The organism is Cupriavidus sp. 05L310 (genome assembly GCF_056398185.1).
The window spans coordinates 56841-169017 of record NZ_JBFTOX010000001.1; the positions used below are offsets into that span (position 1 = coordinate 56841).

At 66.0% G+C, this 112177-nt stretch carries 104 protein-coding genes and 6 pseudogenes (2 of these 110 only partly in view); 64 read left to right on the plus strand and 46 right to left on the minus strand.

The features are described from left to right. The 3 genes from AC1DS6_RS00260 to AC1DS6_RS00270 form a co-directional block, all read left to right on the plus strand. Positions 1-170 carry the final stretch of an alpha/beta hydrolase gene (locus AC1DS6_RS00260; protein WP_477101689.1) on the plus strand. It extends 856 nt beyond the left edge of the window, so the window shows 170 of its 1026 coding nt (coding positions 857-1026); its start codon lies off the left edge, out of view; it ends in the stop codon at positions 168-170. A 131-nt stretch (positions 171-301) separates the two neighbouring features. Then, positions 302-1288, plus strand: a complete 987-nt coding sequence (locus tag AC1DS6_RS00265; RefSeq protein WP_045236343.1) for a tripartite tricarboxylate transporter substrate binding protein — start codon at positions 302-304, stop codon at positions 1286-1288. Between the two features lie 100 nt (positions 1289-1388). Next, positions 1389-1826, plus strand: a complete 438-nt coding sequence (locus AC1DS6_RS00270) for a YbgC/FadM family acyl-CoA thioesterase (protein WP_441628617.1) — start codon at positions 1389-1391, stop codon at positions 1824-1826. Positions 1827-1916: 90 nt separating this feature from the next. On the opposite strand, the gene denD is transcribed toward AC1DS6_RS00270, so the two are convergent. The 7 genes from denD to AC1DS6_RS00305 form a co-directional block, all read right to left on the minus strand. Next, positions 1917-2894, minus strand: coding sequence for a D-erythronate dehydrogenase (gene denD / locus AC1DS6_RS00275; RefSeq protein WP_441628615.1), 978 nt, complete (start codon positions 2892-2894; stop codon positions 1917-1919). Positions 2895-2946: 52 nt separating this feature from the next. Beyond that, a complete protein-coding gene (gene otnI / locus AC1DS6_RS00280) occupies positions 2947-3729 on the minus strand; it encodes a 2-oxo-tetronate isomerase (RefSeq protein WP_441628613.1) in 783 nt (260 codons plus the stop codon). A 39-nt stretch (positions 3730-3768) separates the two neighbouring features. Next, positions 3769-5112, minus strand: coding sequence for an MFS transporter (locus tag AC1DS6_RS00285; RefSeq protein WP_477101690.1), 1344 nt, complete (start codon positions 5110-5112; stop codon positions 3769-3771). Between the two features lie 151 nt (positions 5113-5263). After that, positions 5264-5902 (minus strand): 3-oxo-tetronate 4-phosphate decarboxylase, encoded by a 639-nt coding sequence (otnC, locus tag AC1DS6_RS00290; protein WP_477101691.1) that lies wholly within the window; start codon positions 5900-5902, stop codon positions 5264-5266. Continuing rightward, on the minus strand, positions 5899-7203 hold the full coding sequence (gene otnK, locus AC1DS6_RS00295; protein WP_441628607.1) for a 3-oxo-tetronate kinase: 1305 nt from the start codon (positions 7201-7203) through the stop codon (positions 5899-5901). The genes otnC and otnK overlap by 4 nt, the downstream gene beginning before the upstream one ends. Positions 7204-7213: 10 nt before the next feature. After that, on the minus strand, positions 7214-8110 hold the full coding sequence (gene ltnD / locus AC1DS6_RS00300) for an L-threonate dehydrogenase (protein ID WP_441628605.1): 897 nt from the start codon (positions 8108-8110) through the stop codon (positions 7214-7216). Positions 8111-8136: 26 nt separating this feature from the next. Continuing rightward, positions 8137-8889 (minus strand): FadR/GntR family transcriptional regulator, encoded by a 753-nt coding sequence (locus AC1DS6_RS00305; protein ID WP_441628603.1) that lies wholly within the window; start codon positions 8887-8889, stop codon positions 8137-8139. A gap of 175 nt (positions 8890-9064) precedes the next feature. Between AC1DS6_RS00305 and AC1DS6_RS00310 the strand changes: the two genes are divergently transcribed. After that, entirely contained in the window at positions 9065-9490 is a 426-nt protein-coding gene (locus AC1DS6_RS00310) for a GNAT family N-acetyltransferase (RefSeq protein ID WP_441628601.1), read from the plus strand. Here AC1DS6_RS00310 and AC1DS6_RS00315 read toward each other — a convergent pair. Beyond that, positions 9487-10710 (minus strand): MFS transporter, encoded by a 1224-nt coding sequence (locus AC1DS6_RS00315; protein WP_441628704.1) that lies wholly within the window; start codon positions 10708-10710, stop codon positions 9487-9489. The genes AC1DS6_RS00310 and AC1DS6_RS00315 overlap by 4 nt on opposite strands. Positions 10711-10926: 216 nt before the next feature. Here AC1DS6_RS00315 and AC1DS6_RS00320 point away from each other — a divergent pair, with 216 nt between their 5' ends. Then, positions 10927-11826: a LysR substrate-binding domain-containing protein gene (locus AC1DS6_RS00320; RefSeq protein ID WP_477101692.1), complete on the plus strand. Its 900-nt coding sequence runs from the start codon at positions 10927-10929 to the stop codon at positions 11824-11826. Between the two features lie 86 nt (positions 11827-11912). Further along, positions 11913-12395 (plus strand): hypothetical protein, encoded by a 483-nt coding sequence (locus AC1DS6_RS00325; RefSeq protein WP_441628598.1) that lies wholly within the window; start codon positions 11913-11915, stop codon positions 12393-12395. A gap of 31 nt (positions 12396-12426) precedes the next feature. Here AC1DS6_RS00325 and AC1DS6_RS00330 read toward each other — a convergent pair whose 3' ends face one another. The 3 genes from AC1DS6_RS00330 to ygfZ all read right to left on the minus strand — a co-directional run bounded on the left by AC1DS6_RS00330 (position 12427) and on the right by ygfZ (position 14677). Next, the gene (locus AC1DS6_RS00330) at positions 12427-13254 is read right to left on the minus strand and encodes an NRDE family protein (RefSeq protein WP_441628596.1); all 828 of its coding nucleotides are present in this window, start codon (positions 13252-13254) and stop codon (positions 12427-12429) included. A gap of 109 nt (positions 13255-13363) precedes the next feature. Then, complete coding sequence (locus tag AC1DS6_RS00335; protein WP_035867655.1) at positions 13364-13654, minus strand: DUF4936 family protein; 291 nt, start codon at positions 13652-13654, stop codon at positions 13364-13366. Between the two features lie 27 nt (positions 13655-13681). Further along, positions 13682-14677, minus strand: a complete 996-nt coding sequence (gene ygfZ / locus AC1DS6_RS00340; protein ID WP_441628589.1) for a CAF17-like 4Fe-4S cluster assembly/insertion protein YgfZ — start codon at positions 14675-14677, stop codon at positions 13682-13684. Positions 14678-15029: 352 nt separating this feature from the next. On the opposite strand from ygfZ, the gene mltG reads away from it, so the two are divergent. From mltG to AC1DS6_RS00365, 5 genes are all read left to right on the plus strand, one after another. Then, positions 15030-16025, plus strand: coding sequence for an endolytic transglycosylase MltG (mltG, locus tag AC1DS6_RS00345; RefSeq protein WP_441628702.1), 996 nt, complete (start codon positions 15030-15032; stop codon positions 16023-16025). 8 nt (positions 16026-16033) lie between these two features. Next, the gene (tmk, locus tag AC1DS6_RS00350) at positions 16034-16648 is read left to right on the plus strand and encodes a dTMP kinase (protein WP_477101693.1); all 615 of its coding nucleotides are present in this window, start codon (positions 16034-16036) and stop codon (positions 16646-16648) included. A gap of 117 nt (positions 16649-16765) precedes the next feature. Continuing rightward, positions 16766-17773 carry a DNA polymerase III subunit delta' gene (locus AC1DS6_RS00355; RefSeq protein WP_441628585.1) on the plus strand — a complete coding sequence of 336 codons (1008 nt, stop codon included), beginning with the start codon at positions 16766-16768 and terminating at the stop codon, positions 17771-17773. An 84-nt stretch (positions 17774-17857) separates the two neighbouring features. After that, positions 17858-18280 carry a PilZ domain-containing protein gene (locus tag AC1DS6_RS00360; protein ID WP_441628583.1) on the plus strand — a complete coding sequence of 141 codons (423 nt, stop codon included), beginning with the start codon at positions 17858-17860 and terminating at the stop codon, positions 18278-18280. Between the two features lie 48 nt (positions 18281-18328). Further along, entirely contained in the window at positions 18329-18850 is a 522-nt protein-coding gene (locus AC1DS6_RS00365; protein ID WP_477101694.1) for an N-acetyltransferase family protein, read from the plus strand. Positions 18851-18865: 15 nt separating this feature from the next. Here AC1DS6_RS00365 and AC1DS6_RS00370 read toward each other — a convergent pair whose 3' ends face one another. Next, complete coding sequence (locus AC1DS6_RS00370) at positions 18866-19762, minus strand: LysR family transcriptional regulator (protein ID WP_477101695.1); 897 nt, start codon at positions 19760-19762, stop codon at positions 18866-18868. Between the two features lie 165 nt (positions 19763-19927). On the opposite strand from AC1DS6_RS00370, the gene AC1DS6_RS00375 reads away from it, so the two are divergent. The 5 genes from AC1DS6_RS00375 (at position 19928) to AC1DS6_RS00395 (ending at position 25664) form a co-directional block, all read left to right on the plus strand. Then, on the plus strand, positions 19928-20905 hold the full coding sequence (locus AC1DS6_RS00375; protein ID WP_477101696.1) for a Bug family tripartite tricarboxylate transporter substrate binding protein: 978 nt from the start codon (positions 19928-19930) through the stop codon (positions 20903-20905). Positions 20906-20944: 39 nt separating this feature from the next. Beyond that, positions 20945-22180 (plus strand): CaiB/BaiF CoA transferase family protein, encoded by a 1236-nt coding sequence (locus AC1DS6_RS00380; RefSeq protein ID WP_477101697.1) that lies wholly within the window; start codon positions 20945-20947, stop codon positions 22178-22180. A 42-nt stretch (positions 22181-22222) separates the two neighbouring features. Continuing rightward, positions 22223-24043 carry an acyl-CoA dehydrogenase family protein gene (locus AC1DS6_RS00385; protein WP_477101698.1) on the plus strand — a complete coding sequence of 607 codons (1821 nt, stop codon included), beginning with the start codon at positions 22223-22225 and terminating at the stop codon, positions 24041-24043. Between the two features lie 135 nt (positions 24044-24178). Next, positions 24179-24973 carry a TatD family hydrolase gene (locus AC1DS6_RS00390; protein ID WP_276288844.1) on the plus strand — a complete coding sequence of 265 codons (795 nt, stop codon included), beginning with the start codon at positions 24179-24181 and terminating at the stop codon, positions 24971-24973. Between the two features lies 1 nt (position 24974). Further along, a complete protein-coding gene (locus tag AC1DS6_RS00395) occupies positions 24975-25664 on the plus strand; it encodes an ankyrin repeat domain-containing protein (protein WP_441628700.1) in 690 nt (229 codons plus the stop codon). 46 nt (positions 25665-25710) lie between these two features. On the opposite strand, the gene egtB is transcribed toward AC1DS6_RS00395, so the two are convergent. Further along, a complete protein-coding gene (gene egtB, locus AC1DS6_RS00400) occupies positions 25711-27000 on the minus strand; it encodes an ergothioneine biosynthesis protein EgtB (protein ID WP_441628571.1) in 1290 nt (429 codons plus the stop codon). Positions 27001-27366: 366 nt separating this feature from the next. Continuing rightward, positions 27367-27969, minus strand: a complete 603-nt coding sequence (locus AC1DS6_RS00405; RefSeq protein WP_441628569.1) for an FMN-dependent NADH-azoreductase — start codon at positions 27967-27969, stop codon at positions 27367-27369. A 148-nt stretch (positions 27970-28117) separates the two neighbouring features. On the opposite strand from AC1DS6_RS00405, the gene AC1DS6_RS00410 reads away from it, so the two are divergent. Together AC1DS6_RS00410 and AC1DS6_RS00415 are read left to right on the plus strand one after the other, a co-directional pair. Next, positions 28118-29074: a LysR family transcriptional regulator gene (locus AC1DS6_RS00410; RefSeq protein WP_441628568.1), complete on the plus strand. Its 957-nt coding sequence runs from the start codon at positions 28118-28120 to the stop codon at positions 29072-29074. Between the two features lie 177 nt (positions 29075-29251). Then, positions 29252-29665 (plus strand): DoxX family protein, encoded by a 414-nt coding sequence (locus tag AC1DS6_RS00415; protein ID WP_045236369.1) that lies wholly within the window; start codon positions 29252-29254, stop codon positions 29663-29665. A 43-nt stretch (positions 29666-29708) separates the two neighbouring features. Here AC1DS6_RS00415 and AC1DS6_RS00420 read toward each other — a convergent pair whose 3' ends face one another. Beyond that, a complete protein-coding gene (locus AC1DS6_RS00420) occupies positions 29709-30923 on the minus strand; it encodes an EAL domain-containing response regulator (protein WP_441628565.1) in 1215 nt (404 codons plus the stop codon). Between the two features lie 258 nt (positions 30924-31181). On the opposite strand from AC1DS6_RS00420, the gene AC1DS6_RS00425 reads away from it, so the two are divergent. Together AC1DS6_RS00425 and AC1DS6_RS00430 are read left to right on the plus strand one after the other, a co-directional pair. After that, positions 31182-35123, plus strand: coding sequence for an FtsK/SpoIIIE family DNA translocase (locus AC1DS6_RS00425; RefSeq protein ID WP_477101699.1), 3942 nt, complete (start codon positions 31182-31184; stop codon positions 35121-35123). Between the two features lie 36 nt (positions 35124-35159). Further along, a complete protein-coding gene (locus tag AC1DS6_RS00430; RefSeq protein ID WP_441628022.1) occupies positions 35160-35525 on the plus strand; it encodes a cupin domain-containing protein in 366 nt (121 codons plus the stop codon). A 95-nt stretch (positions 35526-35620) separates the two neighbouring features. On the opposite strand, the pseudogene AC1DS6_RS00435 reads toward AC1DS6_RS00430, so the two are convergent. The 9 genes and pseudogenes from AC1DS6_RS00435 to AC1DS6_RS00475 all read right to left on the minus strand — a co-directional run bounded on the left by AC1DS6_RS00435 (position 35621) and on the right by AC1DS6_RS00475 (position 46234). Beyond that, positions 35621-36741 (minus strand): annotated as a pseudogene (locus AC1DS6_RS00435) (CMD domain protein). A 20-nt stretch (positions 36742-36761) separates the two neighbouring features. Beyond that, the gene (locus AC1DS6_RS00440) at positions 36762-38093 is read right to left on the minus strand and encodes an acyl-CoA thioester hydrolase/BAAT C-terminal domain-containing protein (RefSeq protein ID WP_441628020.1); all 1332 of its coding nucleotides are present in this window, start codon (positions 38091-38093) and stop codon (positions 36762-36764) included. 12 nt (positions 38094-38105) lie between these two features. Further along, positions 38106-39680 carry an ABC transporter substrate-binding protein gene (locus AC1DS6_RS00445; protein ID WP_477101700.1) on the minus strand — a complete coding sequence of 525 codons (1575 nt, stop codon included), beginning with the start codon at positions 39678-39680 and terminating at the stop codon, positions 38106-38108. Between the two features lie 58 nt (positions 39681-39738). Beyond that, positions 39739-40785 carry an ABC transporter ATP-binding protein gene (locus AC1DS6_RS00450; RefSeq protein ID WP_477101701.1) on the minus strand — a complete coding sequence of 349 codons (1047 nt, stop codon included), beginning with the start codon at positions 40783-40785 and terminating at the stop codon, positions 39739-39741. Further along, the gene (locus AC1DS6_RS00455) at positions 40782-41792 is read right to left on the minus strand and encodes an ABC transporter ATP-binding protein (RefSeq protein WP_441628014.1); all 1011 of its coding nucleotides are present in this window, start codon (positions 41790-41792) and stop codon (positions 40782-40784) included. Before AC1DS6_RS00455 ends, AC1DS6_RS00450 begins: the two co-directional genes overlap by 4 nt. Next, a complete protein-coding gene (locus AC1DS6_RS00460; RefSeq protein WP_441628012.1) occupies positions 41789-42721 on the minus strand; it encodes an ABC transporter permease in 933 nt (310 codons plus the stop codon). Before AC1DS6_RS00460 ends, AC1DS6_RS00455 begins: the two co-directional genes overlap by 4 nt. Next, positions 42718-43704, minus strand: coding sequence for an ABC transporter permease (locus AC1DS6_RS00465; RefSeq protein WP_441628010.1), 987 nt, complete (start codon positions 43702-43704; stop codon positions 42718-42720). The genes AC1DS6_RS00460 and AC1DS6_RS00465 overlap by 4 nt, the downstream gene beginning before the upstream one ends. Beyond that, the gene (locus AC1DS6_RS00470) at positions 43701-45212 is read right to left on the minus strand and encodes an NAD(P)-binding domain-containing protein (RefSeq protein ID WP_441628008.1); all 1512 of its coding nucleotides are present in this window, start codon (positions 45210-45212) and stop codon (positions 43701-43703) included. The genes AC1DS6_RS00465 and AC1DS6_RS00470 overlap by 4 nt, the downstream gene beginning before the upstream one ends. Beyond that, positions 45209-46234, minus strand: a complete 1026-nt coding sequence (locus AC1DS6_RS00475; RefSeq protein ID WP_477101702.1) for a LysR family transcriptional regulator — start codon at positions 46232-46234, stop codon at positions 45209-45211. The genes AC1DS6_RS00470 and AC1DS6_RS00475 overlap by 4 nt, the downstream gene beginning before the upstream one ends. A 348-nt stretch (positions 46235-46582) precedes the next feature. Between AC1DS6_RS00475 and AC1DS6_RS00480 the strand changes: the two genes are divergently transcribed. Further along, positions 46583-48109, plus strand: coding sequence for an ABC transporter permease/substrate-binding protein (locus AC1DS6_RS00480; protein ID WP_477101769.1), 1527 nt, complete (start codon positions 46583-46585; stop codon positions 48107-48109). 20 nt (positions 48110-48129) lie between these two features. Here AC1DS6_RS00480 and AC1DS6_RS00485 read toward each other — a convergent pair whose 3' ends face one another. After that, positions 48130-49542, minus strand: coding sequence for an aminotransferase-like domain-containing protein (locus AC1DS6_RS00485; RefSeq protein ID WP_441628004.1), 1413 nt, complete (start codon positions 49540-49542; stop codon positions 48130-48132). Positions 49543-49738: 196 nt separating this feature from the next. Between AC1DS6_RS00485 and AC1DS6_RS00490 the strand changes: the two genes are divergently transcribed. From AC1DS6_RS00490 to AC1DS6_RS00500, 3 genes are all read left to right on the plus strand, one after another. Beyond that, positions 49739-49924, plus strand: coding sequence for a DUF2970 domain-containing protein (locus AC1DS6_RS00490; protein ID WP_441628002.1), 186 nt, complete (start codon positions 49739-49741; stop codon positions 49922-49924). Between the two features lie 137 nt (positions 49925-50061). After that, positions 50062-51426, plus strand: coding sequence for a c-type cytochrome (locus tag AC1DS6_RS00495; RefSeq protein WP_477101703.1), 1365 nt, complete (start codon positions 50062-50064; stop codon positions 51424-51426). A gap of 35 nt (positions 51427-51461) precedes the next feature. Further along, the gene (locus AC1DS6_RS00500) at positions 51462-53297 is read left to right on the plus strand and encodes a flavin monoamine oxidase family protein (RefSeq protein ID WP_477101704.1); all 1836 of its coding nucleotides are present in this window, start codon (positions 51462-51464) and stop codon (positions 53295-53297) included. A gap of 21 nt (positions 53298-53318) precedes the next feature. Here AC1DS6_RS00500 and speG read toward each other — a convergent pair whose 3' ends face one another. Both speG and AC1DS6_RS00510 read right to left on the minus strand, forming a co-directional pair. Beyond that, positions 53319-53861 (minus strand): spermidine N1-acetyltransferase, encoded by a 543-nt coding sequence (speG, locus tag AC1DS6_RS00505; protein WP_477101705.1) that lies wholly within the window; start codon positions 53859-53861, stop codon positions 53319-53321. 178 nt (positions 53862-54039) lie between these two features. After that, positions 54040-54825: a TatD family hydrolase gene (locus AC1DS6_RS00510; protein WP_477101706.1), complete on the minus strand. Its 786-nt coding sequence runs from the start codon at positions 54823-54825 to the stop codon at positions 54040-54042. A gap of 210 nt (positions 54826-55035) precedes the next feature. Between AC1DS6_RS00510 and AC1DS6_RS00515 the strand changes: the two genes are divergently transcribed. From AC1DS6_RS00515 to rpoD, 3 genes are all read left to right on the plus strand, one after another. Further along, the gene (locus tag AC1DS6_RS00515) at positions 55036-55416 is read left to right on the plus strand and encodes a helix-turn-helix domain-containing protein (RefSeq protein WP_441627992.1); all 381 of its coding nucleotides are present in this window, start codon (positions 55036-55038) and stop codon (positions 55414-55416) included. Between the two features lie 11 nt (positions 55417-55427). Further along, entirely contained in the window at positions 55428-56741 is a 1314-nt protein-coding gene (locus AC1DS6_RS00520) for a type II toxin-antitoxin system HipA family toxin (RefSeq protein ID WP_477101770.1), read from the plus strand. Between the two features lie 341 nt (positions 56742-57082). After that, a complete protein-coding gene (gene rpoD, locus AC1DS6_RS00525) occupies positions 57083-59041 on the plus strand; it encodes an RNA polymerase sigma factor RpoD (protein ID WP_441627988.1) in 1959 nt (652 codons plus the stop codon). Positions 59042-59142: 101 nt separating this feature from the next. Here the strand turns inward: rpoD and AC1DS6_RS00530 are convergent, their stop codons facing one another. Then, positions 59143-59757, minus strand: a complete 615-nt coding sequence (locus tag AC1DS6_RS00530; RefSeq protein WP_441627986.1) for a DUF1294 domain-containing protein — start codon at positions 59755-59757, stop codon at positions 59143-59145. A gap of 71 nt (positions 59758-59828) precedes the next feature. Beyond that, positions 59829-61139, minus strand: coding sequence for a DUF3422 family protein (locus AC1DS6_RS00535; protein WP_477101707.1), 1311 nt, complete (start codon positions 61137-61139; stop codon positions 59829-59831). Positions 61140-61369: 230 nt separating this feature from the next. Here AC1DS6_RS00535 and AC1DS6_RS00540 point away from each other — a divergent pair, with 230 nt between their 5' ends. Beyond that, a complete protein-coding gene (locus AC1DS6_RS00540) occupies positions 61370-62221 on the plus strand; it encodes a LysR substrate-binding domain-containing protein (protein WP_441627984.1) in 852 nt (283 codons plus the stop codon). Positions 62222-62973: 752 nt separating this feature from the next. Here AC1DS6_RS00540 and AC1DS6_RS00545 read toward each other — a convergent pair. Further along, the gene (locus tag AC1DS6_RS00545; RefSeq protein ID WP_477101708.1) at positions 62974-65427 is read right to left on the minus strand and encodes a TonB-dependent receptor; all 2454 of its coding nucleotides are present in this window, start codon (positions 65425-65427) and stop codon (positions 62974-62976) included. 168 nt (positions 65428-65595) lie between these two features. Here AC1DS6_RS00545 and AC1DS6_RS00550 point away from each other — a divergent pair, with 168 nt between their 5' ends. From AC1DS6_RS00550 to AC1DS6_RS00600, 11 genes are all read left to right on the plus strand, one after another. Continuing rightward, entirely contained in the window at positions 65596-67011 is a 1416-nt protein-coding gene (locus tag AC1DS6_RS00550) for a sensor histidine kinase (RefSeq protein WP_441627980.1), read from the plus strand. After that, positions 67008-67631 (plus strand): response regulator transcription factor, encoded by a 624-nt coding sequence (locus tag AC1DS6_RS00555; protein ID WP_441627978.1) that lies wholly within the window; start codon positions 67008-67010, stop codon positions 67629-67631. Before AC1DS6_RS00550 ends, AC1DS6_RS00555 begins: the two co-directional genes overlap by 4 nt. Before the next feature lie 228 nt (positions 67632-67859). Then, positions 67860-68843 carry a tripartite tricarboxylate transporter substrate binding protein gene (locus AC1DS6_RS00560; RefSeq protein WP_441628033.1) on the plus strand — a complete coding sequence of 328 codons (984 nt, stop codon included), beginning with the start codon at positions 67860-67862 and terminating at the stop codon, positions 68841-68843. Then, positions 68843-69631: an ABC transporter ATP-binding protein gene (locus AC1DS6_RS00565; protein ID WP_441627976.1), complete on the plus strand. Its 789-nt coding sequence runs from the start codon at positions 68843-68845 to the stop codon at positions 69629-69631. Before AC1DS6_RS00560 ends, AC1DS6_RS00565 begins: the two co-directional genes overlap by 1 nt. Before the next feature lie 47 nt (positions 69632-69678). Beyond that, positions 69679-70638, plus strand: a complete 960-nt coding sequence (locus tag AC1DS6_RS00570) for a PQQ-dependent catabolism-associated beta-propeller protein (protein WP_477101771.1) — start codon at positions 69679-69681, stop codon at positions 70636-70638. Further along, on the plus strand, positions 70631-71812 hold the full coding sequence (locus AC1DS6_RS00575; protein WP_477101709.1) for an ABC transporter substrate-binding protein: 1182 nt from the start codon (positions 70631-70633) through the stop codon (positions 71810-71812). The genes AC1DS6_RS00570 and AC1DS6_RS00575 overlap by 8 nt, the downstream gene beginning before the upstream one ends. 18 nt (positions 71813-71830) lie before the next feature. After that, positions 71831-72655, plus strand: a complete 825-nt coding sequence (locus AC1DS6_RS00580; RefSeq protein ID WP_441627970.1) for an ABC transporter permease — start codon at positions 71831-71833, stop codon at positions 72653-72655. Continuing rightward, positions 72652-73416, plus strand: coding sequence for a quinoprotein dehydrogenase-associated SoxYZ-like carrier (locus tag AC1DS6_RS00585; RefSeq protein WP_045237896.1), 765 nt, complete (start codon positions 72652-72654; stop codon positions 73414-73416). The genes AC1DS6_RS00580 and AC1DS6_RS00585 overlap by 4 nt, the downstream gene beginning before the upstream one ends. Continuing rightward, positions 73413-74345: a quinoprotein relay system zinc metallohydrolase 1 gene (locus tag AC1DS6_RS00590; protein WP_441627968.1), complete on the plus strand. Its 933-nt coding sequence runs from the start codon at positions 73413-73415 to the stop codon at positions 74343-74345. The genes AC1DS6_RS00585 and AC1DS6_RS00590 overlap by 4 nt, the downstream gene beginning before the upstream one ends. Before the next feature lie 192 nt (positions 74346-74537). Next, a complete protein-coding gene (locus tag AC1DS6_RS00595; protein ID WP_441627966.1) occupies positions 74538-76280 on the plus strand; it encodes a PQQ-dependent methanol/ethanol family dehydrogenase in 1743 nt (580 codons plus the stop codon). Between the two features lie 152 nt (positions 76281-76432). Then, the gene (locus tag AC1DS6_RS00600) at positions 76433-76717 is read left to right on the plus strand and encodes a c-type cytochrome (protein ID WP_441628031.1); all 285 of its coding nucleotides are present in this window, start codon (positions 76433-76435) and stop codon (positions 76715-76717) included. Positions 76718-76881: 164 nt separating this feature from the next. On the opposite strand, the gene pqqE is transcribed toward AC1DS6_RS00600, so the two are convergent. From pqqE to pqqA, 5 genes are all read right to left on the minus strand, one after another. After that, positions 76882-78078, minus strand: a complete 1197-nt coding sequence (gene pqqE / locus AC1DS6_RS00605; RefSeq protein WP_477101710.1) for a pyrroloquinoline quinone biosynthesis protein PqqE — start codon at positions 78076-78078, stop codon at positions 76882-76884. Further along, on the minus strand, positions 78050-78322 hold the full coding sequence (gene pqqD / locus AC1DS6_RS00610; protein ID WP_035862268.1) for a pyrroloquinoline quinone biosynthesis peptide chaperone PqqD: 273 nt from the start codon (positions 78320-78322) through the stop codon (positions 78050-78052). The genes pqqE and pqqD overlap by 29 nt, the downstream gene beginning before the upstream one ends. Further along, positions 78319-79011, minus strand: coding sequence for a pyrroloquinoline-quinone synthase PqqC (pqqC, locus tag AC1DS6_RS00615; protein ID WP_441627961.1), 693 nt, complete (start codon positions 79009-79011; stop codon positions 78319-78321). The genes pqqD and pqqC overlap by 4 nt, the downstream gene beginning before the upstream one ends. Beyond that, positions 79008-79925, minus strand: coding sequence for a pyrroloquinoline quinone biosynthesis protein PqqB (pqqB, locus tag AC1DS6_RS00620; RefSeq protein WP_441627959.1), 918 nt, complete (start codon positions 79923-79925; stop codon positions 79008-79010). Before pqqB ends, pqqC begins: the two co-directional genes overlap by 4 nt. 112 nt (positions 79926-80037) lie before the next feature. Then, complete coding sequence (gene pqqA, locus AC1DS6_RS00625; protein WP_081862055.1) at positions 80038-80112, minus strand: pyrroloquinoline quinone precursor peptide PqqA; 75 nt, start codon at positions 80110-80112, stop codon at positions 80038-80040. Positions 80113-80198: 86 nt separating this feature from the next. Between pqqA and AC1DS6_RS00630 the strand changes: the two genes are divergently transcribed. Both AC1DS6_RS00630 and AC1DS6_RS00635 read left to right on the plus strand, forming a co-directional pair. Further along, positions 80199-81125 carry an alpha/beta fold hydrolase gene (locus AC1DS6_RS00630; RefSeq protein ID WP_477101711.1) on the plus strand — a complete coding sequence of 309 codons (927 nt, stop codon included), beginning with the start codon at positions 80199-80201 and terminating at the stop codon, positions 81123-81125. A 23-nt stretch (positions 81126-81148) separates the two neighbouring features. Further along, positions 81149-82084, plus strand: coding sequence for an MBL fold metallo-hydrolase (locus AC1DS6_RS00635; protein ID WP_477101712.1), 936 nt, complete (start codon positions 81149-81151; stop codon positions 82082-82084). Positions 82085-82112: 28 nt separating this feature from the next. On the opposite strand, the gene AC1DS6_RS00640 is transcribed toward AC1DS6_RS00635, so the two are convergent. Further along, positions 82113-84161 (minus strand): sigma-54-dependent Fis family transcriptional regulator, encoded by a 2049-nt coding sequence (locus AC1DS6_RS00640; protein ID WP_477101713.1) that lies wholly within the window; start codon positions 84159-84161, stop codon positions 82113-82115. A 261-nt stretch (positions 84162-84422) separates the two neighbouring features. Between AC1DS6_RS00640 and pedF the strand changes: the two genes are divergently transcribed. Both pedF and AC1DS6_RS00650 read left to right on the plus strand, forming a co-directional pair. Beyond that, on the plus strand, positions 84423-84902 hold the full coding sequence (gene pedF / locus AC1DS6_RS00645) for a cytochrome c-550 PedF (RefSeq protein WP_477101714.1): 480 nt from the start codon (positions 84423-84425) through the stop codon (positions 84900-84902). 86 nt (positions 84903-84988) lie between these two features. Further along, positions 84989-85882 (plus strand): substrate-binding periplasmic protein, encoded by an 894-nt coding sequence (locus AC1DS6_RS00650; protein WP_477101715.1) that lies wholly within the window; start codon positions 84989-84991, stop codon positions 85880-85882. 112 nt (positions 85883-85994) lie between these two features. Here AC1DS6_RS00650 and hmpA read toward each other — a convergent pair whose 3' ends face one another. From hmpA to AC1DS6_RS00665, 3 genes are all read right to left on the minus strand, one after another. Further along, a complete protein-coding gene (gene hmpA / locus AC1DS6_RS00655; protein ID WP_441627947.1) occupies positions 85995-87206 on the minus strand; it encodes an NO-inducible flavohemoprotein in 1212 nt (403 codons plus the stop codon). Between the two features lie 140 nt (positions 87207-87346). Further along, positions 87347-88096, minus strand: coding sequence for a creatininase family protein (locus tag AC1DS6_RS00660; protein WP_477101716.1), 750 nt, complete (start codon positions 88094-88096; stop codon positions 87347-87349). A gap of 56 nt (positions 88097-88152) precedes the next feature. Beyond that, on the minus strand, positions 88153-89439 hold the full coding sequence (locus AC1DS6_RS00665) for an MFS transporter (protein WP_441627943.1): 1287 nt from the start codon (positions 89437-89439) through the stop codon (positions 88153-88155). Positions 89440-89689: 250 nt separating this feature from the next. Between AC1DS6_RS00665 and AC1DS6_RS00670 the strand changes: the two genes are divergently transcribed. Continuing rightward, positions 89690-90625: a LysR family transcriptional regulator gene (locus AC1DS6_RS00670; RefSeq protein ID WP_441628029.1), complete on the plus strand. Its 936-nt coding sequence runs from the start codon at positions 89690-89692 to the stop codon at positions 90623-90625. Positions 90626-90665: 40 nt separating this feature from the next. On the opposite strand, the pseudogene AC1DS6_RS00675 reads toward AC1DS6_RS00670, so the two are convergent. Continuing rightward, positions 90666-91538 (minus strand): annotated as a pseudogene (locus tag AC1DS6_RS00675) (redoxin domain-containing protein); the annotation flags it as partial. Positions 91539-91554: 16 nt separating this feature from the next. Between AC1DS6_RS00675 and AC1DS6_RS00680 the strand changes: the two are divergent. Continuing rightward, a pseudogene (locus AC1DS6_RS00680) lies at positions 91555-91785 on the plus strand (alpha/beta fold hydrolase); the annotation flags it as partial. 98 nt (positions 91786-91883) lie between these two features. Here the strand turns inward: AC1DS6_RS00680 and AC1DS6_RS00685 are convergent. Beyond that, positions 91884-92594, minus strand: coding sequence for an SDR family NAD(P)-dependent oxidoreductase (locus tag AC1DS6_RS00685; RefSeq protein ID WP_477101717.1), 711 nt, complete (start codon positions 92592-92594; stop codon positions 91884-91886). A 620-nt stretch (positions 92595-93214) separates the two neighbouring features. Between AC1DS6_RS00685 and AC1DS6_RS00690 the strand changes: the two genes are divergently transcribed. After that, a complete protein-coding gene (locus AC1DS6_RS00690) occupies positions 93215-94267 on the plus strand; it encodes an alpha/beta fold hydrolase (protein WP_477101772.1) in 1053 nt (350 codons plus the stop codon). 131 nt (positions 94268-94398) lie between these two features. On the opposite strand, the gene AC1DS6_RS00695 is transcribed toward AC1DS6_RS00690, so the two are convergent. Together AC1DS6_RS00695 and AC1DS6_RS00700 are read right to left on the minus strand one after the other, a co-directional pair. Further along, complete coding sequence (locus tag AC1DS6_RS00695; protein ID WP_477101718.1) at positions 94399-94926, minus strand: thioredoxin family protein; 528 nt, start codon at positions 94924-94926, stop codon at positions 94399-94401. 3 nt (positions 94927-94929) lie between these two features. Further along, the gene (locus AC1DS6_RS00700; RefSeq protein WP_441627939.1) at positions 94930-95631 is read right to left on the minus strand and encodes a cytochrome c biogenesis CcdA family protein; all 702 of its coding nucleotides are present in this window, start codon (positions 95629-95631) and stop codon (positions 94930-94932) included. A 476-nt stretch (positions 95632-96107) separates the two neighbouring features. On the opposite strand from AC1DS6_RS00700, the gene AC1DS6_RS00705 reads away from it, so the two are divergent. The 5 genes from AC1DS6_RS00705 to AC1DS6_RS00725 all read left to right on the plus strand — a co-directional run bounded on the left by AC1DS6_RS00705 (position 96108) and on the right by AC1DS6_RS00725 (position 100571). Then, entirely contained in the window at positions 96108-96848 is a 741-nt protein-coding gene (locus AC1DS6_RS00705) for a response regulator (protein WP_441627937.1), read from the plus strand. Continuing rightward, complete coding sequence (locus AC1DS6_RS00710; RefSeq protein ID WP_441627935.1) at positions 96845-98170, plus strand: ATP-binding protein; 1326 nt, start codon at positions 96845-96847, stop codon at positions 98168-98170. Before AC1DS6_RS00705 ends, AC1DS6_RS00710 begins: the two co-directional genes overlap by 4 nt. A gap of 436 nt (positions 98171-98606) precedes the next feature. After that, positions 98607-98996, plus strand: a complete 390-nt coding sequence (locus AC1DS6_RS00715; RefSeq protein ID WP_441627933.1) for a hydroxyquinol 1,2-dioxygenase — start codon at positions 98607-98609, stop codon at positions 98994-98996. Between the two features lie 84 nt (positions 98997-99080). Beyond that, the gene (locus AC1DS6_RS00720; protein WP_477101719.1) at positions 99081-99500 is read left to right on the plus strand and encodes an organic hydroperoxide resistance protein; all 420 of its coding nucleotides are present in this window, start codon (positions 99081-99083) and stop codon (positions 99498-99500) included. Between the two features lie 603 nt (positions 99501-100103). Further along, positions 100104-100571, plus strand: coding sequence for a RidA family protein (locus tag AC1DS6_RS00725; RefSeq protein ID WP_441627929.1), 468 nt, complete (start codon positions 100104-100106; stop codon positions 100569-100571). 1 nt (position 100572) lies between these two features. On the opposite strand, the gene AC1DS6_RS00730 is transcribed toward AC1DS6_RS00725, so the two are convergent. Continuing rightward, the gene (locus AC1DS6_RS00730; protein WP_441627927.1) at positions 100573-101484 is read right to left on the minus strand and encodes a LysR family transcriptional regulator; all 912 of its coding nucleotides are present in this window, start codon (positions 101482-101484) and stop codon (positions 100573-100575) included. A gap of 124 nt (positions 101485-101608) precedes the next feature. On the opposite strand from AC1DS6_RS00730, the gene AC1DS6_RS00735 reads away from it, so the two are divergent. The 6 genes from AC1DS6_RS00735 (at position 101609) to AC1DS6_RS00760 (ending at position 106607) form a co-directional block, all read left to right on the plus strand. Further along, complete coding sequence (locus AC1DS6_RS00735; RefSeq protein ID WP_477101720.1) at positions 101609-102265, plus strand: DsbA family protein; 657 nt, start codon at positions 101609-101611, stop codon at positions 102263-102265. Between the two features lie 246 nt (positions 102266-102511). After that, complete coding sequence (locus tag AC1DS6_RS00740) at positions 102512-102736, plus strand: hypothetical protein (RefSeq protein ID WP_477101721.1); 225 nt, start codon at positions 102512-102514, stop codon at positions 102734-102736. 55 nt (positions 102737-102791) lie between these two features. Then, a complete protein-coding gene (locus tag AC1DS6_RS00745) occupies positions 102792-103031 on the plus strand; it encodes a hypothetical protein (RefSeq protein WP_441627921.1) in 240 nt (79 codons plus the stop codon). Positions 103032-103338: 307 nt separating this feature from the next. Then, positions 103339-103662: a hypothetical protein gene (locus tag AC1DS6_RS00750; protein WP_441627920.1), complete on the plus strand. Its 324-nt coding sequence runs from the start codon at positions 103339-103341 to the stop codon at positions 103660-103662. Between the two features lie 185 nt (positions 103663-103847). After that, positions 103848-105170 (plus strand): NAD(P)/FAD-dependent oxidoreductase, encoded by a 1323-nt coding sequence (locus AC1DS6_RS00755; RefSeq protein ID WP_477101722.1) that lies wholly within the window; start codon positions 103848-103850, stop codon positions 105168-105170. Between the two features lie 579 nt (positions 105171-105749). Next, positions 105750-106607 carry a transcriptional regulator gene (locus AC1DS6_RS00760; protein WP_477101723.1) on the plus strand — a complete coding sequence of 286 codons (858 nt, stop codon included), beginning with the start codon at positions 105750-105752 and terminating at the stop codon, positions 106605-106607. Positions 106608-106610: 3 nt separating this feature from the next. Here the strand turns inward: AC1DS6_RS00760 and AC1DS6_RS00765 are convergent. Beyond that, a pseudogene (locus AC1DS6_RS00765) lies at positions 106611-106987 on the minus strand (transposase); the annotation flags it as partial. Positions 106988-107178: 191 nt separating this feature from the next. Between AC1DS6_RS00765 and AC1DS6_RS00770 the strand changes: the two are divergent. The 7 genes and pseudogenes from AC1DS6_RS00770 to AC1DS6_RS00800 all read left to right on the plus strand — a co-directional run. Next, complete coding sequence (locus AC1DS6_RS00770; protein WP_441627914.1) at positions 107179-108171, plus strand: Bug family tripartite tricarboxylate transporter substrate binding protein; 993 nt, start codon at positions 107179-107181, stop codon at positions 108169-108171. Between the two features lie 8 nt (positions 108172-108179). After that, on the plus strand, positions 108180-108395 hold the full coding sequence (locus AC1DS6_RS00775) for an alpha/beta hydrolase (protein WP_477101724.1): 216 nt from the start codon (positions 108180-108182) through the stop codon (positions 108393-108395). Then, positions 108382-109083 (plus strand): DsbA family protein, encoded by a 702-nt coding sequence (locus AC1DS6_RS00780; protein ID WP_477101725.1) that lies wholly within the window; start codon positions 108382-108384, stop codon positions 109081-109083. Before AC1DS6_RS00775 ends, AC1DS6_RS00780 begins: the two co-directional genes overlap by 14 nt. Beyond that, the gene (locus tag AC1DS6_RS00785) at positions 109076-109459 is read left to right on the plus strand and encodes a Rieske (2Fe-2S) protein (protein WP_477101726.1); all 384 of its coding nucleotides are present in this window, start codon (positions 109076-109078) and stop codon (positions 109457-109459) included. Before AC1DS6_RS00780 ends, AC1DS6_RS00785 begins: the two co-directional genes overlap by 8 nt. Positions 109460-109957: 498 nt before the next feature. Beyond that, on the plus strand, positions 109958-110938 hold the full coding sequence (locus AC1DS6_RS00790; protein WP_477101727.1) for a quinone oxidoreductase family protein: 981 nt from the start codon (positions 109958-109960) through the stop codon (positions 110936-110938). A 633-nt stretch (positions 110939-111571) separates the two neighbouring features. Further along, positions 111572-111683 (plus strand): annotated as a pseudogene (locus AC1DS6_RS00795) (IS5/IS1182 family transposase); the annotation flags it as partial. Positions 111684-111702: 19 nt separating this feature from the next. Beyond that, positions 111703-111822: pseudogene (locus AC1DS6_RS00800) on the plus strand (IS5/IS1182 family transposase); the annotation flags it as partial. Here the strand turns inward: AC1DS6_RS00800 and AC1DS6_RS00805 are convergent. Continuing rightward, on the minus strand, positions 111777-112177 hold the 3' end of the coding sequence (locus AC1DS6_RS00805) for an alpha-hydroxy acid oxidase (protein WP_441627905.1). The gene runs 835 nt beyond the window's last position; only the last 401 of its 1236 coding nucleotides appear in the window; the start codon falls outside the window, past its right edge; its stop codon occupies positions 111777-111779. The pseudogene AC1DS6_RS00800 and the gene AC1DS6_RS00805 sit on opposite strands and share 46 nt — an antisense overlap.

The window sequence follows — 112177 nt, forward strand, 5'->3', positions numbered from 1 at the left end:
AAGGCGTGGCCTACGCGGCCAAGCTGCGCGCCGCGGGCGTGCCGGCGCATCTGGCCGACTACCCGGGCATGATCCACGATTTCTTCAAGCTGGGGCGCTTCGTCCCGGCGGTGGCCGGCGCCCATGGCGACGCGGTCGCCGCCTTGCGCATCGCCTTCGATGGCGGATGAGCGCGGCTCGCCGGACACCGCCGGCAGCCGGATCGAAGCGGTCGCAGAACCCCCGGTTTTGATGGCTTTACCAGTAGTGCATTACTTGTACTTGTAGTAGCAATTGCAATAGCAACAGGAGACAGAGACTCATGCATCGCCGCCAATTCCTCGCCCATGCGGGCGCGCTCGCCGCTACCGCGGCAACCCTCGGCCTGGCCAGCGCGCCGGCCCTGGCGCAGGCGGACAATTTCCCGCAACGGCCGATCCGCCTGATCATCGGCTATACCGCCGGGGGCTCCACCGACCTGCCGTTCCGCGTGCTGGCGGAAAACGCTTCCAAGATCTTCGGCCAGCCGGTGATCATCGAGAACAAGCCGGGAGCGGGCGGCGTGCTGCCCGCCCAGCTGATGCAGTCGACCCAGCCTGACGGCTACACGCTGGCGCAGGTAGCGATGCCGGTCTACCGCCTGCCGTACACCACCAAGATCAACTGGGACCCGGTCAAGGACCTGTCCTACGTGATCAACCTGGCCGGCTACTCGTTCGGCCTGGTGGTCCCGGCGGATTCGCCGATCAAGACCATGCAGGAATACATTGCCTATGCGAAGGCCAACCCGGGCAAGCTGACCTACGGCTCGCCGGGTTCGATGACCACGCTGCACCTGACCATGGAAGAGCTGGCCATGAAGCAGAACGTGCAGTTCTCGCATATCCCGTACAAGGGCAACTCGGAATCCATGCAGGCCCTGCTGGGCGGTCACGTGATGTCGGTGGCCGATACCCCGGCCTGGGCGCCGTACGTGGAATCGGGCAAGCTGCGCCTGCTGTCGACCTGGGGCGAGAAGCGCTCGGCGCGCTTCCCCAATGTGCCGACGCTCAAGGAACTGGGCCTGGGCATCGTGCAGACCTCGCCGTTCGGCGTGGTGGCGCCCAAGGGCACCGATCCGAAGATCGTCAAGAAGCTGCATGACGGCTTCAAGAAGGCCATGGAAATGCAGAACTACCGCGATGCGCTGGCCAAGTTCGACATGGAGCCTTACTACATGAGCAGCGAGCAATATGCCAAGTTTGCGGCGGATACGGTCAAGAAGGAAAAGGCCATTATCGACAAGCTGGGGCTGAACAAGCCGCAATAAGCAGGGCATAGCCTGCCTTGAGCCGGCGCCGCCCTGTCAGGGGCTGGCGCCGTTTTCATATCGGGCCGGTTTTCGGCCGGCAATCAAGGGGAACGCCGTCATGGCAAAGGAAGATTTCCGTCACAGCATGCCGCTGCGCGTGCGCTGGGCTGAGGTCGATCCGCAGTCGATCGTCTTCAACGCGCACTACCTGACCTACTGCGATATCTGCGTGACGGAGTACTGGCGTGCGCTGGGGATCCGGTATCCGGAGGACGTGCTGCACGCGCATGGCGTTGATATTTTCGTGGTGAAGTCCACGCTGGAGTATCACGCGTCCGCGCGCTTCGACGACATGCTGGAAATCCGGGGGCGTATCGCACGTCTGGGCCGCTCCAGCATGTTGTTCCGCGTGGAGATGTATCGTGGCGACGAGCACCTGATTACCGGCGAGATCGTCTATGTGTGCGCGGACCCGGCCACGAAGAAATCGGCGCCGGTTCCCGGGCCGGTACGGGAAACGATCACGGCTTATGAGGCCGTGAAGCCGGACGCCTGAGCCGGCTGGCTCCCGGCTGCGCGGTGGTTGCTTAAGCGGCGGCGCTGGCCTGCGTGCACGCCAGCGCCGCTCGAAAAGGCGCCTGGAAACTCAGCGCGCCGCGATACCGGCATCCTCCATGTAGGCCCGGATCACCGCATCGAAATCCGCGTCCCCCTGGAACCCCAGCGCCAGCGCCCGCGCCGTGTTCCACGCGGCGGGCCAGGTGCCGACGATATTCTCGATGCGCGCCTCGCGCTCCCAGCTCACCCGATCCGCCACGGCATCGCCGGCCACGCGCCGCAACGCCGCCACCATCTCCCTGGGCGTTACCGACAGCCCCGGCAGGTTCACGGTCCGGCGCTCGCCGAAATCAAGGCCATCGATTTCCATGCCGCGCACCAGCGCAGCGATGGCCCCGCGCGGCGACAGCAGCCACAGCGGCGTGTCCGGCGCCACCGGGCAATTGGCCGCCTCTCCAGCCAGAGGCTCGCGAATGATCCCGCTGGCGAACGACGATGCCGCGGCATTGGGCTTGCCCGGCCGTACGCTGATGGTCGGCAGCCGCAGCACGCGCCCGTCGACAAAGCCGCGCCGGCTGTAATCCGACAGCAGCAGCTCGCCAATCGCCTTTTGCGCGCCGTATGAGGATTGCGGGTTGAGCGCGGTATCGTCCTGCACCACGGCGGGCAGGGTGCCGCCATACACGGCGACCGAACTGGTGAACACCACGCGCGGCCGATGGCCCTGCGCACGGCAGGTTTCCAGCAGCGCACGGGCGGCGTCGAGATTGACGCGCATGCCCAGCTCAAAATCCGCTTCCGCCTGGCCGCTGACAACGGCCGCCAGGTGGAACACCGCGCCGGTACGGGCATCGACGGCCTGTGCCAGCACCGCGGGGTCGGACAGGTCGCCCGTGACCACGCGCACGCGTGCGTCGTCCAGCGGGGGCGGGGCCACCACGTCGAGCAGGGTCAGGCCTTCGATGGCGGCCGGCTTGCCGTCGATGTCCAGGGTGCCGCGCTTGAGCAGCAGGCGGGCCAGTTGCAGGCCGAGAAAGCCGGCGCCGCCCGTGATCAGTACATGCATCTTGATCTTCCAGTTGTCTTCCAGTTGCTTGGTTCGTGCCGCAAGCGGGCGCTTAGCCCTTCAGGTAAGGCTTGAGCCAGCCCAGCCCCGCCGAGGTGCCGGCGCGCGGCCGGTATTCGCAGCCAATCCAGCCGTCGTAGCCAAGCCCGTCGATCACATCGAACAGGTACGGATAGTTCAGTTCTCCCAGATCCGGCTCGTGCCGCTCGGGCACGCCGGCGATCTGGATATGCCCGATGCCGGCAAAGTCACGCTTGAGCTTGACGGTGAGGTCGCCTTCCACGATCTGGCAGTGGTAGCAGTCGAACTGCACCTTCAGGTTGGCCGCCCCGACTTCCTTGCAGATGGCCTGGCCGTCGTCCTGGCGGTTGAGGAAATAGCCGGGCATATCGCGGGCGTTGATGGGCTCGATCAGCACGGTGATACCTTGCGCGGCGGCGGCACGGGCGGCGTGCGCCAGGTTCTCCAGGTAGCAGGCACGATGGCGCGCGCGATCGGCGCCGGCGGGCACCAGGCCGGCCATCACGTGGACCTTGTCGTTGCCGATCACGGCCGCGTATTCCAGCGCGCGGGCGAAGGCATCGCGAAAACCGGCCTCGCGTCCCGGCAGGGCCGCCATGCCGCGCTCGCCGGCGTTCCAGTCGCCCGGCGGCGCGTTGAACAGGGCCTGGGTCAGCCCGTTGGCATCGAGGCGAGCCCGGATCTCGGCAGCGGGATGTTCATAGGGGAAGAGGTACTCCACGGCCTTGAAACCGTCCGCCGCCGCGGCGGCGAAGCGGTCCAGGAAGGCGTGCTCGGTGTACATCATCGACAGGTTGGCGGCAAAGCGCGGCATGCGGTGCTCCAGGAGAAAGGGTGGTTCTTGTTTCTTGGCTTAGCGGTTGACCAGCTTGCCCGGCGTGAGCCAGACCAGCCCGGCGCCAAGCACCAGCATGGCCGACAGCACATACATGCTCGACTGCGTGCTATGGGTGAGGTCGGTCAGGTAGCCCACCATGTACGGTGCCACAAAGCCCGCCAGGTTGCCCACCGAATTGACCACGGCAATGCCGGAGGCGGCGGCCAGACCCGACAGGAAGGCGGTGGGCAGCGACCAGAACAGCGGGGCACAGGTCAGCACGCCGGCGGCGGCCAGGGACAGCGCGGCGATGGCCACCACCGTATTGTGGGTAAACGAGGCGGCAATGGCAAAGCCCACCGCGCCCATCAGCGCCGGCACGATCAGGTGCCAGCGGCGCTCGCGGCGGGCGTCGGCGCTGTGGCCCAGGAAGTTCATCACCACGATGGCGCAGACAAAGGGAATGGCGCTGAGCATGCCGATATTGAGGTTGCCCTTCACGCCGCTGGTCTTGACCAGGGTGGGCATCCAGAAGGTCAGCGCGTATTGTCCGGTGACGAAGCAGAAGTAGATCAGGCACATCCACCACACGCGGCGATCCGAGAACACCGCGCGCAGCGAGTGGCCGGTGCCCGAGGCATTGGCCTGGCGCGAGTCTTCCTCGATATTGCGCTTGAGCACGCGCTTCTCGTCGGCGTCCAGCCAGGGCGCCTGGTCGATGCCGTTCTTGAGCACGAACACCGTGATCACGCCGATCAGCAGCGCGGGCAAGGCTTCGAGCAGGAACATCCATTGCCAGCCGCGCATGCCGCCGTAGTCATGGAAGGCGTCCATGATGAAGCCCGACAAGGGGTTGCCGAACATGCCGGCCACCGGGATGCCCGACATGAACAGCGCGATCATCTTGGCGCGCCGGTTGGCGGGGTACCAGTAGGTCAGGTAGAGGATCACGCCGGGATAGAACCCCGCTTCGGCCAGGCCGAGCAGGAACCGCATGATGTAGAAGGTGGCCGGCGTTTTCACGAACACGAACAGCGCCGAGATGATGCCCCACGTGATCATGATCCGCGCAATCCAGATGCGCGCGCCCAGCTTGTGCATCAGCAGGTTGCTGGGCACCTCGAACAGGAAGTAGCCGATGAAAAACAGTCCGGCGCCGAGGCCGAACACGGTCTCGGAGAAGGCCAGGTCCTGCGCCATCTGCAACTTGGCGAAGCCCACGTTGACGCGGTCCAGGTAGGCGATCACGTAGCACAGCATCAGGAAGGGCATGATGCGCCAGAACACCTTGCTGTAGGCGCGCTTTTCGATGTCCCGGTCGATGCCCCGGTCGATGTCTTGGCCGGCGCCGGTCAGCGCGGCCTGGGTGGAAGTATTCATGGTTGTCTCCGTTGTTTCGGCTTGATGCCGGCCTGGATCCGGTCCGGATCGGCAAGCCGAGGGCGAACGCTGCCCTTGCCGCGGCCCGAGGGGAAATCGGGGCGTGCGGCCGGGCCGTTCCGTTTTGCTTATGTTTGTGGTTGTGCTCTGCTTACCAGCGCGCCTTGAAGGTATTGCGCAGTTCGGCCAGGGCGTGCTCGTCGAGCGGGTCGGGCTTATCCTTCAACATCAGCCAGAGCCTGGCGGTTTCTTCGAGTTCCTCGAGCGCGAACGCCGCGCGCGAGACGGTGGTCTCCCACATCACCGGGCCAAGGCGCGCGAGCAGCACGCCGCGCACTTCAGCGGCAAGCCGGGCAACGCGCGCCGCCACCGCCGGGTCGCCCGGCCGGTGGTAGGGAATCAGCGGGATATGCCCCACCTTCATCACGTAGTAGGGCGTGATTGGCGGCAGCACATCGTCCGGCTGCCAGGCGCCCGCCAGGCTCAGCGCCACCAGGTGGGTGGAGTGCGTGTGCACCACGCCGTGCGCCTGCGGGTTGTTGTCGTAGATGGCGCGGTGCAGGGTGAGCGTCTTGGACGGTTTGTCGCCGGCCACCCAGTTGCCGCCGCTGTCCACCTTGGCAATGGCGGCGGGGTCCAGCATGCCGAGGCAGGCGTCGGTCGGCGTGATCAGCCAGCCGTCGTCCATGCGCGCGCTGATATTGCCGGCGCTGCCGACGGTGTAGCCACGCTGGTAGAGACTGGCGCCGATGCGGCAGATCTCTTCGCGCAGGCTGGCTTCGGTGCTCATGCTTCACCTCCGAGCTGGCGCAGCGCTTCGTCGAAGAAGTCGACGCCGCCGAAATTGCCGGATTTGAGGGCCAGCGCCAGCGGTTGGGCCTCCAGCGTGACAGTGGCGGGCACGCCCGGCGCGATCTGCGTGCCGATGCGCAGCGCTTGCACGCCCAGCGCCTGCACCACCGCGCCGGAGGTTTCGCCGCCGGCCACCACAAAGCGGCGCGTGCCGCGGGCCTTCAGCGCGGCGGCGATGGCGGCCAGCGCCTGCTCTACCAGATGGCCGGCACGTTCCACACCGAGCGCGGCCTGCGCGGCCTTGACCGCTTCAGGCGTGGTGGTTGCGTAGACCAGCACCGGCTCCGCATGCGAGGCAATCAGGCCGAGTGCCTGCTCCACCAGCGGCGCGCCCTTGGCCAGCGCGAGCGGGTCGATGCGCAGGGCCGGGCGCTGTTGCTCCAGCCACCGGGCCACCTGGGCATTGGTTGCCCTGGACGCACTGCCGGCCAGCACCACGGCAGGGCCGGCAACCGGGGCGACGCGATCGGCGTCCGCGCGCGCCGGCAGCAGGCCCGCGCGGCGGAAATTGGCAGGCAGGCCGAGCGCCAGCCCGGAGCCACCGGTGAGCAGCGGCAGTTCGGCGCAGGCTTCGCCAAGCGTATGCAGGTCGGTATCGCTGACGGCGTCGGCGATGGCAAGGCGCACGCCGTCGCCGCGCAACGCTGCAATGGCTTGCCGGACGGCCGCGCTGCCGCGCGCCACCGCGTCGTAGCGCAGCAGGCCAACCTTATCCTGGCTTTGCCGCTGCAGCACGCGCACCAGGTTGGCGTCATGCATCGGCGTGAGCGGGTGGTGCTCCATGCCCGATTCGCTGAGCAGTACATCGCCTACGAACAGGTGGCCACGGAAAATGGTGCGGCCGTTCTCGGGAAACGCCGGGCAGGCAATGGTGAAGTCGCTGCCCAGCGCCGCCAGCAGCGCCTCGGCCACCGGGCCGATATTGCCTGCGGCCGTGGAGTCGAAGGTGGAGCAGTACTTGAAGAAGAACTGGCGGCAGCCCTGTGCCTGCAGCCAGCGCAATGCATCCAGCGACTGCGCGATCGCGTCGTCCGCCGGGATGGTGCGCGACTTCAGCGCTACCACCAGCGCATCGGCATGCTCCACGCCGGGCAGCGCTTTACCGCCGGCTGGTACGCCGATGGTCTGCACCGTGCGCATGCCGTTGCGCACCAGCGTATTGGCCAGGTCGGTGGCGCCGGTGAAATCGTCGGCGATACAGCCGAGCAGGGCGCGCGGGGATTCGTTCTGTGCGGTCATGCTGGCGTCCTCAGTCGGCCTTCTTTCCCGGCAGGTCGATGCCGGGGAACACCTTGATCACGGCGGAATCGTCTTCGCCGCCGTGCCCGGCGCTGGACGCCATCATGAACATCTGGTGCGCCGCGGCCGACAGGGGCAGCGGGAATTTGCTGGCGCGCGCGGTATCGAGCACCAGGCCGAGATCCTTGACAAAGATGTCTACCGCCGACAGCGGCGTGTAGTCGCCCGCCAGGATGTGGGGCACGCGGTTCTCGAACATCCAGGAGTTGCCCGCGCTGTTGGTGATGACCTCATACAGGGCCTCGGCATCCACGCCCTCGCGCAGGCCCAACGCCATCGCTTCGGCCGCCGCGGCGATATGCACGCCGGCCAGCAGCTGGTTGATGATCTTGACCTTGGAGCCCGCGCCATGCGCGTCGCCCAGGCGGTAGACCTTGCCGGCCATCGCGGCCAGCACGTCCTCGGCGAGCGCGTAGGCTTCGGCCGGCCCGGAAGTCATCATGGTCATTTCGCCGCTGGCGGCGCGGGCGGCACCGCCGGAGACCGGCGCGTCCAGCAGCAGGATGCCGCGCTCGCCCAGCCGCTTGCCCAGCGCCTGCGCAAAGCTCGGCGGCACGGTGGCGCTGGCGATCACCAGCGTGCCGGGGCGCAGGCTGCTTGCCGCGCCTCGTTCGCCAAACAGCACGGCCTCGGTTTGCGCGGCATTGACCACCAGCGTCACCACCACATCGCATTGCCCGCCCAGTTCGGCCGGGCTGGCGCAAGGGATGCCGCCGGCGTCGGCAAAGCGCTGCAGCACTTCGGGCCGCAGGTCGCACGCGTGTACCTTGAATCCGGCGCGCAGCAGGCTGTGCGCTACGCCGTTGCCCATCGCGCCGAGGCCGATGACGCCAATTGATTTGCTCATGAAGACTCCTGCCGGGAGGGCGGTGATCAGTGGGACGGGCCGCGCGCGGGCGCTTCGGCAAGGTCGGCTGCGGTGCCGGGCTGTCCACCCAGGGACAGGCGCCGCGCCGCGTTGTACATATGGGTCTGCGCCGCGTTGCGCGCGGCCAGCGCGTCGCCGGCACGGATGGCGGCAACAATGGCCTGGTGTTCCTCGCGCACCTGGCGCGAGAAGTCCGAGCGGCGCGCCTCGTTGGTACGGGTTACGCGGGTTGCGGTTTCCAGGTATTGGCTCAGGAAAGCCAGCGTCTTGAGGAAGAAAGGGTTGCCGGTAGCCTCGGCGATGGTCCGGTGAAAGGCCACGTCGGCGGCCACGCCGTCGCCGCCGGCGGCTTCCTCGGCGTCGATGCGGGCCAGTGCGGCATCGATGGCCACCATGCTGGCGTCCGTGCGGTCGCGCGCCGCCTGTGCCGCTACCTCAGCCTCGATGGCGCGGCGCAGTTCGACGATGTGCAGCACGGATTCGAGCGTGGCCACATCGGTGTAATCGATCCGCAGCGGCCGGATGCCAGCCTGCTCGGTGACGAAGACGCCGCTGCCCTGGCGCGACTCCACCACGCCTTCGTGACGCAGCCGGGCGATGGCTTCGCGGATGACTGTGCGGCTCACGCCGAATTCGTCGGAGAGCACCGCCTCGGTGGGGAGCTTCGCGCCGCGCGCAAAGGCGCCGCCTTCGATCTTCTCCAGCAGTTGTTCAGCAACGGTGTCTGTCAGGGCTCGGGCCGGGACTTTCTGGAACACGGGACGCTCAGGTGATTGGGTAATATGGTCATCATACAAATTTGCGGGAAGGAATGCAGATCGGGAGTTACCCCTACGCGTCAGCCTTGCTGCGGTGCGGCAAACGGTGGCGCGCCGCGGGCGGAGTATCATGGCGGCCCGCCCGTATCCTTATCTTTTCCGCATCCGAGCCATCATGACCATCACCATCCGCCTCGCCCCCTGGTCCGAAGTCCGCGAAATCGCGCGCTCCATCCGCTACGCCGTTTTCGTCGAAGAGCAGGGCGTGCCGGTGGAACTGGAATGGGACGAATGGGATGAGCCGAGCTGGCATGCGCTGGCGCTGGCCGAGGACGGCAGCGCGCTGGCCACGGGCCGCCTGCTGCCGGATGGCCATATCGGCCGCATGGCGGTGCTCAAGGCAGCGCGCGGCAGCGGTGTCGGCGCCATGGTGCTGGACGCATTGATGGCCAAGGCCGCCGAGCTTGGCTATCCCGAACTGGTGCTCAATGCCCAAAGCTACGCGGCGCCGTTCTATGCGCGCGTGGGCTTCGAGCAAGTTGGCGAGGAATTCGAGGAAGCCGGCATCCCTCACGTAGAAATGCGCAAGCGGCTGGGTTAAGCGTCGCCAACTCCGGCCGGCCGGGGGAATAGCGGCCGCGCCAACAGCGCGCAAACGCCGGCCGCCAGCCACACCGAGGGCCAGCCAAGCCCGGCGGCCATGGCCGGGATCGCCAGCGGCACCAGGAAGAAGCCGGAAAAAGCGAAGGTGTTGCCCAGGCCGAGTGCCGTGCCGGCACGGCTCGCACCCGCGATCGTGGCCAGCTCGGTAAAGGCGACGCCATGCCAGGCGGAGGTGCAAATGCCGCCCAGCACGAGGCAGGCCACCAGCATGGGCGTGAGCACGGCGTGCCAGACCGGAGCGGCAGTGCAGAGCCAGGCCAGCCCGCCGACTGCCCCGAAGACCAGCAACGTCAACCTGCTGCAGGCGCGCATGTAAGCGCGCCGGTTGCCGTGGCGGTCGGTCCAGCGGCCGCTCCATACCCGCATCACGGCAGCGCCCGCCTGGACCGCGGCCACGGACAAGCCCGCGGCGGCAATGCCGATCTGGCTGAAATCGTGCAGGAAGACCGTGGCGAAGCTCAGCACGGCCACCTGCGGCACGCACATCAGGCCCATGCCGCTCACCAGCCGCCAGACCAGCGCGTTGTGCAACAATCCGGGCCCGGCTTGCCGTGGCGGCGGCATGCCGCTGGCCGGCAAGGCGGCTCGTTCTCCGGCGGCCGGCGGTTCATGCATCCAGCGCCAGGCAAAGATCACGGTGATCCCGCAGAACGCGGCCAGTGTCCCGTACACCGCTACAAAGCCAGACGTCTGTGCCAGCATCGGCAAGGCCAGCGCCCCGATCCCGCCGCCGGCCGGCACCGCGGTCTGGCGGATGCTCATGGCCAGGCCCCGTTCGCCTTCGCGGAACCACGCCATCACGGCGCGGCCGCTGGAGCCGTTGACGCTGCCGCCCAGCAGGCCTAGCACCAGCAAGCCGAGCGCCAGCAGGGCATGGCCTGGAACGTGCCCCGGCAGTGGCGCAATGAACGCGGCCATCAGCACCAGCCACAGCGTGGTGGCGAGCAGCCCGGTCAACAGCACCCGGCGGTCGCCCCAGCGGTCGGTCAGCAAGCCCCACGGCACTTCACTTGCCGCGATACCGAGCCCCATCATGCCAATGCAGAAACCCAGCGCGGCGTTGTCGAGCCGGTAGCCGGCGCGCATCAGCACCGCCGTGGTGGGAATGCCCGAGAACGCCGCGGCGAAGCTCGCATTGGCAGCCACGCCGATGGCCAGGACTTTCCAGCGATGGCCGGGGCCGTGGCGTGGGGCGAGCGCTGCGCCGGCAGGGCCGGAAACAACGGGGAACGAAAGCGGGGAGCGGGCGCGGGACACGGCATCATCCTTGTAAGCGGCACGGGTGGCCTTGACGCTCCGATTCTGTCAGTCGAGAATGATCCTGAATATCAGATAATTTTTCACTAAATATCCCAAATAACAGGATGATTTGCGATGGCTACGGTGAACTTCGACCTGGATGTGCTGCGCAGCTTCGTGGTGGGCATGGAACTAGGCAGCTATGCCCGTGCCGCCGACCGTCTCGGCCGCTCCACCTCGGCGGTCAGCGCACAGTTGAAGAAGCTGGAGGAGCAGGCCGGCACGGCGATCTTCCGCAAGGCGGGACGCGGCCTGGCGCTGACCGAGGCTGGCGAGACCATGCTGGCCTATGCGCGCAGGCTGCTGGATCTCAACGACGAGGCCGCCTCCGCCGTACATGGCGTAGCGCTGGAGGGCTGGGTGCGGTTTGGCCTGCAGCAGGACTTCGGCGAGGTGCTGCTGCCCGAGGTGCTGGGCCGGTTCGCCCGCGCGCATCCCAAGGTCCGGATCGAGGCGCGCGTGGCCCGCAATGCCGAGTTGCTGGATAGCGTGGCGGGCGGACGCCTGGACCTGGCGCTGGCCTGGGACGATGGGGTGCGGATGCCGCATGTGGAGCAGGTCGCGGTGTTGCCGATGCGCTGGATCGGCCCCGCCGCCGCGCGCGCGCCGTGGCAGGGCAGCGAGCCGCTGCCGCTGGTGGCGTTCGAGGCACCGTGCCGCTTTCGTTCGGCCGGCACCGCCGCGCTTGATCGTGCCGGTATTGCCTGGCGGGTGGCATTCAGCAGCGCAAGCCTGGGTGGCTTGTGGGCCGGAGCGGCGGCCGGTCTGGGCCTGACTGTCCGCACCGGCATGGGCTTGCCGCCGTCGGTCAGGGCCTGGGAGCGGGGGGAAGGCGGACTGCCCGAACTGCCCTCGCTGGCGCTGGCGTTGTACCGCAAGGACGCCGAGCTGGAGGCGCCCGCCGCCCGGCTGGCGGCGATCGTGAGCGAAGCGGTTCGTTCCGCGCTGCCGGCCAGGCTGGCGGCAGCGGCCTGAAGCCCGGCAGGACTTGCATCCCGCCGTATGCGCGGTACCATCGCGGTCCTTGTTTTTGCCGTTATCCGGTTGTCTTTATCCCGCTTATGTCCGAAATCCGTTCCCGCCTGCTGCAGTCTCTTGCCGATGCCACGCCTGCCCTCGATCTGGCCGCTGCGCCCGCCGGAGATCCGCCTGCCGGCGAAGATTTGCTGTCGGCCTGGCTAAAACCCTGGCTGGCGGAACATTGCCTGGTGCAAGTCGACTGGCGGGAGTTCAGCACGCTGGGCGCGCAAGCCGTGGCGCGGCTTGCAACGCTGCGCGCGGCAGGGGTGTCGGCCATCGATGTCGATGATCTCTACGACGAGGACGGGATTCCGCTGGGCGGCGACGACAACGATTTCGATATGGAGCCGGCGGCCCTCTACCTGGCGCACGTCAATCGTGAGCTTGCGCCGCACGGCATGCAGTTGCTGGAGATCGGGCATTTCGAGGACGCCTGGCTGCTCGCCGTGCGCAACGACCCCGGCGCCATCCGCGCGTTGAATGCGGCGCTGCGTCCGCTAGGGCTGGTGGCCCGTCAATACTGAGTGTTGCGCTGAGTCGCCTTGACGGGGTGCCCTAACGGGGCGCCTGCACCGAGTCGGCGTCGCGGGCAACCCGCAGGTGGCCGCGATATGACACCTCGCCGGTACGGCCGTTGGTATCGAAGCTGCGCTCGCTGAGTTCGAAGCGGCCATCGTGGCGCACGCGCAGTACCGTGCTGGCGCGGGTCCCATAGCTAGGCGAGCGGATGAAGGCCGAAGACAGCAGCTTCTCCCACTCAGGCGTCACGCCGGTGCTGGGCAGCTCGAAATCCAGTGCCTGGCGATCATTGGCCAGCAGATCGAAATAGGGTTCCGCGCTGGCCCCCGGCTGGCCGGTGTCGGCTGCCACCGCTTCGGCGAGCGCGCCGACGCGGCTGCGCACCTTGGGCCAGGGCGTATCCAGCAAGGCATTGGACAGGCCATAGAGCCCGGGCCTGAGGCGCTGCGGATGCGGCGCCGCGCCGCGGTTGCTGTACCACCAGAGTTCGCGCAGGTCGCACGCCAGGAGGTTGAAGCCGTTATAGACGCCGGCGCGAGGTTGCAGTCCGGCCAGGTAGGACTGGGGGTCGCCGTCGCCACGCAGGAAGCCGGCCACCAGTTCGCCGCGCGACCGGGCATCGGTGCGTTTCTCGGACGGTGCGCGGTAGTTGGTCAGGGCGGCAAAGCGGCCGTCGCCGGCCAGGCCCATCCAGGTGCCCGGCTCGCCGATCACTTCCGCCAGGTCGCGGCCGGCCAGCACATTGGGCGCATCTTCCCACCAATGCACGGGCGCGGCCGGGCGTGCGTAGAATTCGTCGCGGTTGCCGGCCACCACCAGGGCATAGTCCGGGTGCGATTGCCAGGCCACCAGAATCAGGCACATAGCGCTTCCTTTCCTGCGTTCACTGCGATTGCCGCATCGACTGCAATCACTACGACTACGGTTTCATCTTTCGCGGCACCACCGGGCGGTGATCCTGCCGCTGCCGCCATCAGAGCTGGTCCAGGTCGACAAAGCGCTCGACCTGCCTTTCGCCGCTGATGAAATCCTGCAGCCCGCTCTGCCGCCAAAGTCCATCAAGGAGCAGATCGAAGGCAGGCGGCACGTCGGCATAGGCCTCCATCCAGGTCTGCATGCCGTCGCGCGTTTCGGGCCTGCGTAAGAGCGTACCACCAATTCCGCCGGCTTCGGCAACGGTCTCCATCCAGCGATGCCAATGCGGCAGCGCGGCATCGGCCAGGGCTTCCGGCACCCGGAAATAGACGTAAAGGTGGTCGCTCATGACAGTCTCCTGCGCGGGGCTGGCGGTTCAGGCTGCGTCGCCGATGGGTACCGCGTAGGGCAGTTCGCCCACGCGCACCGGGCTGCCGCCGGCGCTACCCAGGTGCAGGGCGCCACCGGCGGCATCGATCTTGAGTTCGGCCAGGCCGTCCCAGCCGCCTTGCGGCGCGGCGGCGGCATTGACCACCATGCCGCAGGGCTGTTCGGGATCCTCGGGGCGGAAGATCTCGGTGGCCGCGGCCGGCACTTCGCCTTCGCCGTGGATCAGCCACATGCGGCGCTTGAGCGTACCCCGGTACTGGCTGCGCGCCACGATTTCCTGGCCCGGATAGCAGCCCTTGCGAAAACTCACGCCGCCGACCAGTTCCAGGTTGATCATCTGCGGCACGAATTGCTCCTGCGTGGCAAGCGCGATGCGCGGCACGCCGGCCTGCACCTCCAGCCAGTCCCACACCGCCGCGTCCGCCGGCAGCAGTTGCGCCGACAGCGCGGCTTGCACCTGCGTTGCCTGTTCGGCCGGAAGCACCACCTGCCAGCGCGGCAGGCCGGCGCCATCGGGGAGCCGGATCACGGTAGCGGCACCTGCTGCCCCCGTCGACCACGGCTCGGCGGGGGCGGGCAGGCCGGCTGCCTGCAGTGCCGCGGCGCCGCCGGCGCCGGCTACGCCCAGCACGGCGCGGTCAGGCGTCAGATCGGACAGGCGCGCCTTGGCGCGCAGCACGAACATCGACAGGCGCTTCTGGATGGCGGGCTGCAGGTCCGCCGACAGTTGCAGCACAATGCCTTCTTCGTCCCGCCACATCAGGAAACTGGCGAGCAGCCGGCCCTTGGGCGAGCAATACCCGGCCACGCGCGCGGTGCCGGTGGCGAGATCGTCGACGGCGTTGGTGAGCTGGGTGTGCAGGAAACTGCCGGCGTCGTCGCCGGCAACCCGGATCAGGCCCAGCTGCGCGGGCCGGCAGACGACTCCGCTCTGGCGCACGGCTTCGAACTGGGTGGCGAGGTCGGGGGTAGGGGAATTCATGGCAGGTATCGCAAGCAAGAGGGCGCTGGGCAGCGCCGGATGGAAGGCGCAAACGCCGACAAAAGGCACAAAGGCTACAAAGCTATAAACGCCGACGAATGACAGTGAATGTGGCAGCAAAAAGCGCGGTAAATCGCACGGTAAATGGCACGGTGTATGGCGCAAACCGGAGCCCGCCGGGCCGGGGCGCCGCTGTCCGGCTGATCTCCGGCATATGGGGCGCGCTCGTGGCGGAGCAAGGCTCCCGGTATTATATGAGGCTGTCGCCATTTCAGCCGGCGCCCTGCGCAATTGATGCAGCGCGCGGCCGGCGTTGCCGGGGCGCATGATGCGCCACCACTACCTGTCCTACATGAAACGTATTTTCCTGCGACTGACCCTGGTCGCCGTGGTTTTCACGATTGCCGCCGCCGGTGCCTTTGCCTGGTGGGCCAATCGTCCGCTCCAGTTGTCGGCCTCGCCGATCGAGGTGGTGATCAAGCCCAATTCCAGCGTGGCCAGCGTCGGCCGCCAGATCGAGCGCGGCGGCGTGCGCATGGATCCGCGCCTGTTTGCCTTGCTGGTGCGGCTTACCGGCCACAGCGCCGACCTCAAGGCCGGCGGCTACGAGTTCGACAGCAGCGCCACGCCGCTGTCGGTGATCGGCAAGATCGCCCGGGGCGAGGTCAACCACTATGTGCTGACCGTGATCGAGGGGTGGGAATTCCGCAAGATGCGCGCCGCCGTGGATGCGCACCCGGCGCTCAAGCACGATAGCCGCGGCTTGTCGGATGCGGAGTTGATGAAGGCGATCGGCGCGCCCGAGCCGGCCCCGGAGGGCATGTTCTTCCCCGATACCTACCTGTTTGCGCGCGACAGCAGCGACCTGGAACTGTACCGCCATGCTTACCGCGCGATGCAGCGCCGCCTGACGGATGCCTGGAACGCCCGGGCGCCCGACCTGCCATACAAGTCGCCCTATGAAGCGTTGATCATGGCTTCCATCGTGGAGAAGGAAACCGGCCAGCCGGCCGAGCGCCCGCTGATCGCCGCCGTATTCGTCAACCGGATGAAGAAGGGCATGATGCTGCAGACCGACCCAACCGTGATCTACGGCCTGGGCGAAGGGTTCGACGGCAATATCCGCAAGCGCGACCTGCAGACCGACACACCTTACAATACCTATACGCGTAACGGCCTGCCGCCCACCCCGATCGCCTTGCCCGGGTTGGCCTCGCTGGCCGCGGCCACCGCGCCGGCGCCGTCCGATGCGCTGTATTTCGTGGCGCGCGGCGACGGCAGCAGCCATTTCTCCAACTCGCTTCCCGAACACAACCGCGCGGTAGACAAATACCAGCGCGGCAAATAAGTCTCCCCATGCGCGGAAAATTCATCACATTCGAAGGCATCGACGGTGCCGGCAAGAGCACCCACGTGGAGTGGGTGGCGGAGCGCCTGCGCGCCCGCCTGGCCGGCGATGTCGCCGTTGTCACCACCCGCGAACCGGGTGGCACGCCGCTTGGCGAGGACCTGCGGCAACTGTTGCTGCACCGCAAGATGCACCTCGAAACCGAGGCCTTGCTGATGTTCGCCGCTCGCCGCGAACATATTGCCGAAGTCATCGAGCCGGCCCTGGCGCGCGGCGACTGGGTCGTATCCGACCGCTTCACCGACGCCACCTTTGCCTACCAGGGCGGGGGCCGGGGCTTGCCGCGCGCGCGCCTCGAAGTGCTTGAGGCATGGGTCCAGGACGGCTTGCAGCCGGACCTCACGCTGTTGTTCGACGTGCCGCTGGAAACCGCCAGCGCCCGGCTGGCCGGTGCCCGCGAGCCAGACAAGTTCGAGGCCGAGTCGCGCGCCTTCTTCGACCGCACCCGGCAGGAATACCTGCGCCGCGCGGCCGAATCCCCGCAGCGCTTCCGGGTCATCGACGCCACCCGGACCATTGCCGGGATTCAGGTGGAGCTTGAGACAATCCTGGCAACACTTTGAATTGACATCATTATTAGCAGATTGTGATAGTGGTGGACCTTGCGGCGGCTGGCGCACGTCATTGCACTCTCAATCTGTGTAGTCACTCGAAGTTTCAACCCTAACTCACTGATTCGCATGCTTTATCCCTGGCAGAAAGAAGACTGGCAACGGCTGAACGCGCTGCGCGAGCGGCTCCCGCATGCCTTGCTGATTCACGGCCAGCAAGGCATCGGCAAGCGCGACCTGGCGCTGCATTTCGCCCAGGGACTGCTGTGCGAAACCCCGCGGCCCGATGGCCAGCCCTGCGGCACATGCTCTGCCTGCCACTGGTTCAGCCAGGGCAATCATCCGGATTTCAGCGTGGTGCGCCCGGAAGCCATGGAGGCCGCGGGCGACGCCGAGACCGACGAGAGCGGCAAGAAGAAGACGCCCAGCAAGGTGATCCGCATGGAACAGGTGCGGGCGCTGATCGATACCGTGGGTATCGGCACGCACCGTGCCGGCCTGCGCCTAGTGGTTGTCTATCCGCTCGATGCGTTGCAAAGCGAGGGTGCAAACGCCTTGCTCAAGACGCTGGAGGAGCCGCCGCCGTCGACCGTGTTCCTGCTGGTGACCGACCGCCTGGACCGCGTGCTGCCCACCATCCTGTCGCGTTGCCGCCAGTTCTCCGTGCAGCGGCCCAGCGCCGCCGACGCCATGGCCTGGCTCGGCAGCCAGGGCGTGGGCGATGCCGAGGCCCAGCTGGCGCTGGCCGGCGGCTCGCCGCTGACCGCGCTGCACGCGGCCGAAGCGGAGGAGCAGCCGATGCAGCGCTGGCTGGTGAGCCAGCTTGGCGCGGGCGCCGGCTTCGATGCCCTGGGGGCAGCCGAACAGGTCCAGAAGATGCCGGTGCCGTCGGTGCTTGGCATCTTGCAGCGCTGGACGTACGATCTGCTGTCGGCGCGCCTGGCGGCCGCCCCGGTGCCGCGCTATTTCCCGCGCGAGCAAGCGGTCCTGGCACGCTGCGCGCAGGCCACCGATGCGCACCGGCTGCAGGCCTTCTCGGCGCGGCTGCTGAACCATCGCCGCAGCGAGAATCACCCGCTGGCGGCGCGGCTGGTCATGGAATCCGTGTTTCTGGAGTACCGGCAGTTGTTCCAGTAAGCCGGAGCGCTCGGATAGGTAGTTGAAATAAGTCCAATAAGTCCAATAAGGCCTGAAGGCCATAGAGTGAGCAAGGGGTCAGTCATGAACACAGAAGTGACAGGGGCACGGGGCGCCAGCATTCCGGGCGCCGCAGGTGGAATTGGGGCGCCGACCGTTCCCGGCGCATCCTCCCGGCCGAACGTGCTTTCGCTTTCGATCAAGGACCAGGCAGGGCTCTATGCCGCCTACATGCCGTTCCTGCAGCGCGGCGGGATCTTTGTCCCGAGCAACCGGCCCTTCAGGCTGGGCGAGCAGGTATTCCTGGTGCTGTCGCTGCTCGACCGGCCGCAGAAGTACCAGATCGCGGGCCAGGTGGCATGGATCACGCCCGTCGGCACGCCGCACAAGACACCGGGCATCGGGATTCACTTGCCGGACGACGATATGGGCCGCAACCTGCGCCGCACGGTGGAAGAGATCCTGGGCAAGACGATCGAATCAGCCAAGGCCACCCAGACTTTGTAGTTGACCTTAACTTTGTTGCCCAAGTTATTGTTTTAGAAGAATTTAAAAATGAGTGATTCCGATTTTTCCGTCCGGGTCGCGGAGCAGCGCGACCTCGCTGCCATCGTCGCCATCTACAACAGCACCGTGGCGTCGCGCATGGTCACGGCGGACACCGAGCCGGTCACGGTGGCATCGCGCCAGGCCTGGTTCGATGAACACAAGCCCGGGCTGCGGCCGCTGTGGGTGGCGGAGGACAGAGAAGGGAAGATGGCCGGCTGGCTCAGTTTTTCCGACTTCTATGGGCGCCCGGCTTACGGCGCCACCGCGGAAGTCTCGATCTATCTCGACGCCAGCCGCCGGGGACAGGGCCTGGGACGCTTCCTGCTGCAGCAGGCCATCGCGCATGCGCCGCGGATCGGGGTCAACACCCTGCTGGGCTTCATCTTCGGCCACAACGCGCCCAGCCTGGGCCTGTTCGCCTCGCTCGGCTTCGAGCGCTGGGGTAACCTGCCGCGCGTGGCGGTGCTTGACGGCGTGGAGCGCGACCTGGTCATCCTCGGCCGGCATTTGACGAAGCCCGGGGAGTAACCGGATGGCGGTTGCCTAGGCCTGCATCTCCCCATTTCCATTTGCCTCCAGCGCGGCAAGCAATGCCAGCACGGCCGGCGCCTGCTCGTCCGCGCGCCAGACGCCATGCAGTTCGGAGGCCCGGCCCGGCCTTGCCAGTGGCCTGCAGGCCAGGTTGGGCAACTGCACCAGCGCAACCGACGCGGGCACCAGCGAAACGCCGAAGTTCTGCGATACCAGCGTAGCGATCGTCAGCATATGGCGCACTTCATGGCGGATGCTGGGCGTAAAGCCGGCGCCCATGCAGAGGGCGACGATCTTGTCGTAGTACTCCGGCGCGAAATGGCGCGGGAACAGGACAAAATCTTCCAGGCGCAATTGCCGCAGATCGACTTGCGCCTGCGCCGCCAGCGGATGATCCGACGGCAACACGCAGATAAACCGTTCGGCATAGAGCACGCGGGACGCCAGGCCGACCGGGATGACGCGCGGATGCGCGATGCCGATATCGATCAGGCCGCGCTGCAGCGCCTCGATCTGCTCGAAGCTGTTCAGCTCGTGCACCACCACCTCCACCCCCGGCCGTTCTTGCGTGAACGCATGAATCGCCGCGGCCAGCTTCGTCAGCATGGCCGAGCCGACAAAGGCGACGTGCACCGCGCCGGTTTCCCCCTTGGCGGCCCGGCTCGCCAGGCCCTGCGCATCGCGCGCCAGGGCAAGGATCTTCACCGCTTCCTGGTACATCACCCGCCCGGCGGGCGTTAGCGCAACCTCGCGCGTGCTGCGCCGCAGCAGCGCGAAGCCGAGCGAGTCTTCCAGCTGGCGGATGTTGAAGCTCAGCGGCGGCTGGGTGATGGCAAGGCGCTCGGCCGCCCGGCCGAAATGCAGTTCCTCGGCGACGGCAACGAAGTAGCGCAACTGTCGAAGGTCCATGGAAGTCCAGGGTGACCAGGGTGATTGATTCAATACCGATATAAATAGCGCAAAAAACGATATTGGACGAGAAAACTCGCGAGTTTGAGAATGGTTCTTGCGCACCCACCCGCGGCGGCCTTCCGCGGCCAGCGGCGCGCAATAAAAAGAACCAGGGAGACAGCCGTGAATCCGAAGACCCTCGTCGTCTTGCTCATCGCCCCATTGCTGACCGTGATGACGGCAACCAAGGCCGCCGCGCAAGCCTATCCGCGCCAGCCCATTCGCATCGTCGTGCCCTATGCGGCCGGCGGCATGACGGACGTCGTGGCGCGCGTGATCGGCCTGCGCCTTGGCGAGCGGCTTGGCCAGCCTGTGGTGGTGGAAAACCGGCCGGGGGCAGCCACCATCGTCGGCGCGGAGCAGGTCGCAGGAGCCAGCGCCGATGGCTACACGCTGCTGGCGGCCACCAATACCACGCTGACCATCAATCCCTGGCTGTACCCGAAGCTGCCTTATGACCCCGCCCGGAGTTTCGCGCCGATCGCGCTGGTTGCCACAGCGCCGAGCGTGATCGTGGTGAATCCTGCCGTGCCCGCCAGGACCATGGACGAACTGGTGCAACTGTCCCGCGCCAAGCCCGGCAGCTTGAGCTATGCATCGTATGGCAACGGCTCGACCGCGCATCTTGCCGGCGAGATGCTGAAGGCGCGCGCCGGGATCGACGTGCTGCACGTGCCGTACAAGGGCAGCGCGCCGGCCAAGGCCGCCGTGATGGCCAACGAGGTGTCGATGACCTTCGAGCCCGCCTTCACCGGCCTGCCGCAGATCACGGCGGGCAAGCTGCGCGCGCTTGCCGTGATGAACGCGAAGCGCTCGGCGGTGATGCCCGATGTGCCGACCACGGCGGAGCTTGGCTTCGGCGGCATCGAGATGTCGGCCTGGGTCGGCCTGGTGGCGCCCGCCGCCACGCCGCCCGCCGTGGTGGAGCGGCTGGCCAGCGAGATCGAGCGCATTGTGGCCGAGCCGGCGGTGCAACAAACCTTGCTGCGCAGCGGGGCCGAGCCGGTGGGCTATTACCGCGAAGCCTTCGGTGCCTATATCCGCGAGGAAACCGCCCGCTACGGCAAGGTGATCACGGCCGCGCACATCCGCGCCGACTGAACAAGCACGACCCGCCACCCAAGCTACGACCACGCCAACATGAACAAACCGCTTTCCCATATCCGCGTACTCGACCTGACCAGGGTGCTGGCCGGCCCCTGGTGCACCCAGAACCTGGCCGACCTGGGCGCGGAGGTGATCAAGGTCGAGCGGCCCGGCGCGGGCGATGAAACCCGCGGCTGGGGGCCGCCCTGGATGCCCGTCGAAGCCGGACAGGAACGGCAGGACTCCACCTACTACGCCTCAACCAACCGGGGCAAGAAATCGGTCACTGTCGATTTCGCGACCAGCGAAGGCCAGGAGATCGTCCGGCGCATGGCAGCCACCTGCGATGTGCTCGTGGAGAACTACAAGGTCGGCACGCTGGCGCGCTTCGGGCTCGGCTACGAGGACCTGCGCGCGGCCAACCCCGGATTGATCTATTGCTCGGTCACCGGCTATGGGCAGACCGGCCCCTATCGGCACCGTCCCGGCTACGACTTCGTCTTCCAGGGCATGAGCGGGCTGATGAGCCTGACCGGCGAGCCCGACGATGCCTGCGGCGAATGCGAAGGCGGCGGGCCGCAGAAATTCGGCGTGGCGGTGGCCGACATGACCACCGGCCTGTACGCCAGCCTCGCGATCACGGCCGCCCTGGCATGGCGCGAGCGCAGCGGCCTGGGCCAGCATATCGACATGGCCTTGCTCGATTGCGCGCTCGCGCTTGGCGGCAACCAGGCGGTTGGCTACCTGGCTTCGGGCAAGGTCCCGCGCCGCTACGGCAATGCGCATCCCAACGCCGTGCCGTACCAGGTCTTCGCCACCCAGGACGGCAAGCTGATCGTGGCGGTAGGCAACGACGGACTGTTTGCCTCGTACTGCGAGGCCATCGGCCGGCCGGATCTTGCCGCCGATGCGCGCTTTGCCAGGGTCAGCGGCCGGCTGGTCAACCGCGACGCGCTGTTGCCGGTGCTGGCGGATATCATGCGCGCCGACACCACCGCAGCCTGGCGCGCGCGCCTGGAAGCGGCCGGCGTGCCTTGCGGTCCCATCAATGACTTTGCCCAGGCCTTCGACGATCCGCAGGTCAGGTATCGCGGCATCCGCGTGGACCTGCCGCTTTCCACCGGCGGGAGCTGTCCCGCCATCGCCAGCCCGATGCGGTTCTCCGCCACGCCGCTGGACTACCAGAGCGGGCCGCCTGTCCTCGGCGAGCACACCGAGGCCGTGCTGGGCGACAGCCTGGGCATGGCACCCGAGGATCTGATCCGCCTGCGCGCGGCCGGCGTGATCTGAATACGTCTCTCGTCCTTCCATCCTCCTTGCCGGAACGCTCCCATGTCCTTCCAAGCCAGCTACGCCGAGTTCGTCAGTCCACGCCCCGGTGATGCGGGGACCAGCTCCCGCCACCTCGCGCCGGATTGCGCCGGCCTGGATTTCTTCGCGCTCGACCGGGGCCTGCGGGACCTGTTGGCGCTGTACCTGCCGGCGCAGGAACACCAGCACCTGCTGCCGCATTTCCAGCGCATGGGCCAGTTGGCCGGCGGCCGCCTGAATGCGCTGGCGGCGGTGGCCGACAAATACGCCCCGGTGCTTCACGCGCGCACCCGCTGGGGCGAGGACGACGACTGGATCGAATACCACCCGGCCTACCAGGAGATGGAACACATCGCCTTCGCCGATTTCCAGTTCCATGCGATGGGCCACCGCGCCGGCGTGCTGGGATGCGCCGCGCCGCTGGCGCCGGCGGCGAAATACGCCTTCCAGTACCTGTTCGTGCAGTCCGAGTTCGGCCAGATGTGCCCGATCAGCGTGACGGATACCTCGATCCACCTGATCCGCAAGTTCGGCAGCCAGGCCTTGCAGCAAAAATTGCTGCCCAGCATGCTGTCCGCCGACCTGGCGTCGCTCTGGAAGGGCACCCAGTTCATGACCGAGAAGGCCGGCGGCTCGGACGTGGGTGCCATCGAGACCGTGGCGCGCGAGGAAGGTGGCCAGTGGCGCCTGTACGGCGAGAAGTGGTTCTGCTCGCATGCCGATGCGGACGTTGTCCTGCTGCTGGCCCGCCCCGAAGGCGCGCCGTCCGGCACCCGAGGGCTCGCGCTGTTCGCGCTGCCGCGCCGGCTGGACGATGGCAGCCGCAACACATACCGCATCGTCCGGCTGAAGGACAAGCTGGGCACGCGGTCGATGGCCAGCGGCGAAGTCCGGCTCGAAGGGGCGGTGGCCTATCCGGTGGGCGCGCTCGACCAGGGCCTCAAGCAGATGATGGAGCAGGTCAACCTGTCACGCCTGTCGCACGCGGTGCGCGCCGCCGCCATGATGCGCCGTTGCCTGAACGAAGCGCTGCAGGCCGCGCGGCACCGCTCTGCCTTTGGGCGCGAGGTCATTGGCCATGCGCTGCTGCGGCGGCAATTGCTGAAGATCATGGTCCCCACCGAGGCGGCCTTGTCGATGGTCATGGCCACGGCGGACGCCATGCGGCGGGCCGGCGAGGAAGAGGGCGGGGGCGAGGGCGAGGGCGAGGGCGACGGTAGCGCACGGCAAGCCTTGCGCCTGCTGACGCCGCTGATCAAGCTGCGCGCCTGCCGGGACAATATCGCCGTGGCGACCGGCGCCATGGAAGTGCGGGGCGGCAACGGCTATATCGAGGATTTCGTCAACGCGCGGCTGGTCCGCGACGCCCACATCGGCGTGCTGTGGGAGGGCACCAGCAATATCAATGCGCTGGATGCCATCCAGCGGGCGGTGGGAAAGGAAGGGGCTCACCGTGCCCTGGGGAGCTTGCTGGCGGGTCGGCTGGAGCAATCCGGGAACCTGCCGGCGCCACTGCGGCAGGCCTTGTGGCAAGGGTGGCAACGTGCCGCTTCGCTCGCCGAGGCCGTGGCCGGCGGCGCGCGGCACGAGGCGGAGAGCCGCCGTGCCGCCAGCGCCCTCTACCACGCCAGTGCCGCCATCCTGATGGCCTGGGAGGCTACCCGGCCTGGCGTCGACGCCCGCCGGCTGCTACTGGCCGACGCGCTGCTGCGGCATCGCCTGCTGCCATCCGATCCGCTGGCGAGCCCGGATGAGGAGGGCGAATCCGCGGCGTGCCGGCTGCTGCTGGACCCGGCGCCGCTCACGCTGGAGCAGGCCTGCGCGGCGATCGCCCCGGTCTGATCCGGGCTGGCGCAAGTGGCGTATCCGGCGGCGGGCCGCGCCCGCTGATCCGCCGTGGGCGGGCGCGCGGGCACGACCGGATACAATGGCGGGTGGCGCCGCCCGCGGCGGCGTCTCTATACGGAAACCGCCCCAATGTTTGTCGATTCCCACTGCCATCTAGATTTCCCCGAACTGGCCGAACGCTTGCCCGAATTGCTGGAGAACATGCGTGCCAGCCAGGTAACGCATGCGCTGTGCATCTCGGTCACGCTGGAAGATTTCCCGCGCGTGCTGGCACTCGCCGAGCAGTTTCCGCATCTCTACGCTTCGGTCGGTGTGCATCCCGACTACGAGGAGGGCGAGGAGCCCACGCTGGAGCGCCTGCTGGCGCTTTCGGCGCATCCGCGGGTGGTCGGCACCGGCGAGACCGGGCTCGACTACTACCGGCTGAACGGCCGCAGCATCGCCGACATGGAGTGGCAGCGGGAGCGTTTCCGCACCCATATCCGCGCCGCGCGGCAGACCGGCAAGCCGCTCATCATCCATACCCGCTCGTCCGCCGACGACACCCTGCGCCTGATGCGCGAGGAAGACGCGCGCGCCGCCGGCGGGGTGATGCATTGCTTCACCGAGAGCTGGGAGATCGCCCGGCAGTCGCTGGATGAAGGCTTCCACATCTCGTTTTCCGGCATCGTGACATTCAAGAACGCGGTGGAGCTGCAGGAAACCGCGCGCAAGATACCGCTGGAGCGCATGCTGATCGAGACCGATTCACCTTACCTGGCGCCCGTGCCTTACCGCGGCAAGACCAACCAGCCAGCCTGGGTGCGCCATGTGGGCGAATTCATCGCCAATCTGCGCGGCATTCCGGTCGAGGAATTGGCGGAGCAGACTTCCGACAATTTCTTCCGTCTTTTCAAGCATATAGATAGGAATACTCATGTTTAACATGAAGGCTGTACGGCGTCTCGCCGCTGTCGCGGCGCTGCTTTGCGGCACCGTTGCCTGGGCGACGCCCGCCGACGATATGCGCAAGGCGGTGGAGTTCGATGACATCAACGCCGTCCAGAAGATGCTGGCGCGCGGCGTCGATCCCAACCTTGTCGATGCCAAGGGCAATCCCATGCTGGTGGTGGCATTGCGCGAGAAGTCGCTGAAGGTGGCAGGGGCACTGATCCGCGCCAAGAATATCGATTTCGACAAGACCAATGCGGCCGGCGAGACGCCGCTGATGATGGCCAGCCTGCAGAACGAACTCGATATGGTCAAGCTGATGGTCGACCAGATGGAGGTCGAGATCAACAAGACGGGCTGGACGCCGCTGCACTACGCGGCGACCAACGGCAACAACGAGATCGTCAAGTTCCTGGTTGATCACGCTGCCTATATCGACGCCGAAAGCCCCAACGGCACCACGCCGCTGATGATGGCAGCGCGCGGCGGCCATATCGAGACGGTCAAGCTGCTGCTGGACGAGGGCGCGGACATGCGCCTGAAGAACCAGCAGGGCATGACGGCAATCGACTTTGCCGAGCGCTACCACCAGAAGGAAATCGCGGACGGGCTGAAATCGCGCTGGCAGAAGCTGTATCCGCAGACGCCGCTAAGTTCGCAGTCCCCGCAAAAGGGCTGGAACTGAATTTGCGGGAAGCACGCCGGTCTTGCCCGGCGTGTTCCCGCCCCGGCTACGCGTCGTCCGCGAGGCGCACGCCGGTGAACTGCCAACGCTGGTGCGGATAGAAGAAGTTGCGGTAGCTGGCGCGGATATGCGATTCCGGCGTCACGCAGGAACCGCCACGCAGCACCAGCTGGCTGCACATGAACTTGCCGTTGTATTCCCCCACCGCGCCGGCGCCCGGCCGGAAGCCCGGGTAGGGCTGGAAGGGGCTGGCGGTCCATTCCCACACGTCGCCAAACATCTGCCGCAGCGCGCCCGAGGTATTCTGCCGGTCGGGCAGCGGCCGCAGAATCCGTCCTTCGACAAAATTCCCGGTGGCCGGCAGGTTGCGCGCCGCATGCTCCCATTCCGCCTCGGTTGGCAGGCGGCGCTCGGCCCAGCGGGCGAAGGCATCGGCCTCGTAGAAGCTGACATGGGTGACCGGGCTATCGGGATCGACCGGCTGCATCCCGCGCAAACTCATCTGCCACCAGGTGCCCTCGCGTTCCTCCCAGTACAGCGGCGCTTCGATGCCCTGTTCGCAGACCCAGCGCCATCCATCCGACAGCCAAAGGCCGGCGGTACGGTAGGCGCCGTCCTCGATGAATTCAAACCACTGGCGGTTGCTGATGGGGTGCGAGCAGAGCTGGTACGGCTGCAGCAGCACATTGTGGCGCGGGCCTTCGCAATCGAAGGCGAAGCCGTCGCGGTCGTGGCCGATGGCGACCACGCCGCCGGCAAAGCGGATCCATTCGGGGGCCGGGCGCGGGTCGGCGATGACGGGCGCCAGCAACTCCGGCGCGAAAGCCGGCTTCAGCGGGTTTTGCGCGAACAAGTGCAGGATGTCGGTCAGCAGCAATTCCTGGTGCTGCTGCTCGTGGTTCAGGCCAAGCTCGATCAGCGCTGCCTCGGCATCCGTCTGCGCGCTCGTGAGCAGCCCGAGCATGGTTTCGTCGACCGCTTCACGGTAAGCCAGGATCTCGTCCAGCGAGGGCCGCGAGAGCAATCCCCGGCGCGGGCGCGGGTGGCGGGCCCCGACCGACTCGTAATAGGAGTTGAAGAGGTAGCGGTATTGCGGGTCGACTGGCTCGTAGTCCGGGATGCGGGCCGTCAGCACGAACTCCTCGAAGAACCAGGTGGTATGGGCCAGGTGCCATTTGGCCGGGCTTGCGTCGTCCATCGACTGCACCGTGGCGTCGGCGTCGGTCAGGTCGGCGACCATGGCCTCGGTGGCCGAGCGGATGTGGCGGTACCGGGCAAGCAGGGCCGGCTCGTGCGGAGGATGCACGGCGCTGGCAGGCAGCAGGGCAGAGGACATGCGGGCTCCCTTATCGAACCTTGCGGACTTGGCATCTGCCGCGGATGCCGCGCGAAGGGCGGCTGGCCGTGGCGTGTGGATTGCGGACAGGTTCCGACCCAGGCCCTCGCAACAAGGCCGCGCGGGCTTCCCCCTGGATGGACGTGCACCGAAACCGCTCGGGCGTTCCGAACCATCATAGACCCGATCATGCACGGGGCATAGCAGGCTCTCGCCTGCAAAAACCGGGGGCAATGCTCTCACCGGGCGGGCCGGCCAACGAGGTGGGAAACGGCTTGCCAGAGCGCAAAACGCCCGCCGGCATGAATGCGGTCGGGCGTTTTGCCTGGCGGCGCGGCGGCGTGCCGCCGCCTGGCGGTCAGGCGATCACGCGGCCAGGGCTGCCACGGCGCTGTTGGCGGAGGCCAGGCTGGCTTCGCGGGCTTCCGGGCCCATGGCGAGGCCATGCGCGCGCACATACGTGATATCGGTGATGCCCAGGAAGCGGAACACCACGTCGACGGTCTGCTCATGCAGGTCCAGGGCGTTGGCGTCCTGGCGCACGCCGCCGCGCGACGACACCACGATCACGCGCTTGCCGCCGGCCAGGCCAACCGGGCCGGTCTCGGTGTACTTGAAGGTGCGGCCGGCCTGGGCGATGCGGTCGATCCAGGACTTGAGCTGGCTCGGGATGCTGAAGTTGTATTGCGGCACGCCCACGACCAGCACGTCGGCTTCAAGGAATTCCTTCAGGAAGGCTTCGGTGCGTTGCAGTTCGCTTTCCTGCAGCGCGTTCAGGCCGTCCTTCGGGCCGCCCAGCACGGGCAGCAGTGCGTTCGACAGGTGTGCCGGAGCGTCCTGGTCGAGGTCGCGCACGGTCAGGGTGGCTTCCGGGTGCCTGGCGCGCAGGTCGGACACGACCTTGGCGGTCAGGGTGCGGGAAGCGGAGTGGCCGCCAAGTACGCTCGAGTCGATTTGCAAGATCTTCATGTTCATCTCCACAGGGGTTCGGGTTGGATGAAGCAAAGATAGCGGTCTGCCATTGATGCCGGTAGTGGGGCAAAATGGAACTTATTGTTCCAGGGACAGAACGCCAGTCGGCTGCTACCCTGGCGCGCTCCCCCGCCGAGGAAGTCCGATGCAAGACCTGAACGATCTCTCGCTGTTTGCCCAGGTGGTCCAGCATGGCAGTTTTTCCGCCGCCAGCCGTGCCAGCGGCGTGCCAAAGTCCCGCCTGAGCCGGCGCATTGCGCAGCTGGAGCGCGACCTGGGCGTGCAATTGCTGCGCCGGACTACCCGGCAGGTACGCGTGACGCCGATTGGCGAGGCGTACTACGAGCGCTGCCGCGCCATGCTCGCGGAGGCGGAAGCGGCGCGCGAAGTGATCGAACAGGCACGCGACCAGCCGGGTGGCAATTTGCGGATCAGTTGTCCGGTAGCGATCGCCCAAAGCCTGCTGGCCCCGGCGATCGGGCATTTCATGCAAGCCAATCCCGGGATTCGGATCGAGGTGGAGGCTACCAACCGCCGTGTCGACGTCATCGCCGAAGGATTCGACCTGGCGCTGCGCGTGCGCGATGTGATGGACGATTCCTCGCTCGTGGTGCGCACTTACGGCGAAAGCCCGCTCATGCTGGTTGCCAGTCCGGCGCTGCTCGACAGCATCGGCCGCCCGCGTACGCCCGAGGCGCTGGACGGCATGCCCGGCGTCAACCAGAAGCCGCACGATGGCAAGCATGTCTGGACGCTGAGCTGCAATACCGGCCAGTCCATCCACATTGCCTACGAGCCACGCCTGATCACCGACGAATTCGCCCTGCTGCGCGAGGCCGCCATCGCGGGCGTGGGCGTGGCGATGCTGCCGCGCATGTTCTGCCGCGACGCCATCGAAAACGGCGAACTGGAAGTGCTGCTGCCTCAGTGGATCATGCCGGTCGGCACCCTGCATGCGGTATTTCCCTCGCGCAAGGGGATGCCGCCGGCGCTGCGGCGCTTTCTCGATTTTCTTGCAGACATCCTGCCCGAAACGGCCCGCAAAGCCGGCATGCAGCCGCCGCGCCATCCCGGCATGCACCGGCCGATTGGCCAGATTTGAGGACAGGCATGCGGACAATGACGCGCCGGTGCAACTTGTGGCTTTACCTTCACGGCGCGGCGCACTAAGGTACATGTGCGTGCCTCGCGTGGAGCTAAAGGCGCTTCGTCAGTGCTGCCCGGCTGGACTTGCCTGCTTGCGGCGCTTTCGTTTTCGGACCGGAAAGGAGTGACAACCATGAGTGGTTCTCAGGCATCCCAGGACTTGGGCAAGGCGATACTGCGCATCGTGCTCGGCGTGCTGATCCTGTTGCATGGGATTTCCAAGCTCATCGAGGGGCCAGGGTTCGTGACGCAGGTGGTGGCGCAGGCCGGGTTGCCTCCGGCTATTGCGTACCTTGTCTATATCGGCGAGATCGTGGCGCCCGTCCTGCTGATCCTGGGCCTCTGGGCCCGGCTCGGCGCACTGATCGTGGCCGGCAACATGCTGGTCGCGGTCGGCCTGGTGCACATGAAGCAGATCGGCACGCTGGCTAACACCGGCGGCTGGGCGCTGGAGTTGCAGGCCATGTTCCTGGCCGCGGCCCTTGCGGTTGCGCTGCTTGGCGCGGGGCGCCTGAGCGTGGGCGGCATCAGCGGCAAGTGGAACTAGCGTAGCCGCCCATGGCTTTCCGGTCCGCCCTCCGCCTGCGTCCTCAGGGCGTCCAGCGACCCAGCGCCTCGGCCACGAACATATCGGGCGGCAGCGCGGGCGACCACAGGTAGCCCTGTCCAAGATCGCAGCCCAGGGCTTGCAGCGCATCGCGCTGCACGGGCGTTTCGATGCCCTCGGCCACGCACTCCAGCTTGAGGTCGCGCGCGAGGTTGATGACGTTGCGGCAGATCGCCGCGCGCTGGCCGTTGCCCGGCACGGCGACCACGAAGGAGCGGTCCAGCTTGATCTGGGTGAATGGCAGGTCGGCCAGGAGCTTTAGGGTCGCGATGCCGATCCCGAAATCGTCGATCGCCACGCCGTAGCCGAGCAGGCGCAAGCGGTTCAGTGCGATCGACAGGGCACGGGTGTCGTGCACCGGATAGCCTTCGGTCAGCTCGATGATCAACAACTGGCGTGGCATGCCGCTGGCTTCCACCATGGCATCGAAGGCGTCCAGTACGCCGGGCCGGCATAGTGTCTGGGCGGATGCGTTGATGCTGAGCGGGATGCGCACGCCGCGCGCCAGCAATTGCCGTTGCACCGCCAGGCATTGCTGGCCCGCCAGCTGGAAGATCGCATCGGCCTCGCCCAGCGCCTCCAGCCTGGGAATGAACAGGTCGGGCCGGATCAGGCCCTGCTCCGGATGGCGCCAGCGGCAGAGCGCTTCGGCGCCCGCCAGCGCGCCGCTGCCGATCCGGAACTGGGGTTGCAGCATGATGAAGATGGCGCCAGGCGTTTGCATCGCGGCCAGCAAGTCGTGGTCTTCCGGCTGGCTCGGTGCCGCCGCGGGTACTTCCGTGGTGAGGTCGCGCCTCAGCACATCCTGCAGGATTTCCTCCAGCACTACTGCCGAGATCGGCTTGCGAATCGCCCGCACATCGGACAGGCCGACCGAATCGGCCAGGCTCACATGGGACTCGATGATGTCGTCCTGCAGCGCCGACACCCAGACCCACAGCGGCTGGGCGCCCGCGAACGCGTTCTTGCGCCGGGTCAGTTCGTCCATCATGCCCGGCCCGTTGAGCCCCGGCATCTCGATATCGCAGAGCACGAGGTCGAACTTGCGTGCCGCCAGCAGGTCCAGCGCGGCGTGGCCGTCGGCGGCGCACTGCACCTCGCTGACGCCGAGCTGGGTCAGCAACTGCTCTGCCGCCAGCAACTGGAAAGGGTGGTCATCGACCACCAGGGCGGACAGTCCGGCGTAGCGTGTCTGCATGGTTGGCTGGGGAATGTATCGACCGCACGGTCGATGAAGTGAGAGGGGCGTCGCGCCATAGTAGCGCACATGATGCGCGCCGCGCGTGTCCTGGCATGGGGGCCGCGGGCTTCGGCGATGGCGGTCCGCACGGCGGGGGAGGGCGTTTCTTCACGGAAATCGCGCGATATTCCGTCCTCGCAGCCATCTTGCGCGGAAACGCCGCGCCCAGACCCGCTACAATCGCTGCCCGAGGTATTAGATGATGGCGTTTCGATAATGGGTTTTGGCTGGTTCGGATTTTCGACCTTGTGGCTTGTGCCGCTGGTGTGGCGACAGGTGGCGCGCCTGCTTGCCGGTGAGCGCCGTTTCTTTAGCGGACGCGGCACGCTGCGGGTCTGGCTCGGCACGCTGATCGTGCTGTGCGCGAGCGCTTCGCTCGAAGCGCTGACGGGGGCCGCGGGCGAGGCCGGCATGGCGGGCAGCACGTCCGGCGGCAGCGCCGGCCGTGCGCTGGGCGGCCTGGTTTCCGGCATGTTCGGCTGGAGCGCAAGCCTGCTGCTGATGCTGGGCGTGCTGGCGCTGGCCGCGCCGATGGTGTTCGGGGAAACCTGGCGCAGCCTGTTCCTGCGCAAGCCCGTCATGGCGGAGCCGGAAGAGGCGGATCCCGCGCCGTTGCGCACCCCCGCCCGTACCGCGCGCGAGCCGGACAACTGGGAGACCACGCACCTGGGCGCGATGCACGCCGCGGCGCCGGGCACGGCCGACCATGTACCGCGCCACAAGGGCATTGAAGCTGTTTCGGCGCGGCGCCAGCCCGTCTGGCAGCCGCCGGCGCGCACCCGTAATTCGCCGCCGCAGCCAGGCGAGATCTGGCTGCAGCAAGCCGGGCCGCCGGGAGCCGTCAAGCCGGAAGCGCCCGCGCCGGTGTCCGCGCCCGCCGCGGCCAGGCCTTCCCCCGCCAGGCCCGCGCCGGCGCGGGCAGCCACCCAGCCCCAGGCTGCCGCACGGACGGCGTCCGCGGCTGCCGCAGCCAGCGCGGCGGCGGCTGTGGCCACGCAGGCCCGCGCCACAACCAGCCCGGCCGCGGCGACGCCTGCGCGCGCGACCGTGGTCAGCAGCCCCTTCCGCCAGCCGCAGATGGGCTCGCGCTCGACGATTACGACGCTGCCCGAAGCCAACGCGCGGCCCGTCCAGCCCGTTGCCGCAACGACCGTGACAACCGCTGCCGTGGCACCGCCGCCCGCGGACGCCCAGGCGCGGCCAGCGCACGCGCCGGCCGCGCAGCCCGAGTCGGCGGGCACGCTGGATACCGGCGTGCTGGAAACCGGGGAAGCCATCGCAGTACTCGCCGAGGAGCCGCAGACGGTAGCCGTGCTGACCCCCGAGGACGTCGCCATGCCGGTCTCCGGACTTGCCGCCACCGTGCCCGGCGAGACTCCCGAGCCCGCCAAACTGCTTGCGAACGCCGCGAGGCAAGGCGATGCGCCATCCGTGACGCTGGAGGAGATCCGCCTGGAAGCCGAGGCGCTGATGGCGGAGCTGAAAGCACTGGCTGGTGGCCGTCGGCCGGCGTTGCCTGCCGTGCCGGCGTCGTCGCCGCAGGAGGCTGTGGCCGAGGCGCAGGCGGCATCCGCGCCATTGCCGGATGCCGCCATCGATGCCCCCGCCGAGGCGCCAATCGACGCGGTGAGCAATCCGGTGGCCACCGAAGCGGCCTTGGCCGCTGCCGAGGTACCGTCCAACGAGTTGCACGAAGCCTCCGCCGGAATCGTCACCGAGCCGGTTGCCGGGGATGCCGGACATGCTGTCGCTGTTGCTGAAGCCCAGGCGGAAGTGGCTGTCGAAGCCGAGCCGCGAACCAATTCCGTGGTCGTAGCCGCAGTTCAGCCCGAAGCCCAGGCAGAAGTTGCAGTCGAGGCTGATCCGCAAACCGATACCGCAGCCGTGGTCGCGGTCCAGCCTGAAGCCGGAGCCGAACCTGTAGCCGAGGCCCGGGCAGAAGCTGCGATCGAAGCCGATCCGCAAACCGATGCCGCAGCCGTGATCGCAGTCCAGCCTGAAGCCGGAGCCGAGCCTGTAGCCGAGGCCCGGGCAGAAGCTGCGATCGAAGCCGATCCGCAAATCGATGCCGCAGCCGTGGTCGCAGTCCAGCCTGAAGCCGGAGCCGAGCCTGAAGCCGAAGCTCAGGCAGAACCTGCGGTCGAAGCCGAGCCGCAAGCCGATGCCACAGCCGTGGTCGCAGTCCAGCCTGTAGCCGAAGCCGAGCCTGTAGCCGAAGCCCAGGCAGAAGTTGCTGTCGAAGCCGAGCCGCAGGCCGATGCCGCAGCCATGGTCGCAATCCAGCCTGAAGCCGGAGCCGAGCCCGTAGCCGAAGCTCAGGCAGAGGTCGCGGTCGAAGCCGAGCCGCAAACCAGCGCCGCGGCCCAGCCCGAAGCCGATGCCCCACTGGAAGAGATCGCCGATAGCGTTCTCGACGCCAACCTGCTGATCGAGCCCCGCGGCGAGGACAACGTCCCCGCTCCGGTGGCGGACGGTGCCACCGCCTCGGAGCCACCGCTATTGCCGGAAGCGGCCCCCGCCGCGCCAGCGCCCAAGCCGCGCATCGTGCTGCAGGCCGTGGTCGGTAAAGTCGTGGCCCTTGACCCCGTGCCGGGCGCAGCGGCGGCGGCTCCCGTGGCAACGGCAATGCCGGCATCCCTGGCCATCGCCGTCACGCCGGCGCCCGCGCGCATCTCGGACTACCGCCTGCCGGACCTCGCCCTGCTGGAAGCCGCCACGGCCGATGTCGAGCAGGTTACCGAGGAACGCCTGCAGGAAACCGGCAACCTGATCGCGCAGCGTCTGGCGGAGTTCAAGGTGCCGGTCTCGGTGGTAGGCGCATCGGCCGGTCCGGTGATCACGCGCTTCGAGGTGGATCCCGCCATGGGCGTGCGCGGCGCGCAGGTGGTGGGGCTGATGAAGGACCTGGCGCGCGCGCTGGGCGTGACCTCGATCCGCGTGGTGGAAACCATCCCCGGCAAGACCTGCATGGGGCTGGAGCTGCCCAACGCGCGGCGGCAGATGATCCGCCTGTCGGAGATCGTGGCCGCGTCATCCTTCCTCGGACACAACTCGAACCTGGTGCTGGCTATGGGGAAGGACATCACCGGCAACCCGGTGGTGACCGATCTCGCGCGCGCGCCGCACTTGCTGGTGGCTGGCACCACCGGCTCGGGCAAGTCCGTGGCGGTCAACGCCATGATCCTGTCCCTGCTGTACAAGGCCACGCCGGACGATGTGCGGCTGATCATGATCGACCCCAAGATGCTGGAACTGTCGGTCTACGAGGGCATTCCCCACCTGCTCGCGCCGGTGGTGACCGATATGAAGCAGGCCGCGCACGCGCTCAACTGGTGCGTGGGCGAAATGGAGAAGCGCTATCGCCTGATGTCGGCGCTGGGCGTGCGCAACCTGGCCGGCTTCAACCAGAAGATCCGTGCCGCCGAGGCCGTGGGCGAGCACGTGTCCAATCCGTTCTCGCTGACGCCCGACGCGCCCGAGCCCCTGCGCACGCTGCCGCTGATCGTGGTGGTGATCGACGAACTGGCCGACCTGATGATGGTGGCCGGCAAGAAGATCGAAGAGCTGATCGCGCGGCTGGCGCAGAAAGCGCGCGCGGCCGGCATCCACCTGATCCTGGCCACGCAGCGGCCGTCGGTGGACGTGATCACCGGCCTGATCAAGGCCAATATCCCGACCCGGGTGGCCTTCCAGGTCTCGTCCAAGATCGACTCGCGCACCATTCTCGACCAGATGGGCGCGGAAAGCCTGCTGGGGCAGGGCGACATGCTGTTCCTGCCGCCGGGTACCGGCTATCCGCAGCGAGTGCACGGCGCCTTTGTGGCCGACGACGAAGTGCACCGCGTGGTGGAGCACTGGAAGCAGTTCGGCGAGCCCGACTACGATGAAGCCATCCTCGCGGGCGACCCAGGCGAGGCCGCCGCCGCGGATCTGTTCGGCGAAGGCGGCGGCGACGTGGAAGCGGACCCGTTGTACGACGAAGCCGCCTCCTTCGTGCTCACCAGCCGCCGGGCCTCGATTTCGGCCGTGCAGCGCCAGTTGCGCATCGGCTATAACCGCGCCGCCCGGCTGATCGAGCAGATGGAAGTAGCCGGGCTGGTTTCGCCGATGGGCCGCAACGGCGCGCGCGATGTGCTCGCGCCGGGCGCGGGCGATTGAAAGCACGCAACGCGCAACGTGCAAGGGGAGACAGCGATGGATTCCACGACCAGCCCGCCGCCTGTGCCGCAGGGCAACCTGCTGGCGCAGGTGCCGGTCGACCGCGCGGCCGAGCGCTTCGATGCCTTGCTGGAACGGCCCGGCCTCAAGATCGAACGGATCGTCTCGAACGGTCAGGCCAGCCCGCCGGATTTCTGGTACGACAGCGCGCAGGATGAATGGGTGTTGCTGCTGAGCGGCAGCGCGGGGCTGCATATCGACGGCGAAGCCGCGGCGCGCGCGCTTGCGCCCGGCGACTGGCTGCATCTGCCGGCGCATTGCCGGCATCGGGTGGCGTGGACCGACGCGGATCGGCCCACGGTCTGGCTCGCGGTGCATTGCGAGCCGGCCGGGCAAGGCTGAGACGCCGGGCGCTTCGTCAAATGGAGCGCTGGCCGAAGCCAGCTGGTCTCATCGCCGCCCAGCTTCCTGGCCCACTGCCGGCCTGAAACGCGGACTCAGCCGCCCTCAACCGGAAATACCGGTTCTCCCAGATTCAGCATCAACCGGTTCGCCCACGCAAAGATCGCAATCGAGTGAATCAGGTCGAGGATCTCCGCATCGCTCACCCCTACCTCGCGCAACGCGCGCAGGCTATCGGCACTGACCGCGTCAGGCCGCTCGGTCAGCTCGATGGAAAACTGCGAAATCGCCTGTTCGCGCGCGGTGGTGCCCGCCGTGTGCGGGTCTTCGAAGACCTGGGTGATGACGTCGTTACGCTTGGCCAGCTGCTCGAAACGCTGCGCGTGCACCGACGCGCAGTACACGCAGCCATTCACCCGCGAAACCACCGTGCTGGCCAGTTCCCGCTCGGCGCGCGCCATGCCGCCCGGCGCATACATGATGGCGTTGAAGGCGGTGGAGCGCTGGCGCAGGATCTCGGGCTGATGCACCAGGAACAGGTAGTAGTCCGAAACCTTGGCCTTGGGATGGCTTTCCTCCAGCACCGCGACCTGCCCGGGCGTGGCCTGGTCCACCTGGACCACATCCAGCCAGGCCTTCCAGTCGAGCACTTCGTTGGTGAAGCCCTGGATCTTGATCGGTGCGCTCATGCTGCGGCCTCCTCGGATTGCAGTGTCTTCAGGGCCTTCAGGCCGGCCACCAGGCGCACCTGGTAGGAGAGGAATGCGATCAGCTGCGCAAGGGTCACTACGTCGGGCGTGGCCAGGCCAGCGGCGGGCAGCGTCTTGAGGGCAGCTTCGTCGCCGGCCACGGGGTTTTCGATCAGCGTGCGGGCAAAGGCGAGCATGGCGCGCAGGCGCGGATCGGCCAGCGACGCGGGATCGCCTTGCCCGGCGATCGCGACCAGCGCGGCATCGGCGCCGGCCTCGCCGAGCCGTTCGCGATAATGCGCGGCCAGCTCCGGCGCCGGCGTCAGGCGCGCGGCGTACAGCGCCACCAGCAGACGCTCGGTAAGTGCCAGGCCGGGCAGGGCGGGATCGAACAGGGCGTCGTAGCTGCCCTGCGTGGAGACGGCGACCTTGTCGCGCTGGTGGCGCAGCGCGTGGGTGGCGGAGCCGGCGGCAAGGCCGGCCACGCGGTCCACCAAGTCGGCGGTGGCTGTGTTGGTTTGGGTCATGATGGGCTCTCTGTCTTGACTCAGGGGTTTAGTCGTTCGGTGACGCTGGCACGGCCGGCGTGGCTGGCGACCGCGCGGGCCAGGAATTCGCGCACGCCGGTCCAGGACTCCTCATCCGCTATCGCGTTGGCCGCCGGCGTGCCGCCGGTGGTGCTGATCCGCCTGGAAACCGGATGGGCATAGACCATTTGCGTAGTCGGCACATAGGGGAACAGGATGGCATGGCCGGCTTCTTCGAAATCCAGATGCTCGACGTTATGCGGATGCCCGACCTCGGCCAGCTTGTCCGCCACCATGCGCGAATACAGGCTGGAGGGCCAGGAGCCATCGTCGGTGCCGGACAGCAGCATCACCGGTCCGCGGATGTCCTCCACGCGGATGCGGGCGCGCGCCACCGCGTCGGGATCCTGCAGCGCGGTCAGGATGGCGCGTTCGTGCCGGTGCGGCGCCGGGCCTTCGTCGAAGGGCGCCCAGCTCGCGGTACGGTTGTTCTCCCACACATGCGGCAGTGGCTTGCCGTGGTGCAGCCAGGCCGGGCCTTCGCGGCCGATGGCGGGGTCGGCGGCATTTTGCGCGCTGTGCACCACGGCGCCGGGCACATAGCCGATCACCGCGGAGACCAGCTCGGGGAAGGTCGCGCCCAGCAGCAGCACCAGTTCGCCGCCGCGGGACTGGCCTGACAGCGCGATGAAATCGCGCGCCGGCCGGACCCGCGCGCGAATCCAGCGCAGGCCGCGCTCGAAATATTCCAGCGGCGTGCCGGAGATATAGTCGGACAGGCCGGGCGCCTTGAAGTACGCCAGTGCCAGCGCCGCGTAACCACGCGAGGCGTAGAGCGCGGCGCGCGGTTCGTTGATGCCGCCGCCCGACCCGTTGAGCACCATCACCGCCGGATGCGGGCCCGGACCGGGTGGCAGGTAGAGCGTGCCGACCAGGCCGTCCTCGCGCACATCCGTGCGGGTCACGCCCGCGGCCGCCAGGCGCTGCACCAGCTCGCCGCGCGTCTCGCACATCTCGCCGCCGCCGGTACGCACAGTGATCTCGGTGACGAGCGGGCGGGTGGCATCCGCATGGAATGACTCCCGGCTGTCGCTGTCGACCGGGCGCTGCGACCAAAGCAGGCCCATCGGGCTGACGCCCGCGTAGCTCCCGGACGATGGCGCGTCGCGTTCCAGGTCGACCGTGCCGGCGGCGTCCGCCACGAACACCGCCTCGCTTGCCCAGGGAATCTCCCGGCCGCGCAGCGTGCGTGTGGAGATGGCGGCGATTTCGCCGGGGCACAGGCCCGACACGGCGATCCGGCGGGGAACGTCGATCAGGCCGTCGGCTGGCGTGATGGTAAGCAATGCCATATCCGCTCCGCCTTACTTGGCGTCGCGCGTGACCATCATCGCCGCGGTGCGGTCGCTGGTCATCGGCGCCACCTTCAGGCCCTTCCTGGCGGCCCAGATATTCTGGTAGTGGAACAGCGGCAGCACACCCACGTCGTCCGACACCAGCTTGACCGAGCGGCGCAGGATGGCCTCTCGCTTGGGCGCGTCGAACTCCGCGGTCGATTCGTCCAGCGCCTTGTCCACCGCCGGATTGCTGTAATGGCCCCAGTTGGAGGCGCCCAGGCCCTTCTTGGCGTCCACGGTGGCCAGGACGTTGACCAGCGCATAGCTGGCCTCGCCGGTGCCGTTGCCCCAGGCCAGCATGCTGACCGCGTACTCGTTCTTGTTGGCGCGGCCTGCATAGACGGACCAGGGCACGACTTCCACCTGGGTCTTGACGCCGATACGGGTCCAGAACTGCGCCACGGCCTGCGCGGTCTCGGGGCCTTGCGGATAGCGGTCGTTAGGCGCGTGGATGGTCAGCTTGAAGCCGTCCTTGAAGCTCGCCTCGGCCAGCAGCTTTTTGGCTTGCTCGGGATCGTAGGCAATCTCCTTGACTTCCGGGTTGTAGCCGAAGGTGTTCTTGGGCATCCACTGGCTGGCCACGCTGGCGGTGTTTTGCAGGATGCGGCCCACCACGGCCTGGCGGTTGATCGCCAGCGACAGCGCACGCCGCACGCGCACGTCCAGCAGCGGGTTCTTGTCCAGCGGCTTGCCTGCGTTGTCCGTGATGTACGGGTTGGGGCCGGGCTTGAAGCTCGGCTGCAGCAGCATGACACGCAGGCCGGCATAGGGAAAGACGCTGACGTTGGGCGACTGCTTGAGCTTGGCCAGGTCGGACACCGAGACCTTGTCGATGACATCGACGTCGCCGGACAGCAGCGCGGCGGTGCGGGCCGGGCCGTTGTTGATATAGCGGTAGTTGACCTGTTGCCAGCCAGGCTTGCCGCCCCAGTAGCCGTCATTGCGCGCCATCATCACGCGGTCGCCCGGCGTGTAGGAGATGAACTTGTACGGGCCGGTACCGACCACGGCGCGGCCGCTGTTGTAATCCTCGGTGCTGGCCTTTTCGCCCACATGCTTGCTGACGATATGGATCGAGGCCAGGTTCAGCGGCAGGTCCGGGTTCGGGATATTGGTCTTGATGACGAGCGTGTACGGGTCCTTGGCGGTCACCGATTCCACGGTGCGCAGATACCCCGAGAACGAAGCCACGCTGCCCGGCACGTTGCGCGCGCGCTGGTAGGAGAAGATCACGTCCTCCGCGCCGAAGGGCTTGCCGTCCTGCCACTTCACGTCGCGGCGCAGCCTGAACTCCCAAGTCTTGTCGTCCAGCGGCTTCCAGGATTGCGCCAGCCCCGGCTGCAGCTTGTTGTCCTTGTTCTCGATCAGCAGGTCCCAGAAGTGCAGGTCCACGGAGCGGTCGCCGGCGTGGTTGTTGAGCTGCGGGTCCAGCGAGGACAGCGGATCGGCGAAGCCGATCGACAGCGACTGGGCGGAGGCGGCACCGGCACACAGCATGGCCGCGATGGTGGTGCTGATCGAGAGGGACAGCAGGCGTTTCATAAGCGAATTTCCTCGGGGCGATGGGAACAATGGAAATGCGTTGGCAGCAAGGCTGGTGTCAGCCGCCGTCGTTCAGGTGGCAGGCGCTGAAGTGGTTCACTGCGATACCGCGCAGGCGTGGCACCTCGGTCCGGCAGCGCGCCATGGCATGCGGGCAGCGCGGATGGAAGTGGCAGCCCGGCGGCGGCGCCAGCGGGCTGGGAATCTCGCCCTTGATGGCGGTGAAGGTCTTGTGGCGCGAGTCCAGCCGGGGGATTTCGGCCAGCAGCGCCTGCGTGTACGGGTGACTGGCCTGGCGGAAGATCTCTTCCGTGGGTGCGCTCTCGACGACCCGGCCCAGGTACATGATGACCACGCGGTCCGACACATGCTCCACCACGCCAAGGTCGTGGCTGATAAACAGGTAGGTCAGGCCGAGTTGCTCGCGCAGGTCCATGAACAGGTTGAGCACCTGTGCCTGGATAGAAACGTCCAGCGCGGCCACGGCCTCGTCGCACACCAGCAGCTCCGGTTGCACGGCCAGCGCGCGGGCAATGCCGATGCGCTGGCGCTGGCCGCCGCTGAACTGGTGCGGGTAGCGCTGGCGCAGGGCCGGGTCCAGCCCGGCGCGTTCAAGCTGCGCGCTGACATAGTCGTCGAAGCCGGCCGCGTCCACCAGGCCGTGCAGGCGCGCGCCCTCGCCGACGATGCGGTCCACGCGCAAGCGCGGGTTCAGGCTGGCGTAGGGATCCTGGAACACCATCTGGATCTTGAGCCGCAATGCACGGCGGGCGCTGGCATCAAGGCCTTCGACCGCTAGTCCGTCCACGCGAATCTCGCCTGCCGATGGCTGCAGCAGGCCGGCCACCATGCGGCCGAGCGTGGACTTGCCGCAGCCGGATTCGCCGACCAGTCCCACCACCTCGCCGCGGCGGATCCGCAGGTCGACGCCATCCACGGCGTGCGTGACCGGTGCCGGTTCCGACCAGCCCAGCCGCCGCAGCGCGCGGCCGGGATAGTCGAAGCGGCCGGATGCCTGCTCGCCAAAGCGCTTGGCGAGATTGCTGGCCTCGATCAGGGCGGGCAATTGCGGCGGCTCGCCGGCAGCGTGTTCAGTCGGCTTCATGCGAACTCCGCGGTGACGGCCGGCTGGCCCGGGTGGAAGCAGCGCACCTGGCGCAATGCGTCCGGCGAAGTGATTGCCGGTGCCTGCCGGCAGGCCTCGGAGACACGCTGGCAGCGCGCCGCGAAGGCGCAGCCGGGCGGCATCGTCAGCAGGTTGGGCGTCATGCCGGGGATCTGGCGCAGCCGCTGGCCGCGCTTGTTCAAGCTCGGCAAGCTGCCGATCAGGCCGGCGGTGTAGGGGTGCAGCGGATGGTCCAGCACCGCATCGACCGGCCCTTGCTCGACGATGCGGCCGGCGTACATCACCGCCACCTCGTCGGCCAGGCCAGCCACGACGGACAGGTCGTGCGTGATCCAGATCAGCGCGGTACCGTGCTGGCGCGCCAGCTTCTGCACTTCGGACAGGATCTGCGCCTGGATGGTGACATCCAGCGCGGTGGTGGGCTCGTCGGCAATGATCAGGTCGGGCCGGTGGAGCATGGCGATGGCGATCGCCACACGCTGGCGCATGCCGCCGGAAAGCTGGTGCGGGTAGGCGCGCAGGCGTTCCTCCGGGCTGGGGATGCCCATCATCCCCAGCGTGTCGCGCGCCAGCTCGCGCGCCTGCTTGTGGCTCGCGGGGCTATGGGCACGTACCGCCTCGATCATCTGCGCGTCCACCCGCATCACCGGGTTGAGCGTCATCATCGGGTCCTGGAAGATCATGGCGATGCGGTTGCCCTGCAGCTGGCGCAGTTCGGCCGGCCGCATGCCGGTGAGCTCACGGCCCTGGAACAGGATCTCGCCGCCGACGATGCGCCCCGGCGCGTCCACCAGGCCCATGATGGAAAAGCCCGTCACGGACTTGCCGGAGCCGGATTCCCCCACCAGCCCGAGGATGCGGCCGCGCGGCACGGTGAAGGAGACGTCGTCCACCGCCGGCAGCACGCCGGCGCGGGTTTCGAAGTGCGTGCGCAGATGGCGGACTTCCAGCGTCGGCACGGTGTTGTCGCGGCTTGCCACCGTCATTTCTGCAATCTCGGGTTGAGCACGTCGCGCAGGCGGTCGCCCACCAGGTTGATGGCCACCACCGTGACCAGCAGCGCGATGCCGGGGAAAAAGCTGATCCAGTATTCGTCGGACAGCATGAACTGGTAGCCGTTGGCGATCAGCAGGCCAAGCGAGGGCTCCGTCACCGGCACGCCCAGGCCCAGGAAGGACAGCGTGGCCTCCAGCGTGATGGCGCGGGCCACCTGCAGCGAGCCGATCACGATCAGCGGCGGCAGGCAGTTCGGCAGGATATGGCCGACCACGATGCGCCAGTTGGAGATGCCCTGGCCGCGCGCCGCTTCCACGTATTCGCGCCGGCTCTCCACCAGCGCCTGGCCGCGCGCGGCGCGCGCATAGTAGGCCCACTCCAGGATCACCAGAGTCAGCACCACATTGAGCACGCCCTTGCCCAGGAAGGCCAGGATCATCATCGCCACCAGGATCGACGGGAAGGACAGCAGCAGGTCCACCGTGCGCATGATCACGCTGTCGACGCGGCCGCCGGCATAGGCGGCCAGCAAGCCGAGCAGGGTGCCGGCGATCCCGGCGATCAGCGCCGAACCCACGCCCACTGTCAGGCTGATGCGCAGGCCGTAGAGGATGCCGGAGAAGATATCGCGCCCCTGGCCGTCGGTGCCGAGCCAGTAGCTATAGGTGCCGGTGCCGCTCGCGGCGCCGGGCGCGAGGCGTGCGTCCATGACGTCGAGCTGCATCAGGTCGTAGGGATTCTGCGGCGTCACCAGCGGCGCGAAGACCGCCGCCAGCACCAGGATCGCCAGCAGCACCAGGCCGAATACGGCGGTACGCGAGGAAAAGAAGTCCGCCGCCACCCGGCGCCAGGGCGATTCCCGGCGCAGCGCCCGCGGATCGGCTTGCGCCGTGGAGGCGGCGTTGTCGATGGCGCTCATGCGGCAGCCTCCAGCCGCACGCGCGGGTCGAGCAGCTTGTACAGAACATCCACGATCAGGTTCAGCGTGACGAACAGGCACACCACCACGATCAGGTAGGAAACGATCACCGGCCGGTCCAGCGCGTTGATGCTGTCCAGGATCAGCTTGCCGGCGCCGGGCCAGGCGAAGATGTTCTCGGTCACCACCGCGAAGGCGATGGTCGAGCCGAACTCCAGTCCCAGCACCGTCACCAGCGGAATCATCGTATTGCGCAGCACATGGCCGAGGACCACGCGCCGCGGCGACAGGCCCTTGGCGCGGGCGAACTTGACCCAGTCCTGCGGCAGCACCTCGCGCACGCCGGCGCGCGTGAGCCGCAGCACCAGCGAGACCTTGAACAGCGACAGGTTGATGGCCGGCAGGATCAGGTGGCGCAGGCCGTCGGCGGTGAGCCACGACCACGGCACGCCCAGCCATTCGGCCGTGGCGCCGCGTCCGCCCGAAGGCAGCCAGCCAAGCCGCACGCTGAAGGCCATGATCAGCATCAGTCCCACCCAGAACGTAGGTAGCGAAAAGCCGACGATGCTGCCGGTCATCAGCACGCGCGACAGTGGATGCTCCGGGTACAGGCCGGCGAACAGCCCGAGCGGCACGCCCACCAGCACGGCCAGCAACAGCGCCGCCACCGCCAGCTCCAGCGTGGCCGGCAGCCGCTGCAGGATGAGCTGGATGGCCGGTACGTTATAGACCAGGCTGTTGCCCAGGTCGCCGCGCAGGGCGCCGTGCAGGAAGGCCAGGTACTGGCGCCAGAGCGGCTGGTCCAGCCCCAGCCGCGCAATGATGCGCGCGCGCTCGACCTGGTCCACGTCCTGTCCGATCAGGATGTCGACGGGGTTGCCGATCGCGTGCAGCCCGGCGAACACGATCACCGTCATCGCCAGCACGACCAGCAGCGACTGCGCCAGCCGGCGCGCCAGCCATCGGAGCGGCCAGCGGCTCATGATGCGTTCGCCGCGTCGGAAGGAATCGCCGGCGGCGGGCCGGCCGGCACCCACTCGTCCCCGAAGACCTCAGGTTCGGCGAAGGCTTCCATATTGGCGTAGTGCAGCGCCACGTCCTCCTGGTAGAGCAGGGCTGCGATGCCCTGGCCCAGGCGCCTGGCGCCGTCGCTGATGGCGGGAATGTCGCCCGAGACCGTGCCGTGCGACAACGCTGCCGGATAGCAGAAGCAGTGGATGCGCGACAGGCCCGGGCACGCGCCCGGCACTTTCTCGAGGAATTCGAAGGCCGGGCCAAGGTCCGGAGAGTCCGACAGCTCCTGGTCTTCCTGCCCCTCCCGCGGTGCGTAGCGGTCGCGCCAGTAGCGGATCTGGCCGGCAAACGCGGCGAATTCCTCGCGCGTTTCCAGCGCGATGCGGAAACCGGTCGAGACAATCAGGAAATCCAGCTCGAAGGCGCCCTTTGGCGTATGCGCCAGCAGCGCGTCGCCGGACTGCTCGATGCGCTCGATCGGGCAGCCCAGGTTGAAGCGCGCGTTCTCATGCCGCGACACCCGCAGCGTGCTGCCGCGCGGCGGCGGCACCTGCTGCTCGTTGATGTAATGGCGGATGCGCCATTTCCAGTCGTCCGGCAGGCCGGGGTGGCCGTGGGTGAGGCCGGGGTTGCCCGCGCCCTTGCCCTTGTTGATGCGCGGGATATCGGCGCGGCGGATCAGCAGGTCGACGCTGGCGGCGCCCGCTTCCAGCGCGGTAGCGGCGCTGTCCATGGCGGAGGCGCCGGCGCCGACCACGCCCACGCGCTTGCCGCGCAGGGTGCCGTAGTCGAACACATCGCTCGAATGCACCCAGCGCTCGCGCGGCAAGGTCTGGACAAAGGGCGGCACATGCGCGCCGCCCAGGCCGTCGCGGCCGGTGGCCAGCACCACGCGGCGCGCCAGCACGGTCTGCGCGCCGGCGGGCGAGCGGATTTCCAGCGCCACCAGGCCATCGGGGCGCGGCAGCACCCGCTCGACCACGTGGTCGTTGCGCACGTCCAGTTCCAGCACCTGGCGATACCAGCGCAGGTAATCCATCCACTGCAGGCGCGGGATCTTGTCCAGCGCGTCCCAGGCGGCGGTACCGAACTGGGCCTCGAACCAGGCGCGGAAAGTCAGGGCGGGCAGGCCCAGCGCCGGGCCGGTCAGTTGCTTCGGCGAGCGCAGCGTCTCCATGCGCGCCGTGGTGGCCCAGGGACCCTCGAAGCCGGCCGGGGAGCGGTCGAATATCCGTGCGTTGATGCCCAGGTGCTTGAGCGTAGCCGCTGCCGCCATGCCGGCCATGCCGCCGCCGATCACCGCAACATCCAGCACCGGCTCGCCATCGTGCGCGCGCGCAACGGTCCAGTTCCTGGCGGGCAGTTCCAGCCAGGACAGGTCCTGACGCAAGCGCGCTTCCAGCGCGGCGAGGCCTTCTGCGGCGGTGGCGGCGGTGGCAGCGGATATGGCCGGGATGGCTTCGGCAGGCAAGTTCATAGGTCGATGTGTTCGGTGTCGTGGGAGGCGCCGTTGGCGGCCTCGGTGGCCGCGGCGTCGCCATAAAGCGCTTGCAGCAGCGCGCCGTGCTGTTCCGGGCCGCGCTGGGTGAAATCGGGCAGCAAGTGGCGTGCCGCGGTGGCCAGCGTGTCGATCAGCGCCAGCACGGCGGCGCTGGCGGGCCTGGTCTGGGGGGTGATCACGCCAAAGTAGAAAGGAATATCGGCATCAATGGGGCGTACCACGATATCCGCCAGCGGCACGCCGCGCGCTGTCACCGGCTCCAGCACGGCGATCCCCAGTCCGGCACGTACGGCGGTGAGCGCATTGAGCGAGGAATTGGTGTCGATCAGCGCGGCCGGCTCCACCCCGGCACGGGCAAACGCCTCGTCCAGGCGGCGGCGTAGCCGGTAGGGGTTCTGCATGGTGACGATGCGCCGCCCGCTGCAGGCCGAGAGCGGGATGGTGGCGAGCGCCGCCAGCGGATCGTCGGCGCGTACCGCAGCCACGCAGGCAGCCTGCCCGATCCAGTGCACGGTGACGCCGCGATGCTCCAGGGGCAGGCTGGTCAGGCCGATCTCGGCCGCGCCGGTCAGCACCGAGTGCACGACTTTTTCCGGGGAGGCGCTGTTGATATGGATGTGGCTGGCGGTGCCGGTGCCCGCGGTGGCATGGTCCGGCCGGTTGCCGGCCAGCGCCAGGGGCAACAGGCCCGCCGCCAGGGCCGGCGTGGCGGCGATCTGCAGCGAGCGGTTTTCCTCGCGGGCGATTTCAGCGGCACGGGCCCGGATCTGCTGCAAGCCGACCAGCGCGTGCTCCACCTCCTCGTACAGCAGGAAGCCCCGCTCGGTGGGGCTGACGCGCGGCCCGCTGCGGGCGAACAGCGCAAAGCCGATCTCGCTCTCCAGTTCCTGGATCAGGCGTGTGATCGCCGGCTGGGAACGGCCCAGCAAGCGCCCCGCGGCGGTGACGCTGCCGCTGGTCATGACTGCCGCGAAGGCTTCCAGTTGCCGGATTTCCATGGGGGCGAGATGTCGTTGATGCTATGTATGTGTTTTCTGGATTCTCGCCCCGCCAGCATTCGGATTGCAAATACTATTTTCATATGTGCTCATGCGGTTGCATGGGGGAAGAGGAGCGGCTGGCGCGCCGTCGCCCCGGCACGGCGGGACGGGTGTCGATGCCGGCAAGCGGTGCGGAACCGGGGAGTGTGCCCTGCGCCGTGCCAGGCACGTATGATGGGAACCATGTCGGCACGGGAGGCCACGGGGCCTGCCTGGCGATGCAACAGGAGAGCGCATCATTTGAATCCCCTTCAAAGCTGCACGCGGGGCGCCACGCATGGCGATCGGTTCGGGCTTCCGGGAACCATGGCGGTGCTCGGCCATGTGCTGGTCGGGCTAGCGCTGCTCGCCGCGGCTGCCACGGTGTACGCCGACACGCTCCGGGTTGGCTCAAAGCGCTTTACCGAGTCCTATATCCTCGGGGAAATCCTTACCCAGACGGCTGCGGTCCAGGTCAGTGCCCAACACACGCCCGGCCTTGGCAACACGGCCATCGTGTTCGAAGCCCTCAAGGCCGGTAGCATCGACCTGTATCCGGATTACACCGGCACCGTTTCCAGCGAAATCCTCAAGCTGCCCCCAGGCGCCAGCCTGGAACAGATCAACCGGGCGCTGGCGCCGTTTGACCTGGCGGCTGGCATTCCACTCGGGTTCGAGAACACTTACGCACTGGCGGTGAGCGAGGCCAAGGCGAGCCAGCTTGGCCTGGCGGCGCTGGAAGACCTGGCCGCGCAGCCGCAACTGCGCCTGGGGTTGTCGCATGAATTTCTCGGCCGGGCGGATGGCTGGCCCGGGCTGGCGCAGCGCTATGGCCTGCGCCAGCGCCCCATGGGGCTGGATCACGGCGTTGCCTACGAAGCCCTGGCCAACGGGCAGGTCGATGCCATCGACATCTACTCGACCGACGCCAAGATTCGCAAGTACGGGCTGCGCGTGCTGACCGACGACCGGCACTACTTCCCGCGCTACGACGCCGTGGTGCTGTACCGGCGCGACCTGCCACAGCGCTTTCCGGCGGCCTGGCAGGCCTTGAATCGCCTGGAGGGAAAGATACACGCGCAAGACATGATCGCGATGAACGCGGCGGCTGAACTGGACGGGCAATCCTTCGCCACGGTAGCGCACGCCTTCCTGGCGAATGGCGGCGCCGCGGCGACTTCCGCCGAAGCGGGAGCCCGGCCAGACGCCCGCGCCGGACTCGCAGCCACCTTGTTCGGCCGCGATACCTTGCGCCTGACCAGGCGGCACCTGGCCCTGGTGCTTGGCGCCGTGGGCGCCGCCACCGTGCTGGGTGTGCCGCTGGCCATCGTGGCCGCACGCCGTCCCCGGCTGGGCCAGGCCTTGATGGCGGCGGTGAGCGTGCTGCAGACGGTGCCCTCGCTGGCCTTGCTGGCCCTGCTGATTCCGCTGCTGGGGCGCATTGGGGTATGGCCCGCCATGGTGGCGCTGTTCCTCTATGCGCTGCTGCCGATCGTGCGCAATACGCTGACGGGGCTGCAGCAAGTGCCCAGGGGGATGTGCGAGGCCGCGCGCGCCCTGGGTTTCAGGCCTGGCCAGGTGCTGCGCTACGTAGAGCTCCCGCTATCGATGCCGGTGCTGCTGGCCGGTATCAAGACAGCAGCCATCATCAGCGTGGGCACGGCCACCATAGCCGCCTTCGTCGGCGCCGGCGGCTACGGGGAACGCATCGCGACCGGGCTCGCGCTGAATGATCACGTCCTGCTGATGGCGGGCGCCATCCCGTCCGCGGTGCTTGCGCTCCTTGTGCAGGCGGGATTCGAACTTGGGGAATGGTACCTGGGCAGGCATGGCCGGGGCGGGACAGCCGCTTGAGCGGGTGGGCCCCTGCCTGCTCATGATTGCGCCTTCGCCAGCTCGCCCAGTCTGGCCACGGCCGCTTCCACGGCGTCGCTCCAAAGGTGGCCGTAGTTCAGGCGGATGCAATTGCGATAGCCTTGCCGTGCCGAGAAGATCGGGCCCGGCGCAATGCCAATGCCATGCTCGAGCGCGGCGCGGTGCAGGGCCAGCGCATCGAAGCCTTCGGCAAACTCCACCCACAGGAAATACCCGCCCGCGGGCTGGGAGACGCGTACCGATTCGGGGAAATGCCGGCCAATGGCGGCGATCAGTTGGCCCTGCTGCATCTCCAGCAGATGGCGCAGGCGCCTCAGGTGCTTGTCGTAGCCGCCGTTCTGCAGGTATTCCGCCAGCGCCACCTGCGTCGGCACGCCTGCCGACAGCGTGGTCATCAGCCGCAGCCGCTGGATCGCTTCGCCGAACCGCCCGGGCGCCACCCAGCCCACCCGGAAGCCCGGCGCCAGTGTCTTGGAAAACGAACTGCAATGCATGACCAGGCCCTCCTGGTCGAAGGCCTTGGCGGGCAGCGGGCAGCGGTTGCCGAAGTACAGCTCGCCGTACACATCGTCCTCGATCAGCGGTACGCGGTGGCGAGCCAGCAAAGCCACCAGCCGCTGCTTCCTGCCCTCGGACATGCTGGCGCCGAGCGGGTTCTGGAACTGCGTCATGAACCAGCAAGCCTTGATCGGGTGGCGCTTCAGGGCGGCATCCAGCGCGTCCAGGTCGATGCCTTCGCGCGGATCCACCGGGATCTCCACGGCCCGCAAACGTAGCCGCTCCAGCGCCTGCAGGGCAGCATAGAAACCGGGCGACTCGATGGCCACCACGTCGCCAGGCTGGGTCACGGCCATCAGGCACAGGTTGAGCGCTTCGAGCGCACCGTTGGTGACGACGATTTCCTCGGTGGGTTGCGGGGCTCCCGCGCCAAGGTAGCGCAAGCCGATCTGCTGGCGCAGGGCCAGATGCCCGGCCGGCATGTCGTTCACGGAATACCAGGGATCGAGTTCGCGCCCGGCGCGGGCCAGCGACTTGCCCAGGCGCTCCCAGGGAAACAGCTCGGGCGAAGGGAAGGCCGAGCCGAGCTGGACAAGCTGAGGATCGCGCGCGGCATCGAGCACGGAGAACACCAGCTTGGAGATATCGACGTCGGTCGAGACCTGGTGCGAGCGGCGCACCGCCGGCTGCGGCAGCGGCCGCCCCACCGGTCCCGTCACGTAGTAGCCGGAGCGCTCGCGCGCCCGTACCAGCCCGCGTTCCTCCAGCCGGTAGTACGCCTGGAACGCGGTGGAAGGGCTCACGCCATACTGCGCCACCGTCTTGCGGATCGACGGCATCTTGGTGCCGGGCGGCAGGTTGCCGCTGCGGATGTCCTTGGCCAGCGTTTCCGCCAGCTCTTCGTAGCGCTTCATGGGGCAGGGGGGCAGGGGTCTACAAATGCCTGATCGTCAAACTGATACGCAAAATTATCGCAGATCTGATTCTGTTATTACTTGCCAGCCACGGCCATAATGCGCCGTAACTAGTAAAAGCCATGCCGTTGCACGGTCGGCCGCCCCCCGGACGTACGGTCATGCGATGTGTGGCAAGCATGCAAGGAAGACGGAAATGAACCCCTTGAGATTGGTGATTACGGTGTTGTGGGGATTTTTTGGCCTGCGCAAGGGCCAGGAACATATGCGCGACCTGCAGGCGGTGCGGCCGGTGCCGCTGATCCTGACCGGCGTGGCGCTGGCGGCGGGCCTCGTGCTGCTGCTTGTGTCGCTGGCGCACTGGGCGGTGTCCCACGCCTGAAGCGCGGGCGCGCCAGTTCATCCCGCATCCGCAGGGCCGCCCAGGTCTGCAACCATGATGCTCTGCCCGCCGCGCGCGGGCTGCGCACGCTTGCCGCACGGAACGCCATCGCGGCGCTTAAAACGACAATCAGCCCCATGAGCCTTGCCACAAGGCGGTTCTCCGCTACCGCCGCCGCCGTCGCCGGCACCATTTCCGCCTTTGCGCGCAGGCACTTGCGCAGCGCTGCCGCCGCCTTCGCCGCCTTGCTGCTGGCGCCATGCCTCGCGGCTGCGGCGGACGCCCCCGGCGCGGCGCAGATCGAGCGTGGCCGCTACCTGGCCAAGGTGGCCAACTGCGCCGCCTGCCACACCAGCCCCGGTGGCGCGCCCTTTGCCGGCGGATTGCCGTTGAAGACCGGCGTGGGCACCGTCTATTCCACCAACATTACGCCGGATGCCGAGAGCGGCATCGGCGCCTACACGTTCGAGGAGTTCGACCGCGCGCTGCGTGAGGGCGTGGCGAAGCACGGCAAGCGGCTTTATCCCGCCATGCCTTACCCGTCGTATGCCCGCCTCGCCGAACCGGACGTGCAGGCGCTCTATGCCTACTTGCGCACCGAAGTAAAAGCCGTGCGGCAGGAAACCGCCGAACCCGAGATGCGCTGGCCGTTCGGCATGCGCTGGCTGCTGCGCGTCTGGAACTGGCTGTTCCTCGAAACCGGGCCGGTGCGCAACGATGCCAGCCAGAGTGCAGCGTGGAATCGCGGCGCCTACCTGGTACAAGCGGTGGCCCACTGCGGCGCCTGCCATACGCCGCGCGGCGCGCTGATGGCCGAGAAGGGGCTGGATGAACGCAGCCGGCATTTCCTGGCCGGCGCCAGCGTGGAAGGCTGGGCTTCCACCAACCTGCGGGGCGACCCGCGTACGGGGCTGGGCAGCTGGTCGCGCGAAGACATTGCCGAATATCTGCATACCGGGCGCAATGCGCATGCGACTTCGTTCGGGCCGATGTCCGGGGTGATCGCATCGTCCACGCAGTTCATGAGCCGCCCGGATCTGGATGCCGTTGCCGTGTATCTCAAGTCGGTGCCCGGCACGCGCAGCGACGAGACACCCTACGTCTATGATGCCGGCACCGCCGACATGCTCGCGCAGGGCCGCTTCGACGCCACCGGCGCGCGCCAGTACGCCGAATTCTGCATGCCTTGCCATGGCGCCAACGGCAAGGGCTTTGCCCGCGTCTTCCCGCCATTGGCGGGCAATCCGACCGTGGTGGATCCTGATCCGTCCTCGCTGGCCAACCTGCTGCTCGACGGCGCCGTGACCGCGCACGTGGGCACGGCGGCTACCGATTACCACATGCCCGGCTATGGCTGGACGCTGGACAACCAGGAGCTGGCGAACGTGCTGACCTTTATCCGCACCGGCTGGGGCAATCGCGCCAGCCCTGTAGCGGAAGGGGCGATAGCCGCGCGCCGCGCCGAACTGGGCCGTCAGCGCGACACCGCTGAGCGCCGTTGAGCCCGCGCCACCCAAACCAAGCGAACGATATTGCCATGACCATCACGCGCAGAGACTTTCTCAACGGCGCCGCACTCACCATCGCCGCGGGGCTGGCGCCGTCCCAGCTCTTGCAGGCCGCTGAACGCAGCGCCGGCTATCCCCCGGCGCTGACCGGGCTGCGCGGCAACCATGCGGGCACCTACACGCTTGCGCACAGCCTGGCCCGCGAAGGCGCCAAATACCCTGCCGTGATGGCGCGCGAAGTCTTCGACCTGGTGGTGGTGGGCGGTGGCCTCAGCGGGCTGGCGGCGGCGTGGTTCTACCAGCGCCGCTTCGGCGCCGGCAAACGCATCCTGATCCTCGACAACCACGACGATTTCGGTGGCCATGCCAAGCGCAACGAGTTCACGGTACGCGGACAGAAACTGGTGACGTACGGCGGCAGCGCCGAGATGCCGCCGACCGCGCTCGACAGCCGCGCGGTAGCCACGCTGCTGGCCGGGCTCGGCGTGGATCCCAAGCGCCATCAGGCCGCCGAACGCGACCTGTATCGCGAGCTGGGCATGGGCCGCTCGGTCTTCTTCGACGCGGAACACTTTGGCCGTGACCAGTTGCTTGCCGGCGATCCGTTTGCCAGCCAGATCGATGCCCGCAATACCGGGGCGCAGCCGGCCAGTGCCGCGGCGTTCAAAGCCTTCCTGGACAAGACGCCGCTGCCGCAGCAGGACCGCGACGCGTTGGCGCGCCTGGCCGATGGCGGCACGGATTACCTGGCGGGCATGGGCGAGGGCGAGCGGCTGGCTTACCTGAAGCGCACCAGTTACGCGGCCTTCCTGCGCGAGAAGGCCGGCGTGGGTCTCGACGGCCAGCGCTTTTTCCGCAGCCGCAGCAACGATGCCTATGCCCTGGACGCCGACGGCGTATCGCTGTTCGACGCGCTGGCCATCGGCTTGCCGGGCGGCAAGAACATGCCGCCGCCCAGCCTCAATCCACGCCTTGGCAAGTCGCCCGCATCGAAGCTCTGGTTTGCCGATGGCAATGCCACGCTGGCGCGGCTGCTGGTGCGGAACATGATCCCGGGCGTGACGAAGTCCGGCAGCCCCGATGACATCGGCGCGGCCGGTTTCGACTACAGCCGGCTCGATACCGACGATTCCAAGGTACGGGTACGCCTGAACAGCACGGCCATCGCCATCGAGCCGGACCAGCGCATCACGCGCGTGACCTATGGCTGGAGCGGCAACCTGCACCGGGTCGAAGCCGCGCACGTGGTGCTGGCCGGCTACAACATGATGATCCCGTTCATCATGCCCGGCCTGCCGGCGCCCCAAAAGCAGGCCCTGCGCTCCGACGTGAAGGCCCCGGTGGTCTACACCAAGGTGGCGCTGGACAACTGGCGCGCCTTCGAGGCGCTCAAGACCAGCCGCATCCATGCGCCGGCCATGGCCTACACCGACCTGTGGCTGGAGAAGCCGGCCGGCGCGCGCCCGGCGGACCCGGTGGTGCTGCACATGCTCTATGTGCCCACCGTGCCGGACAGCGGGATGCAGGCGCGCGAACGCTTCCGCGCCGGGCGGGCTTTCCTGCTTGGTACGCCGTTCGGCGAACTGGAGAAGGGTATCCGCAGCCAGCTAGACCGCATGCTGGCGCCCGGCGGCTTCGCCGGCAAGGATGTGATTCGCGGCATCACCGTCAACCGCTGGGCGCACGGCTACAGCTATATGCCCAACAGCCTGTTCGAGGAGGAGGCGGCAGCGCAGGCCGTGCTGGATCGCTCGCGCGCCAGCGCGGGCAATGTGGTGATCGCTAACAGCGATAGCGCGGGCAGCCCTTCGCTGACAGCCGCCATCGACCAGGCGTGGAAGGCGGTCGGGGAGCTGGCGGGCTGATTTCGGGCCTGGGCGGGGCGCTCAGAGCCGGGCGTTGCGCGCGGCGAGGTAGTCGCGCTGGAAGGCGCACATGCGCAATGCATTGTGATAGGCGCCATAGCTGAAGAACTCTTCCAGCAGTTCGCCCTCGCGCTGGAAGCCGCATTTCTCGTAGATATGGATCGCCTTGGCGTTCTGCACGTCCACGATCAGGAAAAGCTTGTGCAGGTTCAGCACCATGAAGGCGTAGTCCATGGCGAGCCGGGTGGCCGTGCCGGCGTAGCCGCGGCCCTGGCTGGCCGGCGCCACGATGATCTGGAACTCCCCGCGCCGGTGGATATGGTTCAACTCCATCAACTCGACCAGGCCAACGGCTTCGTCATCCAGGTTCTCGCAGACGAAGCGGCGCTCGCGCTGGTCGTGCACATGGCGGTCATAGAGCTGAGTCAGCTCGGCGAAGGTTTCGTAGGGTTCCTCGAACCAGTAACGCATGATCTTCGCGTCGTTGTTCAGGCTGTGTACGAAATGCAGGTGGCTGCGCTCCAGCGGGCGCAGGATCAGGTTTGGGCCGGTTTCGGTCACCATGGGCGGGCCTTTCTTGATTGTTATTCACGGGTCTGTCCGGAGCCGGCGGGCAACACAAGCGAATGAGGTCCAGCGGCTCCGGGCGAAGCCTGGTTCGACCCCCGGCGGCTTAGCCGGGTTCCGATTGTAGGCACATTTGTTCACAATCACCGCTTGTCACGAGCGGGCAGGGCGCACCTCAGGCCGGGATGCCGAACAGGCGGCGGCTATTGCGGGTGCACTGGCTGGCAACCTCGGCCACCGTCAACGCTTTCAGTTCGGCGACTGCCTGCGCAATCCAGGGCAGGTTGGCGGGCTCGTTGTAAGGCCGCCGGTTCTTGTGGTTCTTCGGGCCGAGGTAGGGCGCATCGGTCTCCAGGTGCAGGCGGTCGAGCGGTATGGCTTGCACGGCCTCGCGCAGCGCCTGGCCTCGCTTGAGATCCGTTACCCAGCCCGTGATACCGATGTCCAGGCCCAGTTCGACGAAAGCGGCCGCCTCGTCGGCAGCGCCGGTAAAGCAGTGCACCACACCGTGGGCGCCGGCACGGACCGCGGGTTCCACCATCGCGTAGAAGTCCTCGAAGGCGTCGCGGCAATGGAGAAACAGGGGCTTCTTCCAGAGGACAGCCGCTTCGAGCTGGTCCGCGAAGGCCCTGCGCTGGTCGGCAGGCGTCGAGAAATTTCGGTTGTAGTCCAGCCCGCACTCCCCGATCGCCACCACCTCGGGGCGTTCCCAGAGGGACTCAAGCGATTGCCGGACCGATGGCGACCAATCCCTGGCCGTGTGAGGGTGCGTGCCCGCCGTTGCGAATAGGAGGCGGGGATGCAGCCTGGCCAGGTCACTAGCCTTCCTGCTCGCGTCCAGCGATGTGCCCGTCGCGAGTATGGCCACCACCCCGGCCGCCACGGCGCGCGCAAGGATGGCGTCTGTGTGCGGGGCAATCTGGGAGGAATGAAAGTTTACGCCAATGTCGATTAGGTGCATGTCTGGCTGGGATGAGAGGCGGATCGTTCGCAGCATGCAGTCTAACCTCGGGCTAATCGGCTTGCTGCGCTCATAATGTTCTCTATATCAAACACTACGAAGAATTAACCGCTTAGTGTTTCGTTTATGGCACGTTATCTTGACTGATGCTGTTGTTTCGTATACAGTACGTTAGACGTTTATTTGAGCATAATGTTATACAGGTAGCACATGAATCTTGCTGAGCTGGGAGAGGCCTTTAAGCGTGCCAGGATCCTTGCGAACAAGACCCAACAGGAAGTCGCCGAGTACAGCGGGGTGCCGCGGGCCCGGATCAGCCGGTTTGAGACGGGCGGATTGCCGGAGATGGGCGCGGTGAAGTTGTTGAGTTTGTTCGAGGCCGTCGGGCTTGAGCTGCTCGCAAGGCCTGCCGGCCACCGAAGGACGCTGGACGACGTGCTGGCAGAGACGGAGGAAGTCGATGCCACCTCCGAGGAAGCGCGCCGGCGTGTCCGGCACTTTCACCGCCGGCCGCAGCCAGCCGCGGACCTTGACGCGTCCCAGTCCGGCGACAAGGCACCGGAAAAGGCGCACGACGAGGGTTCGAAGTGAACGGCGCACAGATGCTGGACGTCTATGTGAATGCAACGCCCGTCGGCACGCTGGCCGAAGAAGCGCGCGCGAGCGTATTCACCTACCTGCCAGATGTGCCGGCGCACGACTTCGTGTCGCTTCTGCTGCCAGTTCGGGCAGAGTCGTATAAATGGGCAGCCGGGCTGCTGCCGTTTTTTCAGATGAACTTGCCCGAGGGGTACAAGAAGGACCTGATCCGGCGCAAGCTTGGGGCCCATGCCGACGTGAGCGACCTGGGCCTGCTGGCGCTGACCGGCGCGAACGGGATCGGCAGGGTCCGCGTGGTGCCTCACGGGGCGCCGCCGACGTTGGCTGCCTCGAACCTGGACATGGCGAGCCTGCTCGCATCGACTGGATCGCGGGACAACCTGCTGCGCCATCTGGAAGCGGGCATTGCCGAAGGTGTATCGGGCGTCATGCCCAAGGTGCTTGCCAGGCCCGAGGACAAAGCCACGGTCTGGACCGACGAGTTCATCCTGAAGACGGGTCCGGTGGATTTGCCCGGCCTGTCCGTGAACGAGTTCCTGTGCCTCGAAGTGGCGCGGCTGGCGGGCCTGGAAGTGCCGGAAACAGAACTCTCGGACGACGGGCAGGTGCTGGCAATCCGCCGTTTCGATCGCGTGGCGGACGGCAGCCGGCTTGCAGTTGAGGATTTTTGTGCGCTGAGAGGACTGGACCCTGTCAATAAATACAAGGGCAGTCTTGAGGATCTGGCAAAGCTGTTGGCGATTTACGTCAGCGCCCCGCATCGGAAGGAAAGTGCGCGGCGCCTGTTTACGTTGTTGCTTTTGAACTACGCACTGCGCAATGCCGATGCACACCTGAAGAACTTCGCTGTGGTGTACACCAGCATCGATGACGTCAGGCTGGCGCCGGTGTATGACATTGTCACGGTGACCGCCTACCCGGAGTATCGGGCGGATATCCCAGGTTTGCCGCTGGCTGGCAAGCGGACCTGGGCATCCGGGAAGTTGCTGGCGCAGTACGGCGGCGCAAGACTGAACTTGTCTAGCGCCGATATGGCCGCATGTATGGGCCAGGTGACGCAGGCGATCCGGAAGGTAGTGCCGCTGGTAAGCGAGTACGCCGACCGCTACCCGGAGTTCAGGGAAATCGCCAAGCGCATGCTGGACGCGTGGGCGCAAGGCGCCGAGGACATCAAGCCGGATGCCAGGTTGGGCAAGCCGGAGCCTGCGCCGCTACGGGAACAGGCCGGCCTGTCCGGGCAGAACGATTTGGTGAGCAGGAAAAAAACAAATGTGTACGTCGATCCGGATGGTGCTTTCGGTCACAAAGCCCGCTAGACCAGAAGGTTCGGCGCATTGGAAGACGCCTCGATGGGTCTGATACCTAACTCCGGTGCTTCCCTGCATAGGGGGAACCACACGGAAGCGGGGCATTGGCAACACGGCAGTCGGTTTTTTCGCGTGATGCGTTGCAACAACGAATGTAGAATATCGCCCTTTGGCTTGAACGGACACGCAATGCCGGACTGGGAGTCCCAGCGGATTGCGGCAGATGTCCGTCTCTCGGCAGCTAGCAATGCTGCGAGGGCTTTGACAGCCGCAGGTGCGATGGGTGTACCCTCGTATGGGCAACAGTCAAGAAGTAATCAAGTAGTAATTCAGCAAGGGAGCAGCAGTTAATGGCGAGTGGCGCACAACGGACGTTGGCAGAATCGAAAACAGCATTGGCCGGCAAGAAGCCGGCCGGTAGGGGTGCGGCGTCCACGGCTCAAGCTGATCCCGCAACCGAAGCTACGGAGCGCAGCCAGCAGCTGCGCGCACTGATCCAGCTGGGCAGGGAACGCGGCTACCTGACGCACGCGGATATCAGCGACCATTTGCAGGGCAATTTCACCGACACGGCTGCGATGGAGAGCATCGTCAGCACGTTCGCCGAAATGGGCGTGACGATCTACGAGCAGACGCCGGACGCCGAAGCGCTCCTGCTGCGCGATAGCGCGGTTGCGGCCTCGGACGACCAGGCCGACGAAGAGGCGGAAGTCGCGCTGTCGACCGTCGACTCCGAGTTCGGACGGACCACCGACCCGGTGCGGATGTACATGCGGGAAATGAGCTCGGCAACCTTGCTGACCCGCAAGCAGGAAGTGGAGATCGCCAAGCGCATCGAAGACGGCCTGAACCGCATGGTTCACGCCATCGCTGCCTGCCCGTCCACCATTGCGACGATCCTCGAACTCTCGCAGCGCGTGGAGCGCGATGAAATCCGCATCGATGAACTGGTCGACGGGCTGATCGAAGGGGAAGCCGAGGTGGCCGCCGAAGCCGACGACGACACCAGCCGCGATGAAGTCGCCGCCGATGACGAGAGCGACGACGACAGCGACGAAGGTGCGAGCGCGCAAGCCAACGAATCCGCCGCGCTTTCCAAGCTGCGGGACGATTGCCTGACGCGGTTCGCCCGCGTGGCCGATCATTTCGAGGCCATGCGCAAGGCCTACACCGCGCATGGCGTGGAGTCGGAAGGATTCCTCATGGCTCAGCTCGCGGTCCGCGAAGAGCTGAGTTCGATCCGCTTTACCGCCAAGACCATTGAGCGCCTGTGCGCCGATGTCCAGGCCGTGGTGGAAGAAGTGCGTGTCGTCGAGCGCCAGATACTGCAGCTGATGGTGGAGCGGTGCGGCATGCCCAGGGAAGAGTTCATCGAACGCTTCCCCGGCAACGAGACCAATCTTGCCTGGGGCCGCTCGCTTGCTGCCGAATCGCGCTCGTACAGCGACTCGGTCGGCCGTAGCCTGCCGGACCTCGAATCGCATCAGCAAAAGCTGGTTGATATTCACGCACGCGCGGTGTTGCCGCTGTCGGAGCTGAAGCTGGTGAACCGCCAGATGCTGACCGCCGAGCGCCAGATGCGCCAGGCCAAGCACGAGATGACGCAAGCCAACCTGCGTCTGGTGATCTCGATCGCCAAGAAGTACGTGAATCGCGGCATGCAGTTCCTGGACCTGATCCAGGAAGGCAATATCGGCCTGATGAAGGCGGTCGACAAGTTCGAGTACCGCCGCGGCTGGAAATTCTCCACCTATGCAACGTGGTGGGTCCGCCAGGCAGTGACGCGGGCGATCGCCGACCAGGCCCGGACCATCCGGGTGCCGGTGCATATGATCGAGACGATCAACAAGCTCAACCGCATCTCGCGCGAAATCATGCAGCGCACCGGCAAGGCCGCGGATCCCGCGGCGCTTGCCGAGCGCATGGAGATGCCTGAAGAGAAGGTCCGCTCGATCATGAAGATCGCCAAGGAGCCCGTCTCCATGGAAACGCCGGTTGGCGAGGACGGCGATACGAGCCTGGGCGACATGATTGCCGACTCGGATACCGCGTCCCCGGCGGAAGCCGCACTGCATGCGAGCCTGCGGGCGACCGTGCGGGAAATGCTGGACGACCTGACGCCCCGCGAGGCCAAGGTGCTGCGGATGCGTTTCGGTATCGACATGTCCACCGACTACACGCTGGAAGAAGTCGGCAAGCAGTTCGATGTGACCCGCGAACGGATTCGCCAGATCGAAAGCAAGGCGATGAAGAAGATGCGGCATCCGAGCCGCGCGGACCATCTGAAGGCGTTCCTGAAGGAAGGCTGATAGCGGGGCGCCGGGGCAAGTCCTGGCGCCAACGCGCGACGAAGCGATGCAGCGACGAAGGGGGTTGCGGCCAGGTTGAGGCCGTGACCCCCTTCTTCGTTTCAGGCCGGCACAAGGGTCTTCCAGAGCACCATGGCGCCGATGTTCAGGACCACGGTGCCCCAGAAAGCCGCCTGAAACGCCTGCTTCCGGTTTTTGTGGCGCAGCAGATGTTGCGCGGCAAGTGCGCCCGGCCAGCCACCACACAGGGCGAGGAAGTGCAGGTGGGCCTCGGGCGTGCGCCATTCCTTGCGGTTGGCGCGGGCCTTGTCGGCGTTGTACGCAAGGAATGCAACGATACTCATCACTAGACTGATCGCGCCGGCAAGCCGCGGGAGAAACCCACCGAGGGCGCCGGCGAAAATCGCCGCCAGGGCGATCGCGGCCAGGAAAACCGGCAGCACGCTTGCCTGGTTTTGCGGTTTCGGTGCGCCCAGCATCGAGACGTTGCTGGCTTGCATGCGGCCGTCCTTGCCCTTGCCCAGTTCAAACATGACGCGGTCGCCAGGCTTCGGCCGGACTGAACGGTTCTGCAGCGCGGTGATGTGAAAGAAAATGTCCTTCACGTCGGCATGTACATCGATAAAGCCATAGCCCTTGTCGGCATTCCAGGATGTTACGCGGCCTGCTTTTTTCATTTTTGTTCGGCGTGGAAATAGACCGGGAGCGTCGCACAAATCCCCCTTTCGCACAACGAGCGGCAGCCGAAGCCTGAGGAAGGGGAAGGGTGGCGCGTCTTAAGCTGGCCTCAGACTGTCCTCTCTCCGCCCGGAACGGCTTGCTTGGAGACGACCATGTTCCGCTTCGGTCCGGTCCGCTTGCTGCGCCTGGTAGCGCGCAATACCAGCAGGACAACCGGGATGATCAATATCCCCTCAAGCAGTTCGGGATCGAGCGGAAGATGCACCGCGTGGAGGGCTTTGAGTCCGGCGCCGGTCAGGGACAGCACGTAATACGAGATGGCCGCAACGGATAAGCCCTCGACTGCGTGCTGAAGTCCCAGCTGGCTGCGGGCCGTTTGGTCCATTCCCTCCAGCAGGCGAGTGGTGTCCTGCTCCTGCGCAAGGTTGACGCGCGTACGCAGCAGGTCGACAGCTCTTGCCACACGTCCCGCAAATTGTTCGTGGCGCGCCCAGACCGCCTTGCACGTTTCCATTGCGGGGGCAAATCGACGCTCCATGAATTCGGCGATCGTTGGCACGCCTTCGATGCGCTCTTCCCGCAGTTCATGAATCCGTGCGAGCACGAGCTTTTCATAGGCGCGAGATGCACTGAAGCGCCCACCGGATTCGGCCAGCGCCTCGATCCGCACCGCCAGATGGGTCAGCCGGACCAGCAATTCGGCATCATGTTGCGGTCCGGGACTTGCATCCATGCTGTGCATCAATGGCCCGAGCGCCCGCTGCAGTTCGTCCAGGCTTCCGCCCAGGTCGCGAGCGACCGGCAATGCCAGCAATGCCATCATTCTGTATGTCTCGATCTCGTAGAGACGCTGCAGGAGGCGGCCACCTTGCTCTTCACGAAAGCCATCGTCGATCACGAGAAATCGCGAGAAGCCGTCCGGCTGGATGGTCCAGTCGCAGAATACCTGCCCACCTCCCAGTACATGGCTGCCGACAAGAATCGGACCATCGATCCACTCCCGCAGGTCCCGGCGCGCCCGGTTTGCGCCTTCGCCCGACACGAGCTCCATTCGGGCCGCGACAAACCGCTTGCCTTCAAACGCATGGAACCATTCAGATGGCACGTGCGCCGTAGCCAGATCGGAGAAGTAGTCCGTGTCATGGCGTTTTGCGACGAACGTGAAGGTCGAAAACTCCGTGTGCCGTTCCCACTTCAACTCTTTTTCCGCTCCCCACCGCGCCGAATAGTGCTTTGTGCCGTCGGCGGGGGCGTCCAGGCCAGTGAGACGGCACAGCGCTCTCAGGAGCGTCTGGTGAATTGCCGTGTCGTCATCGGCATAGATGGCAAAGTGCACCAGTGACACCGAGCCGCCAATCCTGAGAAACGGCCGTGCATGCAATTCGCGCGAAAGGCTGGCGCGCAGGGGGTGGTCCATAGCTTGATGCCTGTTTGTTAATCCGCTAATTAACTAATTAACCGCATTGACTCCGATCGCGGCGTGTCGGGTTGCAACCGAGGGCACCTTCAATCCGCCTTTCGTCGGCGCGACCCGCCGCACACCCGCGCGGCCTGCGCTTCAGCGTTGCTTGCGTGTGAGTATGCCCTTGGCGCATGATTAAGAAAAACGGGTAAAATTGATCGTTCGCATCAGATTTTCTGATATTTATGAAAGCGCTTGACCTCGACGTGCTGACGATGCTTGTGGCTGTTGCCGATACCAGCAGCTTCAGCCGTGCGGCGCAGGTGGTGCATCGTTCCCAGTCTGCGGTCAGCATGCAGATCAAAGCGCTGGAGCTGGCGCTCGGCAAGCCCCTGTTCGTGCGAAGAGCAAGAAGCGTTGCCCCGACGCAGGATGGCGAAGTCCTGTTGGGGTTTGCGCGGCGCATGCTTGCCCTGCGTGACGAGGCCTGGGCGGCGGTGGTTCGCCCGGACGTGACGGGCAGGGTCGTCATTGGCGTGCCCGACGACTATGCTTCTTCGCTGTTGCCCGCGATCCTCAAGAAGTTTTCGGCGACTTACCCTAAGGTCGAGATCCAGGTCATCGGACTGCCGAGCGTGGCGCTGGCGCCGATGGTCAGGGATGGATCGGTCGACCTCGTATGCGCAACACGCGTAAAGGGGTTGTCCGGCGAGTTCATCCGACACGAGCCGATGGTCTGGGCGGCTGCGCCAAGCGCCGATGGGATATGGCGCGAGAGACCGCTTCCGATCGCTGTGTTCCTGCCGGGCAGCGTCGCGCGGGAAAACGCTATTCGCAGCCTTGAGCGCGCGAAGATTACCTATCGGACCTCGTACGAGAGCCCCAGTTTGCTCGGCCTGCTCAGCATGGTCGAAGCCGGCCTCGCCGTGGCTCCCCTTGCGCGCTGCGCGGTTCCGCCTCACTTCACCTTGCTTGGCCAGGCTCAGGGCCTTCCGGAGATTGCAGCGCTGGAAGTCATCCTGGCGCGAAGTGCAGGTTCCAGGCGACCGCCGTGCGATTTCCTTGCCGAACAGATCGTTTCCGAGTTGCGGCGATAGGGCAGTCATGCGACGTCACAGCGGTTCAACCAGCCGCCTTCCATTCGCGCTCATGGCGCGCGCACTGTTGCATTTCGCCCTCACGCCTGACGGGCGCTAACAATTGATTACAACCGGGGTGGTCGGGCCGAACTATGCTCCCCCGTGCTCAAAAACTGCGGTAGCCAGGTACAGTGGCATGCCGTGCTACATGGAAGAAGCGTCGCATGATCAAGATCTGTTCGATTCCCCTGGTGGCCATTGCCATGTTGGCGGCCACCGCGGGAGCCGCCCGGGCGCAGCATGTTGTCGGGGGGATGGGCGAGGATGTCAGGATCGGCGCCTTTGGTGGCCACGCGGACAATCGCTTGGGCGGCCGCGTCCTGCCCGACAAGCATGGGCTCGATACGGCCGGCCGGAACGGGGCACGCACGCGAGCCGGTGGCCGACAGGCAGTGCACGCCGCCGGTACGCGTGCAAAGGTGCCTTTACTTCCTGGCAGGCATTTGCCATAGGCGGCATTTCTGCAGGGGACACTCCCGGCGTTGACGCTCTATTCCCCTCCGGTACGACACGTTGAAGCCTTCGGAAAGCGAGATCATGCCTGCGCGCCTTGCGTCAGGCGGCCCAGCGCGCCGGGCTGCTCGGTTCGGACACACCGTTGGTGCAGTAGGGAGAATCGCATTGCTGAATCAGCAAAGTGCGCAGATAGCGATCGCCATGCTTGCCATGCCTCGCAAGCGCTCGTAGCCAGGCGCGCTCCCATTGTCGGATCACATGCGGTAAATCACGCCGGCCCAGACGCTGCGGGGAGCGCCAGGGGCGACAAACAGCGCGCTGGCGTTGTCTCCCGGCGTATTCTGCGGACGTAGCAGATTGCCGTTGGGAAAGACGTCATTGGCGATCTGCCCGTAGGTCTCGTAGCGGCGGTCGAACAGGTTGGCCACACGCAAGTAGACTTCGAAGCCTTTGCTCACGCGATACGAGGCGCGCAGGTTGACCGTGGCATACCCCGGCGTACTCCAGTTCACGGACTTCGGCGCCTTGCCGGGCTGCGGGTCGGCGCGCAGGCCGTCTTCGTTGCCACTGGTGACGCTGCTGGACACGCCAACCAGGTCGGCGCCCAGGGTCAGTTCGGGCAGCGCCTGCCAGTCCACACCCAGCTTGATGGTGTGGCGCGGCAGGCCGGCCAGGCGCATGCCCGGCTTGACGTCGATGGTGCGTTCGCCCACCGCGAGCTGACCGGTGGCCTGATAGGTGGCGTCGAGATAGCTGTAGCCGAGGCGCAGGGTGACGTTGCCCAAGCGCTGCCGGGCGGACAGGTCGAAGCCCTGGTTGCGGGTCCGGTCGAAATTGGCGAAGTAGCCCTGCTGCGTGTTGGGGGCGCGCAGGAAGAGGATGTCGTCGTGGTTATCAACGCGGTAGAGTGAGCCGGACACTTCCGTGTCCTTCGAGGGCCGCCAGCGCGCGCCCACTTCATAGGAGTGCGAGACGACCTGCTTGAGGTAAGGGTCGGCCTGCAGGCCGGCAGGCAGGCGGCAGGGCTGGGCGGGATCGGCGCAGCCCAGTTCGAGCGCCGTCGGCACGCGGTTGTTCTGGGCGTAGCCGCCAAATACCGAGACCCCGGCGCCCAGCTTCTGCGTAATGCCAAGCGCGGGGTTGAGCCTGCGGTAGGTGAAGCTCTCGTTCGGCTGCTCGCTGCCGTCGCTGTTGCGCAGCGTGTTGCTCACGGTCACGTGGTTCCACCGGGCCGAACCAGTCACGAAGGTGCTGGGCGTCACGGCCCAGGTGTCCGACAGGTACAGGCCAATCGCGCGCGAGGTGCCGCTGACGCCGGAGAACAGTTCGTTCGGCGCATCCGGGTCCGCGATCACGCCGCGGTCGTCGGTAAAGGTGCCTAGCTGCTCGTACTGCGAATAGGTGAGGCGGCTGCGGTCGAACGTCAGCCCGGCGTTGATCAGGTGCTTTTCCGTCTCCTTGGCGAAGCTGAACGCCATGCCGATGGACTGCTGCCACATGTGCGTCGTGTTCAGCACCGCCGGATCCAGCGCCGCGCCTTCGTCCCGGGTGTAGCCGCAGCGGGACTTGCGCGGGCTGCCGGCGGCATTGAAGCCATCTTCGCAGTCTTCCGTATAAGCAGCGTAGACCGGGTTCACATCTCCGTTGGTGGTGTCGCGGCGGCTGGTGCGCACATAGGCGAGCATGGCGGCGCTGGTCTTCTCGTCGAACCAGTGCCGGCCATTGAGGGCGGCCTGGGTGACCATGTTCTCGGTTTTGTCGGGATAGGTATAGACGGCACCGCGATTGCTCTCGTAGAGCCCGGGCAGCATGGCATTGCCGCTAGCGCGGTAGCTGGGCACCAGGCCGTTGCCGATCAGGGTGCTGCGCCCATGCAGCACGGACACATCCCAGCTGTCGGTCTCGCCCTCGTGCCCGGCCTTGATGAACAGATTGCCGAGCCGGCCCTCGGAATGATCGCGCCAGCCGTGCTCCTGGAACAGGGTGCCGGCGGCGAAGGCGTGCCAGCCGCTGTCGCTGCGGATGCCGCCCGACAGGTCGGCGCGCTTGCGGTTGCCGCTGCCATAAGAGAGATCGGCGGTGAAGCCAGGTGAGGTCAGGCCCGAGCGGGTGGTCATGGCAAGCGCGCCGCCGAGCGTGTTGAGGCCATAAGCGGGGTTGGCGCTGGAGACCAGCGAGACGCTTTCCAGGGCGGACTCGGGAATCATGTCCCAGCTAACCACATCGCCGAAGGGCTCGTTGACGCGGATGCCGTCCAGGTAGACAGACAGCCCTTGCGACACGCCCGGGATCGACGAGGCGCGAAAGCCGCGGTAGGTGAGGTCGGTCTGGAAGGGGCTGCCCTGGATGTCGTTGACGTTGACGCCAGTGAAGTTACGCGCCAGGTATTCGGCGAGGGTGCCGGTGCGCGTGCCGTTCAGCTTGTCGCCGCTGACCGTCTGCACCGTGTAGGGCACGACATCGCGGTCCACGCCGATGCCGGGCAGCGGAGCCGCCGCCACCACCAGGACCTCGGGCAGCGTGGCACTGTCCCCGATTTGCACACCATTGTCCTGTTGTGCAACAGCGGGCAGGGCGGCCAGCAGTGCCACGGCCAGTGCGATGGCGGTGACCGCGCCGCGCCGTGGCGCGCCGAGGCGGGGCGCCGGGCGCAGGGCGGCGCCTCCCGGCTTGGCTCTGCGTCTGGGCGGGGGTAGGTTGGCTGGCATCTTGCATCTCCTCGGAATGATTGGCCGGGGCACCTGCGTTGGGTGCCGGCCTGGCGGAAACAACTCGAGGGACAGGGAGCAGGTTCCATACCTCGGGCTTCGGGAAAACCTCCCGATCCGCGGGCGAATTCCACCGGCCACCGCAACCTTCCGGGGGGCGTCATTGCCATGACGATGTCTCGCTATCTGTTAAGCCGTGCCATCTGGATCTCCGCGGCCTGCCTGTGCTGCGCGCTGGTGGTCGCGCTATGGCTCGCGGTGCGCGCCATCGGCGACGAGCGCCATGGCGCGGACGCCATGGCGCAACTGATTCCGCGCCTCTCGGCATTGCAAATGGCGGCGCCGGCCGAACGCGAGGCGCATCTTGCCGCCCTGCGCGCCATCAATGCATCGGCGCAAATGCGCCACTTGTGGCTGCATCTGGAGGATGCCGCGGGCCAGGTGCTGGTAAGCGCGCCGCAGCCACGGGACAGCTCCGCCTGGGGCGGCCTGCTAGCCCTGCCGGGCCTGAGCGCCAATGCGGCGCGGCTGGAAAGCCGCTGGGAGATCCACACCCGCGACGGCGCTACCTACCGCGCCGCCTTGCGCTGGAATCCGGAGAGCGAAATCCAGGAAGCCAGCGACGACATGGCCGGCAACCTCGCCGTGCTAGCCGTCTATGGCGCGCTGCTACTGTTTGGCATCCACTGGGCCCTGGGACGGGCGCTAGCTCCCCTGCAACAGATCCTGGAGGCGATCCGGCGCTACGAAGACAAGGACTACAGCGTGCGCCTGCCGCCCATGCGCACGCGCGAGATGGACCAGGTCGGCCGTGCGCTCAACCACCTGGCTGGTGCGCTGGACGATGCCCAGGCGGAGCGACGCGCCCTGAGCCGCAAGCTGCTGACTGCCCAGGAAAGCGAGCGCGCGCGCCTGGCGCGGGAGCTGCACGACGAGTTCGGCCAGGTGCTCACCGCAATGCGCGCCGATGCCGCCTATCTGGTTCGCAAGAGTGTCCATGAGCCCGTGCTGCAACTCGTGGCCAACGACCTGGCCGGGCATTGCGCCAGGATTCAGCACGAGGTACGTCATTTGCTGCACCGGCTTCGGCCGCACGGCGTGCAGCCCGACGGCCGCCTCGCCTCGGTGGAGCGTCTGCTGCAAGACCTGGTGCGAGCCTGGCGCGACCAGCCGGGCCAGCAGACGCAGGTGGACTATGAGGTGGCGCTTGGTGGTGTGGCGCCGGGCGCGGACCTGGTCCTGACGCTGTACCGGATGACGCAGGAGGCGCTGACCAACGTGATGCGCCATGCCGGCGCGCGCCGCGTGGCGATCCGCATCGCCGCCACGGCCGCAGGGGAGGCGGTGCGCTGGAGCGTGGAGGACGACGGCCAGGGCATTGCCGACGTCGCCGCGGCCCTGCAGCGCAGTCATGGCCTGCGAGGGATGCAGGAGCGCGCGTGGGCCCATCTGGGCACGCTGCACATCGAACCCGCCTCTGCTGCGGTCCTTGCCACGCCCGGCTGCCGCCTGAGCGCCAGCTTTCCGCTTGCGCAGCAGGCGTTCGCCGAGCCGGTTCAACCGCATGGGAGCCAGAGCAAATGAAAACGATCGACGTAGTCATTGCCGATGATCACGCGGTAGTGCGCACCGGGTACCGGCGGCTGCTGGAACTGGAGGAGGGGGTGCGCGTGGTGGCCGAGTTCGGCGATAGCGATGCCGCCTACGCCTGGCTGACGCAGCATCCGGCCGACGTACTGATCCTGGACCTGTCGATGCCCGGACGCGGCGGCATGGAGGTGCTGCAGCGGCTGGGCGCGCGGGTCCCCGCATTGCGGATCCTGGTGTTCAGCATGCACGACAGCGCCGCCATCGTGAGCCAGGCCATGCGGGCCGGCGCCGCCGGCTACCTGACCAAGAGCAGTGCGCCGGAGGCACTGGTGGACGCCGTGCGCAAGGTGGCCAACGGGGGGCAGGCGCTGTCCGACGATGTCGCGGGCCTGGTCGATGCCGGCAGCAGGCCGCTGCCGCACCTGGCCTTGTCGCCGCGCGAGTTCGACCTGTTCCGCCTGTTCGCGCGCGGCACGGCGATCGAGGAAGTGGCAGCGCAGCTCTATCTCAGTACCAAGACCGTGGCGAACTACCAGACGCTGATCCGCAAGAAGATGGGCCTGGCCAACCGGGTGGAAATGCATCGCTATGCGGTGGAGCACGGCTTCGGCTGAGCCTCTGTTTCAAAACGGGACAGGTCTGGCCCGGGCGCTGGTGGCGTGTTCCACGGCGGGACAACCATCAATAGCGCACTGCACAACGCGCAGCCTTACAGCGATGCCTGGCGGCCTCCAGGATGACGCCGGAGAAGGCCAGGCGCCCGACAGCCCGCATGTTGCGCCGCACATGGTATCGGCCTTGCTCTTCTAATCAGCATGAACACTTCCACCTTCTGCCATGCCATGCTTCGTCGCCTCGCTTTCGCGCTGCTGCTCGGCTTTGGCCTGGCGCATGCGCTGGCCGCGCCAGCGGAGGGGGCGCCGCGCTTTCCGGTGCGCCCGATCACGTTGATCGTGCCGTGGCCGGCGGGCGGTGCCACCGATATCTCGATGCGCGTGCTGGCGGAACTGGCCGGGCGGGAGCTCGGTCAGCCCATCGTGGTGGAGAACAGGCCGGGCGCCGGCGGCACGCTGGTGGGCGGCGCGCTTGCCGCCGCGCGGCCGGATGGCTACACCATCGGCCAGTTGCCGCTGACGGTCTATCGTTTCCCGCATCAGCAGAAAACCGCGTGGCAGCCGCTGCGCGACATCCAGCCGGTGCTGATGATCTCCGGCTACACCTTCGGCATCGTGGTGCCCGCGGACAGCCCCTTCCACACGCTGGATGACCTGATTGCCTGGGGCCGTGCCCATCCTGGCGCGCTGACGGTGGGTTCGACCGGCATCGGCACCACCGCCCACCTCGCCATGGAGGATGTGCTCGGACGCAGCGGCGTGCGCTACGTGCACGTGCCTTACCGCGGCACCGCTGACCAGATGCTGGCGGTGGCCAATGGCTCGCTGATGGCGGGCGTGAATTCGACCGGCTTCGCGCCCTTCGTGGAGAGCGGGCGGATGCGCCTTCTGGCCGTGTTCAGCGCGCAGCGATCGGCGCGCTGGCCCGAGGTGCCGACCGTCAGCGAGCTGGGTTTCGACAACGCGATCCACAACTCGCCCTATGGCATCGGCGTGCCGCGCGGCACCGACCCGCTGATCGTCAACCGCCTGCACGACGCGTTCCGCATCGCCATGCAACAGCCCCGCCACGTGGCCGAGCTGGCCAGGTATGACCAGGAACTGACCTACCTGAACACCGCCCGGTACGAGGCCTACCTGCAGCGCGCCTGGGAGGCGGAGCGTCGCTTCGCCGAGCGGGTGGGCACGGCCCAGCCGAAGGAGCACCTGTGATGGCCCCGGAATCCCCGCTGGCGCTGCGCTGTGAAGCCGTGCGCAAGCGCTTTGGCAACCAGCACGCGCTGGACGGCGTTTCGCTCGACGTGCGGCGCGGTGAATTTGTCGCGCTGCTGGGTCCCAACGGCGCTGGCAAGACCACGCTGTTCCAGATCCTCAGCGGCTTGTTCGTGGCCGACGCGGGGCGGGTTACGGTCATGGGGGTGGATATGCGGCGCCACCCGGTGCGTGCGCTGGCCCGCCTCGGCATCGTGTTCCAGCAGCCGGCCATCGACCTGGACTTGTCGGTCTTGTCGAACCTGCATTTCCATGCCGGCCTGCACGGGCTGCCGCGCCGCGTTGCCGCCGGGCGGATTGCCCGGCTGCTGGAGGATTTCGGCCTGGCGGAGCGGGCAGGGGCATCCGTGCGCGAGCTCTCGGGCGGCAACCGGCGCAAGGTGGAACTGGCGCGCGCGCTGTTGCACGAGCCCGCCGTGCTGCTGATGGACGAACCCACTGTCGGGCTCGATCCGGCCTCGCGCGCGCAGATCGTTGCCGATGCACGCCGGCTTGCCGCGCAGGCGCGGGCCGGCGTGCTGTGGGCCACGCACCTGGTGCAGGAGGTCGAGCAGGCGGACCGCGTGATCGTGCTGCATCGGGGCGCGGTGCGCTTCGACGGCACGCCGGCCGCGCTGCGCGGCGCCGCCGAGTGCGACAGCCTGGAGCAGGCCTTCCTGGCCCTGACCAGCTTCCCCGCATCGCCTGTCCGTGCCACCGCGCGCGCTACCGAGCGTGTCCCGGCATGAACAGGCCGCCCACCCTTGGCTTTATCGCCTGCGCCACCCTGGCCGCCATGTTGCTGCTGATCGCCGCCGGCGTGGCCGGCGCCGCTGAAAGCCGCAACGCCACCGGGCAGGTCTTCGTCTCCAGCGAGAAAGACGATGCCGTGGCCGCCTATGGCGCCGCCAGCAGGCAACTGATCGCCGTCTGGCGGCAATGCAAGCGCCCGCGCCACCTGCAGTTGTCGCCGGACCGGCGGCGCCTTTACGTGGCCTGCAGCGACGATAACCGGGTGGACGTGGTCGACGTGGCGAGCCGCAAGACCGTGGCTTCGCTGCCGGTCGGCGACGACCCGGAACTGTTCGACCTCAGTCCCGACGGCCGCACGCTCTACGTCTCCAACGAGGAGGACGGACTGCTGTCGGCCTACGACATCGCGTCCGGCAAGAAGGTGTTTGCCATCAAGGTGGGCGAAGAGCCCGAGGGTGTGAAGGCCAGCCCGGACGGCAAGCGGGTGTACGTCACCTCGGAAGTCGCCAACCTGGTCCATGTGATCGACGTGGCATCGCGCAAGCTGATCAGGAATATCCGGGTCGGCAACCGCCCGCGCCGCCTGCTGCTGGCCATGGACGGCAAGGAGCTGTGGGTGACCAATGAACTGGCCGCCAGCGTCAGCGTGATCCGCACCGATACGCTGGAAGTGGTACACACCATCGCCTTCACGCCCAAGGGCTTCCGTGCGGAGGACGTGACCCCGGTCGGACTGACCGCCAGCAGCGACGGCAAGCGCGCCTATATCGGGCTGGGCCGCGCCAATCGCGTGGCCGTGGTCGACGTGGCTTCGCGCCGGGTGCTGGACTACGTGCTGGTGGGCCGCCGCGCCTGGGGCCTGGCGCTGACGCGCGACAACGCCTTGCTCTATGTGGCCAACGGACTGTCCGATGACGTCAGCGTGGTCGACACCGCAAGCAACAAGGCCGTGACCACGCTCAAGGCGGGCAGGGTGCCGCATTCGGTGGCGATCGATGACTAGTCCGGCTACCGGTCTGCGCTGGCTGGCCGTGTTCGCGTGGCTGGCAGCCACCGCGCACGCGGCTGACGTACGGGTGGCCGTGGTTTCCATGGCCGGCGATGCGCGCTATGCACCCCGGCGGATGGAGCAACGTTACCCCGGCCAGCCGCAAGGCCGTCCCGTGGACGGCGCGCGCGTGGCGGTGGCGGAATCGCGCTTTGCGCTGGAAGCCGCCGGGCAGGTCCTGCGGCTCGATGCGCAGGAAGCCAGCGGCGAGGCCGAGGTGGGGCCGATGGTAGCCGCGCTGGCGCGCCAGGGCACGCGCTTTATCCTGCTGGACCTGCCGGCTCCGGCGGTCAGGCTGGCGGCGCGTGCGGTCAAGCCCGGCGAAGCGCTGCTGTTCAACGTTTCCGCCGACGACGATGAACTGCGCGGCGCCGGCTGCGCGCCGCACCTGCTCCACACGCTGCCCAGCCGGCGCATGCAGGCGGACGCGCTGATGCAATACCTGGCGCTGCGCAAGTGGCGCCGTGCGCTGTTGCTGAGCGGCCCGTCGCCGGAAGACGCGGCGCAGCGCGCCGTGCTCACGCAGGCTGCCCGCCGCTTCGGCATTGCCTGGTCGGCGCAGCGCGCGTTCAAGCTGTCGAACGATCCGCGCGAGCGCGAGCTGGACAATCTCAGGCTGCTGACTGCCGGCGTGGACTACGACGTGGTGGTGGTCGCCGATGCCGACGGCGAGTTCGCGCGCGGCGTGCCCTATGCCACCCAGCTGCCCCGCCCGGTGGTAGGTGCCAGCGGACTGACCGGCCAGGCCTGGCACTGGGCCTGGGAGCGCAACGGCGGGCCGCAGCTGAACCGGCGTTTCATCAAGGCGGCGGGCCGTCCCATGACCGGCTATGACTGGGCCGCGTGGGTGGCTGTGAAGGCGATAGCCGAAAGCGTGGCGCGGCAGCCCAAGGGCGGCTTTGCCGGGCAGGCCGAGGCGCTGGTCTCCGAGGCGGTGGTGGTGGATGGCTTCAAGGGTCCGCCGCTGTCCTTCCGGCGCTGGGACCGCCAGTTGCGCCAGCCGGTCCTGCTGGCGCATCCCGACGGCGTGGTCGGCGTGGCGCCGGTGGAGGGTGTGCTGCATCCGAAGAACAATCTCGACACGCTGGGCGCAGACGCGGCCGACACCGCGTGCCGTCCAGGCAAATAGGGGAGCGACGCCCAGGCCATGACTACCACCCTGATCCACGCCTGGCGCGCCTTGCGCGCGGTGGCCGGGCGCGAACTGCATAAGTTCTTCCGGCAGCCCGGGCGGCTGTGCTCGTCGCTGGCGCGGCCGCTGCTGTGGCTGCTGGTATTCGCGGCCGGCTTCCAGAACGCGCTCGGCGTCGCCATCGTGCCGCCCTACGACACCTATGTCGAATACAAGGTCTTTGTCACGCCCGGCCTGCTCGGCATGATCGCGCTGTTCAACGGCATGCAGTCCTCGCTGGCGATGGTGTACGACCGCGAGATGGGCGTGATGCGCCTGCTGCTGACCGCGCCGCTGCCCAGGGCCTGGCTGCTCGCCTGCAAGCTGGCCGCCGGCACCTTGCTTTCCTTGCTGCAGATGGTCGCCTTCCTGCTTGTCGCCATGGCCTTCGACGTGACATTCGCGCCGGCATGCCTGCCCGGCGCGCTGGCCGTGATGGTGCTGGCCGCGCTGATGCTGGGGGCGTTGGGCTTGCTGCTGTCGGTGCATGTGCGGCAGCTGGAGAACTTCGCCGGCACCATGAATTTCGTGATCTTCCCGATGTTCTTCATCAGCTCGGCGCTGTATCCGCTCTGGAAGCTGGAGGAGTCCGGCGCCACCGTGGTCTACCAGCTCGCGCGCTTCAATCCCTTTACCCATGCCGTGGAAGCGATCCGCTTCGCCTTGTACGGGCAGGCCGCGCCAGTCAGTCTCGCGGTGGTGGCCGCTTGCACGGCCGTGTTCTTCGCTTTGGCGCTGCTCGGCTACGACCCTCAGCGCGGGATGGCTCGCCGCGTGCGCCAGGCCGGGGGTCCGGCATGAGGCATGCCGTGCCGCTGGCAGCTTGCCTGGCGTTGGCCGCAACGGGTGCGTGGGCCTTGGACAGCCGCGATCCGTTGCAGTCGCCGCAATGGCCGCTGGTGCACAAGGAAGCGCTGCGGCAGGCGCCGTACGTGTTCGACAGCCGCGTCAAGGTCACCGGGCCGGCCTTTGCCGAAGATCCGATGCGGGTGCCGATCGCTTTTGATGCGTCGGCGCTCGGCGAGGTGGATCGCATCGTGGTGGCGGTGGACCGCAACCCGATCCGCAAGGTGCTGGAGTTCGAGCCGCTCAGGGTGCGCCCCTCGCTGTCGTTCCGCTTCAAGCTGGAGCAGGCCTCGCCGGTGCGCGTGGCGGCCCGCACGCGGGACGGCGTGTGGCACGTGGGCGGGGTGATGGTGGATGCCAGCGGCGGCGGCTGCACGGTGCCGGGCGCGACGCGCCGCGACGGTTCGTGGAGCACCACGCTGAACCGGGTCGAATCGCGCGTGTTTCCCGGCCTCGGCGGCAACGGTGGCCGGGTGCGGCTACGCGTGATGCACCCGATGGACACCGGGCTGGTGGCGGGTATCCCGGCCTTCCATGTGGAGTCGCTGAGCCTGCTCGACGCCACCCGGGAAGCGATGCTGCGGCTGACGCTGTACGAACCGGTTGCCGAGAACCCCATCTTCTCCTTCGACCTGCGCGAAGCCATGGAGCGCGGCATGACGGTGAGCGGACGCGATAACAACGGCAACCGGTTCGCGGCGCAGGTGACGCCATGAAGCGCGCGCTCGGGATCCTGCTATGGCTGGCAGCGCAGGCGGCGCTGGCGCAGGCAGGGGACTATCGCCTGGCGCCACGCCAGGTCGCCGCCGACGTGTGGCTGCTGGAAGGGGCCAATGCGGATTTCGCGCCGGACAACGGCTGCAACATCATCAACACCGCCTTTATCGACACGGGTGACGGCGTGGTGGTGATCAATACCGGGCCGTCGCACCAGTACGGCGAGCAGCAGCGCCGCGCCATTGCTTCGGTCACGGCGGCGCCGGTGCGGCTGGTGCTCAATCTGAACCTGCATCCGGACTACTTTTTCGGCAACCAGGCCTATACCGACGTGGGCGGCAGCGCGCTGGCCGGCACCATCGACGGCGCCCGGCGCGAAGGGCCTGCATATGCCGACAACCTCTACCGGCTGTGCGGCAACTGGATGCGCGACACGGAACCGGCGCCGCCGCGCCACGTGCTGACCCCGGGCCGGCGCACGATCGGCCGGCACACCTTCGATCTGATCCGGATGGACGGTCACACCGCCGACGACCTCGTGATAGTGGATCGCGGCGCCGGCGTGGTCTTCGCGGGCGGCGTGGCGTTTCGCGAGCGCGTGCCGACCACACCGCATGCGGATCTCAAGCGCTGGCTGGCCAGCCTGGACCATTTGCAGGCGCTGGTGCGCGACAGCGGCGCACGGCTGCTGATCCCCAGCCACGGACCGGCGCTCGGCAGCGCGGACGCCATCGCGCAGACACGCGGCTACCTGCAGTGGCTGGACGCCCGCATGACCCAGGCGGCCTCCCAGGGCCGCGACCTGGCCGAGGTGCTTGCCATGCCGGTGCCGGACGCCTACGCGCGCTGGGGCGCCATGCCGGCGGAGTATTTGCGCAATGTGACGCACCTCTACCCGGCGTATGAGGACGCGGCGTTGAGACGCTGAGTCCGGACAGGTGTGCTGTTCAATTCCGCAACAACGGCAACCGAGTGTTCCGCGCTGGTACGCCATCCCGGCATCCACAGGCCGCCGCGGGGCCGGATGCAGGTGTTTTCCATTGGCATGGGAATTGCCAAGAGTCAGTCTGGTGTGCGAGGCGCACTGGTGAAGATCGACAACAAGAGAGAGGAGCAGACAATGAGGACGTTACGCGTGATGATGGTGCTCGCGGCGGCTGCCGCGAGCCTGGCGGCGCAGGCCGCGGTGACCGATGCCATGATCGAGAATGACGCGAAGTCGCCGGGCGACGTGCTGTCGTGGGGGATGGGCCCGCAAGGCCAGCGCTTTTCCACGCTGAACCGCATCAACACCAGGAACGTCAGCCAGTTGGTGCCGGCCTGGTCGTTCTCGTTCGGCGGCGAAAAGCAGCGCGGGCAGGAAGCGCAGCCGTTGATTCACGACGGCAAGATGTTCGTGACGGCCTCGTACTCGCGCATCTACGCGCTCGATCTGAAGACCGGCAGCAAGCTCTGGAAATATGAGCATCGCCTGCCCGAAGGCATCATGCCCTGCTGCGACGTGGTCAACCGTGGCGCGGCCCTGTACGACAACCTGGTGATCTTTGGCACGCTCGACGCGCAACTGGTGGCGCTGGACCAGAAGACCGGCAAGGTGGTGTGGAAGGACAAGATCGAGGACTATGCCGCCGGCTATTCCTACACGGCAGCCCCCCTGATCGTCAAAGGCATGGTGCTGACCGGCGTCTCCGGTGGCGAGTTCGGCGTGGTGGGACGGGTCGAGGCACGCGACGCGAAGACCGGGCAACTGGTCTGGTCCAGGCCGGTGGTGGAAGGCCATATGGGCTACAAGTACGACAAGGACGGCAACAAGACCGAAGACGGTGTGACCGGTACCCAGAACGCCAGCTGGCCCGGCGAGACCTGGAAGACCGGCGGCGCGGCCACCTGGCTGGGCGGCACCTATGACCCGAAGACCGGCCTGGCCTACTTCGGTACCGGCAACCCGGGGCCGTGGAACAGCCACATGCGCAAGGGCGACAACCTGTATTCGGCCTCGACCGTGGCGCTCGACCCGACTACCGGCAAGATCGTCTGGCATTACCAGAACACGCCGAACGATGGCTGGGATTTCGACGGCGTCAACGAGTTCGTGACCTTCGACCAGGATGGGAAGCGCCTGGGCGGCAAGGCCGACCGCAACGGCTTCTTCTACGTCAATGACGCCACCAACGGCAAGCTGGTGAACGCCTTTCCCTTCGTCAAGAAGATCACCTGGGCCAGCAGCATCGACCTCAAGACCGGGCGCCCCAACATGATCGCGGAAAGCCGGCCGGGCGACCCGGCCGCGGGCAGCGATCCGAAGAAGGGCCAGTCCGTGTTCGCCGCGCCGGGCTTCCTCGGCGGCAAGAACCAGCAGCCGATGGCCTACAGCCCGCAGACCGGCCTGTTCTATGTACCGGCCAATGAATGGGGCATGGATATCTGGAACGAACCCGTGGGCTACAAGAAGGGTGCCGCCTTCCTCGGCGCCGGCTTCACCATCCATCCGCTCAACGAGGACTACATCGGCTCGCTGCGCGCGATCAATCCCAAGACCGGCAAGATCGAGTGGGAGGTCAAGAACTACGCGCCGCTGTGGGGCGGGGTGATGACCACTGCCGGCGGGCTGGTGTTCTGGGGCACGCCGGAGGGCTACCTGAAGGCCGCGGACGCCAAAACCGGCAAGGAACTGTGGAAGTTCCAGACGGGCAGCGGCGTGGTGGCGCCTCCGGTTACCTGGGAGGAGGGCGGCGAGCAGTATGTGGCGGTGGTGTCGGGCTGGGGCGGCGCGGTGCCGCTGTGGGGCGGGGAAGTTGCCAAGCGCGTGAATTTCCTGGAGCAGGGCGGATCGGTGTGGGTGTTCAAGCTGCACAAGAGCTGAACGTTGCCGGACACCATGTAGTGAAGCTGCCCTGCGCGTGCCGGCCTCGCACACCGAAGCCGGCACGCGCAAGGGCTGGTCGATGATCAGAGCATTGGGAAGTAGATATGCAGAAGGCGAAAGGATACCTGTCGTTGACGGCCACGGTGGCCATGGTGCTGTGTGCCGCCCGGGTCGAAGCGGCGCCCGATATGCAGGCGCTGGCAGACAAGAGCGGCTGCTTTTCTTGTCACAGTATGAATGCCAAGGTGGTAGGGCCGGGTTTTGCCGAGGTAGCGGCCAAGTACAAGGGAGATGGGGAAGCGCCCGAGCGGCTGGCGAAAAAGATCCGTGAGGGCGGAAAAGGTGTTTGGGGACGGATTCCCATGCCGTCGCACGAGAGTATCAGTGAAGCGGATGCCAGGAGGCTGGCAGAGTGGGTGCTGAGTATCGGTTGAGCACCGGATGAGCACCGGATGAGCATTGGAAGAGACCGGTGTCAGGCCTGACGGTCGGATAGAAACCGGATACGAAGGAAGGATTCGCAAAGACGCTTCACATCGGCCCACCCGGCAGCCCAGGCACGGCGTGAAACGTCTTTGCTCTTTTTGTTCTCAATTTTCTACTTCCGTTTTTTGCTATCAGCGCAGCTACCTTCGCTGCTTAGCCTGAGCGAATTCCCATCGCTGCGGAAGACCATCCCGCTCTCCCGTCCGCGCGCCTGCACCTCGGCCAGCCTGCCCTGCAGCACGATCTCCGCGACCTTCCCATGGTCTCCAGACCGATCGCAAACCGGATCCGTGGCGGCGGCGTCGCCGGTCAGGAGGAACGCCTGGCAACGGCACCCGCCATGGTCTTCCGCCTGCGAGTCGCAGGATCGGCAAGGCTCCGGCAGCCAGTGCGTGCCGCGAAAACGCTGGAAGGCCTCGCTCTCGCGCCATATCTCACGTAGCGATCGCGTGGTGACGTTCGGCAGGTCAAGCCCGGGCAGCATGCGGGCCGCATGGCAGGGCAGCGCGAGGCCGTCGGGCGCCACGCCAAGGAAGGTTGTGCCCCATCCGTTCATGCATTTCTTGGGCCGTTGCTCGAAGTAGTCGGGCACCACGAACAGGATCTTGCACCGGTTGCCGATGCGGGCGCGGTATGCCTTCACGACCGCTTCGGCTTCGCGCAGTTGCTCATGCGTGGGCATCAGCGCCTGCCGGTTCTCCCAGGCCCATCCATAGTATTGGGTGTTGGCCAGTTCCAGGTATTCCGCGCCCATCTCCAGCGCCATCTCGATGATGGCGCCCACATGAGGGAGGTTGTGCCGGTGCAGCACGCAGTTCATCACCATCGGATAACCGTGCGCCTTGATCAGGCGGGCCACGCGTTGCTTCAGGTTGAAGGTGCGGGTGCTGGAGAGAAAATCGTTGAGTTCGCGCGTGGAGTCCTGGAACGATAGCTGGATATGATCGAGCCCGGCAATGCGCAAGGCGGCCAGCCGGGCATCCGTGAGGCCGATGCCGGAGGTGATGAGGTTGGTGTAGAAGCCGAGCCCGTGGGCATGTTCGACCAGTGCTTCCAGGTCTTTGCGCAGCAGGGGTTCGCCGCCCGACAGGCCCAGTTGCACGGCGCCCAGCGCGCGCGCCTGCGTGAAAACGTCGCGCCACCGGGCGGTGTCGAGTTCGGTGTCGTGCCGGGCATAGTCCACCGGGTTGGAGCAGAAGGCGCAGTGGAGCGGGCAGCGGTAGGTCAGTTCCGCCAGCAGCCATAGCGGCGGCCCGGGCGGTGCTATGGCTGCCGGCGGCTCAGACCAGCCAGCCGCGTTCGATGGCATGTTTGACAAAGGCGTGTACCTCCGGTGCGATGCCCTGCACGCCGAAGGCGGACTGCAGGTCGTCGATCAGCATGTCGAGGGTGTGGCTGCCGTCGCAGCGCTGCAGGATGGCGGCCGCGCTGTCGTTGAGCGTGACCATGCCTTCCGGATACAGCAGGATCCAGCTCTGCTGGGCGTCTTCCCACTGCAGGCGGAAGGTCCGGTGCAGCGTGGGCTTGGTCAGGTCGGCTTCGGTCGGGGTCATGGGTGGGCGAGTTGGATGGCGTCGAGCATCGACCACAGGATGTCGAGCTTGAATTGCAGGATGTCCAGCGCGCGCTGCTGCTGCTCCGGCGTGCGGAAGTAGCCGAGCGTCACGCGCAGGCCGTGATCGACATCGCGCTGCGCAAGCGGAATGCGCGAGCGGAAATAGTCCAGGCCTTGCGCTTCGATCCACGGATAGTGCCCGGGCCAGCCGGCCAGGCGCTCCTTGTGGATCTCCGGGGCATACATCTCGGTCAGCGAGGAACACACGGCCTCCTGCCAGGGCGCGCGGCGCGCGAAATTCACGTAGGCGTCGACGGCGAAGCGCACGCCGGGCAGCACGTGCCGGTGCGACCACAGCGCCTCGCGCTCGAGTCCCACCGCCTGGCCCAGCCGCAGCCAGGCTTCGATGCCCCCTTCCTGGGTCTCGGTGCCGTCATGGTCCAGGATGCGCACGACCCATTCGCGGCGCGTGGCGCGGTCGGGGCAGTTGGAGAGGACTGCCGCGTCCTTGAGCGGGATGCTGGTCTGATAGTAGAAACGGTTGGCCACCCAGGCGCGGATCTGTTCCGGCGTGCATTGCCCGGCCGCCATGCGCAGGTTGAACGGGTGGTGGATGTGATAGCCCGTTTCTTTCGCGCGCAGGCGTGCTTCGAATTCGGCCGCGCTCCATGCCGTGGCTTGCGTCATAGCGTGATCTCCATGCCGTCGTAGGCTACCTCGATGCCGTGGTCCGCCAGCAGGCCGCGCTGCGGCGAGTCGTCCACCAGGATCGGGTTGGTGTTGTTGATGTGGATCAGGATCTTGCGTGCCGCGGGCAGCCGGTCGAGGGTTTCGATCATGCCGCCCGGGCCGGACAGGGCGAGGTGCCCCATGTCCGCCGCGGTCTTGGCGGAGAAGCCAAGCTGCTGCATCTCGTCGTCGCGCCAGCAGGTGCCGTCCACCAGCACCACGTCGGCGCGCTGCAGTTCGTCGAGCACGTGCGGCTCGATGCGGCCCAGCCCGGGCGCATAGAAGGCGCGCCGGCCGGTGGCGGCATCGACGATGCGCAGCCCGATATTGTCGCCACGCCGCGGCGCGTTGCGGTTGGGGGAATAGGGCGGCGCCTTGCTCTCCAGCGGCACCGGCGTCAGCATCACGCCATGCAGCGGCGGCACCGTGAAGGGCGCGTCGTCCAGGGACAGCGTGTGCGTGTCAAGGCCGCAGTAGTGCGACAGCATGCGTGTCAGCGGGAACGCCGTGCCGAGATCCTGCAGCACCGCCGCGGTGGCGTAGACCGGCAGCGCCTGCCGGTGCTCGCGCAGCATCAGGAGGCCGGTGACGTGATCGATCTGCGCATCCATCAGCACCACCCCGGCAATACCTGTGTCGCGCGGCTGGCGCGCCGGCTGCAGCGCCGGCGCGTGGCGCAGCTGGTCGAGGATGTCGGGGGAGGCGTTGACCAGCACCCAGTCTTGTCCCTCGTCGCTCAAGGCGATCGACGACTGCGTGCGCGGCGTGGCGCGCAGCGTGCCGTTGCGTACGCCATCGCAATTGCGGCAATTGCAGTTCCACTGGGGAAAGCCACCGCCTGCGGCCGATCCCAGGACCCGGAGTATTGTCATGGCGCGTATCGATAGGGTTCGTTACGGAGTCGAAGAGCAAAAAGCCCGCCAGCGAGAAAAAAAGGCCCGCGGGGGCGGGCCTTGCCAGATCGGGGCATTCAGGCAAAAGTGCTCAGCGGTTGGCTATGTACATCGTGATCTCGAAACCCAGGCGTAGTTCTTTGTAGGCGGGGGTACTCCAGTTCATGTCTCCTCCTCGGGGGTGGCATAGTTAGTGAATGCATCGCGTCTTCTTGCGGCGAACGTCGCCGCGTTCTTTCCGAGGCAACATCCATGCCCGCAGCGCAGCTGCCGTCCCAGTGTTTTTTTCTCCGTACGCGGGATGGCCACCGCATGCACGTGCGGCAGGCGGGCCCGGCCACCGGCGATCCGTGGCTGGTGCTTCACGGCGGGCCGGGCAGCGGCTGCAGTCCGTCGATGGCGGCATGGTTCGATCCGCTGCGGCACCGTGTGGTCATGCCCGACCAGCGCGGCGCGGGCCGTTCGCGGCCCGCCGGGACGCTGCGCCGGAATACGGCGGGCGCGCTGCTGGCAGACCTGGAGCAGTTGCGCGAGGCGCTTGGCGTCCAGCGCTGGAGCGTGGTGGGCGGATCGTGGGGGGCAGCGCTGGCGCTGGCCTACGCCGCGCGCTATCCCGGCGCGGTGGCGGCTCTGGTCCTGCGGGGCGCTTTCCTGACAGGCCGCGACGATATCCATCGGCTTTTTTCTCCGCGCGGCGGCGCGATGCTGCGGCGCATGGCGAGCGGCGAGCGGGCGTCCGATGCCCGGGCACGCCTGCTCACTGTGTCGCAAGTGTTGCAAAGTGGTACGACTGTTCAAAAACTGGACACTGCCGGACAGTGGCAGCGCGCCGAACGGCGGATGCTGGGCCTTGGCCAGACGCAGCCGGGGCGGCAGCCGTGGCGCGAGCGCATGGCGGCGGTGGACAAATACCGGATCCAGGCGCATTACCTGCGCCGCCGCGCCGGGCTGGGCAAGCCGGCGTTGCTGAAGGCGGCGTCGCAGATCGGTGCGCGCGACGTGCCGGTGACGTTGCTGCATGGCCGTGCCGATAAGGTCTGCCGGCCGGCCAACGTCCTGCGTTTGAAGGCGGTCATGCCCCAGGCGCGGCTGGTCTGGGTGCCCGGCGGACACTTGCCTGCCGGTGCCATGGCCGAGGCCCTGCGGGCCGCCATCGGCGCGGCGGGCTGCCGGCGGTGACGGATCCCACCCGGCGCGGATTCATGGGCGCCCTGCTGGCGATGGCGCTCGGCGGCGCCGGCCCGGCCGCCGCACTTGGCCGCGTGGTGCTGGCGAGGCTGCAGCCTGGCGTGTATGTGGCCAGCGCAGCCAATGCCGAGGTGGCGCTGGCTAATGCCGGGGAGGTGGTGCCGACCCTGGTCCATGTGACCGGAGCCGGAGTGCTGGTGGTCGACCCGGGCCCGCATCTGGCCTGGGGGAACGGGTTGCTGGCGGCGATCCGGGCCGTGACGCCCGAGCCGGTGCGCTGGGTGGTCAACACCCATGCGCATCCCGAGAACGTGCTGGCCAACGCGGCCTTTGCGCGCTTGCGGCCGCGCCCCGCGTTCCTGGCCTCTGCCGCCACCGCCAGCCTGATGCGGCAGCGCTGCGAGGCGTGCCTGGCCCGCCTGGCGGCGCAACTGGGGCCAGCCGAGATGCGCGGCACGCGGATCGTGCTGCCGGAACCCGGCTTGCGGCATGGCGATCGCCTGCAGACCGGCGCCACCGCGTGGGAGGTGCATGTCCACGCGGGGGCGCATAGCGCTTCGGATACTGTGCTGCATGCGCCGCAACGGCGGCTGTTATGCGTGGGCGGCCTGGCCTACCGCGACCGCGTTCCGGAAATGCAGGAGGCTTCCCTGCAAGGCTGGCGGCGCGCGCTGCGGGCCGTGTCGGCGCTACCCGCCGATCTCGTGGTGGGCACCGCGCCGGGCACGCCGGCGCAAACGCTGGCGCCCACGCTGGCCTACCTGGATGCGTTGGCCGGCGGCGTTGCCGCCGCACTGGAAGCGGGTGGCGATGCGGCGCGCGTGCTCAGCCCGGCGGCCGCCGGGCCGTACCGCCATTGGCGCCACTTCGCTTCGCGCCATCCCTTGAATGTGCAGCACGCCTGGCGCGAACTGGAAGACCTGTGGATGCACGGCGAGCCGCTGGCCTGAGCGCCAGCCGGCGCGCACGGCTGCCGTCTCAGCCATCTTGCTGCGGCAGCGCGTTGGCCTCGTCCAGCTTCCGGTAGACCGTATTGCGCGAGATGCCGAGCGCCTTGGCCGCCGCGGAAATATTGCCGTGGTGCGCCTTGACCGCGGCGACGATGGCCAGCACCTCGACGTCGGCCAGGCGGGTGGGCTGTGGGCGGGGCGCTACCTCCGGGGCGCGCCCGCCGGCCGGCGCGGCATCGGCTTCCAGCGTGGCGCCGTGCGCGGGGTGGGTGGCCTGGCGCGCCAGCCGGTCTTCCAGGAAATCGTCGGGCAGGTGGTCCTCGGTGATCTCCGCCTCGCCTTCGGCCATCAGGCGCGCGGTGCGCAGCAGGTTGCCAAGCTGGCGGATATTGCCCGGCCAGTGATAGCTGCGGAACATCGCCATCACCGAATCCTTGATGCGCGGTCCCCCGTTTGCCTGGCCCTCGCGTAACAGCTTGTCGGCCACCGCATCGAGGTCGGTGCGCTCGCGCAAGGCCGGCAGGCGCACCACGAGGCCGTTCAGGCGGTAGTAAAGGTCTTCCCGGAACAGGCCGTTGGCCACCTGCTCGCGCAAATTGCGATTGGTGGCGCAGATCACTGACACGTCGACGTGGATCACCCGGCTGCTGCCCAGCGGCGTGACCGCGCGCTCCTGCAGCGCGCGCAGCATGCGCGCCTGCAGGTGCAACGGCATATCGCCGATTTCATCCAGGAAGAGGGTGCCGCCGTTGGCCAGCAGCATCTTGCCGATGCCGCCCTTCTTGCGGGCGCCGGTAAAGGCGCCTTCTTCGTAGCCGAACAGCTCGGATTCGATCAGCGTCTCGGGTATCGAGGCGCAGTTGACAGCGATGAAAGGCCCGGCATGGCGCGGGCTGTCGGCGTGGATGGCGCGGGCCAGCAGTTCCTTGCCGGTGCCGGTTTCCCCCAGCACCATGACGGGAATATCCTTGCCGATCACCTTGCGCAGCTTGGTGATGACGCCTTTGATCTGGGCGTCGCCGGTGTCCAGGTCGTCCAGCCCGGCGGGGCGCCGGGCCGGTTGCGCGCCCGCACGGCGGGGCAGGGAGGCGGCATCAGGCATGCAGTGCGCCTCCTCCGCGCTGCCATTGTCGATGGCAGCCGCCGGGACGGACACGGCAGGCGCCTTCCACTCGACGCGTGCGCTGACCTTGACGCCGCTTGGCAGCGGCAGGTGCACGACGCCCCCCGGGGCCTTGCGCTCGGCGTCGAACAACTGCGACAGCGACAGGCCGAACAGCGAGGAGAAGGTGTGCGCGTGCAAGGCGCCGACCGACATCCCAAGCTGGAACTGCGCGCTGCGGTTGGCCGACAGGAAGCGTCCGCCCGGCGTAAAGGAGGCGATGCCTTCGACCAGGGTGCCGATAAACTCCGCGCGCGAGTGGAAACGCACGCACACCATGTCCTGGAAGGCATTGGCGAAAAGCTGGTTCTCGATCATTTGCGCCGACATCCGCACCAGCGCCATGGTGTGCTTGTGGAATCCGCGCTGGTCACCCGTCACATCGAGCGCGCCGACCGTCTTGCCGTAGGCATCGAGGATCGGCATGCAGGAGCAGGTGAGGAAGCGGTTGGCCTCCAGGAAATGCTCCGCGCCGTGTACCAGCGTGGCCTTGCTCTCGGCCAGCGCGGTGCCGATGGCGTTGGTGCCCCGGCTTTCCTCGGACCACAGCGCGCCGGGCTGCAAGGCCACCTTGTTGGCCCTGGCGAGGAAGTCGTCGTCGCCCAGCGAGTGCAGGATCAGGCCGGCGGCGTCGGTCAGGATCACCATGCTCTGCGTGTTGACGATCTGGTCGTAGAGCGTCTCCATGACCGGCAGCGCGTGGGTGAACAGCGACTGGCTGCGCTCTATCTGCGTTTTCAGCTCGCTTTGCAGCACCGGGCAGAAGTCCGGCGATTCATAGGGCCGCAAGCCATAGGCTTCGGATCGCAGGTGGGCCTGGGCGATCAGGTCTGGCCGGTCGCCCTCCGCCGGGTTGCCCGTTGCCGCCGGCGGGACGCCGGGCACGCGCGGGCCGCCGGCCGCTTGGAAAGTCATTTTTCTGTCTCCTGTGGAAGTCGCCCGCGATCTGTGCACGGGTCGCTCCGGGTCCTGGCGTGGTCGACATGGCCCGAAGTGTTGCTTCATGAAGCAAAACGCTTGCCAGGGTGTTGCATTCCAGGGCACTGGTTCCGGCATGCTGTGTCACACGCCGGCCATTTGCCGGGGCCTCGTCCGGTTTATGGCCCTCTTTGCGCTTGGTATGGCTTTTGCGGAAGTCACCTTCAAAACATAGTTCAACAACTGGAGGTGACACTGATGAAAACACCACGCCGCACACTTGCCCTGATTGCCATCTGCACGCTTCTGGCCGGGGCGCTACCCCAAGCGGCCTCGGCCCATGGGGACGTCACACCGCAAGCAGTGGACACCAAGACACTACCGCAACTCGGCGAAGAATGGCGTCCGGATAATCCATACAGGACGGGCGAAGCGCAGCAGGAAGCACTGCGTATCGGCTCCTCGGCCTACAACCAGAACTGCGCGCGCTGCCATGGGCTGGAAGCGGTGTCGGGCGGCATCGCGCCGGACCTGCGCAAGCTGGACAGCGATTGCGCGTCGCTGGCCAACGCCAAGAAGAAGCAGGAATGCATGGGCGAGGTCTCGCAGTACTTCACCACCACCGTGCGCAAGGGGCGCACGCGAGACGGCCGGGTCTACATGCCGCCGTTCGATGGCGTGCTGAGCCAGGAAGCGGTCTGGTCCATCAAGACCTATCTCGAATCGCGGCACGAGTAAGGGCTGCGGGCCCGCCCGCACTTCCACCGCATTCCCGCATTCCCTGATTCACAAACACAAAGATCAAGAAAACCAGGAGACCTCCCATGCGCGCCAGCCCTCTCCGGGACGCCGCTCCCTCCCTGCCGGCCCCCGCCGGCTCCCGTCGCCTGGCCGGCGCACTGCTGGCGCTTGCCGCGCTCGTCTGCGCCCAGCCGTCGCTGGCCGATATGGCCAGGATCCGCCAGAGCGGGACCTTGAAGGTGGCCGTCTATAAGAGCCTGCCGCCATTTTCCACGGCAGTGGGCAACCCGTTGCCGGGCATCGACGTGGCGCTGGCGAAGGCCCTGAGCAAGCAGATGGGGCTGTCGGTGTCGCTGCTGCCGTTCGATGCTGACGAGAACATGTCCGATGACCTGCGCAATATGGTGTGGCGTGGCCATTACCTGGGCTATGGCCCGGCGGATGTGATGCTGCATGTGCCGGTGGACCGTGCGTTCATGCGCGCGAACGACAAGGCGCTGATCTTCGCGCCTTATCACCGCGAGATGTTCGTGCTGGTCCACGACCGCGAGCGCGTCTCCGAGGTCCGGCAGCTGGAGGATCTGGCCGGCCAGCCTACCGGCGCGGAAGCGGGCTCCGCCGGTGCCAATGCCCTGTTGTCCGGGGCGCAGGGCGCGCTGCGCGACAAGGTCAAGATTTATGCCGGGCCGGACGAAACGCTGCGCGCGCTGTTCGCCGGCGAGATCGCCGCGGCGATGGTCACGCGCTCGCAATACGAAAGCGCGCTCAAGGCGGCCGGCCAGCCCGCCGCGCGCTTCGCCACGGTGGACGTTGCCTCGCCGCTGCTGCCCGCGCGCGGCTGGGCCATCGGCATGGCCGTCAAGGCGGACGAGGGCGAACTCGCGGAGTCGCTGCAGAACGCGCTGGACGCGATCCGCCGCAGCGGCGAGCTGCAGCAGATCTTTGCCCAGTACGGTGTGTCGCTGCAAACGCCGTGAGATTCTCCAGCGGCTGGGCGTGCAGTATGAAACCGGGCGTCAAGTGGGGCGTGGTCCCCGGTCAGGCGCTACGCAATCTCAAGCAGCGACTTAGGTTGGCCGCTGGTCAGCGCTACTCGTCGAACAGGTCCGGCCCGAACACTTCATAGTGAATGCGCGTCTCCGGGATGTCCAGGTTCTGGAGGGCATCGTGCTGCATCCGCATGAACGGGATCGGTCCGCAGATGTAGTAATCAGCGTCCGGCAGCATGATGGAATCCTTGATCAAACTGACGTCGACCAGGCCCTCGTAATCGAAATCCTTACCCTGGACGTCTTCCGGGAGAGGCTCGTTATAGAACACAAGCAGCTTGAAGTTGGCGTGCTCATGCGATGCTTCGCGCAGACGGTTGCGCATGGCCTGCACCGCACTATTGCGGGCGCCATGCACGAACACGACCTGCCGCGGCGGTTCCTGAAGCGCCTTCTTCAGCATGCTGACCATGGGGGTCAGCCCTACGCCGCCGCTGATCAGCACGATCGGGGACCTGGCATTTACGTCGATGTAGAAGCTGCCGTACGGCGCGGCGAGCCTGACCTCGTCGCCAACACCGACGTGATCGTGCAGCAGGCAAGAGACATAACCCGCCGGCGTCGTGCCGCCACTCTCGCGCTTCACCGATATCCGGTAACTTCGCCCGTTCGGCACATCGGAGAGGCTGTACTGCCGAATTTGCTGCAGGCCAAGAGAGGGCACCTGGATCGCGACGCTGGTGTACTGGCCAGGCTCGAAATTCACCACCGGGCCGCCATCGGCCGGTTCCAGGATGAACGAGGTGATGACGTCGCTCTCAGGCCGCTTCTCGCGGACGATGAATGTGCGCCAGCCTTTCCAGCCGCCATCCTGCTCGGCGGAGCGCTCGTACAACTCGCTTTCGATACCCATCAGGATGTCAGCCAGGTTCCCGTACGCCTGCGCCCAGGCGGAGATGATCTCGCCGGTCGCCGCATCCCCGAGAACATCCTTGATCGCGCCGAGCAGGTGTTCACCGACGATCGGGTATTGCTCCGGCCGCACGCCAAGACTTGCGTGTTTGTTTGCGATGTTTTTCAGAACGGCCGAGAGACTCTCGGGATTCTCGATATTCGCGGCGTAGGCATACACTGCGCGCGCCAGGGCCTGCTGCTGCTGCCCTTGTTCCTGGTGCGCCATATTGAAGACGTTCTTGAGTTCCGGGTGCGCCTCGAACATGCGTTTATAGAAACGCTGGATGATGGCGTATCCGTGTTCCGCCAGCACCGGGGCGGTGGATTTGACGATGTCCTTGGTCTTCTGGGTGAGCATTGCATCGTTCCTTCGAAGATTGGCAACAGGTGTGAACCACACCCGTTCAAAGTCTATACCTCACCCGGCTTCGGGGGGGATGCGGCAACCCTTGTGCAGCCAGTCATGTACGCTGTAGCGAACTCGCGATCGCGCGCGTATCAGAGGGGCATTGGCTCACCCCCGAATGCTTCAAGCTCGCGCGCAAGGCTTTGCGCGGCCAGTTCGACCAGTGCGCGTCCCTTTTCCGGTGTCGCCTGTCCCGGGTCGGAGCCGATGCGCCCGTCCGGGAACCGCGCACGAAAGTCGAGCGCCTCCCGGATGGGACCCGATGGGGCGATTTGGGGTGTATAGCCGGCCGACTTCACGGCGGCGGGGAAGGCCCACTGTGTAATGGCAATCTCGGAAGGCGTGGCGTGAGAGCCATGGCCGGTCGGGAACTGCTCGCGCGCGAGCTCGTTGACGCCTGCCAGGTCCCACCAGTTGCACAGCTTCAGTGCGAATCCGGCGCGGCGCCGGGAAAAACTGGCTTCGGCATAGATCTCGGAGAACGCGGCCTCGATGGAGGCCACATTGCCGCCATGGCCGTTGAGGAACAGGATTTTCTCGAATCCGTGCCCCACCAGTGAGCGGGTCCAGTCACCGATCGCGGCAATGAAGGTCGACGGGCGCAGCGAGATGGTGCCGGGAAAGCCGAGGTGATGCTGGGCCATGCCAATGTTGAACGTCGGCGCCACCAGGATATCGGCTGTCTTTTCCGCCTCGCGCGCAATGATCTCCGGGCAAAGCCAGTCGGTGCCAAGAAGCCCCGTTGGCCCGTGCTGCTCGTTGGAACCAATTGGCACGACAATCACGCGGCTGCGCTTGAGAAACTGTTCGACTTCGGCCCAGGTGGATAGATGTAAAAGCATGGTTGCTCCTTCTTTCGTGTGTTCCTCTCGGAACCTTGTATGTGGTTTGCAGTGGACTACCGGCGCTCAGGCAACTTGTTGGCGAGGAGGATCAGCGAGGCGATCAGCGGCATCAACGCCATGACCAGCACGCCAGGATGCAGGCTGCCGGTCGCGGTCTTGGCCCACCCGATGATGGCCGGGCCCCAGAAGCCGCCGGACAAGCCGATCGTGTTGATCAGCGCAATGCCGCCGGCTGCCGCCGGGCCCTTGATGTACTCGGCCGGCATGGCCCAGAACACCGTGTAAGTCATCCAGAGCGCGGTGGTGCCGAGCGTAAGCAGGACAAGCGACAGACCGAGATTGCCGTCTGCGAGTGCCGACCCGGCGAGCAACAGGGCAGCGAAGAAGGCGGGCACTGCGCTGTGATATCGGCGCTCGCCCTTTTGATCGGAGCGGCGCCCCATGTAGTACATGCCGAATGCGGCGCCAAGGTATGGCAATGCGGTGTACCAGCCGAGCTGCACGGTATCGGCCACGCCCTGCGCCCTGATCAGGGTCGGGAGCCAGAAGCTCATGGCATAGATGGCCGCGATAATGCAGAAGTACGCAAGGGCGAGCACATAGACCCTCGCATCCCGTGCCACCGCCATGAACGAGTGCTTGTGCGCGACGGATACCCCGAGCTCAGCTGCCAGAAAACGTTTTTCCTGGTCCGTCAGCCAGGCCGCATCCGCGGGGCGGTTCGGCACGAGCGACAGTGCAAGGAACCCCAGCAATACGCAGGGGATGGCCTCGATCAAGAACATCCACTGCCAGCCGGCGAGGCCGGCGGTGCCGGACATGGTGGTTATCAGCCACGCCGAAGCGGGTCCTCCGACAATGCCGCCGATCGGTCCCGCCAGGAAGACGATCGCGATGGCGCGCCCCATGCGCTGCGGTCCGTACCAGCACGACAGGTAGTAGATCATGCCCGGGGCAAAGCCTGCCTCAAAGATGCCGAGCAGGAAGCGCATGGCATAGAACGTTGGCACATCACGCACGAAGAGCATGCAGGCGGACGTGATGCCCCACAGCACGAGGATCCGGCTGAACGTCTTGCGCGCGCCCACGCGAGGCAGCAGCAGGTTGCTTGGCAGCTCGAACAGTACATAGCCGAGAAAGAAGATGCCTGCACCCACGCCGTAAGCGGCGTCGGAGAAGCCGAGGTCGCTTTGCATCTGCAGTTTGGCAAAGCCGATGTTGACCCGGTCGAGATAGGCAAACAGGTAACAGATCAGGAGGAACGGCAGCAGGCGCCAGTTGATCTTGTTGTAGAGCGTCGAAGTGTCGTCGACGGCGCTTTCGTTCGGAATGACTAACATGCCGGTCTCCAGTGCGTTGTGTTTGATGCCGCTTATCCAGTCCGCCGATGGTGACAGAGCCGGGGGTTCCGACCAACAGTAAGCGGGCTCACGCTTCGTTCTAATCTGAGCAACGCAACCCATCCGTATCGCATGGTGAAGATGGCCGGAGTCAGGCCCGGTCGTCATGGCGGGGGATGGCCGGGCAGGCGCGATGAAGTTCATGTATGGTTGCCTCCTGCCCATCACATTGGCTCAATGGTGTTTCGACATGCGAGAGATCAATCAGCTGCGATTACGATACTTCCGTGAGGTTCTGGCGCACGGCACCATTCGCGGGGCGGCGGACAGCCTCAATACGTCACCCTCCGTGATCACTCGACAGATCAGGCTGCTTGAAGAAGAACTGGGCGCTACGCTGTTCGAACGCCAGTCGCGCGGTGTGAAACCGACGGAGGCGGCCGCGCATCTGCTCGAGTTCTGGCGCGGCTACCGTTCGCATCAGGAGAATCTCGAGGACCAGCTGCACGCGCTGAAGGGATTGCAGCAGGGCAAGGTCCAGGTGGCCATGAGCGAGGGCTATGTCGATGCGCTCGTCAACGAAGTCCTTGCGCCGTTTTGCGCGCGGTACCCGATGCTGGATATCAGCATGGAGATCCTGCCAGTCGACGATGTCCTGAACGAAGTCGCTGAAAGCCGCGCCCACATCGGCCTTGCCTACAATCCACCGCCTCACCCGCGCATCGAGTACCGTGCCAGTTCTCCGCAGCCCGTGGTGCTGCTGGTTCGTCCCGATCACCCGCTGGCGTTGCGCGGCGGCGAAGCCAGCATCCGCGATGTGCTGTCATACCCGCTCGCGCTGATGCCGGAATCCTTTGGCATCGGGCACGCCGCGAAGATGCTGGAGTTCGCGGAGAACATAAAGATCCGCCCGACGCTCGTCACCAACTCGTTGACGGCGCTGAAGCAATTTGTCGCCTATGAGAACTTCATTACGCTGATCGGAGAATTCGCGGCGTATCGCGAGATCGCTGCCGGGAGCCTGGTCACCGTACCGATCAATCATCCATTGCTCAGGGGCACCCAGGCGCGGTTGCTTGTGAAGACCGGCCGGCCCCTGCCTGCTGCGGCATCCGAGTTCCTTGAGCACATTACGCGCCGCATGTCGATGTTTGCCGCCAGCCGGAAGGCATCGGACAAGCAGTAGCCGGCGGAGCCGGCAAGGCAGATTCCCTTGACGGAAACGGTTATCCGAAAGTGAAGACGAAGGCCTGGACGCCCGGGTCCAGGAAACGGATGTCGAAGGTGTGCTCGCCGACCTTTCCCGGCTGGCGAACGAGTTGGTAGAGCCTGGTCTGCGTGACGGTGCCGTTGCCATCCGGGTCGGTATCGGTACCGTGGCTGGCACCGGGCGCCTTGCCGTCGACCAAGACACGGAAGCGCACCGGCGTGCCGTCGGCGCCGGGGCCGAGCACGAGGTGCAGGTCACGCGCGCGGAAGCGGTAGGCGATGCCGCCGCCGGCGCGGTTGAGCGTGGCTTGTTCGGCGTCCACGGTCCAGTTGCCGCTCAGGCCCCAGCTATTCAGGCGCGGCTCGGCGATCGTGTAGTCGCGTGCGGTGCCGGCGCGCAGGCCCTCGGGCGACGCGAAGCCGGATGCCTGCTGGTAGCCGATATAGGTCTCCCGCGAGCGCACGTTGTCCAGGTCTGGCGCCGCTTGCGCACCGGACGTGTCGAATTTGACCGGCGCGGTGCCGGCCTTTTGCGCACCGGCTTCCTTCAGCAAAGCCTGAATGACAGCCTCGGACTGTTCATAGCCGCCCTCGCCGAACTGGTGGTGGCGAATCTGCCCGCTGGCATCGATGAAGTACAGCGCCGGCCAGTAGCTGTTGCCGAACGCCCGCCAGATCCGGAAGTCGCCGTCCACCGCGACCGGGTAGCGGATCTTGAATTGCTCCACGGCCCGGCGCACGTTGCCGACACGCTTCTCGAAGGCAAACTCGGGCGTATGCACGCCGATGACCACCAGCCCCTGGTCCTTGTATTTTTCCGCCCAGGCGCGGATATAGGGGAGCGTGCGAATGCAGTTGATGCAGGAGTACGTCCAGAAATCCACCAGGACGCAGCATGAGGCAACGGAAAGGAAGCTGGCGGCGATTCCGCTGATCCCGGTTCCCGCCATCACGCTGGATGGCACGGCCGATGGCGTCGTCCCGGCAACCGACGGCAAAGCCAGCGCCGCACGGTTTGCCGGGCCGCGCATTCATCGGCAGATTCCGGGTGTCGGCCACAACTTGCCGCAGGAAGCACCCGAGGCCTTTGCCGACGCGGTGACAGAACTCGTGCGCGGCGGCAGATGGCGCACGTGAGTGGCGCGCGAAGGCAGGCGGCATTGGACTGACTGGCGCACGAGATGTCCGCCCCGCCCACGCGGGCCGGGCGGCGTTCAATGGCGCCCTGGCGTGCTCTAGTGACCAGCGCTCTGCCCGCCGTCGACATGCAGGATTTCGCCAGTTACGAAGGGCGCCGAATCCAGATACAGGATGGCGTCCACGATATCGCTCATCTCGCCCATACGGCCTACCGGATGGAGTGCCCCGAGCGCGGCATGGGTTTCCGGCGGGTGCATCGAGGACTTGATGATTCCCGGCGAGACGGCATTCGCGCGAATGCCACTCTTGGCGTATTCGATGGCGAGCGATTTCGTGGCCGCGTTCAGTCCGCCCTTGGTCAGCGATGCCAGTACAGAAGGCACGCCGTTGATGGCGTGGTCGACCAGGCTGGTGGTGACGCTGATCACGTGGCCGCTCGACCTCTTCTCCATTTCGGCGATGGCGAGCTGCGTGATGTAGAAGAAGCCCGCGAGGTTCACGCCCGTTTTCGCCGCGTAGTCTTCGGCGGTGTACTGGGTAAAGGGCTTCGCGATGAAGATGCCGGCGTTGTTGACCAGCGTGTCGATGCGGCCGAAGCGTGCCACCGCTTCGGAGATGACGCGCCGGGCGGTGGCCGGATCGGCGATGTCGCCTGCGACCGTCAGGATGTTGTCATCATCCGATGGCTTGATGGATCGCGCCGTTGCGACAACGCGGTAGTCGCGCTTGCGGAAAGCCTTGACCACCTCTGCGCCAATACCTTGCGATGCACCAGTAACGACGACGACTTTTTGCGATGTGCTCATGATAAACCTCGATACAAGTTGATTCGGCTCTCTTGCCGATCGGGCCGGCGGCACCGATTGGTCCTAAATCTAGTTGAATCGATGCTGAGTTCGAATACCCGCCATGGACAAAGAGTCTTGCCTGACGGGAACAAATCAGGCGCAAAGCCAGTGCCCGCACCGATCTGTCCGTCTGTTGAGCGTGCGGGAACGCCGGCGCACCGGCTCGACAGTCTCACGGGCCGGGAGATGGCAGGAACGGCGGCGCGCAAGGGGTGCGCCACATGCCGTGCGCCTTGCGATTGCCAACGCGGATAGCAGGCATCGGGAACTGCGGATGCCACGTTGGCCGGAAGCCCGGCGCATTTCGATTTACACCATGTAACAACCCATGTGCTGTGCGGCGGGCTAATCGGCGGACCGATTGAACCTATATTTTCCGCACGGACGACGGGTAGTCATCCGCTTCGTTGGAAATGCGGCACTCCGCTCATGTGAGGAATCAGTGCGTGCCGCGCAGCTCCGACCGGGCCCCCGGCGCGATGCCATCGTCGGACCTGCCACCCAACCCGGACACATCCCAGATACAAGTAATTCGTATCCTGGAAATCAAAGCCAACCTCAAAAAAGGGGAATTAAGCATGTCTGAAGAGATTAACCCTGACCGTCGTCGCTTCCTTGGTGCCGCGGCTGTCGGAATCGGTGCCTTGGAGTTGGGCCTGACCGGACTCGCTCGTGCGCAGTCGAGTCCTGCCGGGCAGTCTGTTCCAGTCGCCGCCTCGGCGACGTCCGGTGCGTCGTTCGGCAACCTCAGGCAGATCGAAGCCGGTGTTCTCAGCGTCGGCTATGCCGAGGTTGGACCGCACGATGGTCCCGTCGTTATCCTGCTGCACGGCTGGCCGTACGACATTCACAGTTACGTCGATGTGGCCCCGCATCTGGCAGCCGCTGGCTACCGGGTCATTGTTCCGCATACGCGCGGTCACGGCACGACGCGGTTTCTCTCCGAAAAGACATTCCGCAATGGCCAGCAATCGGCAGTTGCGCTCGACACCATTGCATTGATGGACGCACTCAGGATCGACAAGGCGGTTCTCGCCGGATACGACTGGGGATCGCGGACGGCTTGTGTCATCGCAGCGCTGTGGCCGGAGCGTTGCAAAGCCATTGTTTCCGCCAATGGCTACATCATCAATAACCTTGAGTTCAACAAGCGCCCGTTGCCGCCGAACGCCGAGCACGCATGGTGGTATCAGTTCTACTTCGCTACGGAACGCGGCAAGGCCGGCCTCGAGGCTAACCGGCGTGATTTCGCCAAGGTTATCTGGAAGGAGAATTCCCCTAAGTGGAACTTTGATGATGCAACGTTCGACCGTACGGCGGCGTCCTTCGACAACCCGGACTATGTGGCGATTGTGATTCACAACTACCGTTGGCGACTCAGTCTTGCCGGGGGCGAGCCCCAATACGACAGTATCGAGAAGCGCCTGGCCACAGGCCCGGCGATCACGGTGCCGGCGATCACGATCGACGGAGATTCGAACGGCGTCGCACCGGCTACGGATGGTAGTACTTACGCGAAAAGGTTCACAGGCAAGTACGCGCATCGGATTGTCAAAGGTGCGGGCCACAACCTTCCACAGGAAGCGCCAAAGGCCTTTGCGGATGCCGTAATCGAAGTCGCCCGCTACTAGCGGGCGCGGGTCGGGGGACGTTCCGGATCGCCTGTGCCGGGACGGTCCCTCTCGTGGATCGGCGCGGCCCCCGCGTCGATCTGTTTTTCCGGGGGGCGGCGGTTGCTGGCGTGATCCGGGCTTGCACAGGGTTATTTGCGATCGGAAAGGAGCTTCTGTATGGCCGCTTCCGTTTCCTCGTAGTGTCCTTCGCCAAAATGCTGGTAGACGATCTTGCCGCTGGCATCGACAAGATAGAGGGCGGGCCAGTATTGGTTCCTGTAGGCGTCCCAGATGACATACGCGTTGTCCTGCACGACCGGATACCGGATGTCGAGGCGCTTGAGAGCAGCCTGTACGTTCGAGGTCGATTTCTCGAACGGGTACTCGGGCGTATGCACGCCGACCACCATCAGCCCATTGTCCCGGTATTTGTCGTACCACTGCTTGACGTGCGGGAGCGTGTTGATGCAGTTGATGCAGGTGTAGGTCCAGAAATCGACAAGCACCACCTTGCCGCGCAGTGCGGAGATTGTCAGCGGCTCGGTGTTCAGCCACTTCGCGTTGGCGGGAAACTCCGGCGCCTTGCCATGGTCGGCAGGCGAGGGGGCTATCGCACTGCCGTGTGTTGCTGCGAGTAGGGATACGGCTGCGATACAGGCACGAATCGAGCGGTGCATGAGTCAGACTCCGAGGTGGATTGAGGGGAAAGAGTTGGTCAGCCAGGCTACGGCAATCACGTCATACTGGAAGTACATGGCAACGGCGGTTGCGGCGACAATCGCGCCAAAGCCGCGCTGCAAATGATGTGCATGGCGGGCGACCTTGCGGCCGCGGGTGGTCACGAACCGGCCGCCGTAGGCAATGGCCAGCATGGGAATCGCGGCGCCCGCGGCGAACAGCGTGAGGAGCTTTGCGGCACGCCCCAGGTCCTGCGCCCTGGCGACCAGTGCGAGGATGGAAGCCAGTACCGGCCCCGCGCACGGCGTCCAGACCACGCCCAGCGTCGTACCTAGCACGAAGCCGCCAACCATGCCATTGCCTGCCCGGGCACCGACGCCGGCAAGGCGGTCGATCACGGCGCCAAACGGCGTCATGAGCCGGTCGAATAGCCGCGGCCAGATTCGAGCGAGCCCGGATGCGAACAGAATCAGGATGGAGACATCCCGGATCAGGCCGTGCACGTCACCGAGAGAGCTCGAAAGTGCACTGAATGCAATGCCCACCGAGGAGAACGCGGTGACGAACCCCAATGCGATTGACAGCGGACGCAGAGGATTTTGCTCGCCGATGGACGTGCTCACCACCATCGGCAGCACGGGAAGCACGCATGGGGACGCGATCGTCAGCACGCCGGCCGAAAATGCCAGTATGAGTTCGATCATGGCCGGCTCCGGCAAAGCCCCGGCAAGGCGCGCCCGGTGATTTCCGCTCTGCGGCGCCGCTGCGGTAAATGGGGTAGGGTGGCGGTTGTTGAAGTCACGAATGCCTCCGGTGTTGACGCGATGGCGCTATTGCAACGCTCGCGCGTATGCCGGATGTTTCGGGAAACGGCCGGAAATGAAATGTTTCTTGTCCGCGGGCGGTCCAGATACATGACGATACAAAGCGCCACGGAGGCAACGGCACAATGGCATCAAGGCGCGGGCTGCGCGCCGCGATCCTGGAGGGGAAACGAAAATGAAGCGTTCACTGCTGCTCGCCACGATGATCTTGTCCGCACTCGCGTATGAGCTTCGCGCAGGTGCGACCTGCCGATGGGCTTTCTCCAGACCGCCTGTTCTGCGCCTGACGGGCGCCGCACGGCGACGGCGTGTTCGCCCTGTGACCGGCAACCACCCTGCCAATCTGACGGTGCGCCATGACGCAGCCTGACCATATCCTTATCGTGGACGACGACCGGGAGATCCGTACGCTGGCGGCCGAGTATCTCGAACGCAGCGGGATGCGTGTGACCCTTGCGGCGAACGGACGCGAGATGCGCGCGGCCTTGGACAAGGGCGCGGTGGATCTCGTCGTGCTGGACCTGATGCTTCCCGGCGAAGACGGACTGACGTTGTGCCGGGACTTGCGCGCAAGCGAACGCAAGAACATGCCAGTGCTGATGCTTACTGCCCGCAACGAGGAGGCCGATCGTATCCTGGGGCTTGAGATGGGCGCGGACGACTACCTCGTCAAGCCATTCGCGGCGCGCGAACTGCTGGCCAGGATACGTTCGGTGCTGCGGCGCACGCGCATGCTGCCCCCCAACCTGCAGATCACCGAAGCGGCTACCGTGCTGGCTTTCGGCCCCTGGCGGCTGGATACGACCGCGCGGCACCTGCTCGACGATAACGACGTCATCGTCGCCCTCAGCGGCGCGGAGTACCGGCTACTGCGGGTCTTCCTCGACCATCCGCAGCGCGTGCTGAACCGGGACCAACTGCTCAACCTGACGCAGGGACGCGAAGCCGAACTGTTCGAGCGCTCCATCGACCTGATGGTGAGCCGCCTGCGGCAGCGTCTGCGCGACGATGCCAAGGAGCCCCGCTATATCAAGACGGTGCGCAGCGAGGGCTATGTGTTCGCGGCGATGGTGGAGATTCGGGAGGCGCGCACATGAGCCGCCCGGACGGGATCCTGCGAGGATGGCCGCGCACGTTGTTTGCTCGCCTGATGGTGATACTGCTGATCGGCCTCGTGCTGGCGCAAGGGCTTGCCTTCAGCCTCGTGCTGCGGGAGCGTTCGCAGGTCGCCGACAGGTTGATGCTGGGCAACCTCGGGCGCGATGTGGCCAGTTCCGTTGCCATCCTGGACATGATGCCGGCGGATAAGCGGCCGGCCTGGCTCGATCGGCTGGGGCGCCGAAACTACAGCTATCTGCTCAACGCCGGCACGGCCGGCGGCGACCCGCCAGCCTTGCAACTATCCCAGGAAGCCGTCGCGACGATCGCAGAGGCACTGGGGGAGCGTTACGATGTGACGGCAAATACACTGTCTGCAGATGGGGCGCAATTCCAGGTGCATTTGCGCCTGAGCGACGGCAGTCCGCTCACCATTGATGTCCATCCGGCGCCAACGGGATTGTCGGCCTGGTTGCCGGTGCTCCTGTGCGTTCAACTGGCGCTGCTGGCAGGCTGCGCTTGGATCGCCGTGCGCCTGGTAACGCGGCCGCTGAAGCAACTGGCGGCAGCCGCGGAGAATCTGGGGCCCGATCTGAAGGCCGACCTTATCCCCGAGCGCGGGCCGGCCGAGGTCGTACACGCCGCGGCGGCCTTCAACGCCATGCAGCAGCGCATCGCCGGGTATCTCGCCGAGCGCGTGCAAATTCTCGCGGCGATCTCCCACGACTTGCAGACGCCCATCACGCGAATGCGGTTGCGCCTGGACTTGATGGAGAGATCCGAGACGCAGGACAAGCTTTACAGCGATCTTCGCGCGATGGAGCATCTGGTCCGCGAGGGTGTCGCCTATGCGCGCACGCTGCATGGCAGCGCGGAAGCGCTGGCCCGCGTGGACCTCGATGCACTGCTGGACAGCCTGGCTTGTGACTATCGGGACGGTGGGCATGCGATTACCCTGGACGGCAAGGTCGGCGCACCGGTACTGACGCGCCCACAGGCGCTGCGTCGCATCCTGACGAACCTCGTGGACAACGCGCTCAAGTTCGGCGGCGACGTGGATATTGCTGTGTTCCGGGAGGCGGAAGGCAGTCTTGCCATTGCAGTGCGGGATCGCGGTCCCGGCATTCCCGAAGCCGAGCTTGAACGGGTCATGCAGCCGTTCTATCGCCTCGAGACGTCCCGGAACAGGGGGACGGGCGGTACGGGCCTGGGGTTGGCGATTGCGCAGCAACTGGCGCAGGCCCTTGGCGGGCGGCTCATACTCTCCAATCGGCAAGAGGGCGGCCTTCAGGCCAGGCTCACCCTGCCTGCACAGGCATAGCGGGCTGTTCCGGCGCGCGGCGCCTCGTTTCCAGCGACGGCAGGCTGGGTGGGCTGCACGTCGCGTTTAGCGTTTAGCGGTTGGCGTTTGGTGTCTGGTGTTTGGCATGAAGCACTTCGTGCCGCGTCCCGACAAGGTGCGGTCCGTGGCGTCCTCCGGTCCGGGTCCAGTCTCTCCGCCCTCGGCCGCCGTTTCTTCATTCCCTCCTCCTCGCTGCCGCGACGGACGATTTTGTATTCGTTTGTATCGCTTGCCCAGTGCGATACGTGTGCTCACAGTGCCACGGCGAAATCGCTACGGGCCAGAAACATCGGTCGCCTTAAATGCTTCCTGTAGCGCGGCGGCGGCAACCAAGACCAGATCATCCCGCCCGCGCCGCAACACCGTCCGCGCCGGACACCGGCGCAACTGCCCTACACGAACCTGGATAAGCATCATGAAAATCATCAACGTCACAATCTTTGCCAAGCGCCTTGTCTCGATCGTTGCCCTTTTGGCCGCCGCCGGTGGGGTACAGACTGTGTCCGCAGCCGAGCTGGCTTCGGATCATGGCGCTGGCCCAAGCGCAGCCGCCGCGCGCAGCGTAGAGCGGGACCCGTTCACTGACGGCGCGCGTAGTGGCGAGCGTGACGTCTACACGGATGGCGCCCGTTATGTCGATGGCACCGCGCGATTCGTCGCGGGCCTGGATCGCGTTGGCGTCTCCGCTTCGCCCGCCCGCGGCTCAGATGCCGCTGCCGACAGCGCTGCCATGCTCGCCCGCATCAGCAACCGTGACGGCTATACCGAAAGCGAACACGCTGCAGATCCCCGCTTGGCCGCATAGCACGTCCCGTCACTCCGATGACCGCCCGGATTGATCGCATACGATTGATAAACAGCCTTTTAAATTTCCAGTAAGAAATCCATCATGACCCAACTCGAAAATGTACTCTACACCGGCAAAACCCACACCTCCTCCGGTGGGCGGAACGGCACGTCCCGCAGCTCTGATGGCCGCCTGGACATTCAGCTCTCGTCTCCCGGCACCGCCGGCAGCGGCACCAATCCGGAGCAGCTGTTTGCCGCTGGCTGGTCGGCCTGTTTTATCGGTGCGATCGGGATCGCGGCTGGCAAAATGAAGGTCACTCTCCCGGCCGACCTGGCCATCGACGCGGAAGTGGACCTGGGCACAGCCGGCGGCGCCTACTTCCTTCAAGCGCGTCTCAATGTCAGCCTCCCGGGTCTGGAGCACGAAGTCGCCCAGGCGCTGGTGGACGCCGCGCACCAGACGTGCCCGTACTCCAAAGCCACAAGCGGCAACATCAACGTCGTGATCAACCTGGTCTGAGCCAGCGTTTTCATAAATCCGGCCTGCCCGTGCTTATCGGGCAGGCAACCTTTCCACATCCTCTTGAACTCGCACCAGAACGCTCGACTTCCAGATGATTCGAAATCGAGCGGGCTTGTTGGAACCCGGTTCCAGGCAAAACCCTATGCGTTACGCGCGGACGAAATTCTTGTCCATGGAATAGACCGGCCTGCGTGACCCTGGCGGCGCTGGAAGGGATAACGCAACCGATCGGAGACTGGCGCGCGGGCGCCGTGTGGGGCCTCAGCCATGCAAGACCCGTGAGGCGTCAAGTTACTGTGGCCGGCGAAGTCCTGGACGCGAGGGTGAAGGCCACTCGGATTTATTCCGTCGTGTAGCAAGTGATGTTCCACGTCGGCGGCTTATCGGGGCGGCACCGGAGCCTATAGTTTAGCCAAAGCGGAATGCCGATCGTCTACATCATATGTCCGGCATGGAGGATCGGATTCCGCATCCGCGGCAAGGCGGTTCCCGTTGTTGAACAATGAAAGCGGTGGCATCTACGGCCGCCATGCCGAGCCAATCAATTAATCAATCATTCTTGAGATGTCTTTGTTCAGCCGTAACCATTGAGGAGCCGAAATGTCCGTGGAATCCAAACTCGCAGATCTTGGCCTTGCGCTGCCGCAGCCGCCGCAGCCCCTGGGCAGCTACACCGCGACCAGTGAAGCAGGCGACCTTCTTTTTATATCGGGGCAACTCCCGCTTCGGGAGGGCCGCGTCATTTTTCAAGGGCGCGTTGGCGAAGTCCTGACCGTGGAGCAAGGCAAGCAGGCGGCTGAACTGGCCGCTTTGAACGTTCTGGCGCAAATCAGGCACTACCTTGGCGGATTTGAGCGGCTGGATCATATCGTGCGCGTCGAAGGCCATGTGAGCAGTGCCGAGGGCTATTTCGATCAACCCGCGGTGATCAACGGCGCCTCGGATTTGTTTGCCGCCGTGCTGGGTGAAAAGGCCGGCCATGCACGTTCGGCGTTCTCGCATAACCAGCTGCCTGCCAACGCCGCTGTCGTGCTGGTAGTCATCGCGAAGATAAGGCCGGCGCAGTAGCTCAGTGCGCGAACTTCTCCACCAGGAAATCGACGAAGGTTCGCACGCGCAGCGACAAATGGCGCGCGTGCGGGTAGAGCAGGATGAACGGCCGGGTGGCCCCGCCATACTCCGGCAACACCTCCACCAGATTCCCCTCGCGCAGGTCAGACTCCACCACGAATCGATAGGTCTGAAACAATCCCGCTCCTGCGCGCGCCAGCGTAGCGCCGCCGAGCACGTCCTCGGAGCATCCGTAGCTTCCCGTTGTCGCGATGTCGATGTGTTTCCCTTCATGACTGAAGGTCCAGGCCAACCGCCGTCCACTGCTGGGAATATCGAACTGAATGCACTCGTGCGTGTGCAACTCGTCAAGCGTAGTCGGTTTGCCCGCGCGCTTGAGATAGCCCGGCGTAGCGACGACCACGAGTTCCGCGTCCTCCAGTTTCCTGGCGATGAGCGTGGAGTCCTCGGGCGCCTTGCCACGGACCGACAGATCGTAGACGTCGTCTGCGAATTCGACGTTGCGATTGCTGATATGGGTTTCGACGGAAACATCGGGGAAGCGCCGATGGAATTCCGGCAGCACCGGTAGCACCCGGTAGTGCGCATATGGGGTTGGCAGGCTGATGCGCAGCAGACCTGCCGGACTCCCGTGTTGACCGCTCACTTGCCGCTCGGCATCGACCAGTTGCGCCAGCGCGTTGCGAGATTGCTCGAAATAGATCCGGCCTTCATCCGTCAACCTTATCTGGCGTGTCGTCCTGACAAAGAGGCGTACACCCAGACGCGATTCCAGGCGGGAAACGGAGCGGCTTACTGCTGCCGGCGTCACGCTGGTGGCAATCGCTGCTGCCGTAAAACTGCTGAGTTCTGCGGCGAGACAGAAGAGCTCGATGCTGCCGAGCTGAAGGTCATCGAATTTGCGTTTCATCGTTTTGCGGGCATGTAACGACTGTTATGTCGCGAGGGGCGTTTATCGGTGCCGGCCCATCCAATAGATTGGAGTCCCCGGGCTGGACACGCATTGCAATCAGCCCTTCATTCAGGAGAACTCGATGCAGTTGATCTACGTTGGCGACCCGATGTGTTCGTGGTGTTACGGATTTGGAAATATTTTGACGGAACTCACGGAAACAAGGCCGGACCTGCCCCTGAAAATTGTAGTGGGCGGCATACGCGCAGGGGCAACGGACATTCTGGACGACGCCGGCAAACGCTTCCGCCTTCAACACTGGACGCGCGCGGAGCAGGCTAGCGGTCTTCAATTCAACCGCAAGGGGTTCCTGGCTCGCGAAGGCTTTGTATACGATACGGAACCCATCTGCCGAGCGGTGGTAACCGCGCGCGCATTTGCTCCAGGACAGAATCCGCTTCCGCTATTTCGTACTCTGCAGCGAGCATTCTACATTGATGCCCGAGATACCACGGCAACGGATGTTCTGGTCGAAGTGGCAGCCGGCGCCCTGGCAGACAGCGGCCTCGATGTATCGAAGCAGGCATTTCGCGATCTCTTCGAATCCGATAATGTGAAGCAAGCGACGCAGGCGGATTTTTCCCTCGCCCGTAGCTGGGGTATATCAAGTTTCCCGAGTTTGCTCGTCGAAGATCGAGGACAGTTGCAACTTCTGGCGACGGGGTTCACATCCCTGGATATTTTGAACAATCGATTGAACAAGGTATTGGGCGAGCGCGCATTTGCGCGGCATGAATGAAACGTTGTCTCCACGGCCGGGGGCCATGTGTTGGCAATCCAATTTCGCTGCATGGATCGTAGCGGTCCCGGCAATATCGCCCCCTGAGATGCCGGATTCTCGCGGGGCGAGCTGACGCGCAGCCTGCCCGGCAGCGGGGGCAGGTCCATCAGGTGCCGGAGTGGTAGTGGATGGTCTGCGTGGTCAGGTGCTACATGCTACGATTTCCTCCATAAATCTCTCCGACATCCATCAAGGGAGGCGGACATGGCGATAGTCGAAAACGGCAACCAGGAAACCGAGTTTTGGGAGGGCGTGCGCGTAGCCGCGGACTCCCGCTACCGGGCCGAACAGGCCGCGAAGATGCGGCGCACTATCGGCTGGGCCTTGGGGTTCTCAATCGCAGGCCTGTGCTTGGCGCTGGTAGCTCACCGGCGACACCGGGACACCGTGCATCTGTTTGGCTTGGGCGATGAGAAGCAAAATGGCTAGTGATTTTCTGCCCACTCCATGATCCATGATCCATGAGTAACGATGGGAGATTGCCGTGTCGAGCCATGTCTTTGTCGAAGAAGGGGATTACCACTGCCACTGCACGGTCTGGGAGTCACATGGCGGGATTTGGCAGGCATCAGTATTGTTCGAGCGAAAGATCGATCACACCAACGAGTTCATCCCTGGCTTGCGGCACAAGATGAAAAACCGGTTCGGCAGCAAGGATGAAGCGATCCGCGAAGCAATTGCCTACGCAAAGGCTTGCGTCGAGAACACGCAGACGGGGCTGTAGTCTCACGCCATTTTCCCGGCCGCTGCGCCTGCTTCATGGTCGATCATGGGCCGTGCAATGATGGCACTTGCCGTGCGACTAACCGGTATCGGCCAGGTCATATGGGGTATGACACCACTATCCAGGGGTGACCAGCGTGTACTTGGGGCGTGGAAGCCCAGGCACGAGGCAGCCCGAAGCGCTTTTGGCCGTGCGTATCTTCTCCGCTATTGCGTCCCGGACACAGGTGGGGGCGGAGATGCAGGGCCCGGCGCCATTCAGCGCCGGGCCAGGCGAACTACGGACAGGCGCGGCTGAAGGAGTCATCATGCAAGAGCTTGCCTTTCGCACCATGCTGTACCGCTACTTCTTCTTCGGCTGGCTGTTCCGCGACGTCAGCCGGGGCAATCTCGTCGAACGTACCGTCGCCTGGCGTTTCAACCAGGCGCACGCGCACTGGCTGCTGACCTATATGCGGCGCTGGCTCTGGTGCGGGCTGTCCTTCTGCGCCCTGGGTGGCGTGGTCGAACTGATGCTGCGCGCGCCTGGCCTGTCGGCGCTCTTCTACGTGCCCGGTGTGCTCAGCGTGCCGGTCAACGTCGTCATCGTTGTGCTCTGGATCGGCCTGAAGGCACTTCCCGGGCCGCTGTGAGCGGTGGCGCCGGCGCCGGCCAGAGTGCTGAATTTTCGGGCCAAGAAGGCCCGACATCCCCGGGCGCTTCGGGAATGTGCCGGGCGGCCGTGGCCGGCCAGCCTTGATTCCCGCTGCCAGTCGCCATGTCAGGCCCACTATGTGTATAGAATAGCGGCTGCCCTTCCCGGGCAGCCAATTTATCAATGCAATCCATACGCAAACGACCAGCCATCGACGGTGATCTCGGCTGGTATGAATCATCACCTTCCCGTCATTCCGGTCTCGGAGCGCGCCTCAAGGGGGAGCAGCATTTCGATGTTGCCATCGTAGGGGCCGGTTTCACCGGCATCTCGCTGGCACGCCGGCTGGCGGAGATCCGTCCGCAGGCAAGGATCGCCCTTATCGACGCACTTGAGATCGGCCAGGGCACCTCGGGCCGCAACGCTGGCTTCCTGATCGATGTGCCGCACAACGTGGATGGTGGACAGCCGGACGCCGAATACGAGCGCCAGCTGTTCGCGCTGAACAATTTTGCCATCAGCCAGTTGCGCGGCCTGAAAGAACGATACCGCATCGATTGCGGCTGGCACGACGCGGGGAAATACATGTCGGCGCACGAGGAAGGCAATCTAGCCAGGCTCGCGTGTTTTGCCGACGCCCTGAAGGCCGCTGGCTTCGAATATGAAGTCGTGGAAGGACACGCCCTCTCGCGGCGGCTCGGCACAAGCTATTACAAGGCGGCGGTCTATACACCCGGCAACGTGCTGGTAAACCCGGCGGCCCTGGTTCGCGGTCTGGCCGCTGCGCTACCGGAATCAGTCACGCTGTTCGCGGCGAGCCCGGTAGTGGCCTGCGACTACGGGCCAGTCCATACCCTGAAGTTCCTGGGCGGCACCTTGCGCGCTGACGTGCTGGCGCTAACCGTCGGCAGTTTCAGCGAGGCATTCGGCCGCGCCGGGAACCGGCTGGCTTCACTCTTCACCTATGCGAGCCTGACCGAACCGCTATCCGGCAGCGAAGTCTCGACCCATTTCAGCGGGGTACGGCCCTGGGGTACCACATCGGCGCACCCGGCCGGAACCACCGTCCGCTACACGCCTGACGGGCGCATCTTTGTGCGCAACACGTTTCACCTTCAGCCTGCGCTGCGCAGCAGCGACACCTGCCTGCAGGCCGCATGGGCAAACCACCGCACGTCATTCGAGGCGCGCTTTCCCTCCATTGCCGGTAAGCGCTTCGAATACACGTGGGGCGGGCTCATCAGCATGACGCTCAACCATCACTCCGTGTTCCGCAAGGATGGGGAGAACTTCTTCAGCACCGTGGGGTGCAATGGTGTCGGCGTCGTCAAGGGCACGTATCTCGGCCACTTCATGGCCGAGTACATGAATGGCATGCGGAGCAGGGAGCTTGACTTCATCATGGCAAACAGCCGTCCAGGCTGGATGCCGCCTGAACCTTTCAAGCGCATCGGTGCATCGCTTCGACTCAGGCGTGAAGTGGCGGGTGCAGGAGGGGATGTCTAGGGGTGCCTGCGGAGCCGGGCCTCCGTGGGGGCGACGGAATATCGCTTGCAGCCCCGTGGAGGGCTTCCCGCCTGCCGCATGGGAACGCGGATGTGAAAAAAAACCGGAACTGTGCGGGGGTGCCCATTCCGGTTTCGCGCAGCGTGCGCGTAAGTGGTGCAGCGACGCTGCGAAGGGTGAATTTAAACACATCTACATCTGAAATAGATATCGCTTAATTCTCATGTTGTTGTCAGCCAACGCTGAATAGTGATTTGAGGTCCGTCACGTGAGGCTTTCATCATATCCGGTGGGAACCTCGGAGACACACATGTCCGGAGGCCGGTTGGATGCGCCGGACGATGCCGGGAGAGCCAGATGACGGCAGGCTGTTTTTTCTTTGCACACTTGCGTGCGGCACCAGCGGATTTTGCGTGCCGTTAGAGGCGGGGAAGATATGGCGCCACGCCGCTGGCGCCTGCGTTTTCGAGTGTTGCGCCCCGTCAACATCGGACAGGTCTCGGGCTTGCAAAGCTGTTGGAAGTGGTTAAGCTCCCCTCATATCGTTATAGTTTTTATAACCAATAAGAGGCGTGAAGCATGAACGCACTAGCTGCGCTTGCCGTTGGATGGAGCGGGGTTGCGCCGAGCGACGGCATTCGGAATGCGGTTCAAGGAAACCCATCAAGTATTGTTGGTTTCTCCAGTGAGGAGGTAGATGCTTACCTTGCTTCCTATGTCGGCATGTACGGAAATCCCGCCGCACCCGTCTGGCTCTGCGACATTACGCCAAATACCGATGGCAAGTCGCTGACAGCACCGCTCAATCCTTTGCACGAGCCAGTTGTATGGGACAAATACTTTCGACAGCGGAATCAGGAAAATATGATGCGCTGGCAAAGCCATCAGAAAGCGGCAAAGCTCATTTCCTCAGCACGCTCGGCGGCATTTGGCGCAGAAGCATGCGACTGGAAGCATTACTTCATGCACCACCTTTACGGTCCCTCCGGCGGGGAATTCAGGATCAGTCTGTTTCCTTTGCCCACGGGCGCAAACGGAAACAGATGCTGGGCCAGGGTGTACCGGAACCAACCGGCGCTTAATCCCCAGAGTCGATACCTCAGTCTATGCCGGACGGGTGGCCGTTTCCGCTTCATTGCGAAATTGAGGCAACGCATGCAGCCCAAGGTAATTGTCTGCATAGGCGCATGCCATGCGGACGACTTTCTGCGCGCATTCGAGTTCTCCAATGCGAGAGGTACGGACGCGATACTGCAGCCAGCGGATTTACCCGTGAGATTGCAGGTGTTCACCCAGGACAATACGACGTTGGTCATCTCGCCGGCGTTTGGAGGCGTGGCAGGCCTCAACTCCGACGTGTTGTTAAGTGCGATGGGGCGCTTCACCGCGCAATGGCTGGCCGCCACCGATTTCCCTTCGCCATTGGAGAAAGTTTAATGGTTAAAACGACTCGGCAGCTGCACCAGGAGCCCGTTTGAAAACTGAAGGATGGGTGACTCTGCGCAGTAGCAGCCCGCCCATTGCGATATAGACCATGGTCTCGGACGCATCAGGACGCCGCTCGTAGTCTCTCCATCCGAAGGTACGCTCCATCACCCAACGCCGGGGTAGCACCGCGAAACCAACCTGATCCTCGTGGCGGCGCACCACCTGCACGACGAAATCGAGCGTCGCGGCTCTATCCATCAAAGTGCGACGATCGTACGCACCATCTGCAAACAGATCCCCAGTCCCGGCCGGCACTTCGTTAGCGTCTCCAGAACCGCCAACGCCCTTGTGCTGTCGGCGATGCCCGCAGGCGTCAAGTTCACCATCAAGCACCACGAGGCCGGTGGCAGCGCGTCGCGTGCATCGCGCAAATACAATAATGTCGACATTAAATTCTAACGCTGCTATGATCGTGCTCAAGATAGCCTGGGCCGGTAGAAATCGCTTGTTGCGCAGTTGGTTGGTGAGGCAACAAGCACCTGGCAAGCTGGGTGATAGTCCAGAAAACATGGGGGAGACGATGTCATTACTGAAAAAGCTGCTCGCAGCGGCGCTGTGCGCCGAGGCAATCATTGCCTTGTGCGCGGCAGGTCCGCTCCAGGCACAGGAAGCCTGGCCCGCGCGCCCGATTCAAATGATCGTGCCGTCGTCTCCCGGATCGGGAACCGACGCGCTGGCGCGGGTCATGGCGCGCCGCCTTTCCGAATCGCTGAAGCAATCTGTGGTCGTGGAGAACCGGCCGGGTGGCAGTGGGGTGATCGGGACGAACGCCGTCCTCAAGGCGGCGCCGGATGGCTACACGATTCTCTACACAACGGCATCCAACATGGTGGTTGCGCCGGCTGTCATCAAGCCCATTTCCCAGGAGGCAAGAAAGAGCCTCGTGCCGATCGCGCAGACTGCGGTGGGTGGGGTGTTGCTGCTGGTGAGCCCGGATCTGCCGGTGCACGACTTGCCTGGACTCATTGCGCTCGTGAAGGCGAATCCGGATAAGTACAGCTATGGCAGCTGGGGCACCGGCTCGTCCGCGCACTTGACGATGGAGTGGCTAAAGAAGCAGACCGGCATGAAGACCGAACACGTCGCATATCGGACCTCCAGTCAACTGCTCACCGAACTATCCTCGGGGGTGCTGAAGATCGGCTGGACCGATCCCAGCGTGGCAGTTCCGTTCCTGCAATCCGGGAAGGTGCGCGGCATTGCGATTGTGGGCAACGTGCGGTCTCCCCAGCTCGCCGACGTCAAAACGATGGGTGAACAGGGTTACAAGTTCAGCACGGTGGGATGGTTCGGCATGTTCGCGCCGGCCGGAACTAGTCCGGCGATCGCGAAGCGGCTGGCCGATGAGGTCAACAAGGTGCAGGCGTTGCCGGAGATCGCGGCCCTGATGAAGAAACTGAACTTCGAGCCGCCTCCTGTAAAGTCCTCCGCGCAGTTGGGCGAGATCGTCCGGAATGATCTGCAAGTCTGGACGAAGATCGCCAACGACGCAGGAATCAGGCTCGAGGAATAAGATGTGCCGTGCGCGGCATTGCGGGCTGCCCGGGACAAAGCCGCCATTCCCGGCCCGATAGCAGCCAGCCGTCCGGATCCCTTGGCAGCTTCGAGCGGGTCGTTCATTTGGCGGGTGACCGGCGTTCTCGCCTTGTCGATCTTGGTAATGGCGGTCACATCGACCCTGCATCTGGATACGGCCCCTGGCCGGGCGCTAAGGAATTATTGCGTGAATTGCTCTGAACTTTCGGGTGCGGTTCCTGCCGCCACATCGCCGCAAACCCTGCGCGTTGATTTTCACCTTGACCTGATTTGCCCCTGGTGCTGGATTGGATTGCGTAATCTGCGCTCAGCATGGGCAAGCATTCGACAGCAGCATCCTGGGTTGGTGCTGGAGACGATATGGCATGCCAATGCCTTGCTGCCGCAGATTCCTGCGCAAGGCATTCCGTACCAAGAATTCTATGAAGCAAGGCTTGGTGGCCAGCGGGCTGTGGCGATGCGCCGCGCACAGATTCGCGCTGTGGCCGCATCGGTTGATCTATCGTTGAACTTCGAAGCCATTGCGACCTTCCCGAATTCGGCGCTGGCATGTGCCCTGGTCAATGCGGCCCAGTCCAGGCTTGTGCCGGAGGCCATGTACCAGTTGGTAGAGTCCATCTACCGTGCATTCTTCTCCCAGGGGCAAGACATCGGTTCGACCGAGACACTGCAGGCCCTGGCTCAATCGTCAGGGTTCAGTTGGGATGCCAGGGCGTGCTCTCCGCTCCGGTCTTCAATGGGGGCCGGCCATGCAGGAGGGGTTCCTTATCTCGTCTTCAATGGCCAGTGGCCGGTCACTGGCGCAGTTCCAGCAAGCGAGTTGATTCAGATCATGCAGAAAGCCGTGGCGGCCAGGCGTCTGAACTGCGAGTGCAAATCCGATGCTTGATTCCGAATGGATTCTGGTCGGGCCTCCGGAGTCGCTGGCTCCAGGCGCGCGCAAACTGGTCTTGCTGCAAGACGGTCAATCGGCAATCGTGTTCAACCTTGCCGGCCAGTTCTTTGCCATGGAAAACAGTTGCCCGCATGCGGGAGCCTCCATGGCAGGAGGTTCGTGTGTTGAGCACGTTATCAGCTGCCCTGCACACGGCTTGCGATTTGACATTCGCAACGGCCAGTGCACCGCATCTCCGGGCTTGCGTATCCGCACCTATGAAGTCGTCGTGGAGGACAAGCAACTTTGGCTACGCCCGTCAGAATGCTTGAAGGCTGGTCGGGTGCTATTGCCGCGCAGACGTCAGGCCGAGGTGGTTGCAGCCTGCTGATGACTCGCCATCCGGATCGAAGCTGCGGTAGTCGGCGATCCAGTGCTGCCGCGTCAGCGGACCATTGTCATAAAAGGACAAGTTCGAGGCGCGCAAGGTAAAGCGGGAAGTGGCGCCAGGCCAGATGATTCACTCATCGCGAAGGACACTCTGACTTCAACCGGGTAAGCGAGATGCAAATGCACTTCTGGACAACGCTCTTCTGCCTGAAAACCAGCAGCCTCTGGTCATTCAAGCCGCGCCCTACGGACCGCAATGGTTACATCACAAGGCCGATACGCAGCGACGCTTGAACGCCCGGAGCCCAGCAGCAATCCAAGCCGTTCCCGCTTGAGCATCACTGCTAGCCGGGAGAGGCCATAGGTGGCTTTCCCAAGCCGCCCATGGCAAATTTTCTGCAGCCTGACCAACTGTGCCACCAAATTCATTTGTCCTTTGGCGAGTGCAAGCGGCAAGCCGCAGGCGAACTGTCATATTTGATACAGAACAGGAGACAACATGGCAAAAGTCGTTAAATTCTACGAAACGGGTGGGCCCGAGGTCCTTCGTTTCGAGGACGTTGAGGTTGGTGAACCGGGACCGGGAGAGGTCCGCGTCCGCCACGTGGCCGTGGGCCTGAATTTTGCCGATACCTACTTCCGCGGTGGCATTTACCAGGTTCCGCTGCCCAGCGGCGTCGGCAACGAGGCAGCCGGCGTGGTCGAGGCAGTTGGTGCCGGCGTGACCCAGTTGGCGGTCGGCGACCGTGTGACCTACACAGGTTTTATCAACACGCTGGGCGCCTACAGCACTGAGCGGCTGATTTCTGCCGCACTGCTGATCAAACTGCCGGAGGCCATCAGTTGCGAAGCCGCGGCGGCCATGACCATGCGGGGCTTGTCCGCTGCTTACCTGGTGCGTCGGATCTATCCTTTCGTGGCGGGCGACGCCGTGCTGCTGCATGCCGCAGCGGGCGGTGTTGGCCTGATCGTTTCGCAATGGGCCAAATTGCTCGGGCTGACGGTGATTGGCACGGTTTCGACCGATGCCAAGGCCGAAGTGGCGCGCGCCCACGGCTGCGATCACACGATCAACTACAGCCATGAGGATGTGGCCAAGCGCGTGCGGGAACTGACGGACGGAGTGGGTGTGTCCGTGGTCTTCGACAGCGTGGGCAAGGCCACCTTCATGTCCTCGCTGGACTCCCTCAAGCGCCGCGGGCTGATGGTCTGCGTCGGTACCGCCTCCGGCACGATCCCGCCGTTCGATCCGCAGATTCTGGCCCGCAAGGGCTCGCTGTACCTGACCCGCCCGGGCCTGGCCGATTACATCGCCGATCCGGCCGAGAAGGCGGCACTGGTCGATGAGCTGTTCGGCCACGTGGCGGCAGGCCGCATCCGCATCGAGATCAATCAGCGCTATGCCTTGGAGGACGCCGTGCAGGCGCATCGGGACCTGGAAGCTCGAAAGACCACGGGTTCGTCCATTTTCGAGATTTGAGTGTTCCCGCTTCCTGGGAAACGCGAGCCGTCAGGCTGCATTGGTCGGCGAAGCGTAACCCAGTGATTTGGCAGTCGGGTCAGGTTGTTCAGGACCCGCTGTCGGCAGCGTTCTTCGTTGTACGCGGCCTCGGGATCCACATGTCCCACGTCATGGCCCTGTGTGTCGCAGAAGAGCGCCGCGATCTCATTAACGGTGGCGGTAGCGGTGATAGCGATCGCCTTGGCGTCGCCGATCCGCGCCGACCGCCGTCGGTAAAAGTCGCTCGGCGTGGTATCCGGCTCGCCGAATGCGACGGCAACAAGATGCCGCGCGGCAGAGGCCTTGCTGGGCGAGCGGCGCGTCTTTGACGGCAGTATCTTGCCGACAGAGATCATGTTGCCCGGAACCAGGCATAGCCACGATGTGAATGCCGCCTTCCCCCTGAATGCACGTACGGCTTCCGATCATCTGCCTGCGATCTGCACCCTTCAATTCCGAATGACTCTGCGCGGCGTGAGTGCGCCGGTTTGGGCACGCGTGCTCAACCCCGATCACATGACGCCGGGAAAGTGCCGATCAAATCGGTGCGCGAGTCGTCGCGACATCGGCTGAGCGCGTTGTCATGAGCATGTGTAAAAGTCAGGTACGGGAATGAAGCGTCAAATCAGTTTTGCGGAAGCGTAAGGGCAGGGTAACGCGCCGGCAGCACTTCCTGGCGGCGATGAAAAGCGTTGTGCCGTGGCAGCGGCCGATAGCGGCGCTCTAGCCAAACTACCCCAGGGGCCGACGAGTCGGACGTATCGCAGGCGCAGGCATTGCCGCATGGCCACGAGGACCATGCGTTTGGCGATGCGGGCTACACGGGAGTAGAGAAGCGCGATGCAATTCGGCGGGTTCTGTGGCCCTGGACGATGACGCTATTGTTCACGTCCGCGATGGTCGTCGCGCCCAGCATGGCCATATTTCGGTCGACCTCATCGCGCAGGAGCGTTATGGCGTGGCGAACGCCCTCGGCTCCCCCAACGGCCGCAGCGTAAACAAAAGGTCGCCCCAGGAAGACAAAGCGGGCTCCCAGTGCCAACGCTTTCAGAACATCACCGCCTCGCCGGATACCGCTGTCCATCATGACGGTTGTCTTGTGCGCGACTGCCTCACAAATCTCCGGCAATACAGCAAGCGGTTCCACGGCACCGTCCAATTGGCGCCCGCCGTGATTCGAGACAATGATGCCGTCGGCGCCCAAGGCGACAGCGCGTG

Coding starts and splice junctions, on each gene's coding strand:
- AC1DS6_RS00265 (WP_045236343.1), top strand. CDS start 302: ATGCATCGCCGCCAATTCCTCGCCCATGCGGGCGCGCTCGCCGCTACC.
- AC1DS6_RS00270 (WP_441628617.1), top strand. CDS start 1,389: ATGGCAAAGGAAGATTTCCGTCACAGCATGCCGCTGCGCGTGCGCTGG.
- denD (WP_441628615.1), bottom strand. CDS start 2,894: ATGCATGTACTGATCACGGGCGGCGCCGGCTTTCTCGGCCTGCAACTG.
- otnI (WP_441628613.1), bottom strand. CDS start 3,729: ATGCCGCGCTTTGCCGCCAACCTGTCGATGATGTACACCGAGCACGCC.
- AC1DS6_RS00285 (WP_477101690.1), bottom strand. CDS start 5,112: ATGAATACTTCCACCCAGGCCGCGCTGACCGGCGCCGGCCAAGACATC.
- otnC (WP_477101691.1), bottom strand. CDS start 5,902: ATGAGCACCGAAGCCAGCCTGCGCGAAGAGATCTGCCGCATCGGCGCC.
- otnK (WP_441628607.1), bottom strand. CDS start 7,203: ATGACCGCACAGAACGAATCCCCGCGCGCCCTGCTCGGCTGTATCGCC.
- ltnD (WP_441628605.1), bottom strand. CDS start 8,110: ATGAGCAAATCAATTGGCGTCATCGGCCTCGGCGCGATGGGCAACGGC.
- AC1DS6_RS00310 (WP_441628601.1), top strand. CDS start 9,065: ATGACCATCACCATCCGCCTCGCCCCCTGGTCCGAAGTCCGCGAAATC.
- AC1DS6_RS00320 (WP_477101692.1), top strand. CDS start 10,927: ATGGCTACGGTGAACTTCGACCTGGATGTGCTGCGCAGCTTCGTGGTG.
- AC1DS6_RS00325 (WP_441628598.1), top strand. CDS start 11,913: ATGTCCGAAATCCGTTCCCGCCTGCTGCAGTCTCTTGCCGATGCCACG.
- AC1DS6_RS00330 (WP_441628596.1), bottom strand. CDS start 13,254: ATGTGCCTGATTCTGGTGGCCTGGCAATCGCACCCGGACTATGCCCTG.
- AC1DS6_RS00335 (WP_035867655.1), bottom strand. CDS start 13,654: ATGAGCGACCACCTTTACGTCTATTTCCGGGTGCCGGAAGCCCTGGCC.
- ygfZ (WP_441628589.1), bottom strand. CDS start 14,677: ATGAATTCCCCTACCCCCGACCTCGCCACCCAGTTCGAAGCCGTGCGC.
- mltG (WP_441628702.1), top strand. CDS start 15,030: ATGAAACGTATTTTCCTGCGACTGACCCTGGTCGCCGTGGTTTTCACG.
- tmk (WP_477101693.1), top strand. CDS start 16,034: ATGCGCGGAAAATTCATCACATTCGAAGGCATCGACGGTGCCGGCAAG.
- AC1DS6_RS00355 (WP_441628585.1), top strand. CDS start 16,766: ATGCTTTATCCCTGGCAGAAAGAAGACTGGCAACGGCTGAACGCGCTG.
- AC1DS6_RS00360 (WP_441628583.1), top strand. CDS start 17,858: ATGAACACAGAAGTGACAGGGGCACGGGGCGCCAGCATTCCGGGCGCC.
- AC1DS6_RS00365 (WP_477101694.1), top strand. CDS start 18,329: ATGAGTGATTCCGATTTTTCCGTCCGGGTCGCGGAGCAGCGCGACCTC.
- AC1DS6_RS00370 (WP_477101695.1), bottom strand. CDS start 19,762: ATGGACCTTCGACAGTTGCGCTACTTCGTTGCCGTCGCCGAGGAACTG.
- AC1DS6_RS00380 (WP_477101697.1), top strand. CDS start 20,945: ATGAACAAACCGCTTTCCCATATCCGCGTACTCGACCTGACCAGGGTG.
- AC1DS6_RS00385 (WP_477101698.1), top strand. CDS start 22,223: ATGTCCTTCCAAGCCAGCTACGCCGAGTTCGTCAGTCCACGCCCCGGT.
- AC1DS6_RS00390 (WP_276288844.1), top strand. CDS start 24,179: ATGTTTGTCGATTCCCACTGCCATCTAGATTTCCCCGAACTGGCCGAA.
- AC1DS6_RS00395 (WP_441628700.1), top strand. CDS start 24,975: ATGAAGGCTGTACGGCGTCTCGCCGCTGTCGCGGCGCTGCTTTGCGGC.
- egtB (WP_441628571.1), bottom strand. CDS start 27,000: ATGTCCTCTGCCCTGCTGCCTGCCAGCGCCGTGCATCCTCCGCACGAG.
- AC1DS6_RS00405 (WP_441628569.1), bottom strand. CDS start 27,969: ATGAAGATCTTGCAAATCGACTCGAGCGTACTTGGCGGCCACTCCGCT.
- AC1DS6_RS00410 (WP_441628568.1), top strand. CDS start 28,118: ATGCAAGACCTGAACGATCTCTCGCTGTTTGCCCAGGTGGTCCAGCAT.
- AC1DS6_RS00415 (WP_045236369.1), top strand. CDS start 29,252: ATGAGTGGTTCTCAGGCATCCCAGGACTTGGGCAAGGCGATACTGCGC.
- AC1DS6_RS00420 (WP_441628565.1), bottom strand. CDS start 30,923: ATGCAGACACGCTACGCCGGACTGTCCGCCCTGGTGGTCGATGACCAC.
- AC1DS6_RS00425 (WP_477101699.1), top strand. CDS start 31,182: ATGGGTTTTGGCTGGTTCGGATTTTCGACCTTGTGGCTTGTGCCGCTG.
- AC1DS6_RS00430 (WP_441628022.1), top strand. CDS start 35,160: ATGGATTCCACGACCAGCCCGCCGCCTGTGCCGCAGGGCAACCTGCTG.
- AC1DS6_RS00440 (WP_441628020.1), bottom strand. CDS start 38,093: ATGGCATTGCTTACCATCACGCCAGCCGACGGCCTGATCGACGTTCCC.
- AC1DS6_RS00445 (WP_477101700.1), bottom strand. CDS start 39,680: ATGAAACGCCTGCTGTCCCTCTCGATCAGCACCACCATCGCGGCCATG.
- AC1DS6_RS00450 (WP_477101701.1), bottom strand. CDS start 40,785: ATGAAGCCGACTGAACACGCTGCCGGCGAGCCGCCGCAATTGCCCGCC.
- AC1DS6_RS00455 (WP_441628014.1), bottom strand. CDS start 41,792: ATGACGGTGGCAAGCCGCGACAACACCGTGCCGACGCTGGAAGTCCGC.
- AC1DS6_RS00460 (WP_441628012.1), bottom strand. CDS start 42,721: ATGAGCGCCATCGACAACGCCGCCTCCACGGCGCAAGCCGATCCGCGG.
- AC1DS6_RS00465 (WP_441628010.1), bottom strand. CDS start 43,704: ATGAGCCGCTGGCCGCTCCGATGGCTGGCGCGCCGGCTGGCGCAGTCG.
- AC1DS6_RS00470 (WP_441628008.1), bottom strand. CDS start 45,212: ATGAACTTGCCTGCCGAAGCCATCCCGGCCATATCCGCTGCCACCGCC.
- AC1DS6_RS00475 (WP_477101702.1), bottom strand. CDS start 46,234: ATGGAAATCCGGCAACTGGAAGCCTTCGCGGCAGTCATGACCAGCGGC.
- AC1DS6_RS00480 (WP_477101769.1), top strand. CDS start 46,583: ATGGCGGTGCTCGGCCATGTGCTGGTCGGGCTAGCGCTGCTCGCCGCG.
- AC1DS6_RS00485 (WP_441628004.1), bottom strand. CDS start 49,542: ATGAAGCGCTACGAAGAGCTGGCGGAAACGCTGGCCAAGGACATCCGC.
- AC1DS6_RS00490 (WP_441628002.1), top strand. CDS start 49,739: ATGAACCCCTTGAGATTGGTGATTACGGTGTTGTGGGGATTTTTTGGC.
- AC1DS6_RS00495 (WP_477101703.1), top strand. CDS start 50,062: ATGAGCCTTGCCACAAGGCGGTTCTCCGCTACCGCCGCCGCCGTCGCC.
- AC1DS6_RS00500 (WP_477101704.1), top strand. CDS start 51,462: ATGACCATCACGCGCAGAGACTTTCTCAACGGCGCCGCACTCACCATC.
- speG (WP_477101705.1), bottom strand. CDS start 53,861: ATGGTGACCGAAACCGGCCCAAACCTGATCCTGCGCCCGCTGGAGCGC.
- AC1DS6_RS00510 (WP_477101706.1), bottom strand. CDS start 54,825: ATGCACCTAATCGACATTGGCGTAAACTTTCATTCCTCCCAGATTGCC.
- AC1DS6_RS00515 (WP_441627992.1), top strand. CDS start 55,036: ATGAATCTTGCTGAGCTGGGAGAGGCCTTTAAGCGTGCCAGGATCCTT.
- AC1DS6_RS00520 (WP_477101770.1), top strand. CDS start 55,428: ATGCTGGACGTCTATGTGAATGCAACGCCCGTCGGCACGCTGGCCGAA.
- rpoD (WP_441627988.1), top strand. CDS start 57,083: ATGGCGAGTGGCGCACAACGGACGTTGGCAGAATCGAAAACAGCATTG.
- AC1DS6_RS00535 (WP_477101707.1), bottom strand. CDS start 61,139: ATGGACCACCCCCTGCGCGCCAGCCTTTCGCGCGAATTGCATGCACGG.
- AC1DS6_RS00540 (WP_441627984.1), top strand. CDS start 61,370: ATGAAAGCGCTTGACCTCGACGTGCTGACGATGCTTGTGGCTGTTGCC.
- AC1DS6_RS00545 (WP_477101708.1), bottom strand. CDS start 65,427: ATGCCAGCCAACCTACCCCCGCCCAGACGCAGAGCCAAGCCGGGAGGC.
- AC1DS6_RS00550 (WP_441627980.1), top strand. CDS start 65,596: ATGACGATGTCTCGCTATCTGTTAAGCCGTGCCATCTGGATCTCCGCG.
- AC1DS6_RS00555 (WP_441627978.1), top strand. CDS start 67,008: ATGAAAACGATCGACGTAGTCATTGCCGATGATCACGCGGTAGTGCGC.
- AC1DS6_RS00560 (WP_441628033.1), top strand. CDS start 67,860: ATGCTTCGTCGCCTCGCTTTCGCGCTGCTGCTCGGCTTTGGCCTGGCG.
- AC1DS6_RS00565 (WP_441627976.1), top strand. CDS start 68,843: ATGGCCCCGGAATCCCCGCTGGCGCTGCGCTGTGAAGCCGTGCGCAAG.
- AC1DS6_RS00570 (WP_477101771.1), top strand. CDS start 69,679: ATGTTGCTGCTGATCGCCGCCGGCGTGGCCGGCGCCGCTGAAAGCCGC.
- AC1DS6_RS00575 (WP_477101709.1), top strand. CDS start 70,631: ATGACTAGTCCGGCTACCGGTCTGCGCTGGCTGGCCGTGTTCGCGTGG.
- AC1DS6_RS00580 (WP_441627970.1), top strand. CDS start 71,831: ATGACTACCACCCTGATCCACGCCTGGCGCGCCTTGCGCGCGGTGGCC.
- AC1DS6_RS00585 (WP_045237896.1), top strand. CDS start 72,652: ATGAGGCATGCCGTGCCGCTGGCAGCTTGCCTGGCGTTGGCCGCAACG.
- AC1DS6_RS00590 (WP_441627968.1), top strand. CDS start 73,413: ATGAAGCGCGCGCTCGGGATCCTGCTATGGCTGGCAGCGCAGGCGGCG.
- AC1DS6_RS00595 (WP_441627966.1), top strand. CDS start 74,538: ATGAGGACGTTACGCGTGATGATGGTGCTCGCGGCGGCTGCCGCGAGC.
- AC1DS6_RS00600 (WP_441628031.1), top strand. CDS start 76,433: ATGGTGCTGTGTGCCGCCCGGGTCGAAGCGGCGCCCGATATGCAGGCG.
- pqqE (WP_477101710.1), bottom strand. CDS start 78,078: ATGCCATCGAACGCGGCTGGCTGGTCTGAGCCGCCGGCAGCCATAGCA.
- pqqD (WP_035862268.1), bottom strand. CDS start 78,322: ATGACCCCGACCGAAGCCGACCTGACCAAGCCCACGCTGCACCGGACC.
- pqqC (WP_441627961.1), bottom strand. CDS start 79,011: ATGACGCAAGCCACGGCATGGAGCGCGGCCGAATTCGAAGCACGCCTG.
- pqqB (WP_441627959.1), bottom strand. CDS start 79,925: ATGACAATACTCCGGGTCCTGGGATCGGCCGCAGGCGGTGGCTTTCCC.
- AC1DS6_RS00630 (WP_477101711.1), top strand. CDS start 80,199: ATGCCCGCAGCGCAGCTGCCGTCCCAGTGTTTTTTTCTCCGTACGCGG.
- AC1DS6_RS00635 (WP_477101712.1), top strand. CDS start 81,149: ATGGGCGCCCTGCTGGCGATGGCGCTCGGCGGCGCCGGCCCGGCCGCC.
- AC1DS6_RS00640 (WP_477101713.1), bottom strand. CDS start 84,161: ATGACTTTCCAAGCGGCCGGCGGCCCGCGCGTGCCCGGCGTCCCGCCG.
- pedF (WP_477101714.1), top strand. CDS start 84,423: ATGAAAACACCACGCCGCACACTTGCCCTGATTGCCATCTGCACGCTT.
- AC1DS6_RS00650 (WP_477101715.1), top strand. CDS start 84,989: ATGCGCGCCAGCCCTCTCCGGGACGCCGCTCCCTCCCTGCCGGCCCCC.
- hmpA (WP_441627947.1), bottom strand. CDS start 87,206: ATGCTCACCCAGAAGACCAAGGACATCGTCAAATCCACCGCCCCGGTG.
- AC1DS6_RS00660 (WP_477101716.1), bottom strand. CDS start 88,096: ATGCTTTTACATCTATCCACCTGGGCCGAAGTCGAACAGTTTCTCAAG.
- AC1DS6_RS00665 (WP_441627943.1), bottom strand. CDS start 89,439: ATGTTAGTCATTCCGAACGAAAGCGCCGTCGACGACACTTCGACGCTC.
- AC1DS6_RS00670 (WP_441628029.1), top strand. CDS start 89,690: ATGCGAGAGATCAATCAGCTGCGATTACGATACTTCCGTGAGGTTCTG.
- AC1DS6_RS00685 (WP_477101717.1), bottom strand. CDS start 92,594: ATGAGCACATCGCAAAAAGTCGTCGTCGTTACTGGTGCATCGCAAGGT.
- AC1DS6_RS00690 (WP_477101772.1), top strand. CDS start 93,215: ATGTCTGAAGAGATTAACCCTGACCGTCGTCGCTTCCTTGGTGCCGCG.
- AC1DS6_RS00695 (WP_477101718.1), bottom strand. CDS start 94,926: ATGCACCGCTCGATTCGTGCCTGTATCGCAGCCGTATCCCTACTCGCA.
- AC1DS6_RS00700 (WP_441627939.1), bottom strand. CDS start 95,631: ATGATCGAACTCATACTGGCATTTTCGGCCGGCGTGCTGACGATCGCG.
- AC1DS6_RS00705 (WP_441627937.1), top strand. CDS start 96,108: ATGACGCAGCCTGACCATATCCTTATCGTGGACGACGACCGGGAGATC.
- AC1DS6_RS00710 (WP_441627935.1), top strand. CDS start 96,845: ATGAGCCGCCCGGACGGGATCCTGCGAGGATGGCCGCGCACGTTGTTT.
- AC1DS6_RS00715 (WP_441627933.1), top strand. CDS start 98,607: ATGAAAATCATCAACGTCACAATCTTTGCCAAGCGCCTTGTCTCGATC.
- AC1DS6_RS00720 (WP_477101719.1), top strand. CDS start 99,081: ATGACCCAACTCGAAAATGTACTCTACACCGGCAAAACCCACACCTCC.
- AC1DS6_RS00725 (WP_441627929.1), top strand. CDS start 100,104: ATGTCCGTGGAATCCAAACTCGCAGATCTTGGCCTTGCGCTGCCGCAG.
- AC1DS6_RS00730 (WP_441627927.1), bottom strand. CDS start 101,484: ATGAAACGCAAATTCGATGACCTTCAGCTCGGCAGCATCGAGCTCTTC.
- AC1DS6_RS00735 (WP_477101720.1), top strand. CDS start 101,609: ATGCAGTTGATCTACGTTGGCGACCCGATGTGTTCGTGGTGTTACGGA.
- AC1DS6_RS00740 (WP_477101721.1), top strand. CDS start 102,512: ATGGCGATAGTCGAAAACGGCAACCAGGAAACCGAGTTTTGGGAGGGC.
- AC1DS6_RS00750 (WP_441627920.1), top strand. CDS start 103,339: ATGCAAGAGCTTGCCTTTCGCACCATGCTGTACCGCTACTTCTTCTTC.
- AC1DS6_RS00755 (WP_477101722.1), top strand. CDS start 103,848: ATGCAATCCATACGCAAACGACCAGCCATCGACGGTGATCTCGGCTGG.
- AC1DS6_RS00760 (WP_477101723.1), top strand. CDS start 105,750: ATGAACGCACTAGCTGCGCTTGCCGTTGGATGGAGCGGGGTTGCGCCG.
- AC1DS6_RS00770 (WP_441627914.1), top strand. CDS start 107,179: ATGTCATTACTGAAAAAGCTGCTCGCAGCGGCGCTGTGCGCCGAGGCA.
- AC1DS6_RS00785 (WP_477101726.1), top strand. CDS start 109,076: ATGCTTGATTCCGAATGGATTCTGGTCGGGCCTCCGGAGTCGCTGGCT.
- AC1DS6_RS00790 (WP_477101727.1), top strand. CDS start 109,958: ATGGCAAAAGTCGTTAAATTCTACGAAACGGGTGGGCCCGAGGTCCTT.